This window comes from Clostridium gasigenes (genome assembly GCF_900104115.1).
Taxonomy (GTDB): Bacteria; Bacillota; Clostridia; order Clostridiales; family Clostridiaceae; genus Clostridium; species Clostridium gasigenes.
In genome coordinates this window covers 173014-264349 of the sequence record NZ_FNJM01000003.1, presented here as the reverse complement: position 1 = coordinate 264349, position 91336 = coordinate 173014, and the positions used below count along the sequence as shown (strand labels likewise).

The following is a 91336-nucleotide window of genomic DNA, read 5'->3' as shown; positions in this document are numbered from 1 at the left end:
ATAGTGATCGTGGTTATCAATATACAAATAGAACGTTCAAAAGTAAATTAGATAAAATAGAAGCAACACAGAGCATGTCTAGAGTTAGCCGCTGCATTGATAATGGACCTATGGAAGGTTTTTGGGGTATACTTAAAGTTGAAATGTATTATCTAAGAAAATTTGATACGTATGAGGAACTTGAACAAGCCATTGACGAATATATAGATTTTTATAACACACAAAGATTACAGAAAAAGTTAAAAAGTATGACTCCAATAGAATATCGAAGTCATACTTTAACAGCGTAATTTTTATTATTTACCCTGTCTACTTGACAGGGGGCAGTTCAGTTAAACCTAGGCTATTTATTATTTTGAGAAAAAATAGGAAAAAAACAAGGAAAACATAAAAAAATCAGATAAGGTAAACCTAACAAAAGAACGGTTTTACAGAGTAGGTATTAGTGCCTTTTGAACTTGCCTAAGTTGTTTAATTAATGGAAATTGGATATAATAGATAGAGATATATAAGAAAATAACTATAGAAATTTCAATGGACCTAAAAGAATTATGAGAAGAAGAATGTGAGGTTTTAATTTTAAAAAAATAAGTTTAGGAAGCAGTGATTTTAAAGAGTATATAGACAAATATAGATATTTTATAGATAAGACTTTGATAGTTAAAGAGTTTTTAGAGGATAGTGGAAAAATAATCCTTCTTCCAAGGTCAAGACGATTTGGTAAAACTTTAAATTTATCAGTTTTAAAATATTTTTACGCCAAAGGTGGGCAGAGACGAAATATGTGATGAAGATAGATCATACTTGTTTAAAGGTTTAAAGGTTTGAAAATAGAAAAAGAAACTGAAATAATAAAAAAACAGGGGAGTTTTCCGTTTATATACAGAGTTTGAAAATAGAGGTATTTAAAACGTTATAAAGTTAGCCTTAGTTTTTAACGGTAAGGAAGTTATGATAAAGCAATATGTAGAAATAACTAATATGTAAGTATACTTTGATTTTAATAGTATACTTACAGCAATACTATTGCATAATAATTTAGAAATGTGAAGGAGAGGATTAATTTGAAAATAATTGGTTTAATAGGTGGAATGAGTTGGGAATCATCACTTGAATATTACAGAATAATAAATGAAACTGCTAAATTAAAATTAGGAGGGCTTCATTCAGCAAAATGCTTAATGTATTCAGTAGATTTTGAAGAAATAGAAGTATTACAGCATCAAAATAAATGGGATGAATTAACTAATATTATGATTGATGCTGCTGAAAAACTAAAAAATGGGGGGGCAGATTTTATTATAATATGTACTAATACAATGCATAAAATGGCAAGTGATATAGAGGAAAGGGTAGGGATAAAAGTTTTACATATAGCTGAAGTAACGGGTGAAAAAATAATACAAAAGGGCATGAAAAAGGTTGGATTACTTGGAACTAAATTTACTATGGAACAAGATTTTTATAAAAAAGTGTTAAAAGATAAGTTTAATATTGATGTAGTTATTCCAAATGAAAATGAGCGAGAAATTCTCCATGAGATTATTTATAATGAATTATGCAAAGGTGTAATAAGTGGGGATTCAAGGGAAAAATACAAAAAAATAATAAATAATCTATCGTTGAATGGTGCGGAGGGCGTAGTGCTAGGATGTACGGAAATACCTTTATTGATAAAACAAGAAGATGTTAATATACCAGTTTTTGATACAACAACAATACATGCTATTTCTGCGGTTGAATTTGCGTTAGATAAATAGAGGTGTGTTAAAAAGAAAAAATAAGTGAGGGGGGTGGAAAATTAATGAAATTTAAAATTACTGATAAAATTGAAGAACAGGATAAAGAGACTATTTTTCAAGGATTATTGGAATATAATCTAGCTAGAATTGAAGATAAAAATCCAAAAGACTTAGGGATTTATTTAGAAGATGAAACAGGCAATAAGCTTGCTGGTCTCATTGGAGATACACATGGTAATTGGTTGACTATAGAATTTTTATGGGTAAGTGAAGAACTAAGGGGACAGAACATTGGCAGCCTCATATTAAAGAAAGCTGAGGAAACTGCAAAGGAGCGAGGTTGTAAATATGTTTTTTTAGATACATTTAGTTTTCAGGCACCAGAGTTTTATAAACAACACGGATACAAAAAAGTATTCGAATTAAAAGAGTATCCAGTAACAGGGAAGCGCTATTATTTTACCAAAGAACTTTGAATATAAAGATAACTTTCAATTTGCAGGGCAAATTAAATCAATTTTAAGAGAATAATTTTAAAAAACTAATAAATCGGAATTGGTGGTTGGGAAAATGGGTAAATTTCAAAGCGGTATTATTATAATTACTTTTGCTTCATTGGCAATGTATATATTTTTTTCAATAGTGAATGTTAAAAAATCATCTAAGTGGATAAAGTGGTATTGGCAAATGGATGTGGAGGAACAGAGAAAATATGATCCTCGAATTGCCGTATGCCGTTTGAAAAAAATGCTTGGTATAATAGTAGTAGTGGGCATAGCTGGATTTTTATTATCTTGGTTTATTAAAACTATAATTTCAATTATAACATTTGGAGTGATTATGTTTATATTGGTTTTTTCAGTTGGCTATATTGGACCAAAGAATTGCTTAGTAGTAGAAAAAAAGTAAGATTATAATCTCAAAGTTTAAAATTTAAGATTTAGTTAAGACTCATAAATTTATATTTAATGTCACAACTCAATAAACGAACAATTTACTTAAGCACTGCATTATTCATAAATTGAATTTTGGGGTGTTTTTACGTCGTAATTCAAGAATAAGGTACACTATTAAGACTATCTCTATAAAATGTTATTTTAAAATTGAACAATGTGATATTTACAAAATATCTTATAATTAATTTGTAGTAATTTTATATTGAGTAAGTAAAAAAGGGCTGAATAAGGATGGAGAATAAAGACTGTGTGTTTTGCAAAATAGTAAATAAAGAAGCGCCTTCAAATATTATTTATGAAGATGAACTTGTTTGTTGTTTTTTAGATATAGACCCAATAAAGGAAGGTCATGTGATAGTACCTAAAGAACTTGAGAATAAAAATAATTTAGATTCTGTAAAAGAAAATTTAAAAGTAATATTAGAAGGATTATAATGGAAATTGTGTTTTTTTATTTAACTCCAACAAGATATAATTCTAATGAGTTACTTTTATTTGAATAATTACAAATTTAGAAACTTTAATTGTAATTAAATCCAAAGATACCAAAATATGTGTACAACTCTATGGGGATAATATATAATAATAACGGGGAAATTCTAATATTAGTAGTTGTTAAAGTTAATTAAGTAAAACTACAAGTGCTGAATTGGAAACGTTTCCTAAAATAAAAAAGGAGGGGATTTTATGAGGAGAAAAGGAATTATTAAGTACCGGTCTCAATTAAGTATTTTCACCGTAATATTCTTCTGTCTAACTTTATTACCTATTAAAGCTAAAGTAGTTAGTGCAGAAAGCTTATTAAAAAGTCCAGTAATTAATTCGGATGGTACTGTTACTTTTAACTATCAAGGAGATGGTACAGAAGATAAGGTAATACTTAAAGGTGAATTTACTGATTGGGCGGATAAAGATGCTATTGTTAATGATAAAAATATATGGTCTATTACATTACCAACTTCAAGTAAGGTTGGATCTCAAGAATATGGATTTAATGCCTTTTATAAAGATGGTGTTTCTGATGGAGTTTGGAAGGGGGATTCTGTAAATACTATAAAAGCAACAAATGGTAACCCGGTACTTATAACACCTGGATATTATAAAATTGATAGTATATCTTCAGATTTAGAAGTTGGACAAACATTGCAACTTAAAGCTGTTATGTTAAAAGATAACGGAAAAACAGAAGAAGCACAGGATGTTAAGTGGACAGTTGATAATAATGATAAAGTTGAAATTAGTGAAGGTGGACTTTTAAAAGCTAAGATTACAGCAGTACCAGAGGGCATAAAAAGTTTGCCAATTGTAGTTTCTGCAATAAAAGGGGATAAAACTTTAACTAAAACAATTAATCTTGTAAATAAAATTGTTAAAGTTGATGAAATTATTAAAGCAGATGAACTTATAGCACAACCTGGTGGAAAAAGTAAATGGTATATAGCAGGTAGTTTTCAAGGATGGAATAATACTAATGCTGATACACAATTAAAGCATTTAGTAGATGGATTTTATGAATATTCTACAGTTCTTGATGCTGGAGACTATGAATTTAAATTTGTTAAAAATGGAACTTGGGATGGAGTCAGTAAGGGTGGGGACAATTTTAAACTTACTTTAGCTGAAAAGACAAAAGTGAACTTTTATGTAAATGAAGTCAAAAATGAAGTAAGAATAAATATTGCAGGAGTTGAAGGGATTACTCAGTACACTCCGAAACTAGATATTGCAAAATGGCCTAGATTAGTTGGTGACATTCAAAAAGTATTCGGAGAAGAAGCCTGGTCACCAAATACCTCTAAGCAAATGTTTGTAGATTATAATTTTGATGGAAGTCTTTATAAGATTCAAAGAAATATTCCAGTTGGAAAATATGAAGCAAAGGTGACTTTTGGAGGAAATTGGGACGAAAATTATGGAGCTGCTGATGCTAATTTAGCATTAAATACAGTAGACCCAGCAGATGTTGTTTTTTCAATTGATTATGCAGGTGACAAAATATTAAGACATAATTATAAACCAGTTGAAGGAGAATACGATGGGTTAATTAATAAGTCAGCAATAAAATTCGATTCAAGAAGTGTTACTTATAAGAAACCTTTTGGAGCAATAAAAGAAGAGTCAGAAGATTTAACATTAAGAATAGGTGTTGCTAAGGATGATGTTCAAGTTGCAAAGCTTGAATTAATAGATGGCAAGGGCGTAGCAAAAAGCTATGAAATGAGAAAAGCAACAACTATTGGAGAGATAGATTATTATGAAGTTTATATTTCTAAAGATGAGATATCATCTATAGGCGTATGGGGATATAAGTTTATACTTGTTGATGGTAAAACAAAAATGGAGTATGGTGATGATGGAATAAGTGGAGGAACAGGTTCTGCAACTGAGGAAGGTGCATTGCCTTATAATTTAACTGTATATGCTAAAGATTATAAAACTCCAGATTGGATGAAAAATTCAATAGTATACCAAATTTTCCCAGATAGATTTTTTGATGGTAATAAAGATAATAATAGAGCGAAACTTGTAGATGGGGTACGTGGGTTTATTGGACCAGATGGTAGTTTAAAATCATATCCAATGCAATATTTTGATGGTGGAGTAGATAAAGATCCAGCAGCATCACAAGTATGGGGAAGTTGGAGTGATTATCCAGAAAATCCAAGACATTCGACACCAGAAAATAAACCATATTATCCAAATTCAAAAACAGATAATATTTGGACTAATGAGTTTTATGGTGGAGATATTCAAGGGATAGAACAAAAACTTGATTATTTAAAATCAATTGGGGTTTCGGCTATTTATTTAAACCCTGTGTCTTGGGGAGCATCAAATCACAAGTATGATGCAACAGATTTTAAGTCATTAGATCCTATGTTTGGACAACCTGTGTACAATAAAGCAGGTGATGCAACATCAGGATTAAATTATGAAAAGACTAGAGCAGCCTCAGATAGAATTTATCAAGCATTTGCGAAGGCTTCAGATAAAAAAGGAATTAAATTAATTGCAGATGGAGTATTTAATCATGTTGGAGATGATTCCATTTATTTTGATAGATATGAAAAGTATCCTGAAATAGGAGCTTATGAGTATTGGAAGAGAGTTTGGGATAAGGTTAATGATGGTATGTTACAAGATAAGGCAGAAAAGGAAGTTAGAGATTACTTTACATCACTTAATAATCCTGTAACTGGTAAGAAATATTCATATCCACAAGATTTTGAATTTACAACTTGGTTTAAAGTTGAAAATCAATTGGTAACAAGAGATAAGGATGGAATAACTATTGATCCAAAAGATCAACATTATAAATATGAAGGTTGGTGGGGTTATGATTCATTACCAGTAATGGAAGCTAGAGAACCTCAAATTGGAGATAGTTTAGCTATTTCAGGTCAACATGAATGGAATAATATAAATTTTAGAGAAAATATAATAGGCTATGATTTAGCTGGATTAAGTGATTCTGATGCAAATAAACAAATGCAATTTGCAAACTCTCAAAGATGGATGTGGATGGGATCAAGCGGTTGGAGATTAGATTGTGCACCAGATGTTTCAACTGATACATGGAAAAAGTTTAGAGACGCTGTTAAGTCTACAGAAGGAAGATTAGATGTTAATGGCAAACAAATTGACAATCCTGTAATATTAGGAGAAGAATGGGGAGTAGCAACTAAATATTTACTTGGAGATCAATTTGATTCAGTTATGAATTATCAATTTAGAGGAGCAATTCAAAATTATATAATAAATGGTAAGGCAGAAGATTTTAATAATGCTTTAGAAATTATAAGAGAAAATTATCCGAAAGAAGCTTGGGAAGCAATGTTAAACCTTGTTGATTCTCATGATACAATTCGTAATTTAACTAAAATTGATAACCCTACATGGGACGAGGAAAATACAAAAATCGCACCAGATGCATCAGATAAGGCGCTTAAGTTACAAGCTTTAACTGCTATATTCCAAATGGGATATCCAGGAGCGCCAACTATTTATTATGGTGATGAAGTAGGAGTTACAGGAACTAAAGACCCAGATTCTAGAAGAACTTTCCCTTGGGAAAGATTAAAGGAAAGCAATGGGGATTACTCAGCAAATGGAAGATATAAAGAATTATTTGATGTCTATAAGAAATCTACAGAGATAAGAAATAAGAATCTTGATATTTTTGCAACCGGAGATATAAAAACTGCATATTCAAAAGATAGTGTTATTGCATATGCTAGAAAGAGTGATTCAAAAGGTGGTTTATTAGTTTTAAATCAATCTGATAAGGAAAAGACAATAGTAGCAGATGTTACTGGATTCTTACCTAATGGATTAAATTTAAAGGATGAACTATACGGAGATGTTAAAGCAAAAGTTATTGATGGAAAAGTAACTATAACAATACCAGCAGAGACAGCATTTATGATGGTTTCAAGCAATAAAATTGTTAAAATAGACAAAGTAGATGGCTTAAAGGCAGAAGCATCTAAAGGACAAGTTGATTTAACTTGGAATAAGGTAAATGAAGCAACTAAATATAATGTATATAGAACTAATCTGGAAGTAGAAAAATCAGAAAAGGTTGGAGAAACTACTAAAAATTCATTTAAAGATACAGATGTAGTGAATGGAACTAGATATTATTACTACATTACAGCAGTTAAAGGGGATAGTGAAAGTGATTTTAGTGATTCTATAACTGTATTACCTTCATTTAATATTGAAGCAGTAAGTACACCTAATCCAGTAAAAGATTTAATTATTGGAGTAGGTAATAAGACTGAAGAAGTACAAGTAATAATTTCAGTTCCAGGGTTAACTGATGATTCAAAATATGCAGGGCTTGAAGTTCCTAATATGGAAGCAAAATTATTATATTATAAAGATGGAACTTCAGTCGATAATGCAACAAGTATAAAATTAAGATATAAAAAAGATACAAGTGATGGTAAAAAGGTTTATTACGGAAGTTTTGAACCAACAGAAGTAGGAATATATAAGTATTTTGCAAAGGCAACTACAAATACAGGAGATAGTTATAAGCTTTCGGATGAAGTTTCAATGAAGGTTATTGCAGATGGAAAGGATACAGTAGCACCTTTAGCACCAGTCTTAAAGGATATACTAGTAGAATCAAATAGAGTTAAACTAGAGTGGAATTTAGGTGGGGATGAAATAGCTGGAGTTGAAGTCTATCGTAGTGCAGATGGTAACAGTTTTGTCAAAGTTGCAACTTTAGATTCAACTTCAAAGGAATTTATTGATTATACAATAAATAATGATAATAATTATATCTATAAAGTTTCTGCTTATGATAAAGCTTATAATAGAGAATACTCAGTAGTAAAAGAAGTAATACCAAAACTTGTTATGGTTGATGTAACTTTAAACTTACACATACCAAATTACACTCCAGCTACAGATGATATCTTTATTGCAGGAGATCTTAATGGTTGGAATGCAAGTGGTGGAAAGCTTACAGTTCCAAGTGGAGCTACAAGTCGTGATGTAGTTGAGTATAAATTTAAAATGATGGCCGGAAAATCAATACAGTACAAATATACTAGAGGTTCATGGGGAACAGAAGCTTTTTCAAGTCATAATAGAAAAGCTGACGATACTGAAGATTATGGTAACTGGGCATATAGTTCAACAGATACAAATATGAATTTAACAGTTAAAAATCAAGGTGGAAATTCTATGGTTATTGATGACTATATTCTTCGTTGGGGAGATATGCCAATGATGATTTCGATGCCAAGAATATCTTATGGAGATAATATTGAATATACAACAGATAAAGAAGACTTTAATCTAAAAGCTAAAGTTCCGTTTGGAGTTGCATGCACAATTAATGATGAAGATTTAAACAAACTATATCCAAATGCAATGGACCAGTATGGAAATATATTAGTTAATGGTATTAAATTAAAACCCGGAGTAAATAACTTTAAAATACACGTTGAACCTACTAAAGAAACATTAGCGTTACCTTGGTACACTGATCAAGGTAGAGCGGGTCAAGCTACAAAAACAATAAATATGAGTATAACTTATACAGGGGGAGAAGTAACTCCGCCAACAGATGTAAAGGTAACAGGAGTTGTATTAGATAAGACTTCAGCTACAATAAAAGTAGATGAAAATCTGCAATTAAATGCAATATTAAACCCTGAAAATGCAACTAATAAAAATGTTACTTGGACATCAAGTGATGAAAAAGTAGCAAAAGTAGATGCAAATGGTAAAGTTGTAGCAATTTCATCAGGAAAAGCTACGATTACAGTTACAACTAAAGATGGTGATTTTAAAGCTACTTCAGAAATTATAGTAAATAATGAAGAGGTAACACCACCATCAGAAGTAAAAGTAACTGGAGTGTCATTAGATAAAACTTCAGAAACTATAAAGGTAAATGAAAGCTTACAATTAAATGCAACAGTGTTACCTGAAAATGCAACTAATAAAAATATTACTTGGACATCAAGTGATGAAAAAGTAGCGAAAGTAGATGAAAATGGTAAAGTTGTAGCAGTTTCATCAGGAAAGGCTACTATTACAGTTACTACAAAAGATGGTGATTTTAAAGCAACATGTGAAATTACTGTAAATCCTAAGTGGACTTTAATAAATAGAATACCAACAATAGCTGCAAGTAATGTAGCAATAACAGTTGGAGATACATTTAATCCACTTAAAAATGTAACAGCAAGTGACTATGAGGATGGAGATTTAACTAAGAACATTAAAGTAGTTGAAAATCCAGTAGACACTACAAAGGAAGGGGAGTACAAAGTAGTTTACCAAGTTAGTGACAGTAAAGATGCCATAACAACTAAGATAGTTATAGTTACTGTAAAAGAAAAAGAAAAAGAAAAAGAAAAAGAAAAAGAAGAGGTAACACCACCATCAGAAGAAAAAGAAAAAGAGGACGCTAACATCCCAGAAAGTAATGGGACAACAATTATTGAAAAAATTGAAAATCCTAATGGGAAAAATGAGATTTCTATAAAAGAACCATCAAATGAAATAAGATTAGAAATTAAAGATATTGAAGCAATTAAAAATGGTACAGGAAGTTTTGAAATTAAAAATGGAGATAGTGTTATATTAATACCATTTGAATTAATTGACAAATCATTAATAACAGAAGGGTCAAGTATTATTTTTGAAATGAAAGTTAATGAGAACAGTGATTTAACAAAGGGAATGAAAGCTGTTAAAAAGGTATTTGAATTCACTCTAGGAGTAAAAAATGGTGATAATATTGTTAGTATCCATACATTTAAGGCTGGAATGGCATCAGTGACATTGAAGCTTTCAGATGAAGATTTAAAAGGTCTTAATAAGGATAAACTAGCGGTATTCTACTATAATGAAGAAACAAAGACATTTGAAATTTTAGAAACAACAATAAATGGGAATGAAGTTACATTTAAAACACCTCATTTCAGTAAATTTATAGTTGCAGAAAAGATTACTAATGCTGATGGAGTAATACTACCTAAAACTGGTGGGAATAATACTAAAAATATAATAATTATTGGATTATTATTTGTTGGAGTAGGAGTGGTTACTTTAAGAAAAAAAAGCAGTATTAATAATTAATAAATTTAATATTTAGTATAATTTATTGTAGAAGGCTACTAACGTTAAAGTGTTAGTAGCCTTTTTTATTAGTTTAATATTTAAAATATCTGCATAGATATATTATTGAAACAACTCAAAAAGCTAAAGAACTAAATTTTAGCCATATACTAATTAATGATGGCTGTGGTACAATAAAATTGTTAATTTTAGGTAACACTCTTTCGGCTAAGAATGTATATCTGACATTTATTTCTGCTTTAACAAATTTTGCAGAAGTAAAAAGTACAGAGGAGTATTTAGAAAAATACAAACAAGTACAATGAGTTTAAATATTAAGGTATAAGATAGTAAAGGGGATGAATGTATGGAAAATATAGTACTTTTAGTGGTAGATGTACAAAATGCATTAGTATTAGGAGAACCTTATAACAGAGAAGAGGTTATAAGTAATATTAAAAAATTAGTGCAAATAAGTAGAGAGAATGAAGTGGAAGTAATTTATATTCAACATAGTGATGAAATTGGTGGAGAATTAGAACCAAACTGTGCTGGATGGCAGATTTATAAAGAAGTAGCTCCAATTAATGGGGAGAAGGTAATAAATAAAAATTATAATTCTGCTTTTAGAAATACAATATTAAAAGAGTATCTAGATAGTAGGGGAATAAACAAGTTAATAATCACAGGTATGCAAACAGAATATTGTATTGATACTACTGTTAAAGTAGCTTTTGAATATGGATTTAAGCTTATTATTCCAGAAAATACAAATACAACTTTTAATAATGGTAATATGTTAGCAAAAGATTTATATGAATATTATAATTTTAATATATTTAAAGATAGATTTGCTATTATAGAAAGTGTAGACAATACAATAGAAACATTAATTTACAGTGGGAGGTGCTAATTATAGAAGGCAAAACACTTAAAAATTTTATTCTAGCAACTGGGATATGGACGGGTGTTATTATGGCACTTATAGTATATGCTCAAGATATGATAATTAACATGTGGAATTCAATCATTGTAGTAATAGGATTGTTTATTTTATGGTTCTTTGTTAACACGTTTATCATTGTATATTTTTTAAAAAAATCCTAGGTAAAGTTATGAATTTAATTAAAGAGGAGAATTAGATAGTATGGTTAAGGTGAATAGGAAAATAGTAAAGTGGATTGCTATTATAATATCTACTTCATCTATTGGTGCAGGGATATTTTTTTGCGTAGTTTCCTATAAAATGAGTTTGATACCTTCTATGACATTTGAGGAAATGTTAAGTTATACAACAAAAAACAATGATGAAGCTAGAATAACAGTGGGAACTATAAAGAATGGGGAAATGGAATTTGTAGTCTACGGTAGCAATGGAGAGGTGCTACCAAGTGAAGAACACGAATATGAAATAGGTTCATTGACAAAAACATTCACAACTAGCCTTTTGTGTAAAGCAATTGATGGAGGTAATATAACTTTAGATAGTTCAATTGATGACTATTTGAACTTGGCACCAAAGGAATATTATCCTACTTTAAGAAGACTTGTAACACACACTTCTGGGTTTAAAGGATATTATTTTAATGGACAAATGATATCAAACTTTTTCAAAGGTGAAAAGAATGACTTTTATGGTATTAGTGAAGAAAAACTCAATGAGAAAATTAGTAAAGTAGCACTTAAGAATAAGGATTATGACTTTAACTATTCTAACTTTGGCTTATCAGTGGTAGGAAGTGTCCTAGCAGAAATATATGATACAGATTATACTACGCTGATGAATTCTTTTATTAATAATGATTTAGGACTTCAAAATACTAAGATTTCTGATGGTACTGGAGCTATAGAGGAATACTGGCATTGGAATGCTAATGATGGGTACTTACCGGCAGGAGGGCTTGTTTCCACAATTACAGATATGATGAAGTATGTTCAATTACAAATATCAGAGGAAAAACAGTATCTTTCACAAGCCCATAAAACTATTGCAAACATAAATGCAACATCAAAGAGAAATGAAAAAATGGGGATTAGGATGGATGAAGCAGGTATTGGCTGGCTGATTGATCGGGAAAATAATATTGTTTGGCATAATGGGGGGACAAGTAACTTCAATAGTTATATCGCTTTTGATAAAGAGAAACAAGTAGGTGTTGTTATATTATCAAATCTTTCTCCAAGCTATAGAATCCCTGCAACTGTAATGGGAGTAAAACTTATAAAATCATTACAAGGTGAAGTTTAAAGAACTGGTGTTGTTGAACAATATCCTTGTAATACGAACTAGTTTAATAGTGAATATATAAAATATGGACAAGTTATCGGAGGAGGTCAATAATGAATATTAATTTAAATGAATACTTTAAAAAACAAAAAAAATTTAGTGGTAATGTATTGTTATCAAAAAATAATGAAATTATATTTAATGAATCATATGGATATTCAAATAAAGAAAAAGGAATAAAAAATACACCTCAAACAAAATTCATGATTGGTTCTATGACAAAGGCAATAACTGCATTATGTATTATGCAGTTATCAGAAAAAGGTATGCTTTCAACACAAAATAATATTGAAGATTATATTCCAGACTTCTACAAGGGTCATGGAATTACAATTCATCATCTTCTGAATCATACTTCTGGTATACCTAACTACATAATGTTAAAAAAAGAAATAAAATGGGGTGAGCATCATACACCCCAAGAAATACTACAAATTGTAAAAGGTTATAAATTGAAATTTCCTATTGGTGAAAAATGGTCGTACAGTAATACTAATTATCTTATTCTTGGATTGATAATTGAAATAGTTTCTGGAATGAACTATCACCAATATGTTAAAGATTATATATTTATTCCTGCTAAAATGAATAATTCAGGTTTTATAGACGAGGAACAAAAAAAAGTAGCAAATAATTATATTAAGGGTGAAAAAGGGTTCTATATGGACCCATCAATGTTCTTTGCTTGTGGTGATATTGTATCAACTGTTGGTGATTTTTATTTGCTTGATAGAGCAATTCAGGACGGTAAACTATTGAAAACTCAAATAGTAAAGGAAATGCAAAAGCCTCACCATAATGGTAAATATGTGAAATATGGATATGGATTGTTTGTAAAAAACCATTTTGATTGTAAAAGTATATGCCATGGTGGGTCAATTCCAAATGGTTACACTTCTCATTTTGAGAAATATATTGATGACGATATTACCATTGTTGTATTAAGCAATGATTTAGTAAAATACACATGCTTATCAATGAAAGATACTGGTGGTACATATATAAGTAGAGAGATTGCTTCATTAGTTTATGGTAAAAAGTTAGGTGCTTTTAAGAAGATAATTTAAAAGATATTCTTAATATAGGTAGTTACTGCACATTCTTAAAATATTGTAAAAATAAAATTAAAAATATATTTATAGAAATACCGTATTATTTAAAGTGAATAAGCGGTATTTTTTAGTTCGTAATTCAAGGACAATATGTGGAAATTGTGTACTAATCATAAAATAGTTTAATAATAGACTAAATATATGTAGTCTATTTATATAACAAAAAAATAAATCGATGTAGCAGGAGATACACTAGATATTATAAGGAGAATTAAGTTATGAATGTACAAGAGATATGGAATGAATATATTAATAAATATAATGAAGAAAAAAATAAAACATATGAATCATGGCATTTTGCCAGTGATGAAAAAAATGCAAATGAATTAGCAGAACTTGTAGTAAAAGGAGAAAAAACTGCTACAGCATCTGGTTTATGTTTCTATGAAATTGAAAATGAAGAGTTACCTAAAGTTGGCAGTTTAAGTATTGTTTTAGATTGGGATGGTAATGCTAAGTGTATTATTAAGATAGCAAAATTTTATACTACACCATTTAATGAAGTAACAGAAGAACATGCTTTTAAAGAAGGTGAAGGGGATAGAACATTAGCTTATTGGAAGCTTGTTCATGAAAGGGTTTTCAGTGAAGGATTAAATATATATGGAAAAGTTTTTGACGAAAGTATGATGGTTGTTTGTGAAGAATTTGAAGTAGTCTGGAAAAATGCTTAAATTAGGTAAATTTTAAAAGGTTGTCCATGACAACCTTTTAATCCATTTAATATTAAAATTCAGAAACACATTACTTTAAGGGGATGTTAAGCTCTATAATTGAATCAGCGTTTGTATCAATGATTTCTACACTAATTTCATTAACAGTAGTTTTAAAAGAATCAACAATATTTTTAGTATCATTAATTGCAATTTTAAATTTTTCTTCATTATCAAAATATCCCACTGTCATATGGGGCAAGAAATTATTCCCCTTTAACCATTCGGGATAATAACTTTCTAAAATGCCTGTATATAATCTTTTATGTAATTGAATAATTTCATCATTGCCACTTTGTATATTAAGAAATAGGTATTTTCCAAAAGAATCTGTTGGTGTAATTCCACTAAGAATAATTTCAAATGGAGCAAAATCAGATAAAGCAGATGAAATATGCTCTTTTAAAGAAACAGTTTTTATATCGCTATCAAATGGAAAAACTAGTGTTATATGAGGTCTTACATGATTAGCTAGAGGGTCATGTTGATCTCTAACTTTATTTATTATTTCTAAATTTTCAAATTTTGGAAAAATAATAATACATCTTTTTACCCCACCCTTTTATCAATAATATAATGCAATTATTAGTTAGTTTACATATTAATTATACACGAATAAAAACAGATAACAAACAAAATTTACCAATAAATAAAATTAGTAGGAGAAGCCTTAGACATAACACACTGTTTAATATATTTTAACTGGATATAATAATAGATTTAGAAAAACTTTATAATATGGAAAGCATAGAAATAATGCCTCCAGTTATTGAAAAGATATCATATTTTACGCCAACAAGGTGGGCAATGCAGTCAATAATAGATATTCAGCAAGGTGGAAGCATTAAGGAGATATATAAATATTTATTTGTAATATTATTATTTGCAGTGGCATTTTTTGTTATAGGAATCTACAAAACTTCTAGGGAAGAAAAGAAGTTTAGTATTATCCAAATAAATTATAGTTTTATAAATTCAACATTCATTTTATCAAATCTACAAACATATTTATAACCAATATCCCTAAGGATATTATGAACATATTCAAAATTAAAGGCTACTTGACCTGGGTTATGTGAGTCAGACCCAACAGTAATAATTTCTCCTCCTAAGTCCTTATACATTTTAAGGATGTTTATAGAGGGAGTTAAATCCTTAAGATTATATCTAAAAGAAGATGTATTAAATTCAATTCCCTTACCATTTTGAATAACTTTTTTAAGAATAGCTTCTAAATAATCAGAAAATAAGCTGTCATCTAAAACATAATCATAGTTACCATATCTTTTGATTAAATCAAGGTGTCCTAAAACAGAATAATCATTAAAAGAACTAATTATTTCTAATAAAGTTTTATAGTAACCTTCATAGGCCTCATATTGAGTTTTACCCTTATGGAAATCTCCAGTAAATAACTCATTTTTATTTATAGTATGAATAGATCCTATAACAAAATCAAAATCATGTTCTCTTATCTCTTTAGAACATCTATCTAATATATGAGACTGAAGCCCCATTTCAATTCCTTTTTTAATAGAAATAGCATTGGCGTATTTATTTTTAAAAAAATCTATTTCCTCAAAATATTTATTGTAATCAACCTTAACATTAGGGTTGCCGATTACATCATAATCTACATGATCTGTGAAACAAATTTCTTTAAGCCCTAATTCTATTGATTTTTCTATCATATCCTTCATAGGGGTATTTGAATCAGCTGAATAACTACAGTGCATATGGTAATCATAAAACATAAAAAAATCTCCTTTATGAATATTAATATATTCTAAATTATACTATATATAATTATAAAATTATATATAGTGGACCACTAACCTCAATATTTACATTGGGAGTGGTCCTTTTTTATTTAAGGATAGATTCATATAATAAAAGCATAAGAAGTATTAAGGAGTGTTTTAAATGAGAATTGGAGTAATAATGGGTGGAGTATCTTCAGAAAGAGAAATATCCTTAATGTCGGGAAGAGAAGTGTTAAGGAATTTAAACATTAATAACTATAAAGAAATAATACCAATATTAATAAATTCTAAAAGTGAGGTTATTGAAAAAGTTAAGGGCATTGATTTTGCATTTATAGCATTACATGGTCATTTTGGTGAAGATGGAACAATTCAAGGCTTGCTTGAATCTTTAGAAATTCCTTATAGCGGATGTGGGGTATTAACTAGTTCGGTTTGTATGAATAAGGGACTTACTAAAAGAATTATTCAAACTGTTGGAGTTAAAACAGCACCATGGATTACAGTTAAATCAATAGAGGAAATTAATTATGAAAAAATAAGAACATTTGATTATCCTATTTTTATAAAACCTAATAATGGTGGATCTAGTGTGGCAACTTTTTGTGTTAAATATGAAAAGGATGTAGAAAATGCTGTAAGAGAAGGTCTAAAATATGATAATGAGGTTATAATAGAAAAATATATTAATGGAGAAGAAATTACCTCGTTTGTTTTAAATGGAGAAGTTTTTCCAACTGTAATTATAAAGGCTAAAAATGGTGAATTCTTCGATTACTCATCTAAATATGATAAAGGTGGTGCAGAAGAGACTGTTGTAAAATTAGAAGAAAGCTTACAATCAAAGGTAAATGAAATTTCAAAGGATATTTGGGATGTTTTAGGTTGCAAGAGCTATTGTAGAATTGATATGATAGTAAGTAATGGAATACCATATGTACTTGAAGTTAATACATTGCCAGGTATGACAACTTCAAGTATTATTCCTAAAAGTGCAAAGGCAAAAGGAATAGAATTTAGTGAATTATTAGACAAGATAATAGAGTATTCACTTATTTAGGAGTTGAAAAAATATTGATATTTTCTAGTTTCGTTTTTAATAAAGAAGAACCTATCTATTTACAAATTGAAAACTATATAAAAGATATGATTAAAGATGGTATGGTTGTTAATAATGGAAAACTACCAGCAACAAGAGAACTTGGAAAACTTTTAAATGTGAGCCGTAATTCAGTAATAACTGCTTATGAAAACCTGAAATGTGAAGGTGTAGTATATACAATAAAGGGAAAAGGTACATTTATTTCTATAAAGAAATTTATTAATGAAGATGGTTGGAAAGTAAAATGGGAAGAAAGAACTAATAGTTATGGTAAACTTGCAGAAAAATTGGATATAGTTAAACATGAAATTTCTTGGGAAAAGAATTTAATTTCATTTAAGAGCATTTCGCCAGATGGAAATCTTTTTGATATGGATGAATTTAAAAAAGCTTTCCTAAATAGAATCTCAATAGAAGGTCACAAAATATTGAATTATGGATATGCAAAAGGTTATAAGCCATTAATGGAATACCTTTTAGAATATATGAATGGAAAGGGGATTCAAACAAACAATAAAGACATTATAATAACTAATGGATTTACAGAAGGGCTAGAAATGTTACTTACAGCTTATACAAATCCAGGAGATAAGATTATATGTGAAAATCCCACGCATAACACATCTATAAAGATTATGAAAGTTCATGGGTTAGATATAGTTGGAGTAAATATGAAACAAGATGGAATAGATGTTGAGGAGCTTGAAGATAAATTAAAGTTAGGCGGAATTAAGTTTGGATATTTAATTCCTTCATATCATAATCCTACAGGTATAGTAATAACTGGAGAAAAAAGATATCAAGTTTACAATATATTCAAAAAATATAATGTTCCAATAATAGAGGATGGATTTAATGAGGAACTTCTATATAATAGTACACATATTTCTCCACTTGCGGCTTTAGATAAAGGTGGAAGCGGAGTTGTTTATATAGGAAGTTTCTCAAAAATATTATTTCCAGGAATTAGAGTTGGATGGATAGTTGGAGATAAAAAGATAATAGAAACCTTAGAAAGCGTTAAAAGATGCAAAAATATTCATACATCATTTTTAGATCAAGGAATATTATATGAATATTTAAAATCTGGAGCTTTTGAAAAGCATGTTAAAAAAGTGAGGAAATCTTATAAAGAAAGATACGAATTTGCATTAGAATGTATAAATAAATATATCAAGCCAACATTTATATACGGAGAGGGAGGCTTGCACATTTATATAGGAATAGATGGTGTAAATTCAAGAGAACTACTTCAAAAATGCTATAAAAGAAATGTTATATTTACACCAGGAGATATATTCACGGTAGATAATACTGGAAAAAATACATTAAGACTAGGTTTATCAAGATTAACTTTAGAAGAAATTGAAGAGGGAATTAAAATTATTGGTGAATGTTTAGAGGAATATAGAAATATAGGGAGGATAGGATTATGAGGGATAATAAATTGATGTATCTATATTTGTTTATTTGAAAAATATATATTAAGGGGAAATTATTAAAATTTTATTAAGAGTATTGATTTGAAACAAAATTGACAAATTTCTATTATACAATTAGTTTAAAGGAGATGAGTGGTAATGGAAAATAAAATAGAATTTGTAAATTCAAAACATATTGATAATTATTTAGGTTTACTTAAGCAGTTTCCAAAAGAAAGAGAATATGATTTTGACATAGCCTTAAAACTGTTAAGTATTGAAGAAGTATATTGCATAACTAAAGATTATATAAATGAAATGGGTATTAATTTCAAGGAATTATTAAAAGATTCTAGGATAGCTAAGAATGGATTGTTTATTTGTGAACTAGCATATAGTTTAGTAAGTAAATTTTTTCAAGTGAAATCTATTTCAAGTACTAGAAAATTAGACTCAGATACTAGAAATTTTATAATTGACTTATTATATATGTATAATCCGATAGAAAATAAAGTAAATGGACTTTAAGAGGAGGATTTAAAATGGGAATAAAACAAACAGTAGAAATAACAACAATGATTGGAAGAGTTAAAAAATTGACAGCATTAGGATTAGATGATGAAACTATAATTAGTATGTTAGGAATAACAAAAGAAGAGTTTGAAGAAATAAAAAAATACTCAGCAGAATAGTTAGTGGTCAAAAATGACCTTACAAGAAGTTTTTAATTATTACTAGATATTTAGCACAATAAAATAGTACTAAAAAATATTAACTATTATTGACACTATACAAGGTTTAGTATAATATGATAATAAGAGAAAAATATACAAGGTTTTATATTTTAAAATTACAATAGTAAGGAGTCAATATGGTTAAAGTACTAATTTTATATTATTTAAATATTAAAGCTACACATGGATATGAAATTCAAAAGTTTATACAAGCAAGTGGGTTTGAAGCCTGGACAAATATTAAAGCTGGCTCCATATATTATGCTTTAAGTAAAATGGATAAAAATGGAGAAATAAGACTAGTAAGGGAAGAAAACCGAGGGTCAAGGGTAAGGCGTATATATGAAATTACTGATTTAGGAGTAATTGAACTTAAGAAGGAAATTGAAAAAAAATTAGATAAGCCTTTAGTTCCTTTGAATATAGATAAATTTATTTTACCAATAACATTTAATAAATTAGATAAAGATGAAGCTATTAGTATAATTGAAGACCGTATAAAAGAGCTTAATAAAAAGTTAGAATACTGGAATTATTGGAAAGGTATAAAAATAAATGATTGTAGTACACAAGTGGAAAGGCTTTCTTTTGAAATGACTATATGTAACTATGAATATGAAATTAAATGGCATGAAAGCTTAATTGAAGAATTTGATTTATATTGTGAATTAAGCGAAAAGAATGAAGTTATGATTAAAAGTTTTAATTTTGCAGAGTTAGATGAAAAGGATTCAAAGGATATTAATATCAATAAAGCAAGCTTAAAAGAATTAAAAAATATTATATTAAATGATCCTACTGGAGCTAAAAATGCTTTAGAAAGATTAATAACTATTATTGGAGAAGAAAAAAACTAAATATGTTTTTAAAATACTTAGCAATGATAAGTCATTGCTAAAATTTTAAGGTTAATACTAAATGTTGTATATAAAATATTTAATATAGGGGTGCTAAAATGAAAAAAGTTTTAGAAATTAAAGAATTGAAGAAAAGTTTTGGGGATAGACAAGTAGTAAAAGGAATAACATTTGATATTAGAGAAAAAGAGATTGTTGGATTATTAGGACCTAATGGAGCTGGGAAAAGCACAGTTACAAATATGATATGTACAATATTAAATATGGATGAAGGTTCTGTATTATTTAAAGGCAAATATGTTAAAGAAAATCAAGAAGAGTTTAAAAGGCAATTAGGGTTAGTTCCACAAGATATTGCACTTTTTTCAGATCTTTCTGCTTATGATAATGTAAAGTTCTTCGGTTCTTTATATGGATTAAAAGGAAATGAATTAAAAGAAAGTACTAAAGAGGCATTAGAGAATGTTGGGCTTTGGGATAGAAAAAATGATTATCCAGATTCTTTCTCAGGTGGAATGAAGAGAAGACTTAATATAGCTTGTTCAATAGTGCATAGACCTAAAATATTAATTTTAGATGAGCCAACAGTTGGAATAGATCCTCAGTCAAGAAATAAGATATTAGAAGTAACAAAGAAACTTAGAGATGAGGGGACATCGGTAATATATATATCGCATTACATGGAAGAGGTTGAGGCTATATGTTCAAGGCTAATTATAGTAGATGAAGGCAAAATAATTGAGGAAGGTTATAAAGAAGAAATTAAGAAAAAATATAAGGAAAAAGGTCTAAATAGTTTAGAAGAAATTTTCTTATACTTAACTGGAAAAGAATTAAGAGATTAGGAGATGTGAAGTTATGAGTGGGTTTAATGTATTATTTAAAATGGGGATGAAGAGAAGAATTAAGGATTCTTTTTTAATAAGTTATGGAACTGTATTTCCTTTGTTTTTAATAGGGATTCTTGGATATATGGCATCAAATTATTTTTCGGGAGAGGATGGAATAACTTCATACTATTATTATAGTGTGGTAACTATACCTTTTTGTATATTTTTAGAATCAGTAACGCTTGTATATGTTACAAGAGAAGAAAGCATGTATAAATGCGGAGAAAGGTTTATTATAGCCCCAATTAGTAAGGCTGCTATAGTACTATCTAAAATTATACCATCTACTATTTCTATAATGATCTATAATTTCATCTTAATGGGAATATGTAAATTTCTATTTAAGGTAGATTACTGTGGGAAGTTTTTTCATTTGTATATTTTATTTTCAATAGTGGCGTTTATGTCCTGTGCAATTGGTACTTTTGTAGGGGTAAGTACCAAAGACTTTATGCAAATTAAAAATTTTATAAGCACTCCAATATTAATTATGGCAATGTTAGGTGGAAGTTTCTTTCCTATAGGATCTTTAGGAAGAACTATAGAAATTATAAGTTATATATCACCATTAACGTGGATTAATAGAGGTATATTTTTAATGATCAATGATAATAATATTAAGGTTTATTTTGTAGCAGTAGGTATAACATTAGCTTTAGGTATAATATTTACATTTGGAGCTGTTAAAAGATTTAGACGGGAGATGTTTCTATAATGGGTATATTAATAGTTGTAAATAATGAGTTTAGAAGAAGTTTAAAATATAAAAAAAAACTAATATTAGGATTGTTAATTCCGGTTATTTCAATAATAGCTGCAATAGCTATTAATAGCATTATGAAACCTTCTATTAATATAGGGATAATTAATAATGGGTCAGGAAATATATATGAGGAACTTAAAGAAGAATCTAGTTTCATAAATGGATTAAATATAAAGACAGCCAAGGAAGAAAGTATTAATACTGATATGATTCTTGGAAAATATGCAGCTATAATTCAACTAAATAAGGATGAATCCTTCAAAGTAACTTCTTTAGATCCTGAGGCTAATGAAAATATTAAGCAAATTATAAATGGATATTTTTCAAATAAAGAGCTAAAAGGATTTGAAGATGCTTTATTAAAAATAGAAAATGAAAAGATGACAGTAGCAGAAAGAAGTGGTGGGTTTATATTATTAACATTAATAATAACATGTACCTTATCAGCCTGTAATTTAATAAAGGATAAGGAAGATGGGATATTAAAACGGTTTTTAATATCTCTCCATAAACCAATTATATATATATTAGGAACCTATTTATATAATATCTTAAATACAATTGTACAAATAATAATAGCGATTATTATATTAATGAGTTTGCCAATAGATATTGGAATTACTGGAATGCAGTTACTTGTTATTGGATTTACTATAGCTATTATTGCAACCAGCTTAAGTAGCTTTATCGTTGCTTTATGTAAAAGTGACTTACAAGCTAGTATAGTTGCATCGGGAACTGCCTTAATAATGTCATTGCTTGGAGGCGGATTTTTACCTTTAGATAAAATGCCTACATCATTAAAGTATGTAAGTAATGTGACTATAACAAAATGGTTAGTTGTATTTATTAAGAAAATAGAACAAGGAGTAGATAATACTGATATATTAGTGCCAATGGCGATTATACTATGTTTATCAATAATAATGGTTATAGGTTCTTGTAAATTAGGCAAAAAGAAATTTGTTTAATTACAAATAATATAGTAAATTATGGTATAATTAAAAAGATAAAAATACTGACTTTCTATTTATTTACAGATGCCTAAGTTAGAAAAGTATAGAATTATTTGGAGGTAGTAAGGTGACAGATATTACATTTAAAACGGAAACAGTACGGTTTGTCTATAGAGTAGCTGGAATCATTATTCATAACAATAAATTGCTAGTTATGAAAGATGAAAACTCTCCATATTATTATATTCCGGGTGGAAAGGTTGGATTGCAGGAACTTAGTACTGATGCAATAAAAAGAGAGATAAGAGAAGAAATTAATATTGATGTTAAGGTGAAAAGAATGCTATGGATAGTAGAAAATTTTTTCAAAGATGATGAGTCTGGAGAAAATTTTCATGAAATAGGATTTTATTATTTATTAGAATTAAATGATGAAAAAATATTTGAAAAAGGAAATGAGTTTATTATGACTGAAGGTGGGACGCATAGACTTGTTTTCTACTGGAAACCATTAGAAGAAATTAAAGACTTATATGTATACCCTCTATTTATAAAAGAGAATATTTTGAAATTACCTAATAGCATTACGCATATAGTTGAAAATAAATATTAATAAAGTTTTAAATAAGGCACAATCAAATAATAATAAATATTACTAGTTTATAATTATAAAAAGCATTAACCAAATTATGGTTAATGCTTTTGAATTTGAAATTAATCCATTTTTTGAACGTTAAAGGCTGTTGGACCCTTTTCTTCTTGTTGTATGTCAAAAGTTACATTTTCACCTTCATGAAGATCCTTATTATTACCTTTCTCTTTTACTTGAGAATGATGAACAAAAACATCAGCACCTTCATTACAGGATATAAATCCATATCCATTTTCTTCATTAAACCATTTAACAACACCAGTATAACTAGCCATTATTATCACTCCTTTGGATATATCTTATAGAACAGAGTAAAGGATATATTCATTTATTTAGATAGCTATTAGTATTGAATTTTATGTCCTGTATCTTCTATACAAATTTTAATTTCATCTCGTGTAGCAGGTTCATTATATATAACTTCAACGCTTCCACGTCCAAGGTCAATACAAACCTTATTTACACCTTCAATTTTTTCAAGAGCATTCTTAACTTGAGTTTTAACATTTTCATTAGTAAGATCATTAATAAGATAGTGTTCTCTTTCCATGTTATCGACTCCTTTCTAAAAAAAGTTATAAAAGTAGTATGCTCAAAGTAGGATAGTTATATTACAATTAAATATATTTTAATATTTTGAACATTTGTATCTCTTTAATAAATAGTTATGATATACTATTTATTAAAGAGATACAAATACAAGATAACATAAATAAGGAGGTACTTTAATGAGTAAGAAAAATGAAATTTATTGTTGTGAAATATGTGGGTCTATGGTTGAGGTTATTAATGGCGGAGGTGGAACACTTGTGTGTTGCAATAAACCAATGACATTACTTAAAGAAAATTCAGTTGATGCAGCTACAGAAAAACATATACCAGTTGTAGAAAAAATAAATGGTGGAGTAAATGTGAAAGTAGGATCAGTAACACATCCTATGGAAGAAAAACATTATATACAGTGGATAGAAGTTATAACAACTGATGGAACAATTTTTAGAAAAGAATTGAAACCAGGAGAATCTCCAGAAGCTACATTTAAAATTGATGGAGAAATCGAAACAGTTAGAGAATATTGCAACATACATGGACTTTGGAAAACTAAATAAGGCATTGTAAAATAAATTATCAAGGCTAGAATCAATAGAAATATTAGATTCTGGTCTTTTTTATTTTTAAAATCAATATTATTTTATATTAGGCATATTAAAATAAATACAACAATACTGATTTGTTATTTATTTGCATATGTCTTATTTTAGACTAGATATGATATTATAATCTATAGAATGGATTTTCAAAAAAATAACAAGCAAATAAATAGAATAGGGTGAGTAGATGAATTTAAAAGAATTAGTAGATAAAGTATTAGATTCGGGATCTAACTTTAATAGAAAAGAAGGGGAGTTAATCTTTAATAAAGGGTTAGCCTCAAATATAAAAAGCAAAAAAATAGATTTTATATATAATATATATGGAAAAGTTAAAAATGAAAATAGTACTAGTGAATTCAATTCCCATATCAAAATAAATATTAAAAATGAAACTCTGCTAAGTTGTAAGTGTACTTGTAATGAATCTGAGGATAATTCTAAGCTTACTAATATATATGTATGTAAACATAATCTGGCAATAATGTACATGTTTTATGATTTAGCTAAAAAGAAAATAATAAGTGATAAAGAAAAAAGTGCAGAAGGTGAAAAAAGTGAAAATAAGGGTAATAGTATTTTAAAGTCAGTAAAAAGTAATGACGAAGTTTCGCCTCTTAACCTAGATATAAAACTAAAACATGTTAATGAGAAGTATGCAAACTATTATGAGGCTGAATTTAGAATAGGAAGAAAAAGTACTAATTTAATAAATTCACTAGAAGAATTTATTAATACAAGAAATCTAAATAGACCAAATACATTTAATAAAGAATTTACATATAAACCTTATGAGGATATATTTTGCGCTGAAGATGAATCGGTTTTAAATTTTATAAAAGAATACATAGAGTTAAATAAAGATTTAAAAAATGGAAGTTATCAAATGGCAAAAGGAAAATTATTAAGAATTGCACCAAATACTTTAAGAGAATTTTTAAACCTAGTAAATTCAAAAAAGAAAATAGTCTTGAATTATGATTATTTAGATTACGCTTCAGAAGTTTTAAGAAAAGATTTACCAATAGGATTTAATCTAAAGTTAGAAGGGGATTTTTTTATTTTAAGAACCAAAAAGAAGTTTCCTATACCACTTAATGAAAATAATGATGTTTATATTTATGATAGAAAGTTATATCTTCCATCAATGGAACAGATAAAGTATTATAAACCCTTATATAATGAATTGAAAAGTAAGGGGCAAATTAAGTTTAATAAATCAATAGAGGTATTAGAAAAATTAATTAATATACTAAAAAAAATATCGAATGAAATTACCTTGGATGAAAGAGTAAAGGAATTTACAGAAAAATTAACATTTCCACAGTTTCATTTTGAAAAATATGATAATAAGGTTTATTGCAGAGTTAAGATTAATTATTTAGGAGAAAAAATAGAATTAATAAATGAATCTAACAATAAAGGTTTTTTAAGAGATTTAAAAAAGGAAGATAAAATTTGTATGGAACTTGAAAGACTTAGATTTATAAAGAAAGAGGGTAGCTTTGTATTTATAGGGGAAGATGAGGATATTTTCAATTTATTATCTTTTGAATTAGAAAATCTTAGAAAATTAGGCGAAATACATTTATCTAATGAGTTTAAGAAAATGAGGTTAATAAATTCAACGTTTATTGATGGGGAAATAGAAGAGGAAGATGGCTATTTTTTCTTTAAATATAATGTAGGAGATTTAAGTTTGAGAGAACTACAAAGTTCTTTAAATTCAGTTAAAGAAAATAGAAGCTTTTTTAAAACTGAAAAAAATGATTTTTTAGATTTGACAGATAAAAGAGTAGTAGGATTTTTGAATTTAATAGAAGACTTAAGTAATGGAGAAAAATTAAAAGAAGATATTATAAAAATAGATAGAAATAAGGCGCTTTATTTAGATAATATTATTAAAAATAAAGGTCTAGATTTTATCAAGGGGGAAGAGGCACTTAAAAGTATAAGAGAAAGCCTGACTAATAGAGAATATAAAAATCTGAAAGCTCCAAAAGATTTAAATGCTACATTAAGATTTTATCAGTTAGTAGGATATAATTGGCTTGCAGAATTATCTAATATGGGGTTTGGTGGGATTTTAGCAGATGAAATGGGTCTTGGAAAAACAATACAAACCATAGCATTTTTACTTTCAAAAAAAGGGAGCAAAACTTTAGTTATTACTCCAACATCTTTAATTTATAATTGGAAAGATGAATTTAGTAATTTTGCACCAACTCTTAAGATTGGTATAATTCATGGAAGTTTGGATGAAAGAGCAAAGGTATTAGAAAAGCAGCAGGAGTATGATGTGCTTCTTACTACCTATGGAACATTAAGAAATGACTTTGAAAATTATAAAAATAATATATTTGATTATTGTATTATTGATGAAGCTCAAAATATTAAAAATCCTACATCTCAAAATACAAACATAGTTAAAAGCATTAATGCAAAGTGTAGAATTGCATTAACAGGAACACCTATTGAAAATAATCTTACTGAGCTTTGGTCGATATTTGATTTTATAATGCCTAGATTTCTTTATACCCAGCAGAAGTTTAAAGAAAAATTTATAAATACTGGTGGAAAGAATATTGAAGAATTAAAAACATTAATTAAACCATTTATATTAAGAAGATTAAAGAAAGATGTTGCAGAAGAACTTCCAGATAAAATAGAGAAAAAATATTTGGTGGAAATGACAGTTGCACAAAAACAAATTTATAAAAGTTATATGAAGGATGTTAAATCAAAAATGAAGTTAAATAAAGAAGATAAAATAACAATATTCTCTTATTTAACAAAGCTTAGACAACTATGTCTAGATCCATCAATTTTAATTAAAGAATACTCAGGTGGAAGTGGAAAGATAAAAGCCACAATTGATATTGTGAGTAATGCAATAGATTGTAATAAAAAGATATTAATATTTTCTCAATTCACATCTGTATTAAAGAAAATAGAAGAAGAAATAGCTAAAGAAGATATAGAATATTTATATCTAGATGGTAGCGTTAAAGCCAAAGAAAGGATAAATCTTGTGAATAAATTTAATGAAAGTCCTCATATAAAAGTATTTTTAATATCTCTAAAAGCAGGAGGAACAGGATTAAACCTAACTTCAGCTAACTTGGTTATTCATTTTGATCCATGGTGGAACCCAGCTATTGAAGAGCAAGCAACAGATAGAGCTCATAGAATAGGGCAAAAGAAAGTTGTAGAAGTAATAAAATTAATTTCACAAGGTACTATAGAAGAAAAAATAGTGAAATTACAAGAAAGTAAAAAAGAACTTATTAATAATGTAATGAATGGAGAAGTAATGGATGGAAAAATATTAAGTAAATTAACAGATGAAGAAATTTTGAGTCTTTTTAATTAGAAAAAATACTATATGGACTAGTTATTTCTTGAAAATTCCTTATAAGTATAGGAGTCTGAACAATGGAAATATAACAAAGAAAGATAGGGGGAAGTGGATATGCTATTTTCCTTGGTTATATTTAGATTACAAGAACAAATAATTTGAAGATGTATATAATGATAAGGTCAGGATTATAAGATAGAAATTGAAAGCAATGTTTGTATAAATACCAAAAGCATAAGTGTATGTTTAAGTGCAAGAATATGAATAAAGAAAGTCTAACTAGATGCTTATCTTTTACTTAAGAGTTGAATCATTAAGCTTCAAAAAAAATTTGAAAGGAGATTAGTTTGATGGCTGAAGAAAATAAAAAACCTACCTTAACCATCGGTATTCCAACGTTTAATAGGGGATTTTACTTAGAACAATGCTTAGAGTGGATTTATGGGGAAATTAATGATGACCCTAATATTGAAATTTTAGTATGTGATAACTGCTCTACAGATAATACTGAAGAAATAGTTAAAAAATATAAAGCTAAATATAGTAATTTAGTTTATTTTAAACAAGCTAAAAATGAAGGTTTTGCTAGGAATCTTAAGACAGTACTTGAATTAGCCCAGGGGGAATATATAAATCCTCATGGCGATGATGACTTTTTTAATAGAGGAATTATAACTGAAATTATTAAGCTAATTAATCAGAACGAGGATGTGTCTGTAATATATGCACCGTGGACTGGTTGCAATTTAACAGCTATTCAAGGAGTGGGCTTTAATGATTACTTAAACCAACTAAATGGTATTACTTTTATTACATCAATGATAATAAATAATAAACATTATAAGGAGCTTGAAGATAAAGATAGATATATAAATACAGAGGTAAATCAGGTTTATATACAAATGGAGTTGTTAAAGAAGAATCCAAAGTTTTATATTTTTACTGGTAATATACTGAAATTAGGCTCTGGACATGCACCTAGGATTGGATATGATTTACTAGAAGTTATAGGGGATTATTTTGATATATTATATGATTATGAAAAACATGGATTAGAAAAACAAACTATTAAAAATGAAAAAAATAAAATGGTTAATTCTGTAATAATACCAAGTATTCATGCTATAATTAGGAAAGAAATAGGCGTAGGTATACAGGGTATAGATGAGTTTTTTACTAAATACTATTCTGAAGAAGATTATTTTGAGCAAAAATTAAATGAGATAAAGGGTTTATTAAAATCAATTAATTAGATATGTTGATGGAAATGTTTTCTATATTTGAAAAGGCCCAAGATGACATAAAGATTTTATAAATCTTTATGTCATCTTTTTATGTGGATGTGCTTGAGAAATTGTTCATAGGGGTGGACTACATATTTAGATTATGTTAAGGTTAAGTGAATTAACATAATGGAGGCAGAAAAATGGATAAAAATGAATTTAGTAAGTTAAAAGAATTTGAAAAAGTTAACCATATAAAGAGAGAGATGAGTAATGGTTGCAGTTTAAGTAAAGTAAGTACTGAAATAGGATTACATAAACAAGCGGTTAAGAAATTAATGGAAAGAAATAAGTACTTATTTATAGAAGGTAAATTTACACCTAATCAAGCAGTTATAGAAGCTATGGAAACTATTGGATCTGATAACATAGGCTCTGGTAATGTAGAAATGCAAAATGAAAAAATTAAAGAACTAGAAGAACGTATAGAGAAATTAGAAACTTTATTAGAAGATATATGTTCAAAATAAAAAATTCCTAAGGCTATAAAAAGTCTTAGGGATTTTTTTTGTTTAATTAGTACATACCAGGGGAATTTAGGAAAATATAAATACAATAGGATAGATTATTTTTTAAAGCGTCTAATTTTAGAAAAAATATGGTAAAAAATAACTATATCAGATATAATTATAATTAGAGCCAAAAAATGAGAGGATAAGGAGGTATTTAAAGTGAAGATATTTAAAAATAAATATTCAGAGGTTAGAAGTGGATGGAAGATATCATTAACATTTATTATGATGATAGCATTAACAATAATAACATCAATTATAGTTGGTATAGTGTTTATGGGGATTGAAATGGCTAAAAATGGAGGAGATATTAATGCAGCTACATTAGCAATTCAAAGTAATCAAATGCATTTTGTTATTATGGCTATCTTTCAAAATATATGCGTAATTGGAACTGTATTTGTAGTTTGGAGAATATTTGAGAAGAAAAAAATAAAATATATGGGGCTTACAAACATTATACCAAAGGAGGGCTTTAGCCAAAATGGATATAAGGAACTTGGAGTTGGGTTAGCATTAGGTGCAGTTACAATTACAATAGTAGCTGTAGTCTTATTACTTATAGGAAGTATAAAATTAGTTAATCCAATCACTAGTCCGAGGTTTAGTAGTAATTTAATAATTGGTCTTTTGGCTTTTATTGCAGTGGGATTTGGTGAGGAAATATTTGGGAGAGGGTATTGTATGTCTGTATTGAAGCAAACAAGAAACAAGTGGGTAGTACTAATTGTTTCTTCAATAATATTTTCTGCTATGCATTTAGCAAATGCAGAAATAGGAGTACTTCCCCTAATAAATATATTCTTAATAGGAATAGCATTTGGGTATATGTTTATGAAATCATCTAATATTTGGATGCCAATTGGATTTCATATAACTTGGAATTATTTCCAGGGATATATATGGGGATTCCAAGTAAGTGGAAATGTAGTTGATGGAATGTATCAACTAAAAACTGTTGAAGACAGTATTTTAAATGGAGGAGCATTTGGAGCAGAAGGTGGACTTATGGTAACTTTTGTAATATTATTGACTATAGGGTTTGTAGCTATGTATTATAAAGATAAAAATATAGATGACTTTATTAATAATAAAGTTGAATGCTAAATAAGGTATTTTCAAAAAAATAATGAAATCCAATATGATGATTGATATAATTGTTATATTGGATTTTTTAGTTATATAAGTTGCTAAGGAATAAAATAATAAAAAACAGAGGTGAAAAAATGACTATTTATAAATTAGATGAAAGAATTGCATTTCCATATCCAGAGTATGCAGAAGAGGATGGTCTTTTAGCTGTTGGTGGAGATTTATCTATGGATAGGCTATTGCTAGCATATGAAAATGGTATATTTCCATGGTATAACGAAGGGGAAGAAATATTATGGTGGTGTCCAAAAGAGCGATATATCATTAGACCAGATAAAGTACATATTTCTAAAACTATGAAAAGAATTATAAATAGTGGAGAGTTTAAAGTAACATTTAATAATGATTTCTATGGGGTAATAACAAGTTGCAAGGAAATTAGAGAAAATGAAGAAGGGACCTGGATTACAGATGATATGAGGAATGCATATCTTAATTTATTTAATAATGGATATGCATCTAGTGTAGAAGTTTATAAAGATGAAGAGCTAGTTGGAGGAATTTACGGAGTTAAGATAGGAAAGTGCTTTTTTGGAGAAAGTATGTTTTCAAGGGTTAGCAATGGATCTAAAATGGCATTAATAGCTCTATGTGAAAAGCTGGAAGAAGAAGATTTTAAATTTTTAGATTGTCAGTTTCATACAGAGCATCTTGAAAGTATGGGTGGAGAATCTATTAACTGGAATGAATTTACAGGAATGCTTAAGTATTAATAGTATAACATTTAATCTTTAATAGTAAATTGATGAGTTCTACCCATGGTATATGCAAGTTTTATAATTGATTTTTCCTCTTCAGACATTTCTCTATTATATATTTTTTCAAATTGATTTATTAAAGAAGTAGTATTAAGTTTATATTTGTGCACTTTCTCTCTTTTAGGGCGAGTAGGAGTATAAACTATAGGCTTTATATTAGTAGTATAAATATTCTTAAAAACTTCAGAAGTATAGTAGGCGTCGTTAAAAGCATCATGAAACTCACTTTGAATAGGAATATTTAAGAGCTTAACTGCATTGCTCAAACCAATTCTTGATGAATTAGGAGAATTAACATATTTTGAAGTGTGGAGTTGAATATCAATATATTCTTTAGGAATTAATGAAGTAGATAATTTGTGAAACTCAATATTTCGTAAAAGTTCTTTAATATCAGTAGTTCCCCAAACACAAAATATAGGAGTATCTTCTCCGATGAATCTTATAAAGTCTTTAAAAACTTTAGGAAAACTATTAGATAAATTTAATTGTTCATTATTTATTTTGGTTAAATCTTCTATATAAGGATGAATAGTAGGGTAAAGAGTTGGTTTAACTAGAGTATTAAATGTAGAAATTGTTTTAAAGTCCTCATTAAGTTTTAATGCTCCAATTTGAATAATTTCAAAAGGTAATTTTAAATAGTTATCTGTTTTTATAGATTTATTACTTGGATATTCTTGATTAAATTCTAAATCGTATAGTATATAATTCATTTGGCCACCCACCTTATTTATTAAACAAAAATAATAGCTAGTTACTATTGAATATAACATACCATTAATATTTTTATATTACAATAATAAAAATTTTAATAAAGAATCACCAGTTTAAATATTTGAATTTAGATATAATAATAGTAGTTTTTTATTATTTTATAGCAACATTTATATTATTAATAGCAACTTATTTTCTAGCACAAAGAGAAAACAACCCATTCAAGAAATTGTCTTGAATGGGTTTTAATTACATAGTTTTATGGAATGTTCTATTTACAACATCTAGTTGTTGTTCTCTAGTTAATTTTATAAAGTTTACAGCATATCCAGATACTCTAATAGTTAATTGAGGGTATAATTCTGGATGATCCATAGCATCTAATAAAGTTTCTCTAGCAAATACATTAACATTTAAGTGATGTGCATTTTGAGAAAAGTAGCCATCCATTAAGCAGCTTAGGCTTCTGATTCTGTCTTCTGGTGATTTACCTAATGCATCTGGAACTATTGAGAAAGTATTTGAAATACCATCTTGTGAATCTTCATAAGGTAACTTAGCTACTGAGTTTAATGAAGCAAGTGATCCACTACTATCTCTTCCATGCATAGGGTTAGCTCCTGGTGCAAATGGTGCTCCTACTTTTCTTCCATCAGGAGTAGTACCAGTTTTCTTACCATAAACAACATTTGATGTTATTGTTAATACAGATTGAGTGTGATAAGAATTTCTATAAGTCTTGTTTTGTCTTAACTTCTTCATCATATTTTTAACTAAGAATATTGCAATATCATCAACTCTATCATCATCATTTCCGTATTTAGGATAATCTCCTTCAATTTCGAAATCAACAGCTATCCCAGCTTCATTTCTTATTGGTTTAACCTTAGCATATTTAATTGCTGATAGGGAATCAGCACAAACTGAAAGTCCAGCTATACCACAAGCCATTGTTCTAAATACATCTCTATCATGCAATGCCATTTGCATGCTTTCATATGAATATTTATCATGCATGTAATGAATTACGTTTAATGTGTTTACATAAAGGTTAGCTAACCAATCTGTCATTACATCGAATTTTTCCATAACTTCATCATAGTTTAGGTATTCACTAGTTATACCTTCCATCTTAGGTCCAACTTGAACTCCAGATTTTTCATCTCTGCCGGCATTTATAGTGTAAAGTAAAGTTTTAGCTAAATTAACTCTTGCTCCGAAGAATTGCATTTGCTTACCAACTCTCATACCAGAAACACAACAAGCAATAGCATAGTCATCCCCTAGGTAAGGTTTCATTAAATCATCATTTTCATATTGAACTGAACTTGTATCTATAGAAACCTTTGAACAGAAATCCTTAAAGCCTTGTGGTAATTTAGTTGACCATAATACTGTAAGGTTTGGCTCTGGTGATGGTCCTAAAGTATAAAGTGTATTTAGGATTCTAAATGAGTTTTTAGTAACTAAAGTTTCACCATTTAACCCCATACCACCAATTGATTCAGTTACCCAAGTTGGATCTCCTGAGAATAAATCGTTATATTCAGGTGTTCTTAAGAATTTAACAAGTCTTAATTTCATTACAAAATGATCTACCAATTCTTGAGCTTCTTCTTCATTTATTATTCCATTTTTCAAATCTCTTTCAATATATATATCTAAGAAAGTAGAAGTTCTTCCAAGAGACATTGCAGCACCATTTTGTTGTTTTATTGAAGCAAGGTATGCAAAGTATAACCATTGGATAGCTTCTTTTGCATTTGTAGCAGGATTTGATATATCAAGTCCATAAGTTAAAGCTAGTCCTTTTAATTCTTTTAATGCAACAACTTGATCAGAAATTTCCTCTCTAAGTCTTATAACATCTTCATCTATGCAGTTTACTTCTAAACTTTTCTTTTGTTCCATTTTATCTTCGATTAATCTATTTACTCCATAAAGAGCAACTCTTCTATAATCACCAATTATTCGTCCTCTACCATAGGCATCAGGAAGACCAGTTACTATGCCGTATTTTCTTGCAAGTTTCATTTCGTCAGTATAAGCATCAAATACACCTTGGTTATGAGTTTTTCTATATTTGCTAAAGATTTCTGAAATTGAACTATCTACTTCATAGCCATAAGATTTAGCAGCAACTTCTGCTGTTCTAATTCCACCTTGAGGCATAACAGCTCTTTTAAGTGGAGCATTAGTTTGAACACCAACTATTTTTTCTAAAGCTTGATCTATATATCCAGGTTCATATTCATTAATTCCTGATACTGTTTTAGTATCAACATCTAGAACTCCACCATTTTCTCTTTCTTTCACAAATAAAGCACTTACTTCATCCCAAAGTTTTGTAGTATCAGAAGTTGCACCAGCTAAAAAGCTAGCATCACTTTCATATGGAATGTAATTTGTTTGAATAAAGTCTCTTACATCTATATTCTTAGTCCATTGTCCATTTTTAAAGTTATTCCATTCTTGTTTCATATTTATCTACTCCTTCTAACGTAAAATTTTACTTGTTAATATAATACGGCAAATATCAATAATTGATATTTATAAATAACAATTGTTGATTAATTATTTGTATATAATATAACATTAATATTTTTATATGACAAGAATAAATATAAAAAAAGGTTGAGGATTTGAAACTTAATCAGAGCATTATTTTATATGAAATTACATAAAATATAAAAACATGTAAATAATTATATAAACTTAATAAAAATGATATGAAATGAATAGATTAAAAAATGATAATATATTGAATAAATATAATTAATAAGGATATATGCGTATGATTTAATTGAAAGGCGGTCAATATGAAAAATAAATTGGGAAAAATATTTTTGGCTATCATTATTATAATGGTAATAGGGTGTGGAGTTAAGATTTTTACTAATAGAGAAATGATAGGGACTGAAATAGATAGCTATAGTAATGTACCTGTCTATTATAATGGTAAAATTTATACTGAAACATATGGTGAAAATTATGGTGAGGATGGATACTATTATGGATATGAATGGCAATGTGTAGAATATGTTAAAAGATTTTATCATCAAATAAAAGATCATAAAATGCCTGATGTGTATGGAAATGCGAAGGAATTCTTCGATGATAGCGTACCACAAGGAGAGTTAAATAAAAGTAGAGATTTAGTACAATATAGAAATGGGGAGAGTGTTAAGCCAGAAGTTGATGACTTAATAGTTTTTACAAATAGTAAATATGGACATGTTGCAATTGTAACAGAAGTTAAATCTAATTATATAGAAGTTATCCAACAAAATGTTTATGGTAAAACAAGAGAACAATATGAACTTGTTTTAGAAGACGGACAATACTATGTTGGAACGATACAAAAACCAGCAGGATGGTTACGAAAAGGATAATATAAATTAGTTGATAATAATTAGACAAAAATAAGGTGGATTTAATAAAATATAGTGCATCTTATTTTTAATTATTAAGTAATAACTATTATTGACTAATTTCAATAGCTACACTATAATTAAAGTATAAGAACGGAAGATGAGAAGGGAGAATTAAAATGGAAAAATATGTTTGCACAGTTTGTGGTTATATTCACCAAGGAGAATTGAAAAATGATATAATATGTCCAATTTGTAAGGTTGGATTTGATAAATTTGAATTGCTAGAAAGTAATAATACTTTCAAGGATTTTATAGTAGTAGATAAGGTAAAAGAAAATGAGTTAGTAACTTCATTTTACTTGAAATTAAAAGAAGGAACTTTGAAAAAGCATAAAGCAGGAGAGTTTATTTCTGTTATGCCTATAGATAAAGGCGAAAATTCTAAAGAAGTTAGACAATATACTTTATCTATGAAACCAGGAGAGGATTTCTATAGAATAAGTGTTAAGAAGGAAGAAATGGGTATAGTATCTTCATATTTACATAATAATGTAGAAGTTTCGGATATTATTAAAGCTACGGACTCTTTAGGGGAATTTACTTTAAGTGATAGTAAGAAACCATTAGTTTTATTAAGTGGTGGAATTGGGGTTACTCCAATGATGTCAATGTTATATGAGGCTTTAGAAAGCGGTAGAGACATTTTATTTATACAAGCTGTATTAAATTCTTCAGCGCATACTTTTAAGGATGAATTAGAAAAAATAGTAGATGAGAATAGTCAAGTTAAAAAGGCCATATTCTATCAAACTCCTTTAGAAGAAGATAAGTTAAATAAAAACTATGATTTTGAAGGATTTGTATCTGATAGATGGATTAAAGATAATGTTCCTCAAAATGGAAAATTCTATTTATGCGGGCCTGTAGGTTTTATGAAGCATATATATAATACTTTAAAATCTATAGGAATTAATGAAAAGGAAATAAACTACGAAATGTTTGGTGCTTATCAAGATTTAGCTGAATAATTAAATTGGATTTATAGTATATTTAAAGAAAAAAATTATAGAATAAATATAAGTAGCGAGGAGATAGGAAATATGAACAAAACAATTAAAACGCTTCTAGATCATAGAAGTATAAGAAAATACAGTTCAAAGAAAATAGAGGATAAGGAGCTTGAGTATATTTTAAAATCAGCCCAAGCAGCAGCAAATTCTATTAATGGACAAAGTGTGTCTATAATAGTAGTTAAAGATGTTGATAGAAAAAATAAACTAGCAGAATTAGCTGGTAATCAGGGATATATATCAGAAGCACCAGTATTCTTAGTATTTTGTATGGACTTTAATAGAACTAATAAAGCAAGTGAAAAAGTTGGGGTTAAACAAGCAGCGGTAGATAGTCAAGAAGCTAATATAGTTGGAGGAATTGATACTGGGTTAGCTATGGGAAATGCCATTACAGCTGCAGAATCATTAGGATTAGGTACAGTTTGTATAGGTGGCGTAAGAAGAAACCCAGAAGAGGTTATAGAACTGTTAGAATTACCAAAGTATGTTTTTCCACTAGCAGGATTAGTTATAGGACATGCTGAAGAAAAACCTGAGCAAAAGCAAAGATTCCCTATGGAAGTTGTAGTATCACAAGAAACATATAAAGAAATTACTGATGATCAATTAGAGGAATATGATAGATTAATAAGTAATTACTTAAGTGAAAGAACAGGGGGAAAAGATAAAAGTAGCTGGTCTGAAAGAGTTTCAGGAGTATACCAACATGTATATTTTCCAAAGGTAAAAGAAGCACTAGAAAAACAAGGGTTTACTAGTGAGAAATAATAAAATATTCAAACATAAGCTAATGATGTTAATAATATTTTAATTTTAGAATATGAATATATAGATATTTATATTTTAAGGAGAAGATATTTCATGGTAGTGGATTTGAGAAGAATAAGAAAATACATATTTATTATTTTAATAATTTTTATAGGAGTGGTTGGTTTAATAGTTTTCACTAATAATAAAAATGATAATATTTTTGTAGGTGGTAATTATTTACCTTATGAGTGCTTGGCGGGTGGAGAAGAGTATATTACTACAAAGGATAAAGATGAAAAATATTTTAGACCTTCTAATTTACCTATAATGAATAATAAAGAAGTGGTTAATAAGCTAATTGATAGTGAGTATGATAAAGAATACTCAAATATAACTATACCTAGTGATATATTAAAAACCCCGGAGGCTACAATATTAAATTATTTTTCTCTTTTAAGGGAAGCGGCTAATCCTATAGACGGTAAAAACATAGGTTGTGGATCATTAGGAACAGGGAATATTCCTTATAAAATAGGATATAACTTTTTCACAAATGAATATAAAGATAAAGTTAGCTTTAAAAACTATAAAAAATCTTTTGAGAATATAGCTCATATAAATTTGCTTAAATTAAAAGAAGTACCAAGTAGTAATGAAGATGAATTGAAATATTTTTTTGAAATAGAGACTATAGAAGGTTCTGATAAAGATGTAGCTTATTTTGCATATTATTATGGATATATATATATTTCTAAGGTTGATGATACTTATAAAATTTCTAATATAGATATAAATGGTGAAAAGTATTTATGCACCCCTTATCATGGATGGTCTAATTATGGGGAATTATCAGTTGAAATTAAATATGGGAACTGGTGCAAAATGATTAAAACTATGGGGCAGAGTGAAGTGGATGGATATGAAAAGAAAGTTTACTTTAAGGGAATAGATAACAAAGATTATATGATAGTATTTTATACATTAACAAATGATAATGATATTGAAATAGCTCAGTATGTTAAAAGTGAAGAAGGACCTTGGATTAATATAGATCTAAATCCTGATAAATGTCTTAAAAACAATGAAGCTAAGAGTTAATTATGAAAATACAACAAGTTTCTAATATATTAATGAGCAATAATTAGGTTAAATATAGTCTAATAAAAAGAGGATCTATATTGGTAATAAATCACCAATATAGATCCTCTTTTGTTTAAGGCATATTCAAAAAATATCTCACCTTGATTTGATATCTTTATTCAAAGGCCTAAAGCATAGTTAGTCTAAAACTTTAGTGTTTTTAGTCGTTCAACTGCTTTAATTATATTTTCTTTATGACCAAAAGATGTAAGTCTAAAGTAGCCTTCACCATTTTCTCCGAAACCAACTCCTGGAGTTCCTACAATATTTACTTCTTCAAGTAAATAGTCAAAGAATTCCCAAGAAGACATATTACCTGGACATTGTAACCAAATGTAAGGAGAATTTTTTCCACCTATGTATTTTATATTTAGTTCGTCCAAAGCATTACCTATTATTTTGGCATTTTCCATGTAGTAATCTATATTTTCTTTTATTTTTATTCGGCCTTCCTTTGAAAAGACTCCGGAGGCAGCTTTTTGAACAATATATGACACTCCATTAAATTTAGTAGTTTGTCTTCTAAGCCATAGTTTATTTAATGAAACATTATCACACTCAAGTTCTAAAGGAACTGTAGTATATCCACATCTAACTCCTGTAAATCCTGCTGTTTTAGATAAAGAACATACTTCGATAGCACATTTTTTTGCTCCTTCTATTTCATATATACTATGAGGAATGTCATCATCATATATAAAGGCTTCGTAAGCTACATCAAATAAAATAATTGATTTTTTTTCAATAGCAAAATCAACCCATTCTTTTAATTGAGATCTGTTATATGTTGCACCAGTTGGATTGTTTGGAGAGCATATGTAAATAAGGTCTCCTTCTAAATCTTCTGTTGGCATTGGTAAAAAACCATTTTCAAAAGTACCATTTACATAATTGATTTTTCTACCATCCATTATATTAGTATCTACATATACTGGATACACTGGATCTGGGATTACAACTACATTATCCTTTGAAAATATATCAAGGAGGTTACCAAGATCACTTTTGGCACCATCACTTATAAATATTTCTTCACTTAAAAGATCTACATTGAATTCTTTATAGTAATTTTTAATACTATCTTTTAAAAATAAATATCCTTGTTCAGGACCATATCCTTTAAAAGTAGAATCAGAAGCCATGTCATCTACTGCAGATTTAAGTTCATCTATAACTGATGAACATAATGGTAGAACTACGTCACCAATTCCAAGTCTGATAATTTCTTTATCGGGATTTTTAGTTTTAAATTCACTAACCTTAGTTGCTATTGTTGAGAAAAGATAACTGTCTTTTAACTCAAGATAGTTTTTATTTATTTTTGTCATAATAATTAGCCCCCTAAATATCTAAGTTTTTATTAATATAAGTTCCATCAAATACAAAATCTGCGGTACCAGTCATATAAACCAACCCATCAGATTGATATTTAATTGTTAAGTCGCCACCAAGTAATTTAACAGTTATGTCATTGTCTTTTTTACAATAATTATTTAATACAGATGCAACAACTACAGCACAAGCACCTGTTCCACAAGCTAGTGTTTCATCACTACCTCTTTCCCAAACTCTCATTTTCACTGTGTTTTCATCTATTATTTCTACAAATTCTGTATTTATTCTATCTGGGAACATTGAATGATTTTCAAATTTAGGACCTATAGTTTTTAAATCTAAGTTATCTATATCATCTATAAACACAACACAATGTGGGTTACCCATAGAAATACAAGTGATATAATAATCTATTTCATCAATAGTTATTTTTTCATTTATTATATTCTCTTGAGAGTGGAGCACAGGTATTTCCCTAGAATTTAAAATAGCCTCACCCATATTAACACCAATACTAACTACTTCATCATTTTCAATAGTAAGCTTTAGTAACTTGACACCACTTAAAGTATCTATTTTTATAAAGTCCTTTTTTGTAAGCCCCTTTTCATAAACATATTTACCAACACATCTTATACCATTACCACACATCTTAGCTTCAGATCCATCTGCATTAAATATTCTCATTTTAAAATCAGAAATTTCAGATTTAAGAATTAATACAATTCCATCTCCACCTACTCCAAAATGTCTATCACTTAGAATTATAGATACTTTTTCAGGATCTTTTAACTCTTCGTTTATACAATTGAAATAAATATAATCATTCCCTATTCCATTCATTTTTGTAAAATTCATATTATGGCCCCCTAATATATATTTGTATATATGCTTTATATTATACTTTATTTTATATTAATGTAAAATAAAATTTAAAAATATTAAGATTATTTAGAATAATCTTAATATATAGGGTGGTTAGCTAAGGGGTATTATTTATAAAAAATAGTATATAATAATTATTATTATATATATTGTAGTTTTAAAAGTTAATTTAGTATATAATTAAGAAAAAATATATCTAAAAAATACTAAAATTTTAATAAAAGAGGTATTAATTAAAATGAAATATGAATTAACATTATATGAATTAGGAAAATTGTTAAAAAATATAAGAGAAGAATATAAAGTAAATTTGTTATCTAAAATAACACTAAGTGGTGGGTGGATGACAATTACAGGTTCAGTTGACATAGAAGAAATTCCAAAAACTGAAATTATATCAAAGGGAAATAATATTATAAGCATAAAGGTAAAAACTAATAAAGAAGAAGGGTCAATATTAAAAATAACTGGTGCTAAAGATAAGAAATTTAATATTGATATAGCACAAGCAAAGTTTAAAGTAATATCTGCTACTGGAATAAATATTAATAGGATTCAAACAAATAATGAAGAATGTAAATTAAGAATAGATGAGGATATGATTTTTACAATAAACACAAATGAAGATAATATTCTAAAATTTTTACAATATTAAAATAAAGAATCACTAAGGCATAGCTATAATATTTAATATAGTTATGCCTTGTTTTCATATTTTAATTAATAGCATTATCGTAAACCTTTTTTAATTCTTTTTCACCCATAAAATAATAAACTAAGTAGCCCATCAAAATAACTCCAGGAATATCTATTAATAAACGTACCATAGTAAATTTAAAGCCCAGAGCTGAGATTTCAAATAGGAGGGTAGAAATTTTAGTAACACACCAAGAGTTCATAAAAATTATTATATTACTAAATTTAGCACCTTTTTTTAGTAACACAATAGTAAATGGAAAAGCTGCATACATAGGGCCAGCGGCTAGTGAACCTATTAGCATAGATAATGCAATTCCCATAATTCCTGAATTTTCACCCATGTATTTCATTAATACTTCTCGCTTAATCCAAACATCCATAAGACCTAATAAAATCATAATAGGGGGCAAAACACTTAACATTTGTAAAAGACTAAACTTTGCACTTTCAATAGTTTTAAAACCAATATTACAATTAATAAAAAATATTACAATAAGTATAATCAGTGAACTAATAAAAAAAGAATACCTTTTAGCTAATTTGCAAATTATTTTCATATAACAACCATAACCTTTCCTAAAATAAAAGCTACTACAAAAGAAAATAGAAATGCTATAAAGTTTCTAAGGAAAGAAGCTTTTGTCCCTATATATTTAGATTCTAAAGAAAAAGTCATAACTCCAACTAATGTAAGAGTTGATATTAAAGCTCCTACTTGAGCAAATCCAGCTCCATTTTGCAATAATGAGGTTCCAGTAGAGAATGCTACAAAGGTTGGCATAAGTACTATAGATCCCATAAGTGAAGAAATTAAAACACCAAAAAATCCAGAATCATTACCTATTAATTTAGATATAGTTTCAGGATTTAATAATGATAATAATAAACCTACAAAAATTATAATACCTAAAAATTGAGGCATTATATTTTCAAAAGATTTAAGTGAGGATTTAATAGCTTGTATAGTTTTTGATTTATCCTTTAAAAAAGATAAAATAAGAAGTACGAATGCTAATGTATATAAAATAATTCCAGTCATAAAATCACTCCATAAATATTATTTTTAATATGTTTTATAATATTCATGTAAATGCCATAAGTGTTCATCAAATCATTATCAAATGTGTGGGAATAATAAAGTTAGTGATAATTAAATAAGAAAAAATTAAAAAGCATCATCGCTTCTTAAATTAGAAGTAATGATGCCTTTGTTTTTAATATGGTGACCTGTAGGGGAATTGAACCCCTGATTTCACCGTGAGAGGGTGATGTCTTAACCTCTTGACCAACAAGCCATGATTGAAATATTTTAATTGATATATTTATAATATCAGATATAATTTTAAAATACAATGAAAATAAGGACTAATGGATAAATATAGTATATAATTTTTATTATTATAAAAAATGATACAGATACTAAAAATTACTTAAAAAGGGGCGTTAAGAGAAAATGTTTGATATAAAAGTTTTTGATGGAATGACAGTAGAAAGTAAATTAGACAATATGCTTATTATGTTAGAAGGTCTTATACAAGATGAAAAAGATGATTTAACTAATGTTTGTAATGCAACAGCTTTAATTAATGCATTAATAGGAAGAATAAATTGGTGTGGATTTTATCTAATGAAAAATAATGAATTAGTACTTGGACCATTTCAAGGAATGCCAGCTTGTACTAGAATAGAAATTGGGAAAGGAATATGTGGAGAGGCAGCTTCAAAAAGAAAAACAATGTTAGTTAAAGATGTTCATGAATTTTCAGGTCATATAGCCTGCGATGCAGCATCAAACTCTGAAATAGTAATTCCTATAGTTAAAAATGAAAAACTATATGGTGTATTAGATTTAGATAGTGAAGAATTTAATAGATTTACGAAAGTAGAACAGGATTATTTAGAAAAATCAATGAAAATCCTTAATAAATATATTAATTGGGAAAATATAACTTGTTAAAAATCAACTTAATTGAGGGAGTGCTAATATGAGAAAAATTTACAAATGTTTTCCGAAGGGAAGATAATCAAGTTTGTTTTATTTAGAGGCAAAAATAAATAATAATAAAAAAATATCCCTAAATCCTTATAGGACTTAGGGATATTTAAAATTTAAGTGATATTAGTAATTAATACCAGCTGGTTTTATATTGTTTTTATCTCCTTGACTACATGGAGTAACGCCATAAGTCATATTACAATGTGGGCATTTATCTACTAATTTTTCCATAGTAAATATTTTTCCACATGAACAATCAATTTCATGAGAAGTTCTTAAAGCTAAATCAGCTTTACCCTTACCTCTTACTAAATCTACTACACCTGTACCATCATTACCTAATGTTGAACATCCACAACTCATATGTAGAACCTCCTAAATTTATTTATTATAAAAAGTATATATCATATGCACATAAAATACAATGGTAAAATTAAGGTTAAGAGTTAAAGTGAAATTTTAGGTTTTTCCATAAAATATATTTACAATATTATATAGGTATGGGTATAGTAAATATAATAAATTAGCCATCTGAAAAAATAGCAATCAAAAGTAGAGTATATGTTTATTGGTTGCTTTTTTGAAGAGGTATTTAAGTTGTAAGGAGTTTTATAGTGGATAAAGATTTAGTAAGTGCAATAGAATTAGCTAAGGAATTAGGGTTATATTTAAAGATAGTTAATTCAATGAAGTCATTTGAAAATTATAATAGTTTTTTCAATATATTTTCTCAAACTGAAGAAGCTTGTAGGAGAATAGTAGTTTTAACTCCATATAAAGAGTTAGAAGAAGTTGATGAAGAGAATGCGGATAAACCAATAATAACTAATAAAATTATTGATGGGAATTTATGGTTAGAAGAATATCATTTAACAACAAGTCTTAAAAATATTTGTCTTGAGAATATAATGGTGTCAAAGTCTTTGGTAAAAGAATTATTTAATAAATAATTCAAAAAAACAACACGCAAATAGGGGAGTTATATTGGTCTATTATTTTTTAAGAATATGCCTAAATAAAGGGAGGGTATATGGGGATGAAAAGAAAAAGAATATTATATTTAGGATTAATTACTATAGTAATGATTCTAGGGATTTGTTCAAGAAAATATGGAGGTTATTTACCAGGAATTATAAGTGAATATTCAGGAGATATACTATGGGCATTAATGGTTTATTTGGGATTTGGATTTTTATTTAGTAAAAGTCCAATAAGATACATTGCATTAATATCTTTAATATTTTCTTGGGGAATAGAAATATCCCAGTTGTATCAAGGAAAATTGATAAATGTAATTAGACAAACTACCTTAGGAGCATTAGTTTTAGGTCGGGGATTTCTATTTAGTGATTTAGTGTGTTATACAATCGGAATTTTAATTGGAGTATAATTTGAATATTTCTATTTTTACAGTATTTCAAAGAAGTCTAATGGAGTTGTAAAATAAAAGGTGATGGTTAGTTTACAGGGTAATAGAACTCTATTATAGAAGGGATTTTTAAATAAATATAATTATGAATGGGTGTACAGATTAATTGTATACTCATTTATTTTTCATTGAAACTGCTAAAATGTAGGTTGATATTGAGAAAAGTATGTTATAAAATGGTATTTATAGTGGCGATTTATATGATTCACAATGGAAAGTTCTTAGATGTTTTGAACTAATAAAATGGTGTAAGTTAGAATGAATTATATTAACAAGTATTATGGGAGGGTCTATTATGGAGTGGAAAGAAGGAGAATATAAAATAAGCAATGATAAATCATTATTATCAGTTGAGGAAATATGTGGATTATTATCTAAAAGTTATTGGGCAAGTAAAAGACCTAGGGAAGTTATTGAAAAGTCTATTGAAAATTCAATATGTTATGGAGTATATCATATTGAAAAACAAATAGGTTATGGAAGAATTATTACGGATTATGCAACAACATATTATATTTGTGATGTAATATTGGATGAGGAACATAGAGGTAAAGGGTTAGGTAAAAAGCTTATAGAATGTATGATAGAATTTGATGAGGTTTGTAGTGGTTTTGGAATGTTAGCAACTAAAGATGCTCATGGACTTTATGGGCAATATGGATTTAAAAAAGATGAAAAGACATTTATGCGCAGAATACCTATTATATAGAATGGTATTTAGGGTGCTGAATAAATGAAAGTAATAATGGGGAAGTCAGGGTAAAAGAATATTCAATGTTTGGTGCGTACAGTGGTTTATTCCATTATGAAAAGTAGAAAAATTCACAACATTAATTTATGATAAAGATAATATAGATTATTAAATAGGGGAGGATAACATGGGAAATATTATATACAGAAAAATGAATAGTGATGAATGTGAACGTATTAATCAAATAAATCCATATCAATATATTGGTAAAGCGTGGAGATTGGTAAATGGAGAACGTCAATTAGTAGAAATTAAATATGAGGATTTAGATTGGCCAAATGGATATGAACATCATTATAATAATTTGAAGGAGACTATATTAAATGGTGGTAGTGCATTTGGAGCTTTTGAAAATAATGAAAAATTATTGGGGTTTGCTACTATAAATAGGGATTTCTTTGGTGAACAGTTTAATTATATTTTGATGGATCAACTTTTCATCTCATTAGAACATAGAAATAGAGGGATGGGTAAAAAAATATTTATGCTTTGCGTAGATGAAGCAAGAGAATGGAATTCAGATAAAATTTATATTTGTGCTGGCTCAGCTGAAGAAACAATTGCATTTTATCGTGCAATAGGTTGCACGGAAGCTGTAGAAATAAATAAAGAGTTATATGAAAGTGATCCAAGAGATTATCAATTGGAGTATTTATTATAATAGATAGTTCATAAATTATAGCTGCAAAAATTTAATATATTATAAATGAGCAGGTGGTATTAAATTTACTACCTGCTTTAATATTATAAAGAACTGATAATTATAGATACAAAAGTTATTTAAAATGATTGATGTTCTCCAATTACAATACATTTAGAATCTTGCCCATGTCCAATTTGATTAGTTTTAGCTATCGGAAGATTAGGATCTTCTATTATACTAGTTATTATTTCTATAATATCAGGAGTATACTTTTCTCTTTCCATTTCAGTAAAGCTGCCAAGTAATATTCCTTTAACTTTTTTAAAGACCCCTAATTGTTTGTATTGAGTTAAATATGTTGTCATTTTACTTACATCACCACCTAGACTTTCAAGGAAAAGAATTTTATCTTGAAAATCTGGCATATATTCTGTTCCAGCTAGTTTTAAAAGACAACGAATATTACCGCCAACAACTACACCTTCCATTGAAGTTCCTTGTACCCACGTATATTCAAAGTTAAATAAATCTTTTTTATTTTCGATAAGACTTTTAGTAAAATCCTGAAATTGTTTTTCTTCACAATTACCAACTAGGTTTCTTAATTGATAATTATATGCCTTCAAACCTGTTTTTGCATATATACCATTTAATAATACTGATAAATCACTATAACCAAAGAATGGTTTAAAGTTAGTTTTTATGATATTAAAATCTAAGTAGTCTAAAACACTATTAGCTAAATCTCCACCAGAAACATCAAATATTGCTTTAACATTTGGATTAATAAAAAGATTCATTAATTCATTAGCTCTTTCTTTTGCAGAACCATTAAAAATAGAATGTTTTTTATATAATGTTTTCGCGTATAAGACATTTATATTAATAGAAGAAAGTTTTTCTTCTAAATAATCAATTTTTCTAGAGGACTCTTCTGATAAACCATTAGAGCAAGCAATTATTCCTATTGTATCTTCAAATTTTAATAATGAATTCATATATTTAACCGTCCTTTTTAATTTCAGATTATGTTGTAGTATAATATTATACTACATACTGTCCTTAGTTTTTTTGAAAGCCTGTGTTGAATGTTTATTTATATGCTGATTATAACATTGATCTGTTATTTTTTCAGGATCCTAAATATCTTGATATAAATATTAACAAAAACAATATAGTGAGCATAGATATATTTATATGAATTATAAAAGAGGAGTAATAGGATTATGTATGATAAAGTAAAGCTGGATTATACCTATGATGGATTAGAACCATATATTGATGCAAAAACAGTTGAAATACATTATACAAAGCATCTTCAAACTTATGTAAATAATTTAAATAACTTATTAAAGGGATATGAGGATTTTACAGATGGGAAAACATTAGAACAAATATTAAGATACCCGAAAAAAATTCCGTGTAAAATTAGGACAGGGGTAATAAATCAAGGGGGTGGAGTATCTAATCATAACTTTTATTTTACAATACTATCTCCTAATGCTAAAATAAAACCAGAAGGAAAATTACTAGATAATATTAATAAATGTTTTGGTAGTTTTGATGAATTAAAGGAAGAGGTCAGTAGAGTTACAATTGCTCAGTTTGGTTCAGGTTATGGGTGGCTTGTAATTAATAGAAAAGGAAAATTAGAAATTGTAAGTACACAAAATCAAGATACACCAATAAGTATTGGTATGGTGCCACTATTAACTATAGATGTTTGGGAGCATGCATATTATTTAAAATATAAAAATTTAAGGGCAGATTATGTGAAAAATATTTGGAACCTAATAGATTGGTCGAAAATTGAAAAGATTTATTATAAGTCAATGGGAAATAGGCTATAATAAATATAAATACTTTAAAAGATTAAGAGGAGGACTAACATATGGTTACAAAGAAACAACTTAAAGAAGATATAATAACTTATGATGTTATAAAGTCTGTTGATGAAGATGGGAAAATAATTGAGTATGTTGAGGTCACCTTAGATGATCGTATTATAGATGTGTATATGGATACAAGTGAAGTTAATGTAGGTCTTATAATTAACAGAATTATAGAAGATAATCTTTATGTAGATTAATTTTTATTAATATATTAAATTTTTATTTACAATAATTACATTGATAAAGTATAATGAATATGTTTCATTATATAAAATAACTTAGATAAAAAGGAGAACATATGAGAGCAGTATATAGAAATCCTAAGGAATTAGCAAGTAAACTTAAGGACACCGTAGATGATTATTTTGATGATGTGTTAAGTTATGAAAAATTAGAGCAAAAGATTACATTAATTATAAAGGCTAATGGCGATAGAATTTATAAAGATGGTAATATGCCAGCAAAATTATCTATTGTATTAGGTGCTGAAAGAATAGAAGTAATAGATAAAATTGCAAAAAATATTGAATAAATATTGAAGGTGAATTTAGTAGATTGATACTAGATTCACTTCTTTTTTTGAAGTCTATATAGATATAGATTTGTAAAAGTTGACAAAGAAATGGAAAAACAATAATTCTAGAAATAGATACAAATGAAAATAGGATAGGAGAATTTTTATGAAAAATGAAAATATGTTAGCAACTGCGCCTATAGGGAAGTTGCTTATAAAATATTCAATTCCGGCAATAATAGGAATGATTGTAAATGCACTTTATAATGTAGTAGATAGAATGTTTATAGGGCACCTTCCAGAGGTTGGATCTTTAGCAATAACTGGGGTAGGATTAACTATGCCAATAATGACTATTATATTAGCCTTTGGAATGCTTATTGGAATCGGAGCTGCAAGTAATATATCAATAAAACTTGGTCAGGGAAAACGGAAAGAGGCAGAAAAAATAATAGGAAATGTTATTACCCTTTCACTGATTATAGGAGTGACACTAAGTATTTTAGGTATAATATTTGGAAACAATATTTTAAACCTATTTGGTGCAAGTGAAAATACCTTATATTATGCTAAGTCTTATATTTATATAATATTAGGGGGGACAACTTTTAGTATTTTAGCATTTGCTTTAAATAATACAATTAGAGTTGATGGTAATCCAAGACTTGCAGCTACTATAATGGTGGTTGGCTGTTTAACTAATATTATATTAGATGCAGTATTTATATTTAAATTTAATTTAGGAATTCAAGGAGCTGCACTTGCTACAGTAATATCTCAAATAATTACCTCTGTGTGGGCACTTGAATATTACATTTCGGGCAAATCGAACTTAAAGTTTAGAAAATCAAGCTTGAAGTTAGATAAAAAGCTAATTGGAGTAATATTCGCAATAGGATTATCACCTTTTATGATGCAAATTGCAGCAAGTTTAGTGCAAGTTATCGCAAATAATTCATTAAAGGTTTATGGTGGAGATTTAGCAATTGGCGCAATGGCAACTATTTCTTCAGTAAATTTATTATTTCTAATGCCTGTGTTTGGAATAGATCAGGGTTCACAACCTATAATTGGGTTTAACTATGGGGCAAAACAATATGACAGAGCACATAAAGCGGTTAAGCTTTCAATGATGGCGGCAACAGCCATCTTAACAGTGTCTGCAATAGTAATTCAAATATTCCCAGAAGCTATAATTGGAATGTTTAATAAAGATGCAGAGCTAATGAGTATATCAACAAGAGGTGTTAGAATATATCTTCTTATGTTACCAATTATAGGTATAGCCATATCTGGTTCAGATTATATTTTGGCTATTGGTAAAGCAAAACTTGCAATGTCATTAAGTATACTTAGACAAATAATAGTACTTATACCTATTATGATTATTTTACCTAAGTTTTTAGGGTTAGATGGGGTTTGGATAGCACAACCTATATCTGATATTATTGCGACAATAATAACAGCTTTAATAGTAATAAGAGAAATGAGATCAATAAAGAAGCTTGATAAAAATGAAAATGAAATAGCTCATAGTAGAATTGAAAGCGACTAAGGGAAAAGAACTATCAAAATTTCTAATTTGAGAGATTTTGATAGTTCTTATTTTTATAAAAAATTAAAAAATAATTATGTAGTTTGTAGTATATTAATTAGAGGAAAATTGAAATAAACTGAGTAATCGAAATAATCAGAATAATTAGAATAAAACATTTGCAATTGGCATATAATAGGAATATTATTAATATATTACATTAAACTGCACAAATACAAAAGTTGTACTGGAGTTTAAAATATTAAAAAAAAGGGGATATTAAAATGGCGAGAAGAGCTTTTAAAAAAATGAAAAAGACAGTTGCAATTTTGACAGTTACAAGTATGCTTATGGGAATTACTATTACTGTTATGCCATCTATGAATGCAAGTGCAATGGAAGTAGCAGCACAGAACAAACGTAATGTAATGTATTACGGAGATTGGTCGATATGGGGTGGAGAAAATAATTTTTATCCAAAAGACATACCAGCAGATCAATTAACTCATTTAAATTTAGCATTTTTAGATTTTAATGCAAGTGGAGATTTGATTTTCTGTGACAAGGATGCAAATATTGGAGCTCCAGTTGGAATGCCAAGCGTTCAATGGGGTGGAGCTAATGCAGGTATTATAAATGCATTGCAAGATTTAAGGGCAGAAAATCCAAATATGAAAATAGGTACATCTATTGGAGGTTGGTCAAAATCAGGAGATTTCTCCACAGTAACAGCTGATCCTACAATTAGAGCTAAATTTGTTGAAAACGTTATGAAATTTGTTGAATATACTAATATGGATTTTGTAGATATAGATTGGGAATACCCAGGTGATGCTCGAGAGCCGGATAAGGTTGATAATAAAAATGATGAAGGTACACCAAATGCAACAGCAGCAGATAAAGAAAACTATATTAAGTTACTGCAAGATTTAAGAACAGCTTTAGATAAACAAGGAAAAAGACTTGTAAAACCTTATGAATTATCAGTTGCATTACCAGTTTCTAAAAAGAAATTAGACTTGGGTATTGATATTAATAAGTTATTTAGCATTGTAGATTTTGCAAACATAATGACTTATGACATGTATGGTGGATGGAATGAGAATAGTGGACATCATGCGGCTTTATATCCTAATCCTAATGATCCAAGTAAGGGCGAAGGATTATCAGTTGATGAAAGTATAGATTATATAATAAGCAAAGGTGCTAAAAAAGAAAAAATAGTTGTTGGCGCAGCTTATTATACAAGGGGATGGGAAAAGGTTTCAGCAGGACCAGACAAAAATAATCCTGGACTGTATGGAAAAGCAGAAAAAATTAATAAAAATGCAGATGGTACACTTACAACAGGAGCAAAAAATCAAGCAGCAAGTACAGTTGGTGATGGCGGACGTGCTGGAGGAGTTTGGGCTTATAGTGGATTAGAAAAATTAAAAGGTGCATATTCAGGACTTAAAGAATATTGGGATGATACAGCGAAAGCTCCATATCTTTATAATGAAAAAACAGGAGCGTTTTTCACTTACGATAATATAAGATCAATCGGAGAAAAAACTAAATATGTTAATGATAATAACCTAGGTGGAATGATTGGTTGGATGGCATCACAAGATAAATCAACAACTTCTACAAATCGTGATGAATTAACAAAGGCGAGTAAAATAGGACTTTATGGACAAGCTAATTTACCAGATAATAAAATAGTATATGCTGATTTAGACATAAGCTGTAGTATAAAAACATCTAAAGATGACTGGGCAAAGGGTGGTAAATACGAAATAACAATTAAAAACAATGAAAAATTAGAAGAATCAGGAGATACATTAAGAGGTGTTGAAAATGCAGCCGAAACTATTAAAACTCCTAAGTTCTACATCAAAAATACTAGTGGGACACTTACAGCGGGAAATAACTTGGCAGGTAAGGTTACTCAAGAAGGTATATATACAGTAGTTGATATTAGTGGTGTTTATGAAGGGGCAGTTATAGAACCAGGAAAATCATATACATTTGTATTAAACACAACAAATGCGAAGCCAATGGATACTGATATTAGTAGCATTGAATTAGCACAGCATATTTATAAAGGTGGAACTGAGTTAAACAGGCAATTAATAAAATAGGGGGTTATTTTTAGAATAACTTAAAAGTATTTAGGGTGAAAAAATTTTTTATTAGAATTTTTCCATCCTATTTTATTTATATTTATGAAATAGGTCTATTTTACTAGACATGAAAATAAAAAAAGGGATATAATATAATTTGTGTTTAAATAGAAGAAGAGGTGACGTTTTTTGGAAAAAGATATAAATAAAATGCAAGAAGATATAGTAAATGCAGATATGAAACAAGCTGATAAAATATGGAAAGTCATGGAGGAAAATTTATCTTTAGAATACCACTTAGATAGAATGACTAAGGATGAATTAGTTAAGGTGGCTGCACAATATAAAGTAAAAGGAATAACTTCTTTAAAAAAGGCTGATGCAGTAATAAAGGTTAAAAATTCTATTATTGAAAAAATAGATATTACATTAGATCTTTTAAATGATGAAGGTTTTAGCTATTTACAAAATTTGATTAATGGAAACTGTATTGAAAGTTGTGAAACTAATGAGTTAATTAATACAACCTATCTTAGAAATAGGGGAATATTATTTACAGGGATTATAGATGAAAACTTAAAAGTAATATTACCTATAGAAGTAAGTGAACTAATAAAAATTAAGTTAACTAAGGAATTAAAAGAAAATACTTTAAGAAATACTGAAATAGTAAAGTTATTTGCAGGAATGGTTTATTATTATGGAGTTTTAACAATTGATAAATTTATAGAATTAGCAGAATCTACATTGGAATATGATATTTACTATGAAAGAGTTGAAATGATTATAAATAATGGAGAAGAACTTGGATTTGATTATCAAATTGAAGGTAATATAGCAGTTCATATAGATGTAGAAGAAGTTTCAGAAATAATAGAGGCTCAAGAGAGGAATTGTGAAATTGGTTATTATAAATTTGATAAGAAGGCACTTATAAAGGCTGCGAAACCAGATTTTATTGAAGAAAATAAACAAGCCTTAAAACTTGAAAAAGTAATTGGAGAATTATTTGTAATTGATAAAAAAATACTTAAAGAGGAAATAGAAAGTTATTCAATAGCTATAAAAAATGAAGAACCATTAGATGCTTGTATTGATGTGTATTTACGAGCATATCAAATAGAGGCTGATGAAGAAAGAAATATATTTTCGGAAGAGTTAACTAAGCTTGCAAATTCAGTTAGAAGATGGAGCTATAAAGGATATAGTCAAACGGAGATAGATAATAAAAAGAAAACAGTAGTAGTAGAAGTTAAAGTAGGAAGAAATGATGTTTGTATTTGTGGAAGTGGGAAGAAATATAAGAAATGTTGTGGAAGATAATTTAATTATAAATAAAAGGATAACTTTAAAAAGTTATCCTTTTATTTGCAATATAATATTAGTGAGAGAATATTATAAAATATAGGAATTATACTGTGGTTAAAAATATAACATACAATTTATGTTCATAAAAAAAATAGCCATAAATAGCTTTAAACATATAGTTAAATTAATAGAATAGTCATAAATAATGGATTGAAAGTAATAAATTGTAGTTAAATAAATGACTAACATTGAGTAAGTGGGAATATTATGATAAAATTTAAGTAAGACTATAATATTAAGTATAAAATTTAGAGTTTTAGTCGGAACTTTAGATAAAATAGGAGGGGTTTTTATGATAAGTAATATTCTTAGTAATGTGAAAATTTCAACTAGAAATTTTCAACTTATGGATAATAGAATTCAAAGTATTTCTGAAGACGAGAGAGCTACAGTTTTAATGAATTGTAATATTGATAAAATGAATTATGAAGAAGTATTAAAAAATATTAAAGAGTATGCTCTAGTAGATAATAAAGGAATAGAGTTATATTCTAAATATGAATCAAAGAGATTTAAGAGCATAGTTATTAAAGCTTTTAGTATTAATCCGAATTTAAATGGTTATGGAGTAATAGCAGAGGCTAAAAGAGAAGAATTAGAACTTGGTTTAAAAGTGATTAAAAGACTATTTGAAGATGTTGAAGTTAAATTTGCCATTGATGGAACGGATAAAAAAATTACACCTATAGTTTCAGGTCTAGGAGAAGTTATAAAGGTTAACAAAACTTTAGACCTATATGACGAAAAGTTACAGATTAAAGGGTTTGGTAAAGATGTGAATACTGAGGATATATTAATAGAAGATTTATTTACTTTAATTTACCTTGGAAAAGCATTTAAAGATGGAAATTTAAACAAGGAAGTTTATTTAACTATTTATGGTGGAGCGGTAGAAGGAAACAAAGTTGTTTCTGTAAATTCAGGTACATCACTTAATGATATTTTTGTTTATTTAAATGGAGATAAGGAATCACTTAAGAAGGTAATTATTGGGGGAGCACTAAATGGACAAGGGCAATATAATCTAGATGGTGCTGTAAACAATGCTATGAGGGGAATACTCTTTTTAACAGAAAAAGAGTCGCCATCAGAGGATGATATGAGCTGTATTAGATGTTCAAAATGCTTAAGAGTTTGTCCTGAAGGATTAAATCCTATAAAACTTAAAGAACTTTGGAATAGAAACGAAAAGGATGAGTTTTTAAAATTTGGTGGAGAGAAGTGTATTGAATGTGGATTATGCAGTTATGTATGCCCTTCAAATATAGAAATTATCCAAGCTATAAGAACAGGAAAAGTTTTCATAAATAAATAACGAAGGAATAGGAGTGAAGATAGTGGAAAACAAAACGCTTCATATATCACCAATGCCTCATGTTAAAAGAGGGTTAGGTGTAAATAAAATAATGCTAGATATTATAATAGCATTAATTCCAGCTGTATGTGCAGGTATATACTTTTATAAGGGAGATGCAGCAAAAATATTACTAGCTACAGTTTTAGCTAGTTTAGTTGCAGAAGCACTATGGAATAAATTTGTTAAAAAGACAAACTGGCTAACAGATTTAAGTCCAATAGTATCAGGTATTATTTTAGGTCTTATAATGCCAACCTATGTTCCTTTATGGATACCAATAGTTGGATCGATTTTTGCAACAATAGTAGTTAAACAGTTTTTTGGAGGTCTTGGTCAAAATTTTATGAATCCAGAAGCTGCTACAAAAGCATTTTTAATAACTTCATGGGCTGCTGTAATGGCAAAACCAGTAGTTGATTCAACAACTGCTGCATCAGGAGCTGTTGAAAAGACTTTAACATTATGGAACCAAATATTAGGACAAGCATCAGGAAGCATTGGTGAAGTATCAATATTAGCATTACTAATAGGTGGAGTATATTTACTAGTTAGAGGTGTTATTAGCTTTAGAGCACCAGCAACATTTATAGTTGCTTCATTTGTTATGCATTCAGTACTTGGTAAAGAAGGTTTATTAACGGGAGCATTCTTCCTGGCGGCCATATTTATGGCAACAGATTATGCTACAACACCAATGACTAAGAGTGGACAATACTTATTTGGGTTAGTGGCTGGAATTTGTGCAAGTATTATAGCAGTGCTTGGATATAATCCAGATGGACCGTATTATGCAATTATAATAATTAACTTATTCACTCCATTAATAGAGTACTATACAAGTAAAAGAGTGAAAATTAAGAAGGAGGCTGCTTAAGATGAAAGAAAATTTCAAACTAGGAAGAACCCTTCTAATAATAACAGCAATTGCAGGGGTATTACTTGGTTTTGCAAATAACTTAACTAAGGATGCTATTTTAGAAAATGCTAAAATGAATAAAGAAGATTTAAAGGCTGTATTGTCACAAGCTGAATCAGTTCAGGATATAGAATTCACTAAAACCGAAGCAGTTAAAGAAGTTTATAAAGCTGTAAATGGTAATGAGGTTGTAGGCCATGTCCTAAAGGTTACAAGCAAAGGATTCCATGGACCAGTAGATTTCCTAATTGGAATATCAACAGATAATAAGGTTTCTGGAATTAGAGTATTATCACATGCTGAAACACCGGGTCTTGGATCTAAAATAGCAGAAGTGAAATTTACATCAAGATTTACAGCTAAACCAATAGCAGAAGATTTAGAAGTAGTAAAGGTAACTCCTAATAAGGATAATGAAGTAGAAGCTATATCGGGAGCTACAACTTCAAGTAAAGCAACTGTAACAGCCGTAAATGATGCTATTAGATTCTATAAGGAAAATATAAAAGGTGAAGAAGTAGAATCTAAGAAAGAAACAGATGCAGATACAGCTGCTACAGGAAGCTAAACTAAAGAAAGTTAGGAGGAAATAAAATGAATAAGTTAATAGAAAGAATTAAAAATGGAGTAGTTACAGAAAATCCAATATTTGTTCAAGTTTTAGCTATGTGTCCTACTTTAGCAGTTACAACAAATGCTAAAAATGCATTAGGAATGGGACTTGCTGCAACAATAGTACTTATATTTTCTAATATGATTATTTCAGCATTAAGAAAGTTTATACCAGATCAGATTAGAATACCAGCATACATTGTTATTATTGCATCTTTTGTTACAATAATAGAAATGTTAATGAATGGATATGTACCAAGTCTTTATAAGTCGTTAGGTATATTTATTCCATTAATAGTTGTTAACTGTGTTATTTTAGGAAGAGCAGAAGCTTATGCTTCAAAGAATTCAGTGTTACCATCAATATTTGATGGAATAGGAATGGGTCTTGGATTTACAGTGGCATTGGTTGTAATTGGAACATTTAGAGAGATTTTAGGAGCAGGAACAATTCTTGGATTCCAAGCAATGCCTCTAGGTTATAAACCAATATCAATTATGATTTTAGCACCTGGTGCATTCTTTACAATGGGTGGATTAATGGCACTATTAAATTATATTAATATTAAAAAAGCAGAAAAAACAGGGGAAGCACCAAAAAGATTAGAGCATAACTGTGGAAGTTGCTCAGGATGTGGAACTAGTGAATGTTCAGTAGAAGAATCAAATGAAAAAACTACAATAGAAATAAAGAAAAATTAGGAGGGTAACTATGGAACTGTTTATAATTTTTATAGGAGCGATGTTAGTTAATAATTTTGTTCTTTCAAAATTCTTAGGAATATGTTCATTTCTTGGAGTATCCAAAAAGAAGGATGCAGCTTTTGGAATGGGACTTGCTGTTACCTTTGTAATGATATTATCTTCAGTAATGACCTGGCTTGTATATAATGGAATACTTGTACCGTTAGGTCTAGAATATTTAAATACTATAGCAAGTGTACTCGTAATTGCAGCTTTAGTACAATTTGTTGAAATGGCAATGAAGAAACTTTCACCAAGCTTACATAAAGCGCTTGGGATATTTTTACCATTAATAACAACTAACTGTGCTGTTTTAGGAATGACTGTATTAAATGTACAAGAAGGTTATAACTTTATAGAATCAGTAGTTAATGCAATTGGGGGAGCATCGGGATATATGCTTTCTATAGTGTTATTAGCATTTATAAGAGAAAAAATAGATTATAATGAAAATATACCAAAGGTTTTAAGAGGGTTACCAATTACATTATTCACAGCAGCATTAATGTCAATTGCCTTTTTAGGATTCCAAGGATTAATTCACTAGGAGGGATTTTGCATGAATATATTATTTGCAGCATTAAGTTTAGGAGTTCTAGGATTAATTTTTGGAATTTTGCTTGGATTTGCTTCAAAGAAATTTGAAGTTAAAGTTAACCCAAAGATACCTATGATAAGAGAAATACTACCAGGTGCAAACTGTGGTGGTTGTGGATATGCAGGGTGTGATGCTTATGCAGAAGCTGTAATAGAAGGTGGAGCAAAACTAAACCTTTGTTCAGTTGGTGGAGCTAAGACTACAGGAGATATTGGAGAAGTTTTAGGTGTTACTGTAGAAAATGGAATAAAACTTACTGCATTTGTTAAATGTAATGGAAGCTGTAGTGTAGCAAAACAAAATTACACATTAGAAGGTGTCTCAGACTGTTTAACAGCTTCATTAATGGAAGATGGAGGGGCAAAAGCCTGCTCTTTTGGATGTTTAGGACTTGCAACTTGTGTTGGTGTTTGCGAATTCGACGCTATACATATAGTTGATGGAATTGCAAAAGTAGATTACCAAAAGTGTACTAACTGTGGAGCGTGTATAAATATTTGTCCTAAAGGGCTAATAGAAGCTGTACCGGCAGATAACAAAGTAAGGGTTGAATGTAATAACTCTGAAATTGGAAAGCATGTAAAGCAAAACTGCTCAGTAGCTTGCATAGGATGTAAAATATGTGAAAGAAACTGTCCATCGGATGCAGTACGTGTTACAGGATTCTTAGCTAAAGTAGATTATCATAAGTGTACTAGCTGCGAAGTATGTACTACTAAATGTCCAACTGGAGCAATAAAGAATATATTTAAGTAAGGCATTTCTAAATAAATAATAAGTCAAGATGACTAAATAGCTAACAGCAATGCTGTTAGCTATTTTTCTTCAATGGTTTATAACGTTTTCAGAAAAGAAACATATAATATTATATAAACACATTACATAGTGGAATTAATTTATTATTTTTACTAAAAAAGGAGGTAATTTTATGGCCACTAATGTATTATTTTGTTTAGGATTATTAATTATAGCAATTGGGATAATGTTGTTTTTTAGAAAGAAAAAATTATATAGGGATGGAATACGAACTATTGGAAAAGTAATAGAAATTGAAACTTACACATATTTAAACCAAGGACCGGAGTTTAATACTGTATATTATATAGGAATTACACCCATTATAGAGGTTGAAGATAGAGGTAAAAAGATAAGAATTGCATATAATTCTATAGATGATTACTCAAACCTTTCGAAAGGTGATGAGGTTGAAGTTATATATCCAAAAGGTAAAGTTGAAGAGTTGTTAATTTGTAATGAAAAAGAATTATATAAAGGGCCTTTATCAGTAGGATTAGTAGGCTTATCAATTATAATATTAGCATTAATATTAATATTAGTGTAAAAATATAGTAAGGCATTTGAAAAAATAGGATAGCATATTTGCTTGTTATTTTTTCAAATGCCTTATTTCAAATTATTTAATAATTGAATCAATAGTATGTATAAGTAAAAGAACATTTGTTAAAACTAAAGTTCTTTACTGATGCTATTTAGATTCGATTTTTTATACTAACAATATTATTTTGAAAAAAAATTTCCAAATAAGTTATTGACAACATGTTTTGATTATAGTATATTTTGAGTATCAAAGTATTCAATTATCGAAATATTTTTGTGTGCTAATTGAAATTTCGACAAAATTCTATTATTATAGAAGTACTAGAACTTAAGAACAACTTAAGAAGAGATGTGGGAGTGAATATTCATGAAGAAGACACAAAAGGTATTAAATGAATTGTTGGTACAAATATTCGATGATATTGTGCAAATAGAAGAAAAAACATTAAAACATGGAGCTTTATCTGATTTATCAGTTACAGAAATGCATACGTTAGAAGCTATAGGTATGTACACTCAAAGAACTATGAGTGAAGTAGCACAAGATTTAAAAATTACAGTAGGAACTTTGACAACTGCTATTAATAAGCTTATAAAAAAAGATTATGTTTCAAGAAAGAGAATAGAAGAAGATAGACGAGTAGTTTTAGTAGAACTTACTAAAAGGGGAAAACTTGCATATAGACTACATGAAAAATTTCATAATGATATGATAACAGCCACTATTGATGGGTTAAGTGAAAGCGAGGAAGACGTTTTAATCTCATCACTAGAAAAATTGAATGTTTTCTTTAAAGCAAAAAATGAATTGATTAAGTAAGGGAGCGGAAAAAAATAGACGGGAATTTAATTAGTTATTTTTTGAAGCTCCTCATAAGGAGAGATATATGAAAGAAGTAGTAATTAGTGGAATTGGCGCATATGTACCTTCTAATATTGTAACAAATGAAGATCTAAGTGCCATAGTTGATACTAGTGACGAATGGATTCTTGATAGAACTGGTATAAAAGAAAGAAGAATATCAACTGGTGAGGATACATCAAATATTGCAACTAAAGCTGCGATACTTGCAATTGAAAGATCTGGAGTGCAAAAAGAAGATTTAGAACTAATAATAGTTGCAACAATAACTCCTGATATGTGTACACCATCAGTTGCGTGTATGGTTCAAAAAGAATTAGGAGCTAAAGGTGCAACTGCCTTTGATATAAATGCAGCTTGCTCTGGATTTATATATGCTATTCAAATAGCAGAATCTATGATGAAAATTCATGGTTTCAAGAATGCTCTAATTATAGGGGCAGAAACTTTATCTAAAATAATAGATTGGAAGGACAGAGGGACTTGTGTTCTATTTGGAGATGGAGGGGGAGCCGTAGTGCTTACAGAAAGTAACACTAAAGGAATTATTAATACTTTTAGTAAATCTGATGGAAGCAAATATGAAAGTTTAGTAGCTGCGGCTTTTGATGTTGAAAATCCATATGCTTTAAATGTAGTTAAAAGAAATAACAAGGTACAAATGAAGGGTGGAGAAGTATTTAAGTTCGCAACTGCAGCTATAGTAGAGGCAGTTAAAGAAGTTTTATTAAATACAGATTGCAACCTAGAGGATGTTAAATATATAGTACCTCATCAAGCGAATTTAAGAATAATTGATTATGCAGCTAAGAAGTTAAATGTAGATAAAGAAAAATTTTATGTTAACTTAGATAGATTTGGAAATACTTCTTCAGCTTCTATTCCAATTGCATTAAATGAAATGTATGAAAAAGGTATGCTAAAAGCTAAGGATAAAATAGTGTTAGTTGGATTCGGTGGGGGATTAACCTTTGGGTCTGTATTAATAGAATGGAAATAATAATAAAATATAATATTAGGAGGAATACAAAATGGTATTTGATAGAATTAAAAAGGTAGTATGTGAACAATTAGGGGTTTCAGAAGAGGATGTTAAATTAGAAACAACTTTCGAAGCATTAGGAGCAGATTCATTAGATCTTTTCCAAGTGGTAATAGAACTTGAAGAGGAATTTGATATTCAATTAGAAGATGCAGAAAATATGAAGAGCATACAAGATGCTGTAACATATGTAAACTCAAAAATAGCATAAGGCATTTTAAAGAAAGCCTAAGACCAAAAGATAAGTCAGATATTTTTATCTGACTTATTAAATAGGAGGAATTTTTATGAAGAAGACCAGGATTACAGAATTATTAAACATAGAATATCCGATTTTTCAAGGTGGAATGGCTTGGATTGCAGATGCATCTTTAGCAGCAGCTACAAGTGAAGCGGGTGGTCTTGGAATAATAACTGGAGCTGCTCCTACCCAGTGGGTTAGAGATGAAATAAGAAAAGCGAAAATTTTAACAAGTAAACCTTTTGGAGTAAATATTATGCTTATGTCAGAAAATGCAGATGAGATAGCAAAATTAGTCTGCGAAGAAGATGTTAAAGTGGTTACAACTGGAGCTGGAAGCCCTGGTAAGTATATGGAAATGTGGAAAGCTAAAGGAATAAAAGTTATACCTGTAGTTGCCTCAGTTGCACTTGCTAGAAGAATGGAAAGATCAGGCGCTGATGCAGTTATTGCAGAAGGAACAGAATCCGGTGGGCATGTTGGGCAATTGACAACAATGACATTAGTTCCACAAGTTGTAGATGCATGTAGCATACCAGTTATTGCAGCAGGTGGAATTGCGGATGGAAGAGGTGTTGCGGCATCATTTATGTTAGGAGCTGAAGGCGTTCAACTTGGAACAAGGTTTCTCGTGACTAAAGAATGCACTGTACACCAAAATTATAAAGATAAAGTTATAAAAGCTAAAGATATAGATACAGATGTAACTGGAAGAGGTACAGGTCATCCAGTTAGAGTACTTAGAAATAAACTTTCAAGAGAATTTTTGAAAGCAGAAAAAGAAGGGGCATCAGCAGAAGAGCTTGAAGAATTAGCAAAAGGATCACTTCCAAAAGCTGCAAGAGATGGCGATGTTCAAATGGGATCAGTTATGGCAGGTCAAAGTTCAGGATTAGTAGTAAAAGAAGAAACTTGCAAAGAACTTATATTAGAAATTTTTGAAGAAGCGCAAAAAACTATTGATAAGTTTGGAGGATTAAATGGATAAAAAAATTGCATTTCTTTTCTCAGGACAAGGAGCTCAATATCTATCTATGGGAAAAGAACTTTATGATAATATACCAGAATGTAGGGAAGTATTTAATAAGGGAGAAAAAATATTAGATTTGCCAATTAAGGATATAATATTTAATGGACCAGAAGAAATACTAACTCAAACTGAAAATACTCAACCAGCTATTTTATTAACATCATTAGCTTGTTTAAAAGCTCTTGAGATTAATGGAATAGAAGGCGACTGCGCTGCAGGATTATCACTTGGTGAATATACAGCTTTAATTTATGGTGAAGCTTTATCTTTTGAAGATGGGGTTAAACTTATAAAAGAAAGAGGAAGAATAATGGGGTCATCATTACCTAAAGGGTTAGGTGGAATGGCAGCAGTACTTAAGTTAGATGAAGAAAGTATAAAATTATTATTAGAAAAAGCAGGGGAATTTGGAATTATAGAAGGTGCTAATTTTAATTGTCCAGGGCAAGTTGTTGTTGCTGGAGAAATGGAAGCAATAAAAAAAGCCGTGAAAATAGCAAAAGAACTAGGTGGTATGGCAATACCTTTAAAAGTAAGTGGACCGTTCCATAGTTCTTTATTGGAACCGGCAAGTTTTGAGTTTTTTGAAACTTTAAAATTGTTAGAATTTAAGCCTCTTAAAAAATTAATTTATTCTAATGTAAAAGGAACCCCTTACGAAGAAAATGACGATGTTAAAACTCTACTTAGAAAACAAATGATGTCTTCAGTTTTATTTGAGAAGACAATAAGAGATATGATAGATAGAGGAATTAACACTTTTATAGAAATTGGACCTGGAAAAGCGCTTAGAGGGTTCGTTAAAAAGATAGATAAAAATGCAAAAGTATTAAACGTTGAAGATTTAAATTCTTTAGAAGCTACAATAAAAGCTATTAAAGAAGAAAATTAGGAGGTTTTTATGTTAAAAGGAAAATGTGCAGTAGTAACAGGTGCAGCAAAAGGCATAGGCAGATCTATAGCTTTAAAATATGCAAAACTTGGAGCGAATTTAGTTATAAATTATAGAAGTAGTGAAGAAGAAGCTATTTCTTTAGAAAAGGAATTAAAAGAACTTGGAGTAGAAGTTTTAGTAGTTAAAGCAGATATTAGTAATTTTAATGATGCAAATAATTTAATACTTATGGCTAAAGAAAGATTTGGATCAGTAGATATATTAGTTAATAATGCAGGGATTACTAGAGATGGTTTAGTTATGAGAATGAAAGAAGAAGATTTTGATAGAGTAATAGAAGTAAATTTAAAAGGCGTATTTAACTGTATAAGAGCAGTTACCCCAATTATGGTTAAACAAAAATCTGGTAAAGTCATAAATATGGCATCGGTAGTTGGAATAACAGGAAATGCTGGTCAATTAAATTATTGCGCTGCAAAGGCTGGAGTTATAGGAATGACAAAATCACTTGCAAGAGAGCTTGGAAGTCGTGGAATAAATGTAAATGCAATAGCACCAGGATTTATTCAAACTGATATGACAAATGAACTTGGAGAAAAAGCAAAAGATGCAGTAATGGCAAACATTCCGCTTAAAAGATTTGGAAATGTATCAGATGTTGCGGAATTAGCAGCATTTTTAGCTAGTGAATCTGCAAGTTATATTACTGGTCAAATTATAAGCGTTGATGGTGGAATGTCAATGTAATGGAGGGAAAACAATGAATAGAAGAGTTGTAATAACTGGAATGGGAGCAGTAACTCCTATTGGTAATGATGTAGAAAGTTTCTGGAATAATTCAAAAATCGGAAAACTTGGAATAGATTTTATAAAATCAATTGATACAGACAATTTAGAAGTTAAAATTGCAGGGGAATTAAAAGAATTTGACCCTGAAACTGTTTTAGGGAAAAAAGAAGTGAAAAGATTAGATAAGTTTTCTCAATATGCAGTAGTTGCAGCACAAGAGGCTGTAACTAATTCAGGATTAGATTTAGATAATATAGATAAAGATAGATTTGGGGTTTTTGTAGGATCAGGAATTGGTGGTTTTACAACAGAAGAAAATGGATTTAGGACATTATTTGATAAAGGTGGAAAGAGAGTTTCTCCATTATTCATACCTATGGTTATAATTAATTTAGCAGCAGGAAATGTAGCTATAAGATTTGGGGCTAGAGGAGTTTGTACTTCAGTAGTTACTGCCTGTGCAACAGGAACTAATAATATAGGTGATGCTTTTAGAAGTATCAAACATGGATATAGCGATATTGTACTTGCAGGTGGAACAGAAGCACCTATTACAGCTATGGCAATATCAGGATTTAATAGTATGAGAGCTTTAAATTCATTAAATGATCCAAAAAGAGCATCAATACCTTTTGATAAAGAGAGATCAGGATTTGTTATGGGTGAAGGTGCAGGGATTTTAGTTATGGAAAGCTTAGAACATGCTGAAGCTAGAGGTGCAAATATATTAGCTGAAATAGTAGGATATGGGTCAACTTGTGATGCTTATCATATAACTTCACCAGATCCAGAAGGAAAAGGTGCAAGTAGGTCTATGGAAGATGCAATAAAAGAAGCTGGAATAAGTGAAAATCAAGTTTCATATATTAATGCACATGGAACATCAACTCCTTATAATGATAAGTTTGAAACAATTGCAATTAAAAAGGTATTTGGAGATCAAGCTTATAAAATACCAATATCTTCAACAAAATCAATGACAGGTCATCTTTTAGGTGCAGCTGGTGCAGTTGAAAGTATAGTTTGTATTAAGGCTCTTCAAGAAGGGTTTGTTCCTCCAACTATAGGATATGAAGTATGCGATGAAGGCTTAGATTTAGACTACGTACCAAATGTAGGAAGAGATGCAAAAGTAGAATATGCTTTAACTAATTCTTTAGGATTTGGTGGTCATAATGCATCTTTAGTATTTAAAAAATGGTAGTATTTTAGGAGGAAAACTTATGGATTTAAAAGATATTAGAGAGTTAGTCCAAATGATTAACTCTTCAGAATTAGCTTATTTTGAACTTAAAATGGATGATAATTATATAAAGATGGATAAATCCTTAACTAGAAGTTTAGTAGGGAAAACATCTGTTGAAAACATTGTTGGTAAAGAAGAGATTAATAAAAATATTAATAGTGAAATAGTTAATAAAAATACTGAATTAGATATTGAAGAAAAAGTTTTAGTTAAAGAAGATGAAAATTTATTGACTATTAATTCACCAATGGTTGGAACTTTTTATGGGTCATCATCACCAGATAGTAGTCCTTTTGTTTCAGAAGGATCAAAGGTTTCAAAAGGTGATGCACTATGTATAATAGAGGCAATGAAATTAATGAATGAAATAGAATGTGAATATAATGGGGAAATAGTGAAAATATTAATTAAAGAAGGACAAATGGTTGAGTATGGTCAGCCAATGTTTAAAGTAAGGAGAGGTTAATATGTTAGGGATAAAAGAAATTAAAGAAATTATACCTCATAGATATCCTATGTTATTAATTGATAGAGTTACAGAAATAGTTGAGGGTGTAAGTGCTAAAGGATATAAAAATGTAACTATAAATGAACAATTTTTCCAAGGGCATTATCCAGATCATCCAGTTATGCCGGGTGTATTAATTTTAGAGGCATTAGCTCAAGTTGGAGCTGTTGCAATTTTAAGTAAAGAAGAAAATAAGGGGAAATTACCTCTTTTTGCTGGAGCAGATAAAGTTAGATGGAAAAAACAAGTTGTTCCAGGTGATAGATTAGATTTAAGTGTAGAAATAATAAAAATGCGAGGACCTATTGGTGTTGGACGTGGTATTGCAACAGTTGATGGGGTAAAGGCTTGCGTGGCAGAAATACTCTTTGCTATAGGATAGGTGATAATATGTTAAAAAAAGTGCTAATTGCAAATAGAGGAGAAATAGCTGTAAGAATAATTAGAGCTTGTAGAGAACTAGGGATTTTAACAGTGGCAGTTTATTCAGAAGTTGACAAAGAAGCGCTTCATACACAACTAGCGGATGAAGCTGTTTGTATAGGGCCAGCAGAAGCTAAGGAAAGTTACTTAAATATTACTAATATTTTAAGTGCTTGTGTTTTAACAGGAGCAGATGGGATACATCCAGGTTTTGGGTTTTTATCTGAAAACCCTAGATTTGCAAAAATGTGTACAGAATGCAATATCAAGTTTATCGGGCCAGATTATGAATCAATAGAGCTAATGGGAAATAAAGCAAAAGCAAGAGAGATTATGAAAGAGGCAGGAGTTCCAGTAGTGCCTGGGTATGAAGGCATTGTAGAAAATGCAGATCATGCTTTAAAAATATCAAATGAAATAGGATATCCTGTAATGATAAAAGCATCTGCCGGTGGTGGTGGACGTGGTATTAGGGTAGTTAGAGAAAAAAGTGAATTGAAATTAGCATACGATACAGCTAGAGCAGAGGCAAAAGCTTGCTTTGGTGATGATACTATTTATATAGAAAAATTTATAGAAAAACCAAGACATATAGAATTTCAAATTTTAGCGGATGATTATGGTAATGTAATACATTTGTGTGAAAGAGAATGTTCTATGCAAAGAAATAATCAAAAGGTTCTTGAAGAGGCACCTTCTACTTTCTTAACAAAAGAGTTAAGAGAAGAAATGGGCGAAATAGCCAAAAAAGCAGCAAAAGCAGTTAATTATAAAAATGCAGGAACTATTGAGTTTTTAGTTGATAAAAATTGTGGATATTATTTTATGGAAATGAATACTAGAATTCAAGTAGAACATCCTATAACAGAGATGATTACTGGAATTGATTTAGTAAAAGAGCAACTAAAAATTGCATCAAAAATGACTTTAGATATAACTCAAGAAGATATTAAAATATCAGGTCATGCAATTGAATGCAGAATTAATGCTGAGGATACAAAAAATAATTTCAGGCCTTGTCCTGGTAAAATAGAAGAGCTATGCATGCCAGGTGGAATGGGTGTGAGATTAGATAGTGCAATTTATTGTGGATATAAAATACCTCATAATTATGACTCAATGATTGGAAAACTAATTACTTATGCTAAAACTCGTGAGGAAGCTATTGCTAAAATGAAAAGATCACTAGGCGAATTTGCAATAGGTGGCGTAATTACTAATATTGATTTCCAATACTGGTTAATACAGCAAGAAGATTTCCTGAAAGGGGAATATGATACTTCATTTTTAGCAGAAAAGATGGTGAATAAGAATGCTTAAAGATTTATTTAAAAAAACTCAATATATTACAGTAAGTAAGGTTTCTTTTGATGATGAAATAATAGAGGAAGGTCCTAATATACCTTCTGGAATGTGGAGTAAATGCCATGACTGTGGAAATATAGTTTACACAGAGGATTTAGATTCTAATCTTGATGTATGTAATAAATGTGGATTCCATTTAAGAATAAATGCTAATGAAAGAATTAAACAAGTATTTGATAAAGAAAGTTTTAATATATTATTTTCAGAAGTTATAACTAAAAATCATTTAGGATTTAAAGGATATGAAGAGAAACTTAGAAAAGGTAGAGAAGCCTCTGGAAGTGATGAAGCTGTAATTTGTGGAGTAGGTAAAATAAATGGAATAAATATAGCGGCAGCTGTAATGGATAGTTTTTTTATGATGGGAAGTATGGGATCAGCAGTTGGCGAAAAAATAACAAGAACAGTGGAATATGCAACGTTAAATAAATTACCATTGGTGATATTTACAACTTCGGGTGGAGCCAGAATGCAAGAGGGAATTTTTTCTCTAATGCAAATGGCAAAAATATCAGGGGCTATTGGTAGGCATGACGAAGAAGGGCTATTATATATAACTGTATTAACTAATCCTACAACTGGTGGAGTAACTGCAAGTTTTGCAATGCAAGGAGATATTATAATTAGCGAACCAAGAGCTACAATAGGCTTTGCAGGAAGAAGAGTTATAGAAAATACAATTAAAGAGACGTTGCCAGAGACTTTTCAAAAGGCGGAGTTCTTATTAGAAAAAGGATTTATTGATGCTATAGTTCATAGAAGAGAACTTAAAGGTTATATTTATAAAATATTAAATCTTCATGGGGTGAATAAAAATGAGTAGAGAATTTATAAAAACCATGGCACCATGGGAAAAAGTAAATATAGCTAGACATAAAGATAGACCTAATGGGAAATATTATATACAAAATGTATTTGCAGATTTTTTAGAATTTCATGGTGATAGAACTTTCGGGGATGATAAAGCAATAGTAGGTGGAATAGCTCAAATAGGTGGAATAAGTACAACGGTTATTGCTATTACAAAAGGGGAAAATACAAAAGAAAATATCGAGAGAAACTTTGGAATGCCAAATCCTGAAGGATATAGAAAAGCACTAAGGCTTATGAAACAAGCAGAAAAGTTCAATAGACCGGTGGTTTGTTTTATTGATACCCCAGGAGCCTTTTGTGGAATTGGGGCAGAGGAAAGAGGGCAAGGACATGCAATTGCTCAAAATTTACTCCAGATGAGTAGGTTAAAGACACCTATTATATCTATAATAATAGGTGAAGGTGGAAGTGGTGGAGCATTAGCACTGGCAGTTGGGGATAGTGTATTTATGCTTGAACATTCTATTTACTCAATTCTTTCACCAGAAGGATTCGCATCTATACTATGGAAAGATGGAAGCCGTGCAGAGGAAGCTGCAGAAGTTATGAAAGTAACAGCTCAAGATTTAAGAGCGTTTGATATAATAGATAAAATTATAAAGGAACCTAGAGGTGGAGCTCATAACAATACACAAAAAATGATTAATAGTATAAAAAAAGAAATATATGATGAGTTAAATATATTACTTAAAAAAGATAAAAAAACATTACTAGAGGAAAGATATAATAAATTTAGAAAAATGGGTAGTTTTAATTAGGAAATAGGGGGTGGTGAAAGAAATTTTACTGCCTTTTTTAGGTTGATTAAGCTTTGAATTTAAAGAAGTATATTAGGAATTGTAAAATAAATAACAGACTACAGATTCTTAGCAATTTGCTCTGTTATTTATTTTATGATGACTTAAGTAGATAATAGTAAGAAATGAAATTACTTTGATATTTTTATAACAAAGAAAAACGTTATAAAAATATCTAATAGGATGTTAGAAATTACTAATATAAAGGATTACAAGAAAAAAATGATTGTGAATAAAAAGAATAATCGGAAAATAGAAAATTGTCGAATAAAAACAAAAAAATAAGGTTAATATAGTAAAAGAGATAAAAATTATAAAAGCGAACAGTTAAACACAACATTTAAGGACGGTTTACTATTTAAATTGAAATATTTTAAAAAAAATGAATAAAATATTTAGAAAAAAGATTGACAAAAAAAACACAATGTATTACAATAAATTTGTAGTCAAGAAGACAACTACAAAACAAAGTAAGTAAATAAATAAGTAAATAAGTAAATAATTTAAATAAAAAAATCCACATATATAATAGGAGGAATAATAATGACAATTAAAGTTACAAACGCACAAGAATTAACACAAAGAATTAAAGATTTAAGAGCAGCTCAAAAGGAATTTGCTACATTCAGTCAAGAAAAGGTAGATTATATTTTCAGAGAAGCGGCAATAGCTGCAAATAATGCAAGAATTAAATTAGCTAAAATGGCAGTTGCAGAAACTGGTATGGGAATAGTAGAAGATAAAGTTATAAAAAACCATTTTGCAGCAGAGTATATATATAACCAATACAAGGATATGAAAACTTGTGGAATTATAGAAAAAGATAATACTTACGGAATAACAAAGGTTGCTGAGCCAATCGGAGTTATAGCGGCTATAATACCAACAACAAATCCAACATCAACAGCAATATTTAAAACATTAATATCATTAAAAACAAGAAATGCAATAATAATAAGCCCTCATCCAAGAGCAAAAAATTCAACAATTGAAGCAGCTAGAATAGTTTTAGATGCAGCAGTTAAAGCTGGAGCTCCAGAAGGAATTATAGCTTGGATAGATCAACCTTCAGTTGAATTATCACAAAATGTAATGAGAGAATCAGATTTAATATTAGCAACAGGTGGACCTGCAATGGTTAACGCAGCTTACTCATCAGGTAAACCAGCGCTAGGAGTTGGAGCAGGAAACACTCCAGCAGTAATAGATGAAACAGCTCATATTAAAATGGCTGTAAACTCAATATTACTTTCAAAAACTTTCGACAATGGTGTAATATGTGCGTCAGAACAAAGTATCATAGTTATTGATAAAGTTTATGATGAAGTTAGATCAGAACTTGCAGCTAGAGGCGCGTATATATTAAAGGGCGAAGAAATAGATAAAGTTAGAGGCGTAATCTTAAATGAAAAGGGCGGATTAAACGCTGATATGGTTGGTCAATCAGCATTTAAAATAGCTAAAATGGCAGGAGTTACTGTTCCTGAAACAGCTAAGGTTTTAATTGGAGAAATTGAATCAGTAGAACGTGAAGAACCATTCTCACATGAAAAATTAGCACCAGTACTTGGTATGTATAGAGCTAAGACTTTCGAAGAAGCTACAATTAAAGCAGCTAGATTAATTGAACTTGGTGGATTTGGTCATACTTCAGTTCTTTACACAGATCCAAACAAATCAAGAGATAGAATAGAAGCTTATGGAGCAGCTATGAAAACTGCTAGAATTTTAATAAATATGCCAGCTTCACAAGGTGCAATTGGAGATGTATTTAACTTTAAAATAGCTCCATCATTAACACTTGGTTGCGGTTCATGGGGTGGAAACTCAGTTTCAGAAAATGTTGGTCCTAAGCACTTAATTAATATTAAGAGTGTTGCAGAGAGGAGAGAAAATATGCTTTGGTTTAGAGTTCCAGAAAAAACTTACTTCAAACATGGTTGTTTACCAGTAGCACTAGAAGAATTACATGATATGAAGAAGAAGAAAGTATTTATAGTAACAGATAAGGTATTATTCGATCTTGGATATACTCATAAAGTTACAACAGTATTAGATGAATATAAAATAGATTACAAAATATACTCAGACGTTGAACCAGATCCAACATTAAAAACAGCTAGAGCTGGAGCTAAAGAAATGTTAAGCTTCAACCCAGATGTTATCATCTCATTAGGTGGAGGATCACCAATGGATGCAGCTAAGATTATGTGGGTTATGTATGAACATCCAGAAGTTAAATTCGAAGAATTAGCTATGACATTTATGGATATAAGAAAGAGAGTATGTAAGTTCCCAGTTATGGGTCAAAAAGCAATGATGATTGCTATACCAACATCTGCTGGAACTGGTTCAGAAGTAACACCATTTGCTGTTATAACTGACGAAAAGACAGGAATTAAATATCCACTTGCTGATTATGAATTAACTCCAGACATGGCTATCGTTGATGCAGAATTAATGATGAGTATGCCAAGAGGGTTAACAGCAGCTTCAGGTGTAGATGCTTTAACTCATGCTATAGAAGCTTATGTATCAGTATTAGCATCAGAATATACTAATGGAATGGCTTTAGAAGCTATGAGATTAATATTCAAATACTTACCACAAGCTTACAATGAAGGAACAACTAATATTAAAGCTAGAGAAAAAATGGCTCATGCTTCATCAATGGCTGGGATGGCGTTTGCTAACTCATTCTTAGGTGTTTGTCATTCAATGGCTCATAAATTAGGAGCATTCCATCATGTACCACATGGTATTGCAAATGCATTATTAATAAATGAAACAATTAAGTTTAATGCTACAGATGCTCCAATTAAGCAAGCAGCATTCCCACAATATAAATATCCAAATGCTAGCTGGAGATATGCAAGAATTGCTGACTACCTAGCTTTAGGTGGAAACAGTGAAGCAGAAAAAGTTGAATTGTTAATGAAGGCTATCGATGAGCTTAAGGCAACAGTTAATATGCCATTAACAATTGAGGCAGCTGGAGTAAGCAAAGATAAGTTCTACAATGAATTAGAAGAAATGGTAGATCAAGCATTTGATGATCAATGTACAGGCGCTAACCCAAGATATCCTCTAATGAGCGAAATCAAACAAATGTATGTAAATGCATTTGAAGGGGTAAAAGCACCAGTTAAAGAAACTAAGAAAAAGAAATAGTTGATATAATTTAAATAGCTAAGAGCCCTAAGGAGTAATCCTTAGGGCTCTTTTTGTTATAAAAATGAACTTAAAATAGCAATAATCTTTGACCTGTTATTTGGATATACCTTAAAAATAATAATAGGTAGTCATAAAATAGGTACTAGGTATCTTGAAAATAAGTAGGGGGTAGTTTGGAAACAAGAAAGTAATAATATAACTTAATAATAAATTAAAACTATAAGTATATTAAATAATATATGTACAGTAGGAAAAACTGTACAACTTCATTTAAGTTTTAAATTCTAAGTTCTAAGTTTATCTAAATTTATTATGAAAAAATAAAATGAATTATTTTTTCAAAAAGTTTAACTACTGCATATATTTTAGTGAAAGCTAAAAAATAATCTATTTAGAATATTTTAAATTAGATATATGTAGGAGTGGATTTTATGGAAACAACATGCAAAGGGATTTGGATTTCAACAGAAATATGGCAAAAGGAAGATTTAACACTTATTGAAAAGTTATTTATAGTTAAAATAGATTCTTTAGATGGTGAAAAAGGTTGTTATGCAAGTAATAGATATTTTGGCGAGTTTTTCAAATTAAGTAAATCTAGATGCTCAGCAATAATTAAGAATTTGAAAAACAAAGGCTACATAGCAATAAATTATGTTTATGAAGATGGCAAATATGCAATAGAACGTAGAATTATAAAAGTAAAGAAAGTAGTAGATAGCATAGCGAAAATATCTAAGGAAATATCTAAGAAAATTACTGGAAAAGTAGTAAAAACTAAAGAGTTTCAAAATGATGAAAGTGAAGACAATGAGGAATGTGAAAATGAAATAGAATGTCTAGAGCTAAGTGGCACAAGGAGAAAAAGACCTATAATAGAAAATCTAGTAGATTTAGATTTAGATGAGATGAAAGATGAGTTTACAAAACTAGAGGTAGATAATGTAGAAGAAAAAATTATCAAATTAGATATCAATGAGATTGAAGAAGAAGTTATTCAATTAGATATTTTTGGAGAGAAAACAAATGCTGAAAATATTAAATCTAGCAGCAACAGTAATAATAAATCAAAAGCTAATAAAAGTGAAAATAAGAAAAATGAAGAAAAGAAAAATCTTAAAAAGGAAATGTACCAAGAGATAATTGGTTATCTAAACATAAAGTGTAATAAAAATTATAAATATACAACAGGAAAAACACAAAGATGTATAAATGCAAGAATTAGAGAAGGACACACTTTAGATGATTTCCAAGAGGTAATTGATAAAAAATATGATGAATGGTCAAAAAACTCAATGAAAGTTTATTTAAGACCAGAAACATTATTTGGTAGCAAGTTTGAAAGATATTTAACTGAAGATGCACAGGAAAGGGAAAATCATTTTAAAGAATCAAATTGGATAGGGGTACAAGCTTATGGAAAACAATTTAAAAATGTTAGAAATAGTGGAGAGAATAAGGAAACTAAAGAAAGAACAAGATTTGGAAACATCACTCCACTTACAGCAGAAGAAATTGAATGGGCAGAAAGAGAACCTTTCTAAAAAAATGTCCCCTTTGTGATGATGCTACTTGGATTGAGGTTAGAGTGGAAAAAAGCATGGCTAATTTTAGAAACAAGTAAGCTTAAGTTTAAATAATTTAAAAAATGGAGCGATGGTGCAAAATTAATGAAAGAGGTAGCTATAAGGCACAATCAAATAAATGCTTTATTGGAAAAATGTCTGTTAAATGTTATTATATAAGGATAACAAGAAGAATAATTATGTGTTTTACGCTATAGACAGAGCCTAATGAACCTAGTCCAGGTTGGATAAATATAATTAGAAAAGAGTGTTGATAATGTATAAACCTTTAGCAGAACTTATAAGACCAAAGGAACTTTCAGAAGTTTGTGGTCAACAGCATATATTAGGAGAAAATAAAATTTTAAATAGGATTTTAAAAAGTGGAGCTATATCAAATATGATTTTTTATGGGCCTCCTGGAGTCGGAAAGACAACAGTTGCAAATATAATTGCAAAGCAATCTGGCAAAAGATTTCATAAACTTAATGCTACAAATTCATCTTTAAAGGATATTCAAGAAATAACTAATGAACTAGATACTTTTATGGGGATGAATGGAGTTGTTTTATATCTTGATGAGATTCAAAATTTTAATAAAAAACAACAACAATCACTTTTAGAATATATAGAAGATGGAAGAATAACATTAATAGCATCTACAACAGAAAATCCATATCATTATATTTTTAAGGCTTTACTTAGCAGATCAACTATTTTTGAATTTAAGCCTATAGAAGAGACTGACATAAAGAAGGCTTTAAATAGAGTTATAGAAATAAAATCAAAAGATTATAAGGAAATAACCTTGAGAGTTGAAGAAGAGGCAATTAATTATCTGGCTACATATTGTAATGGAGATGTTAGAAAATCTATAAATGGATTAGAAGTAGCTTTAAATTCTACAAATCCAAATGAAGAAGGTATATTATTAATTGATTTAGATGTAGTTCGGGACTCCACTCAAAGCAAAGTAGTTGCCTATGACATGAAAGGTGATAGCCATTATGATATTTTAAGCGCCTTCCAAAAATCAATTCGTGGAAGCGACCCTGATGCTGCTATACATTATCTAGCTAGGCTTATAAAGGCTGGAGATTTAATATCTATATGTAGAAGGCTACTTGTAATGGCATCTGAAGATATAGGGCTTGCATATCCTCAAGCAAGTATAATAGTAAAATCTTTAATGGATACTGCAAGAGAACTTGGTTTTCCAGAGGCTAGAATACCTCTTGCTGAGGCAACAATACTCCTTGCAACAAGTCCAAAGTCAAATACAGCTTATCTAGCAATAGATGCAGCACTTAAAGATTTGGAAAATTTAAGAGTTGATGATATTCCAAATTCTATGAAAGATGCTCATTATAGTGGAGCAGTTAATTTGGGTAGAGGGGTAACCTATAAATATCCACATAATTATGAAAATAGTTATGTGAAGCAACAATATCTTCCGGATAACTTAGCTAGTAAGGTTTATTATCAATATGGTGATAATAAGTTAGAAAAAACTACTGCTGAGTATTGGAGACGAATAAAGAATTAAATAAGTATATATTTTAGAAAGCATAAGGATTCTATTTTGAATTCTTATGCTTTTATCCATTTCAAAAAGATAAAAAATCAATAAAATAATATTGACAATAACCGAGCGTTTTGCTAAGATATAGAGAGAAATACAAGTAAAAGAGTCAACATTAAGGGGTGATATATATATGAAACTTTCTACAAAAGGTAGATATGGAGTAAAGGCAATGGTAGACCTTGCTATACATTATGGTGATACACCCGTTTCAATAAAAACAATTTCAAAAAGACAGAATATATCTGAATATTATTTAGAACAATTATTTTCTCCACTTAGAAAAGCTGGACTAATAAAAAGCATTAGAGGAGCTCAAGGAGGATATGTTTTAAACAAAACACCAGATCAAATAAAGGTATCGGACGTAATGTACGTATTAGAAGGACCGATAGAAATAGCAGAGTGTATTGAAGGCGTTGAATGTAATAATGTTGATTGTTGCGCTACAAGATTGCTTTGGGAAAAAATTAAAAATAGCATTGATGAGGTAATGGAATCTATTACTTTGCAAGATATAGCTAATGACTATGCTTCAATAAAACAAAAAAATGAAAGAATAAATATAGTTAATAGGAGTGAAGAATAATGAAAACAGTATATATGGACTATGCTGCAACTACATATGTAAAACCTGAGGTTTTAAATGAAATGATGCCCTATTTTACAGAGAAATTCGGAAATCCGTCATCATTCTACGATTTATCAAGAGAGACAAGTCGCGCAATTGATGAAGCCAGAGGGAATATTGCTAAAGCTTTAAACTGTGAAACAAACGAAATTTACTTTACAGGTGGAGGTTCAGAATCAGACAATTGGGCGATAAAAGGAATAGCTTATGCTCATAAAAATAAAGGGAATCATATAATTACAAGTAAAGTGGAACATCATGCGGTGCTTCATACTTGTGAATACCTAGAAAAAAATGGTTTTGAAGTTACTTACTTAGATGTGGATGAAGATGGATTTATAAATTTAAAAGAATTAGAAAATGCAATTACTGATAAAACAATATTAGTATCAATAATGTTTGCAAATAATGAAATAGGTACAATTCAACCTATAAAAGAAATTGGAACTATATGTAGAGAAAGAAAGATTTTTTTTCATACAGATGCAGTTCAAGCAATTGGAAACATTCCAGTTGATGTAAAAGAATTAAATATCAGTTTACTATCACTTGCAGCCCATAAAATATATGGACCAAAAGGTATTGGTGTTTTATACATAAAAAGAGGGATTAAAATTGATAATTTAATTCACGGTGGGGGACAAGAAAGAGGAAGAAGAGCAGGAACTGAAAATATTGCATCAATTGTAGGTCTTGGAAAAGCTATTGGGCTTGCAGTAGAAAATTTAGATGAACATGCTAAAAGAATGACAGAACTAAGAGATAGGTTAATAAAGGGATTATTAACTATTCCATATTCAAACTTAAATGGACCAGAAGGAGAACAAAGATTACCTGGTAATGCAAATATAGGGTTTGAATTTATAGAAGGTGAATCAATACTGTTATCATTAGACTTTGAAGGGGTATGTGCATCAAGCGGAAGTGCTTGCACATCAGGGTCTTTAGATCCGTCACATGTATTGCTTGCTATAGGGTTGCCACATGAAAGAGCTCATGGATCATTAAGATTAACAATGGGAGATGGAACAACTGAGGAAGATGTAGATTATGTAATAGAAGTTTTACCACCTATAATACAAAGATTAAGAAATATGTCACCTTTATGGGAAGATCATTTAAAGAAAGGGGAAAAATAATTATGATATATACAGAAAAGGTAATGGATCATTTTAGAAATCCAAGAAATGTTGGAGAAATAGAGGATGCTAATGGTATAGGCGAAGTAGGTAACGCTAAGTGTGGAGACATAATGAAAATATATTTAAAGGTTGAAGATAATATTATTAAAGATGTTAAATTCAAAACTTTTGGATGTGGATCAGCGATAGCTTCATCATCAATGGCTACAGAGTTAATAATGGGGAAAAGCATAGAAGAAGCATGGACATTATCAAATAAAGCAGTTGCAGAAGCTCTTGAAGGACTTCCAGCAGTTAAAATGCATTGTTCAGTTTTAGCAGAAGAAGCAATTCATAAGGCTATAAATGATTATAGAAACAGAACAGGATTAGAACTTTGGGATTTTGAAGAACACGATGATATCCATGATCACGTTCATGGAAATGATGAAGAGTAGGTGACTTAGTGAAGAAGAAGGTAGTTATAGGTATGAGCGGTGGAGTGGATAGCTCAGTTGCTGCATACCTTTTAAAAGAGCAAGGATACGATGTTATAGGTATTACTATGAAGAATTGGAAAGAAGACGATGACTATGTAGAAAGAGAAGGTGGTTGTTGTTCACTTTCTTCAGTTGAAGATGCAAGACGAGTAGCTGATAAATTAGATATACCTTTTTATGTTTTAAATTTTGTAGATAGTTTTAAAGAAAAGGTTATAGATTATTTTGTACAAGAATATATAGAAGGTAAAACACCAAACCCATGTATAGCTTGTAACAAGTACTTAAAATTTGATGAACTTTTAACTAAGGCTAGATCTATAGGTGCAGAATATGTATCTACAGGACATTATGCAAAAATAGAAGAAAGAGATGGTAGACATATCTTAATTCGTGCAGATGATGATAAGAAAGATCAAACATATGCCTTATATAACTTTACTCAAGATCAATTAGCACATACTCTAATGCCTTGTGGAGATTATACTAAGGATAGAATTAGAGAAATTGCTAAAGAAATAGGGCTTGCGGTGCATAATAAGAAAGATAGTGAAGAAATATGTTTTATTCCAGATAATGATCATGGTAATTATATATTGAAAGTTAGACCTGGCGAAGTAAAAACAGGTAATTTTGTTGATAAAAATGGAAATGTATTTGGAGAACATAAAGGTATAGTTTACTATACAATAGGACAAAGAAAAGGGCTAGGATTAGCTATTGGAAGACCTGTTTTTGTAACTGATATAAATCCAAGAACTAACGAAGTTGTTATTGGTAAAGAAGAAGATATATTTAAAACTGATTTAGTAGCAACAGATGTTAATTTTATAACTTTTGATAACCTTGAAGGTGACTTAGTTGTTGAAGCTAAAGTTAGATATTCAGGAAAAGCTGCAAAGGCTACAATTTCACCATTAAATAACGGAAAGGTTAAGGTAAGCTTTGAGGAAAAACAAAGAGCTATAACTAAAGGTCAATCAGTTGTTTTTTATGATGGAAACATTGTAGTTGGTGGAGGAGTAATAGAAGAAATTCTTTAATTTCTATATTAGGGATCTAAACAAAAACAAACCATAATCTGACTAGCTGTTTTTTTAGATCCCTTAGATTAAAATAAAAATTCTCGTAATTAATTATTACGAGAATTTTTTTGATTTAAAAGGAGAAACTAGTTTTAATAATAATGTTAGGTGCTAGAAAGAGAGGGATAGTAGTATGTTAAAAACTAGGGATTTCTATTTAATAAAAGTATATGATATAAAAGGGAAATATTTAGGCGTTATAGATGATATAGCTATTGATTTTTATAAAGGACAGGTAATTGGATTCTTCATTTCTAACTTTTCCTTGTTTTCAAAGAAAAACTATATAGATAAAAAAGAAATAATTTCAATAAATGAAGTAGTAATAGTTAACACTATGACTCATTATAATGGATTATCATTTAAGGAAATTAAAGATATGGATATTATGGATAATAACAATACTATGAGAGGAGTTCTTGAAGACTTAATTATAGAGAAAAAGGATTTATCTATAAAGGGTATTATTATGAGCTCGGGGATTTTTGATAAAATGTTAAAGGGTAAAGAAATACTACTATTAAAGCAATGTATATTAGGTGAAAATTTTATTTTGTATAGTGGAAATGATGCTATAAGATTACAAACATTACCACATAATATAGGCGAATATGATAAGCTTAAGCAAGCATAAAAAAATAATTAATAAAATTTTAATAGTAGTAGTGATTATATTAGTACCTTTAATATATATAAAGATTGCACCAGTAAAAACTTTGGTAGACATATTACTAATATCTTTTATATTTGCCTATGGGTTAAAGCCAATAAGTAATAATGTGAGTGAAAAATTTAATTTAAAAAAGAGGACTTCTTCAATTATTATAATAGTAGCTATAGTAGTAATTACAGTTATGTTATTATATTTAATGATCCCAGCAATAATAAAAGAGTCTTCAAATTTTGGAGCTATGATGGATAACATAGAGTTATATATAAAGGATATAGCTAGGAAATTAAAAATTGATGATTTACCTATTTTCAACAGTTTATACATGCAAATTAATGAAAAAATAAATATTTTTTTAGGTGGATTTTCAAATAATTTTCTTGAAAATATAATTAGTGCTTCGGAAAATATTATTTCCTGCGCAATAATTCCAATTGTAACCTATTATTTTTTAGTAGATGGTGAACTAATATACAATAAAATATTATTAATATTACCAACTCGAAAAAGAATAGTAGCTAAAAAAATACTATCAAATATTGATAAAATACTCTCAAGATACATAATAAGTCAATTGTTTTTATCGCTTATAATAGGAGTATTAACATTTATTATATTGATGTTAGTAGGGGTTAAGTTTGCTTTGGTTTTAGCTATATTAAATGGAGTTTTTAATATAATACCTTATTTTGGTCCTATAATCGGAGGTGTTCCAGCGGTTTTTGTGGCTCTAATAGATTCACCATCAAAAGCAATTTGGACAATAATAGTAATGTTTATATTGCAACAATTAGAGGGTAATATATTATCACCTAAAATTACAGGGGATAGTACCAATATGCATCCTATTATAATTATAATTTTGCTTTTAATTGGAGAAATGTTTGGGGGATTAGTTGGAATGATATTAGCGGTTCCCATTGGTGTAATTATTAAGGTGATTTATGAAGATGCAAATTATTATTTGTTTTAGAATTTTCAATAGATATTTTTTTGAAACTGTCTAAATTTAATTGACATATTTTAATAAATAAATTATACTTTCAATTAAGTAACACTATAAATCTATGGGGTGTATCAGTGGAACTTACTCCTTAGAAGGTATATGAAAAGGAGTTCTTTTAAAAAAAATATGTAAGCTATGATAAGAATAAGTAAATATTTAATAAGAATTTCAGAGAGGAAGTATATGGTGTAAGCTTCTATCTTATAATATTGAAGCTATCTTTGAGCTATAATTTTCTAAGTGATGCATTTTAAAAAAAAGTGCATAATTAGGGTGGTACCGCGGAATATAGTTTTCGTCCCTTTTTATAGGGATGAGGACTTTTTTTATACCTAAAAATAAAAAAATGTAATAACGGAGGTAACAATAATGAAATACATGGGAGCAAATGAGCTGAGAGATACTTATTTAAAGTTCTTTGAAGAAAAGGATCACTTAAAATTAGAAAGTTTTCCTTTAGTACCAAAAAACGATAAAGGTTTACTATTGATAAATGCAGGTATGGCACCTCTAAAGCCATATTTTACAGGTGTTCAAACTCCGCCAAGAAAAAGAATAACTACTTGTCAAAAATGTATTAGAACTGGTGATATAGAAAATGTAGGAAAAACTTCAAGACATGGTACTTTCTTTGAAATGCTTGGAAACTTCTCTTTTGGAGATTATTTTAAAGAAGAAATAATCTCATGGGCATGGGAATTTATCACTGAAACACTTGCAGTGCCTAAAGATAAGTTATATGTAACTATTTATTTAGAAGATGATGAAGCTTTTGATATTTGGTGCAGTAAAACAGACGTAGATCCAAAGAGAATATTTAGATTAGGTAAGGAAGATAATTTCTGGGAAATTGGTGTTGGACCTTGTGGACCTTGTACAGAAATTCACTTTGATAGAGGGAATGGGTCTATAACAACTGTAGAAGAGTTTCTTAAAGCTAGTGATGAAGATAGAGTTGTTGAGTTCTGGAACTTGGTATTTACTCAATTTGATAAAGATGAAGAGGGTAACTATAATAAGCTTGCAAAGCCTAATATAGATACAGGAATGGGACTTGAAAGAATAGCTACAATAATGCAAGGTGTTAATAATATATTTGAAATTGATACTGTTAAAAATATAGTTAAAAAAGTATCTGAATTATCTGCTATTAATTATGGTGATGATGCAATAAAAGATATATCTCTTAGAATAATTACAGATCACGTTAAAAGTGTAACTATGCTAATATCTGATGGTGTTCAGCCAAGTAATGAAGGTAGAGGTTATGTGCTTAGAAGACTTTTAAGAAGAGCTGCAAGACATGGTAGAGTCCTTGGAATAAAGGGATTGTTTTTAAAAGATATAGTTGATTCAGTTGTTGAAAATTATAGGGAAGCTTATCCAAAACTAAAAGAAGATAAAGAATACATAGAAAAGATAATTTCATTAGAAGAAGAAAGGTTTAATGAAACTATAGATGCAGGTATGAATATATTAGCTGGTTATATAGTTGAATTAGAAGCTTTAAAGGAAACAGTGCTGAAGGGCGAAAAAGCCTTTAAATTATATGATACTTATGGATTCCCTATTGAGTTAACAGAAGAGATTTTAGAAGAAAAGGGGATATCAGTTGATAAAGAAGCCTTTATTTTAGAAATGAACAATCAAAGACAAAGAGCAAGAAGTGCAAGAGGGGAATCATCATATATGGGTAGTGATGAAAATCCTATAAATAAAATAGATGCTTCAATTAATACTGAATTTGTAGGATATTTTGAAACAGAAATAGAAGCAAAAGTAGTAGCTTTAGCTGATGACAAGGAAATGAAAGGTGAATTAGTAAAAGGTGAAAAAGGCTATATTGTAACTGATTCTACTACATTTTATGCAGAGATGGGTGGGCAAGTAGGTGACAGAGGTATAATTATTAGTGAGAGTGGGGAAGCTTATGTTTATAACACAAAGAAAAATGTAGGTGGGAAAATTATTCACTATGTAGAAGTTAAATCTGGAAATATTAAAAAAGATCAAAAAGTATCGTTGAAAGTAGAAATAGATAGAAGATCGAATATTTGTAAAAATCATACAGCTACTCATATGTTACATGAAGCGTTAAAAGAAGTTGTTGGAAAACATGTAAATCAAGCAGGTTCATATGTGGATGATGAAAGATTAAGATTTGATTTTGCTCATTTTAAAGGATTAACTGAAGAAGAATTAGAAAGGGTTGAAACTTTAGTAAATAGAAAAATTATGGGAGTGTTTGGAGTAAATACAAATCTAATGACTATAGAAGAGGCTAAAAATAGTGGAGCTATGGCATTGTTTGATGATAAATATGGAGATAAAGTTAGAGTTGTTAGTATTGGAGAGTTTTCAAAGGAACTTTGTGGAGGAACTCATGTAAAGAATGCTGGGGAAATTGGATTATTTAAAATAGTTGGAGAATCCGGAGTTGCAGCGGGAATGAGAAGGATAGAAGCAGTAACAGCTTTAAATGCTATGAAATACATGGAAGAGAAAGAAAAGACGTTGAAAGAGGCTTGTAATGTTTTGAAATGTACTGAAAAAGATATTCTAAAGAAAATAGTTTCTCAAAGTACAGAAATCAAGGAAAAAGAAAAAGAAATATTAGAACTTAAAAATAAAATAACTTCAGGAGCAGAAGGAGATATATTAAATTCTGCTAAGATAATTAAAGGAGTTAAAGTTATATCATATGCTTTAAAAGATGTTGATGGAAATGCATTAAGAGATTTAGCAGATAAGATTAGAAATAAAATGGAAAGTGGAGTAGTTGTTTTAGTAAGTAATGTTAATGATAAAGTTAACTTAATAGCTATGGCAACAAAAGATGCAGTAGAAAGTGGAGTTCATTGCGGAAAAATAATTAAAGATGTAGCAGCTATTGTTGGTGGCGGCGGAGGTGGAAGACCAGATATGGCACAAGCTGGTGGGAAAAACCCTGAAAATGTTACCAAGGCAGTTGAAACAACTTTTGATATTGTTGAAAAGTTAGTAAAATAGTGTACAATTAAACTTTTATAATGTATAATATATTTAAATAAATATTAATAAAGTATAGAAGATAATAATCGTAAATATAGATTTTATGAAAATATTATAAATAAAATTAGTAGGGGGTGAAGCTGCAATTAGCAGCATTATTATGAATAATAATTTAGATCATACCATGCAATTCAATTTGAACATTGATAAAGAGGATTTAACAAAATCAATTTTGAATGATGTTTACAATGCGCTAAAGGAAAAAGGGTATAATCCTATTAATCAATTAGTTGGATATCTTATTTCAGGTGATCCTTCTTACGTTACAAGTTACAACGGAGCAAGAGCTTTACTGAGAAAACTCGAAAGAGATGAAATTCTTGAAGAAGTTATGAGATCTTATTTAGAAGTGAAATAAAGAGAGTGCCCGTATTATTTTCGGGCACTCTTATTTTTTAAGGAGTTAAGTATGAGAATACTAGGATTAGATGTGGGAAGTAAAACTATTGGAGTTGCGGTAAGTGATCCTTTAGGGTACACAGCTCAAGGAGTAACTACAATAAGAAGAATAAAAAAAGATACGGACATAGAAGCAATTAAAAAGTTATGTGTTGAATATTCTGTTGAAACCATAGTTGTAGGATTACCTAAAAATATGAATGGTACTATTGGAGAATCAGGTGAACGAATGCTTGGGTTATGTGAGGTAATTAAAGAGGCTACAGGAATAGAGGTAGTAACTTGGGACGAAAGATTAACAACAGTAGCGGCACATAAATCTATGCTTGAAGCAGATTTATCTAGAGGTAAAAGAAAGAAGATTGTAGATAAAATTGCAGCAATATTTATATTGCAAGGATATTTAGATAGAATAAGTTTAAGTAAGAAAAATAAAATTACTTAATTATAATTATTAATTGAAAAATATTATTGACAACATTAATATATAAAATATAGAATTAAAAAAGGAGAGATAATTATGGATAAAAAATTAGACGTAATAGAATTATTTGATGAAGAGGGTAATGCAGTAAAATTTAACGTTGTTGAATTTCTGGATATAAAAAATCCTGAAACTAAGGAAACTAATGAATATGTTATAGTTTATGAAGATGGATTTGATGAAGATGACGTAATTGCATTAAAAGTAGATATTGATGAAGATGGAGAAGATTTATTAGTGCCTATAGATGATGAAGAAGAATTAGCGTTAGTGCAAGAAGCTTATGATAGCGTAGTTATAGATTAGGTATTGAAAAATAGTTGCGGTGATATGTATCTTGATTAGTTATTTTAAAAAATAACTTAATTAAAAGGAATTTTTTTTAAATAATAGATACAGTTTCTAGCACATTATTTTTCAAAGTTCCTATCTAAAGAAGGAATTTATGAAAGAGGTGTTGTTTATGGAAGAAATAATGACTATTGATATGAATGTATTAAAAGAAGATTTAAGACAAAAAGGCTATAAGCTAACTCCTCAAAGAAGAGCTATAGTAGATACAATTATTGAAAAAGAAGGAGAACATTTAACGGCTGAAGAAATATATGATGAAGTTAAAAAGAATTGTCCAGAAATTGGTTTGGCAACAGTTTATAGAACTATATTGTTATTAGAAGAGTTAGGTGTAATATGTAAACTAGATTTAAATGATGGATGTAGCAGATATGAAATAGTTCATAAAGATGAAACTCATAGACATCATCATTTAATATGCAATAAGTGTAAGGCTGTTATAGAAGTTCAAGACGATTTGTTAGATGAAATTGAAGCAGTAATAGAAAAATCTTATGAGTTTAAAATTTTAGATCATAGTGTTAGATTTTTTGGACTTTGTGAAAAATGTCAAAGTGAAACTAAATAAGTAATAAAGGTATTATCTTTATTGATATGTAAAAATACTTAACTGTTTTTTACATTTTTAAAATAGGTAACATACTTTTGAATATATATTTTATGAAAAGGAGGGTAAATATGAAAAACGAAAAAGCAAAGGTTAGGATTATTCCTTTAGGTGGACTTAACGAAATAGGAAAAAATATAACAGCAATAGAGTATAAAAATGATATAGTTGTTATAGATTGTGGATTGAAATTCCCAGATGAAGACATGTTTGGTATAGATATAGTTATCCCAGATATTAATTATCTTTTAAACAATAAGGAAAAAGTAACAGGGATATTTTTAACTCACGGACATGAAGATCATATTGGTGCATTACCATATGTTTTAAAACAATTAAATGTACCTGTCTATGGAACAAGATTAACTCTTGGTATATTAGAAACGAAGCTTAAAGAGCATGGACTATTAAGTACAACAGAACTTATTATAGTTAAGCCAAGAGATGTTATTAAATTAAATTCTGTTTCAGTAGAATTTATAAAAACAAATCACTCTATTGCAGACTCAGTAGCAATAGCAGTTCATACCCCACTAGGAGTTGTACTTCATACAGGAGATTTTAAAATCGATTATACACCTATAGATGGACAACAAACTGATTTTGCCAGGTTCGCAGAACTTGGAAAGAAGGGCGTTCTTGCATTGCTTGCAGATTCAACTAATGTTGAAAAACCGGGATATACAATGTCAGAAAAAGTAGTAGGAGAAAGTTTTAATCGTATTTTTGCAAAGGTTGAAGGTAGAATAATAGTAGCTACATTTGCTTCTAATATTCATAGAATACAACAAATAATAGAAGCATCAAGACTGTACGGTAAAAAAGTAGCTGTTTCTGGGAGAAGTATGGAAAATATAGTTCAAGTTGCTATTGAACTTGGATATTTAGAGATCGAAGAAGAAATGCTTATTGGTATAGATCAAATTAATAAATATCCAAATGATAAGGTAGTTATAATTACTACTGGTAGCCAAGGTGAACCAATGGCAGCATTATCAAGAATGGCAGCTTGTGATCATAGAAAAATAAGCATTGTAAAAGGTGATACAGTTATTATTTCTGCAACACCTATTCCAGGAAATGAAAAATTAGTTTCTAAGGTTATAAATCAACTATTTAAACAAGGTGCAGAAGTTATTTATAAATCATTAGCTGATATTCATGTATCAGGGCATGCTTGTCAAGAAGAGCTTAAGTTAATGCAAGCATTAGTTAAGCCAAGATATTTCATTCCAGTTCATGGTGAATACAGACACTTAAAGCAACATGGAGAACTAGCTATGTCTTTAGGGTTGCCAAAAGAAAATTTAATTATAATGGAAAATGGTGACATAATTGAAGCTAATAGAAGCGCAATAAAGAAAAATGGATCAGTAATTTCAGGACAAATCTTTGTTGATGGTCTTGGTGTTGGGGATGTTGGTAATATTGTACTTCGAGATAGAAAATATTTATCGCAAGATGGAATAGTAACAGTTGTTGTTACTTTATCTAGAGAAAATAATTCAGTAGTTGCAGGTCCAGATATAATTTCAAGAGGTTTTGTGTATGTTAGAGAGTCTGAAGGCTTAATGGATGAGGCAAAAGAAGTCGTAAGAAAAGTATTGTTAAATTGCGAAGAAAAGAATATTAAAGACTGGGCAACACTTAAATCAAGAATAAGAGATGAACTTAGAAGTTTCTTATATGAAAAAACTAAGAGAAGACCTATGATTTTGCCGATTATAATGGAAATATAAGACATAGGTTGACAAGTAGTAAAAATAACATTAAAATGAATAAGGTAATAAGTCAAAAAAAATTGGATACGACTGTATCCAATTTTATTTTGGAAAAAATGAGTTATAGGTTTACATTATGATAAGTAACAAATTATTATAGGTTCACATTATAATAAATACAAATTATTGGAGGCACATAAATGGAATTAATAACTAGAAATGATATAAGGAATATAGCAATAATAGCCCACGTTGATCACGGTAAGACTACTTTGGTTGATGCGCTATTACAACAAACTAATAAAGCAAGAGAAAATGAAAAAGTAGAAGAAAGAGTAATGGACTCTAACGATTTAGAAAAAGAAAGAGGAATTACAATACTTTCAAAAAATACATCACTTTTATATAACGGTATAAAAATTAATATAGTAGATACTCCAGGACATGCTGATTTTGGTGGAGAAGTTGAACGTGTACTTAAGATGGTTGACTCAGTTTTACTTGTAGTTGATTCATATGAAGGTCCAATGCCTCAAACAAAGTTTGTTTTAAAGAAAGCTTTAGAACTTGGATTAAAACCTATAGTTGTAATAAATAAAATTGATAAGCCAAATGCTAGACCAGTAGAAGTAATTGACGAAGTATTTGAATTATTCTTAGAGTTAGGTGCAGAAGATGAACAATTAGATTTCCAAACAATCTACGCATCAGCTAGAGAAGGTTATGCTAGATATGAAGTAGAAGATACTAATGTTGATATGCTACCTTTATTTGAAACTGTACTTAAATATGTAAAAGCACCAGAAGGTTACATGGATGGACCTTTCCAAATGTTGGTTACTACTTTAGATTCAAATGAATATGTAGGTAAAATTGCAGTAGGTAAAGTTCATAGAGGAAAAGTTAAGAAAAATCAACAAGTAGCTTTAGTTAAAAAAGATGGAACAGTAGGAACTTATAAAGTATCTAATGTGTTTACATATATTGGAACAAACAGAGTTGAAGCTGAAGAAGCTGGACTTGGTGATATAATTGCAATAAGTGGAGTTATAGATGCTAATATTGGTGAAACTATAGCAGATGTATTAAGCCCAGAAGCACTTCCATTTATAGATATTGATGAGCCAACATTAAACATGAACTTTATGGTTAATGATTCACCATTTGCTGGTAAAGAAGGAGCTTATGTTACTTCAAGACATTTAAGAGATAGATTACTTAAGGAATTAGAAATAAACGTAAGTTTAAGAGTTAATGAAATTACTCCAGATTGTTTCGAAGTTTCAGGAAGAGGAGAACTTCATTTATCAATTCTTATTGAAACAATGAGAAGAGAAGGATTTGAACTTCAAGTATCTAAACCTAACGTTATCTTCAAAATAGAAAACGGAAAGAAATTAGAGCCTATGGAGTACTTAACAATAGATGTTCCAGAAGCATTTATGGGACCTATAATGGAAAAGCTAGGACCTAGAAAAGGTGAAATGGTTAATATGACTTCAGCAGTTAATGGATATACTAGATTAGAATTCGTTATCCCAGCTAGAGGACTTATTGGATTCAGAAGTGAATTTATGACAGATACTAAGGGTAATGGTATAATGAACCATGTATTCCATGGTTATGATAAGCATAAGGGTGAAATGCCAGAAAGAAGTAGAGGTTCAATAGTTTCATTTGAAACAGGAGACGCTATAGCTTACGGGTTATATAACGCTCAAGAAAGAGGAACATTATTCATACCAGCTGGAGTTCCAGTATATCAAGGTATGATAGTTGGAGAATGTGCTAGATCAGAAGATATGGATATAAACATTTGTAGAGCTAAAAAGCTTACAAATACAAGATCTTCAGGTGCAGATGATGCATTGAAATTAAGCCCTCCAACAATAATGACTTTAGAGCAATCACTAGAATTTATCAATAGCGATGAATTAGTAGAAGTTACTCCAAAGACAGTAAGAATGAGAAAAAGATTCTTAGACAGTTCTGAAAGAAGAAGACTTACAAGTAAAGGTAAAAAATAAGAAGAAAATTCTTTAAAATTGAATTAAAAAGTATTATAATAAAGTAAATAGCCTATTAATAAGGCTATTTACTTTTATATACAGGGGGTTTTTATGAACATTTTAAAAAATAAGAAAATAGTAATTATTATGTTTATAGTGATTTTGATAACAGTTTCTTTTATTTTTTTTAACAAATCCCTAAAACATCCTTTAAAAAGTGATAAAGATATAATTATAAATGTAAAAACTGGAGACAGTTTTTATAGTTTATTAAATAAATTGCAAGAAAATAATCAAATTAATGGCCTAGGAATTATAAAAACATATATTAAGGTTACAAATACAGTAGTAGATGTTAAACCTGGTGAATATAATTTACATAATGATATGAGTGTTAAGGATATAATTAATACTCTTAATAATGGATTAGCAATTGATGTTATTGATATTACTATTCAGGAAGGTTCTACTATTGATGAAATAGCAAATAAACTTGAAATAAATGGAATGTGTGCTAAAGATGAATTTATTAAGGCAGTAGTAGCATATCCACTTCCGTCATATATTAAGCAAAGTAAAATAAAGAGATATGATTTAGAAGGATTTTTATTTCCTGATACATATAAATTTTCTAAACAGTCAAGTCCTGAAGAAATAATATCTAAAATGTTAGAAAGATTTGAAGATGTTTGGCAAAGTACTTTAAAAGAAGCAAATATTAAAGTTGCAAATGAAGATGTTGAAAAGGTGATAACTATTGCATCTATGATTGAAAAAGAAGCAATAGTTAATGAGGAAAGAGCTGTAATTGCATCTGTTATATATAACAGACTTAATATAGATATGAAACTTAAAATAGATGCCACAGTTATATATGCTATGGGGTATCATGTAAAAGGTCTTTCGTATGAAAATTTAGAGATTGAATCACCTTATAATACATATATAATTGATGGGTTACCAGTAGGTCCGATTTCAAATCCTGGGATACCATCTATTTTAGGAGCTTTAAAGCCTGAAAAAACAGATTATTTATTCTATGTGCTTCCAAAAGATGGGGGCAATAGACATTACTTTACAAACAATGATGTTGATTTTATGAATAAATTAGAAGAATTCGGATACGAACCTTAGATGGAGGGAGAATATGAGTGGAATAACCCATGATTATATGGAAGAATATATAAGAGGATTAATACCAGATAGCCAAGGTCCCCTTAAAACATTAGAAGAATTTGCAAAAGAGAATGCAGTTCCAATAGTTCAAAAGGAAACCGCAAAATTTTTAGAGTTTATGGTAAATATGAAAAAACCTATGAGAATTTTAGAATTAGGTACAGCTATTGGATATTCTGCTACGTTAATGTATGAAGCAGCAGGCACAAAACCACATATTACTACTATTGAACGTGATGAAAATATGATAAAATATGCTAAAGAGAACCTTGGAAAATTAGGGTTACAAGATAAAATTATAATTAAACAAGGTGATTGCTTAGAAATATTGGCTGAACTTGAAGAACCTTATGATTTAATTTTTATGGATGCTGGTAAAGGTCATTACAATCATTTTTTACCACATTGTTTAAGATTGCTTGAAAAGGATGGAATTATAATAGCTGATAATGTACTATTTAGGGGAATGGTTGCATCAAAAGAATTGGTAAAAAGAAGGAAGATAACTATAGTAAAAAGAATGAAAACATATTTAGATCTTGTATCAAGTGATGAAGATTTAATTACATCTGTAATACCCATGGGGGATGGAATTGCAGTGACTAAAAGGA

At 29.1% G+C, this 91336-nt stretch carries 92 protein-coding genes, 1 tRNA gene and 1 other annotated feature (1 of these 94 cut by a window edge); of the genes, 80 read left to right on the top strand and 13 right to left on the bottom strand.

Features of this window, described 5'->3' with window-relative positions; translation table 11 throughout:
• The 11 genes from BLS77_RS08685 to BLS77_RS08630 form a co-directional block, all read left to right on the top strand.
• On the top strand, positions 1-290 hold a 290-nt coding region (locus BLS77_RS08685), incomplete at its 5' end, for an IS3 family transposase (protein ID WP_139164830.1).
• Between the two features lie 297 nt (positions 291-587).
• On the top strand, positions 588-788 hold the full coding sequence (locus BLS77_RS20765) for an AAA family ATPase (RefSeq protein WP_089968276.1): 201 nt from the start codon (positions 588-590) through the stop codon (positions 786-788).
• A gap of 276 nt (positions 789-1064) precedes the next feature.
• Positions 1065-1760: an aspartate/glutamate racemase family protein gene (locus BLS77_RS08675; RefSeq protein ID WP_089968274.1), complete on the top strand. Its 696-nt coding sequence runs from the start codon at positions 1065-1067 to the stop codon at positions 1758-1760.
• 44 nt (positions 1761-1804) lie between these two features.
• Positions 1805-2218, top strand: coding sequence for a GNAT family N-acetyltransferase (locus BLS77_RS08670; RefSeq protein WP_089968271.1), 414 nt, complete (start codon positions 1805-1807; stop codon positions 2216-2218).
• Between the two features lie 94 nt (positions 2219-2312).
• A complete protein-coding gene (locus BLS77_RS08665) occupies positions 2313-2651 on the top strand; it encodes a hypothetical protein (protein ID WP_089968268.1) in 339 nt (112 codons plus the stop codon).
• A gap of 278 nt (positions 2652-2929) precedes the next feature.
• Positions 2930-3133, top strand: a complete 204-nt coding sequence (locus BLS77_RS08660; protein ID WP_089968266.1) for an HIT family protein — start codon at positions 2930-2932, stop codon at positions 3131-3133.
• Between the two features lie 252 nt (positions 3134-3385).
• Positions 3386-10306, top strand: a complete 6921-nt coding sequence (locus BLS77_RS08655; protein ID WP_089968263.1) for an Ig-like domain-containing protein — start codon at positions 3386-3388, stop codon at positions 10304-10306.
• A 346-nt stretch (positions 10307-10652) separates the two neighbouring features.
• Positions 10653-11198, top strand: a complete 546-nt coding sequence (locus tag BLS77_RS08650; protein ID WP_089968260.1) for a cysteine hydrolase family protein — start codon at positions 10653-10655, stop codon at positions 11196-11198.
• Between the two features lie 234 nt (positions 11199-11432).
• Positions 11433-12533 (top strand): serine hydrolase domain-containing protein, encoded by a 1101-nt coding sequence (locus tag BLS77_RS08640; RefSeq protein ID WP_089968254.1) that lies wholly within the window; start codon positions 11433-11435, stop codon positions 12531-12533.
• 92 nt (positions 12534-12625) lie between these two features.
• Positions 12626-13639: a serine hydrolase domain-containing protein gene (locus tag BLS77_RS08635; RefSeq protein WP_242873961.1), complete on the top strand. Its 1014-nt coding sequence runs from the start codon at positions 12626-12628 to the stop codon at positions 13637-13639.
• A gap of 263 nt (positions 13640-13902) precedes the next feature.
• On the top strand, positions 13903-14358 hold the full coding sequence (locus BLS77_RS08630) for an ASCH domain-containing protein (RefSeq protein WP_089968248.1): 456 nt from the start codon (positions 13903-13905) through the stop codon (positions 14356-14358).
• Positions 14359-14428: 70 nt separating this feature from the next.
• Here BLS77_RS08630 and BLS77_RS08625 read toward each other — a convergent pair whose 3' ends face one another.
• The gene (locus tag BLS77_RS08625) at positions 14429-14848 is read right to left on the bottom strand and encodes a 2'-5' RNA ligase family protein (protein WP_242873964.1); all 420 of its coding nucleotides are present in this window, start codon (positions 14846-14848) and stop codon (positions 14429-14431) included.
• Positions 14849-15135: 287 nt separating this feature from the next.
• On the opposite strand from BLS77_RS08625, the gene BLS77_RS19875 reads away from it, so the two are divergent.
• On the top strand, positions 15136-15411 hold the full coding sequence (locus BLS77_RS19875) for a hypothetical protein (RefSeq protein ID WP_089968243.1): 276 nt from the start codon (positions 15136-15138) through the stop codon (positions 15409-15411).
• On the opposite strand, the gene BLS77_RS08615 is transcribed toward BLS77_RS19875, so the two are convergent.
• Positions 15357-16151, bottom strand: a complete 795-nt coding sequence (locus BLS77_RS08615) for a histidinol-phosphatase HisJ family protein (RefSeq protein ID WP_089968240.1) — start codon at positions 16149-16151, stop codon at positions 15357-15359. The genes BLS77_RS19875 and BLS77_RS08615 overlap by 55 nt on opposite strands.
• Positions 16152-16320: 169 nt before the next feature.
• On the opposite strand from BLS77_RS08615, the gene BLS77_RS08610 reads away from it, so the two are divergent.
• The 9 genes from BLS77_RS08610 to BLS77_RS08575 all read left to right on the top strand — a co-directional run bounded on the left by BLS77_RS08610 (position 16321) and on the right by BLS77_RS08575 (position 23496).
• Positions 16321-17220 (top strand): D-alanine--D-alanine ligase, encoded by a 900-nt coding sequence (locus BLS77_RS08610; protein ID WP_089968237.1) that lies wholly within the window; start codon positions 16321-16323, stop codon positions 17218-17220.
• A gap of 17 nt (positions 17221-17237) precedes the next feature.
• Complete coding sequence (pdxR, locus tag BLS77_RS08605) at positions 17238-18698, top strand: MocR-like pyridoxine biosynthesis transcription factor PdxR (RefSeq protein ID WP_423231029.1); 1461 nt, start codon at positions 17238-17240, stop codon at positions 18696-18698.
• Between the two features lie 144 nt (positions 18699-18842).
• The gene (locus tag BLS77_RS08600) at positions 18843-19211 is read left to right on the top strand and encodes a hypothetical protein (protein ID WP_089968232.1); all 369 of its coding nucleotides are present in this window, start codon (positions 18843-18845) and stop codon (positions 19209-19211) included.
• 14 nt (positions 19212-19225) lie between these two features.
• Positions 19226-19375, top strand: a complete 150-nt coding sequence (locus tag BLS77_RS19870) for a hypothetical protein (RefSeq protein WP_167865442.1) — start codon at positions 19226-19228, stop codon at positions 19373-19375.
• A gap of 179 nt (positions 19376-19554) precedes the next feature.
• A complete protein-coding gene (locus BLS77_RS08595) occupies positions 19555-20274 on the top strand; it encodes a PadR family transcriptional regulator (RefSeq protein WP_089968229.1) in 720 nt (239 codons plus the stop codon).
• A gap of 98 nt (positions 20275-20372) precedes the next feature.
• A complete protein-coding gene (locus BLS77_RS08590) occupies positions 20373-21119 on the top strand; it encodes an ABC transporter ATP-binding protein (protein ID WP_089968228.1) in 747 nt (248 codons plus the stop codon).
• Positions 21120-21132: 13 nt separating this feature from the next.
• A complete protein-coding gene (locus BLS77_RS08585; protein WP_089968224.1) occupies positions 21133-21879 on the top strand; it encodes an ABC transporter permease in 747 nt (248 codons plus the stop codon).
• A complete protein-coding gene (locus BLS77_RS08580; protein WP_089968223.1) occupies positions 21879-22898 on the top strand; it encodes an ABC transporter permease in 1020 nt (339 codons plus the stop codon). Before BLS77_RS08585 ends, BLS77_RS08580 begins: the two co-directional genes overlap by 1 nt.
• A gap of 112 nt (positions 22899-23010) precedes the next feature.
• Positions 23011-23496: an NUDIX hydrolase gene (locus BLS77_RS08575; protein WP_207648686.1), complete on the top strand. Its 486-nt coding sequence runs from the start codon at positions 23011-23013 to the stop codon at positions 23494-23496.
• A gap of 101 nt (positions 23497-23597) precedes the next feature.
• Here the strand turns inward: BLS77_RS08575 and BLS77_RS08570 are convergent, their stop codons facing one another.
• Positions 23598-23810 (bottom strand): cold-shock protein, encoded by a 213-nt coding sequence (locus BLS77_RS08570; RefSeq protein WP_089968222.1) that lies wholly within the window; start codon positions 23808-23810, stop codon positions 23598-23600.
• 68 nt (positions 23811-23878) lie between these two features.
• A complete protein-coding gene (locus BLS77_RS08565) occupies positions 23879-24085 on the bottom strand; it encodes a heavy-metal-associated domain-containing protein (RefSeq protein ID WP_089968219.1) in 207 nt (68 codons plus the stop codon).
• 178 nt (positions 24086-24263) lie between these two features.
• On the opposite strand from BLS77_RS08565, the gene BLS77_RS08560 reads away from it, so the two are divergent.
• From BLS77_RS08560 to aat, 6 genes are all read left to right on the top strand, one after another.
• Positions 24264-24644, top strand: coding sequence for a desulfoferrodoxin (locus tag BLS77_RS08560; RefSeq protein WP_089968217.1), 381 nt, complete (start codon positions 24264-24266; stop codon positions 24642-24644).
• Positions 24645-24873: 229 nt separating this feature from the next.
• Complete coding sequence (locus BLS77_RS08555) at positions 24874-28059, top strand: DEAD/DEAH box helicase (protein ID WP_089968215.1); 3186 nt, start codon at positions 24874-24876, stop codon at positions 28057-28059.
• A gap of 335 nt (positions 28060-28394) precedes the next feature.
• Positions 28395-29297, top strand: coding sequence for a glycosyltransferase family 2 protein (locus tag BLS77_RS08550; RefSeq protein ID WP_089968212.1), 903 nt, complete (start codon positions 28395-28397; stop codon positions 29295-29297).
• A 173-nt stretch (positions 29298-29470) separates the two neighbouring features.
• Positions 29471-29797 (top strand): hypothetical protein, encoded by a 327-nt coding sequence (locus tag BLS77_RS08545; protein ID WP_089968209.1) that lies wholly within the window; start codon positions 29471-29473, stop codon positions 29795-29797.
• 201 nt (positions 29798-29998) lie between these two features.
• Positions 29999-30946 (top strand): CPBP family intramembrane glutamic endopeptidase, encoded by a 948-nt coding sequence (locus tag BLS77_RS08540; RefSeq protein ID WP_089968206.1) that lies wholly within the window; start codon positions 29999-30001, stop codon positions 30944-30946.
• 119 nt (positions 30947-31065) lie between these two features.
• Positions 31066-31704 carry a leucyl/phenylalanyl-tRNA--protein transferase gene (aat, locus tag BLS77_RS08535; RefSeq protein ID WP_089968205.1) on the top strand — a complete coding sequence of 213 codons (639 nt, stop codon included), beginning with the start codon at positions 31066-31068 and terminating at the stop codon, positions 31702-31704.
• 11 nt (positions 31705-31715) lie between these two features.
• Here aat and BLS77_RS08530 read toward each other — a convergent pair whose 3' ends face one another.
• Both BLS77_RS08530 and pflB read right to left on the bottom strand, forming a co-directional pair.
• Complete coding sequence (locus BLS77_RS08530) at positions 31716-32465, bottom strand: 3'-5' exonuclease (RefSeq protein ID WP_089968202.1); 750 nt, start codon at positions 32463-32465, stop codon at positions 31716-31718.
• 250 nt (positions 32466-32715) lie between these two features.
• Complete coding sequence (gene pflB / locus BLS77_RS08525) at positions 32716-34947, bottom strand: formate C-acetyltransferase (protein ID WP_089968199.1); 2232 nt, start codon at positions 34945-34947, stop codon at positions 32716-32718.
• 338 nt (positions 34948-35285) lie between these two features.
• Between pflB and BLS77_RS08520 the strand changes: the two genes are divergently transcribed.
• From BLS77_RS08520 to BLS77_RS08505, 4 genes are all read left to right on the top strand, one after another.
• Entirely contained in the window at positions 35286-35858 is a 573-nt protein-coding gene (locus tag BLS77_RS08520) for a CHAP domain-containing protein (RefSeq protein ID WP_089968196.1), read from the top strand.
• Between the two features lie 158 nt (positions 35859-36016).
• Entirely contained in the window at positions 36017-36868 is an 852-nt protein-coding gene (locus tag BLS77_RS08515) for a rubredoxin-like domain-containing protein (RefSeq protein ID WP_089968193.1), read from the top strand.
• A 72-nt stretch (positions 36869-36940) separates the two neighbouring features.
• On the top strand, positions 36941-37681 hold the full coding sequence (gene nfsA / locus BLS77_RS08510) for an oxygen-insensitive NADPH nitroreductase (protein ID WP_089968189.1): 741 nt from the start codon (positions 36941-36943) through the stop codon (positions 37679-37681).
• Positions 37682-37774: 93 nt separating this feature from the next.
• Positions 37775-38761 (top strand): hypothetical protein, encoded by a 987-nt coding sequence (locus BLS77_RS08505; RefSeq protein WP_089968187.1) that lies wholly within the window; start codon positions 37775-37777, stop codon positions 38759-38761.
• 185 nt (positions 38762-38946) lie between these two features.
• On the opposite strand, the gene BLS77_RS08500 is transcribed toward BLS77_RS08505, so the two are convergent.
• Complete coding sequence (locus BLS77_RS08500; RefSeq protein WP_089968186.1) at positions 38947-40131, bottom strand: LL-diaminopimelate aminotransferase; 1185 nt, start codon at positions 40129-40131, stop codon at positions 38947-38949.
• Positions 40132-40144: 13 nt separating this feature from the next.
• The gene (gene dapF, locus BLS77_RS08495) at positions 40145-40996 is read right to left on the bottom strand and encodes a diaminopimelate epimerase (protein WP_089968185.1); all 852 of its coding nucleotides are present in this window, start codon (positions 40994-40996) and stop codon (positions 40145-40147) included.
• Positions 40997-41261: 265 nt separating this feature from the next.
• Here dapF and BLS77_RS08490 point away from each other — a divergent pair, with 265 nt between their 5' ends.
• A complete protein-coding gene (locus tag BLS77_RS08490) occupies positions 41262-41678 on the top strand; it encodes a UDP-N-acetylglucosamine pyrophosphorylase (protein ID WP_089968182.1) in 417 nt (138 codons plus the stop codon).
• A 61-nt stretch (positions 41679-41739) separates the two neighbouring features.
• On the opposite strand, the gene BLS77_RS08485 is transcribed toward BLS77_RS08490, so the two are convergent.
• From BLS77_RS08485 to BLS77_RS08475, 3 genes are all read right to left on the bottom strand, one after another.
• The gene (locus BLS77_RS08485) at positions 41740-42144 is read right to left on the bottom strand and encodes a permease (RefSeq protein WP_479723116.1); all 405 of its coding nucleotides are present in this window, start codon (positions 42142-42144) and stop codon (positions 41740-41742) included.
• Between the two features lie 131 nt (positions 42145-42275).
• On the bottom strand, positions 42276-42761 hold the full coding sequence (locus tag BLS77_RS08480; RefSeq protein WP_089968176.1) for a permease: 486 nt from the start codon (positions 42759-42761) through the stop codon (positions 42276-42278).
• A 181-nt stretch (positions 42762-42942) separates the two neighbouring features.
• Positions 42943-43017: transfer RNA gene (locus BLS77_RS08475), tRNA-Glu, on the bottom strand.
• Positions 43018-43175: 158 nt separating this feature from the next.
• Here BLS77_RS08475 and BLS77_RS08470 point away from each other — a divergent pair.
• Positions 43176-43679 (top strand): GAF domain-containing protein, encoded by a 504-nt coding sequence (locus BLS77_RS08470; RefSeq protein WP_089968173.1) that lies wholly within the window; start codon positions 43176-43178, stop codon positions 43677-43679.
• 162 nt (positions 43680-43841) lie between these two features.
• On the opposite strand, the gene BLS77_RS08465 is transcribed toward BLS77_RS08470, so the two are convergent.
• Entirely contained in the window at positions 43842-44081 is a 240-nt protein-coding gene (locus tag BLS77_RS08465; RefSeq protein WP_089968170.1) for a hypothetical protein, read from the bottom strand.
• A gap of 251 nt (positions 44082-44332) precedes the next feature.
• Between BLS77_RS08465 and BLS77_RS08460 the strand changes: the two genes are divergently transcribed.
• From BLS77_RS08460 to BLS77_RS08445, 4 genes are all read left to right on the top strand, one after another.
• Positions 44333-44668 (top strand): hypothetical protein, encoded by a 336-nt coding sequence (locus BLS77_RS08460; protein WP_089968167.1) that lies wholly within the window; start codon positions 44333-44335, stop codon positions 44666-44668.
• 86 nt (positions 44669-44754) lie between these two features.
• Positions 44755-45108: a ribosomal maturation YjgA family protein gene (locus tag BLS77_RS08455; protein WP_207648685.1), complete on the top strand. Its 354-nt coding sequence runs from the start codon at positions 44755-44757 to the stop codon at positions 45106-45108.
• A gap of 334 nt (positions 45109-45442) precedes the next feature.
• Positions 45443-45856, top strand: a complete 414-nt coding sequence (locus tag BLS77_RS08450; RefSeq protein WP_089968161.1) for a GNAT family N-acetyltransferase — start codon at positions 45443-45445, stop codon at positions 45854-45856.
• A 169-nt stretch (positions 45857-46025) separates the two neighbouring features.
• Entirely contained in the window at positions 46026-46559 is a 534-nt protein-coding gene (locus BLS77_RS08445) for a GNAT family N-acetyltransferase (protein ID WP_089968158.1), read from the top strand.
• A gap of 119 nt (positions 46560-46678) precedes the next feature.
• On the opposite strand, the gene BLS77_RS08440 is transcribed toward BLS77_RS08445, so the two are convergent.
• A complete protein-coding gene (locus tag BLS77_RS08440; RefSeq protein WP_089968155.1) occupies positions 46679-47539 on the bottom strand; it encodes a S66 family peptidase in 861 nt (286 codons plus the stop codon).
• A gap of 228 nt (positions 47540-47767) precedes the next feature.
• Between BLS77_RS08440 and BLS77_RS08435 the strand changes: the two genes are divergently transcribed.
• The 43 genes from BLS77_RS08435 to BLS77_RS08225 form a co-directional block, all read left to right on the top strand.
• Positions 47768-48391 (top strand): superoxide dismutase, encoded by a 624-nt coding sequence (locus tag BLS77_RS08435; protein ID WP_089968153.1) that lies wholly within the window; start codon positions 47768-47770, stop codon positions 48389-48391.
• Positions 48392-48432: 41 nt separating this feature from the next.
• The gene (locus tag BLS77_RS08430; RefSeq protein WP_089968150.1) at positions 48433-48630 is read left to right on the top strand and encodes a hypothetical protein; all 198 of its coding nucleotides are present in this window, start codon (positions 48433-48435) and stop codon (positions 48628-48630) included.
• 101 nt (positions 48631-48731) lie between these two features.
• Positions 48732-48965: a TIGR04540 family protein gene (locus tag BLS77_RS08425; RefSeq protein WP_089968147.1), complete on the top strand. Its 234-nt coding sequence runs from the start codon at positions 48732-48734 to the stop codon at positions 48963-48965.
• 148 nt (positions 48966-49113) lie between these two features.
• A complete protein-coding gene (locus tag BLS77_RS08420; RefSeq protein WP_089968141.1) occupies positions 49114-50502 on the top strand; it encodes an MATE family efflux transporter in 1389 nt (462 codons plus the stop codon).
• Positions 50503-50765: 263 nt separating this feature from the next.
• Entirely contained in the window at positions 50766-52604 is a 1839-nt protein-coding gene (locus tag BLS77_RS08415) for a glycosyl hydrolase family 18 protein (protein ID WP_089968137.1), read from the top strand.
• Between the two features lie 171 nt (positions 52605-52775).
• On the top strand, positions 52776-53909 hold the full coding sequence (locus tag BLS77_RS20560) for an SEC-C metal-binding domain-containing protein (protein ID WP_089968134.1): 1134 nt from the start codon (positions 52776-52778) through the stop codon (positions 53907-53909).
• 337 nt (positions 53910-54246) lie between these two features.
• Positions 54247-55269, top strand: coding sequence for a 4Fe-4S dicluster domain-containing protein (locus BLS77_RS08405; protein WP_089968131.1), 1023 nt, complete (start codon positions 54247-54249; stop codon positions 55267-55269).
• Between the two features lie 22 nt (positions 55270-55291).
• Positions 55292-56185 carry an RnfABCDGE type electron transport complex subunit D gene (locus tag BLS77_RS08400; RefSeq protein ID WP_089968126.1) on the top strand — a complete coding sequence of 298 codons (894 nt, stop codon included), beginning with the start codon at positions 55292-55294 and terminating at the stop codon, positions 56183-56185.
• Between the two features lies 1 nt (position 56186).
• Positions 56187-56795 carry an RnfABCDGE type electron transport complex subunit G gene (locus BLS77_RS08395; RefSeq protein WP_089968124.1) on the top strand — a complete coding sequence of 203 codons (609 nt, stop codon included), beginning with the start codon at positions 56187-56189 and terminating at the stop codon, positions 56793-56795.
• Between the two features lie 26 nt (positions 56796-56821).
• Complete coding sequence (gene rsxE, locus BLS77_RS08390; protein WP_089968121.1) at positions 56822-57541, top strand: electron transport complex subunit RsxE; 720 nt, start codon at positions 56822-56824, stop codon at positions 57539-57541.
• A gap of 10 nt (positions 57542-57551) precedes the next feature.
• Complete coding sequence (locus BLS77_RS08385; protein WP_089968118.1) at positions 57552-58130, top strand: electron transport complex protein RnfA; 579 nt, start codon at positions 57552-57554, stop codon at positions 58128-58130.
• A 12-nt stretch (positions 58131-58142) separates the two neighbouring features.
• Positions 58143-58937 (top strand): RnfABCDGE type electron transport complex subunit B, encoded by a 795-nt coding sequence (locus BLS77_RS08380; protein ID WP_089968115.1) that lies wholly within the window; start codon positions 58143-58145, stop codon positions 58935-58937.
• A gap of 172 nt (positions 58938-59109) precedes the next feature.
• Positions 59110-59523, top strand: coding sequence for a hypothetical protein (locus BLS77_RS08375; protein WP_089968113.1), 414 nt, complete (start codon positions 59110-59112; stop codon positions 59521-59523).
• A 363-nt stretch (positions 59524-59886) separates the two neighbouring features.
• Positions 59887-60339 carry a MarR family winged helix-turn-helix transcriptional regulator gene (locus BLS77_RS08370; protein ID WP_089968111.1) on the top strand — a complete coding sequence of 151 codons (453 nt, stop codon included), beginning with the start codon at positions 59887-59889 and terminating at the stop codon, positions 60337-60339.
• A 67-nt stretch (positions 60340-60406) separates the two neighbouring features.
• Complete coding sequence (locus BLS77_RS08365) at positions 60407-61381, top strand: beta-ketoacyl-ACP synthase III (protein ID WP_089968108.1); 975 nt, start codon at positions 60407-60409, stop codon at positions 61379-61381.
• A gap of 31 nt (positions 61382-61412) precedes the next feature.
• A complete protein-coding gene (locus BLS77_RS08360) occupies positions 61413-61634 on the top strand; it encodes an acyl carrier protein (RefSeq protein ID WP_089968105.1) in 222 nt (73 codons plus the stop codon).
• 76 nt (positions 61635-61710) lie between these two features.
• Positions 61711-62652, top strand: a complete 942-nt coding sequence (gene fabK / locus BLS77_RS08355) for an enoyl-[acyl-carrier-protein] reductase FabK (protein ID WP_089968102.1) — start codon at positions 61711-61713, stop codon at positions 62650-62652.
• Positions 62645-63586, top strand: a complete 942-nt coding sequence (gene fabD / locus BLS77_RS08350) for an ACP S-malonyltransferase (RefSeq protein WP_089968099.1) — start codon at positions 62645-62647, stop codon at positions 63584-63586. The genes fabK and fabD overlap by 8 nt, the downstream gene beginning before the upstream one ends.
• Positions 63587-63595: 9 nt before the next feature.
• Positions 63596-64336 carry a 3-oxoacyl-[acyl-carrier-protein] reductase gene (gene fabG / locus BLS77_RS08345; RefSeq protein ID WP_089968096.1) on the top strand — a complete coding sequence of 247 codons (741 nt, stop codon included), beginning with the start codon at positions 63596-63598 and terminating at the stop codon, positions 64334-64336.
• A 13-nt stretch (positions 64337-64349) separates the two neighbouring features.
• On the top strand, positions 64350-65582 hold the full coding sequence (gene fabF / locus BLS77_RS08340) for a beta-ketoacyl-ACP synthase II (RefSeq protein ID WP_089968094.1): 1233 nt from the start codon (positions 64350-64352) through the stop codon (positions 65580-65582).
• Between the two features lie 19 nt (positions 65583-65601).
• A complete protein-coding gene (accB, locus tag BLS77_RS08335; protein ID WP_089968091.1) occupies positions 65602-66090 on the top strand; it encodes an acetyl-CoA carboxylase biotin carboxyl carrier protein in 489 nt (162 codons plus the stop codon).
• A 1-nt stretch (position 66091) separates the two neighbouring features.
• On the top strand, positions 66092-66514 hold the full coding sequence (gene fabZ / locus BLS77_RS08330) for a 3-hydroxyacyl-ACP dehydratase FabZ (RefSeq protein ID WP_089968088.1): 423 nt from the start codon (positions 66092-66094) through the stop codon (positions 66512-66514).
• 8 nt (positions 66515-66522) lie between these two features.
• Entirely contained in the window at positions 66523-67875 is a 1353-nt protein-coding gene (locus BLS77_RS08325) for an acetyl-CoA carboxylase biotin carboxylase subunit (RefSeq protein WP_089968085.1), read from the top strand.
• A complete protein-coding gene (gene accD / locus BLS77_RS08320; protein ID WP_089968082.1) occupies positions 67868-68743 on the top strand; it encodes an acetyl-CoA carboxylase, carboxyltransferase subunit beta in 876 nt (291 codons plus the stop codon). Before BLS77_RS08325 ends, accD begins: the two co-directional genes overlap by 8 nt.
• Entirely contained in the window at positions 68736-69551 is an 816-nt protein-coding gene (locus BLS77_RS08315) for an acetyl-CoA carboxylase carboxyltransferase subunit alpha (protein ID WP_089968079.1), read from the top strand. The genes accD and BLS77_RS08315 overlap by 8 nt, the downstream gene beginning before the upstream one ends.
• 588 nt (positions 69552-70139) lie before the next feature.
• Entirely contained in the window at positions 70140-72761 is a 2622-nt protein-coding gene (adhE, locus tag BLS77_RS08310; protein ID WP_089968284.1) for a bifunctional acetaldehyde-CoA/alcohol dehydrogenase, read from the top strand.
• A gap of 434 nt (positions 72762-73195) precedes the next feature.
• Positions 73196-74308: a conserved phage C-terminal domain-containing protein gene (locus tag BLS77_RS08305; RefSeq protein ID WP_089968075.1), complete on the top strand. Its 1113-nt coding sequence runs from the start codon at positions 73196-73198 to the stop codon at positions 74306-74308.
• A 298-nt stretch (positions 74309-74606) separates the two neighbouring features.
• The gene (locus tag BLS77_RS08300; RefSeq protein WP_089968072.1) at positions 74607-75875 is read left to right on the top strand and encodes a replication-associated recombination protein A; all 1269 of its coding nucleotides are present in this window, start codon (positions 74607-74609) and stop codon (positions 75873-75875) included.
• A 169-nt stretch (positions 75876-76044) separates the two neighbouring features.
• The gene (locus BLS77_RS08295) at positions 76045-76500 is read left to right on the top strand and encodes an RrF2 family transcriptional regulator (RefSeq protein WP_089968069.1); all 456 of its coding nucleotides are present in this window, start codon (positions 76045-76047) and stop codon (positions 76498-76500) included.
• On the top strand, positions 76500-77681 hold the full coding sequence (nifS, locus tag BLS77_RS08290) for a cysteine desulfurase NifS (RefSeq protein ID WP_089968066.1): 1182 nt from the start codon (positions 76500-76502) through the stop codon (positions 77679-77681). Before BLS77_RS08295 ends, nifS begins: the two co-directional genes overlap by 1 nt.
• 2 nt (positions 77682-77683) lie before the next feature.
• Entirely contained in the window at positions 77684-78121 is a 438-nt protein-coding gene (gene nifU / locus BLS77_RS08285; protein WP_167865496.1) for a Fe-S cluster assembly scaffold protein NifU, read from the top strand.
• A gap of 8 nt (positions 78122-78129) precedes the next feature.
• Positions 78130-79206 carry a tRNA 2-thiouridine(34) synthase MnmA gene (gene mnmA / locus BLS77_RS08280; protein ID WP_089968063.1) on the top strand — a complete coding sequence of 359 codons (1077 nt, stop codon included), beginning with the start codon at positions 78130-78132 and terminating at the stop codon, positions 79204-79206.
• 175 nt (positions 79207-79381) lie between these two features.
• Positions 79382-79882, top strand: coding sequence for a PRC-barrel domain-containing protein (locus tag BLS77_RS08275; protein ID WP_089968060.1), 501 nt, complete (start codon positions 79382-79384; stop codon positions 79880-79882).
• A complete protein-coding gene (locus BLS77_RS08270) occupies positions 79860-80891 on the top strand; it encodes an AI-2E family transporter (protein ID WP_089968057.1) in 1032 nt (343 codons plus the stop codon). The genes BLS77_RS08275 and BLS77_RS08270 overlap by 23 nt, the downstream gene beginning before the upstream one ends.
• A gap of 159 nt (positions 80892-81050) precedes the next feature.
• Positions 81051-81230: a binding site (T-box leader), on the top strand.
• A gap of 63 nt (positions 81231-81293) precedes the next feature.
• The gene (alaS, locus tag BLS77_RS08265) at positions 81294-83933 is read left to right on the top strand and encodes an alanine--tRNA ligase (protein WP_089968054.1); all 2640 of its coding nucleotides are present in this window, start codon (positions 81294-81296) and stop codon (positions 83931-83933) included.
• A gap of 142 nt (positions 83934-84075) precedes the next feature.
• The gene (locus BLS77_RS08260; RefSeq protein WP_089968051.1) at positions 84076-84333 is read left to right on the top strand and encodes an IreB family regulatory phosphoprotein; all 258 of its coding nucleotides are present in this window, start codon (positions 84076-84078) and stop codon (positions 84331-84333) included.
• Between the two features lie 51 nt (positions 84334-84384).
• Positions 84385-84819 carry a Holliday junction resolvase RuvX gene (gene ruvX, locus BLS77_RS08255; protein ID WP_089968049.1) on the top strand — a complete coding sequence of 145 codons (435 nt, stop codon included), beginning with the start codon at positions 84385-84387 and terminating at the stop codon, positions 84817-84819.
• A gap of 75 nt (positions 84820-84894) precedes the next feature.
• Positions 84895-85164 (top strand): DUF1292 domain-containing protein, encoded by a 270-nt coding sequence (locus tag BLS77_RS08250; RefSeq protein WP_089968046.1) that lies wholly within the window; start codon positions 84895-84897, stop codon positions 85162-85164.
• 157 nt (positions 85165-85321) lie between these two features.
• Positions 85322-85780 (top strand): Fur family transcriptional regulator, encoded by a 459-nt coding sequence (locus BLS77_RS08245; RefSeq protein ID WP_089968044.1) that lies wholly within the window; start codon positions 85322-85324, stop codon positions 85778-85780.
• Positions 85781-85890: 110 nt separating this feature from the next.
• Positions 85891-87558 (top strand): ribonuclease J, encoded by a 1668-nt coding sequence (locus tag BLS77_RS08240; protein WP_089968039.1) that lies wholly within the window; start codon positions 85891-85893, stop codon positions 87556-87558.
• Positions 87559-87740: 182 nt separating this feature from the next.
• Positions 87741-89567: a translational GTPase TypA gene (typA, locus tag BLS77_RS08235; RefSeq protein WP_089968037.1), complete on the top strand. Its 1827-nt coding sequence runs from the start codon at positions 87741-87743 to the stop codon at positions 89565-89567.
• A 93-nt stretch (positions 89568-89660) separates the two neighbouring features.
• Entirely contained in the window at positions 89661-90683 is a 1023-nt protein-coding gene (gene mltG / locus BLS77_RS08230) for an endolytic transglycosylase MltG (RefSeq protein WP_089968034.1), read from the top strand.
• A gap of 13 nt (positions 90684-90696) precedes the next feature.
• Positions 90697-91336, top strand: the 5' portion of a protein-coding gene (locus BLS77_RS08225) for an O-methyltransferase (protein ID WP_089968031.1). The gene runs 5 nt beyond the window's last position; only the first 640 of its 645 coding nucleotides appear in the window; it begins with the start codon at positions 90697-90699; its stop codon lies beyond the right edge, outside the window.

Coding starts and splice junctions, on each gene's coding strand:
- BLS77_RS08670 (WP_089968271.1), top strand. CDS start 1,805: ATGAAATTTAAAATTACTGATAAAATTGAAGAACAGGATAAAGAGACT.
- BLS77_RS08665 (WP_089968268.1), top strand. CDS start 2,313: ATGGGTAAATTTCAAAGCGGTATTATTATAATTACTTTTGCTTCATTG.
- BLS77_RS08660 (WP_089968266.1), top strand. CDS start 2,930: ATGGAGAATAAAGACTGTGTGTTTTGCAAAATAGTAAATAAAGAAGCG.
- BLS77_RS08655 (WP_089968263.1), top strand. CDS start 3,386: ATGAGGAGAAAAGGAATTATTAAGTACCGGTCTCAATTAAGTATTTTC.
- BLS77_RS08650 (WP_089968260.1), top strand. CDS start 10,653: ATGGAAAATATAGTACTTTTAGTGGTAGATGTACAAAATGCATTAGTA.
- BLS77_RS08640 (WP_089968254.1), top strand. CDS start 11,433: ATGGTTAAGGTGAATAGGAAAATAGTAAAGTGGATTGCTATTATAATA.
- BLS77_RS08635 (WP_242873961.1), top strand. CDS start 12,626: ATGAATATTAATTTAAATGAATACTTTAAAAAACAAAAAAAATTTAGT.
- BLS77_RS08630 (WP_089968248.1), top strand. CDS start 13,903: ATGAATGTACAAGAGATATGGAATGAATATATTAATAAATATAATGAA.
- BLS77_RS19875 (WP_089968243.1), top strand. CDS start 15,136: ATGGAAAGCATAGAAATAATGCCTCCAGTTATTGAAAAGATATCATAT.
- BLS77_RS08615 (WP_089968240.1), bottom strand. CDS start 16,151: ATGTTTTATGATTACCATATGCACTGTAGTTATTCAGCTGATTCAAAT.
- BLS77_RS08610 (WP_089968237.1), top strand. CDS start 16,321: ATGAGAATTGGAGTAATAATGGGTGGAGTATCTTCAGAAAGAGAAATA.
- BLS77_RS08600 (WP_089968232.1), top strand. CDS start 18,843: ATGGAAAATAAAATAGAATTTGTAAATTCAAAACATATTGATAATTAT.
- BLS77_RS19870 (WP_167865442.1), top strand. CDS start 19,226: ATGGGAATAAAACAAACAGTAGAAATAACAACAATGATTGGAAGAGTT.
- BLS77_RS08595 (WP_089968229.1), top strand. CDS start 19,555: ATGGTTAAAGTACTAATTTTATATTATTTAAATATTAAAGCTACACAT.
- BLS77_RS08590 (WP_089968228.1), top strand. CDS start 20,373: ATGAAAAAAGTTTTAGAAATTAAAGAATTGAAGAAAAGTTTTGGGGAT.
- BLS77_RS08585 (WP_089968224.1), top strand. CDS start 21,133: ATGAGTGGGTTTAATGTATTATTTAAAATGGGGATGAAGAGAAGAATT.
- BLS77_RS08580 (WP_089968223.1), top strand. CDS start 21,879: ATGGGTATATTAATAGTTGTAAATAATGAGTTTAGAAGAAGTTTAAAA.
- BLS77_RS08570 (WP_089968222.1), bottom strand. CDS start 23,810: ATGGCTAGTTATACTGGTGTTGTTAAATGGTTTAATGAAGAAAATGGA.
- BLS77_RS08565 (WP_089968219.1), bottom strand. CDS start 24,085: ATGGAAAGAGAACACTATCTTATTAATGATCTTACTAATGAAAATGTT.
- BLS77_RS08560 (WP_089968217.1), top strand. CDS start 24,264: ATGAGTAAGAAAAATGAAATTTATTGTTGTGAAATATGTGGGTCTATG.
- BLS77_RS08555 (WP_089968215.1), top strand. CDS start 24,874: ATGAATTTAAAAGAATTAGTAGATAAAGTATTAGATTCGGGATCTAAC.
- BLS77_RS08550 (WP_089968212.1), top strand. CDS start 28,395: ATGGCTGAAGAAAATAAAAAACCTACCTTAACCATCGGTATTCCAACG.
- BLS77_RS08545 (WP_089968209.1), top strand. CDS start 29,471: ATGGATAAAAATGAATTTAGTAAGTTAAAAGAATTTGAAAAAGTTAAC.
- aat (WP_089968205.1), top strand. CDS start 31,066: ATGACTATTTATAAATTAGATGAAAGAATTGCATTTCCATATCCAGAG.
- BLS77_RS08530 (WP_089968202.1), bottom strand. CDS start 32,465: ATGAATTATATACTATACGATTTAGAATTTAATCAAGAATATCCAAGT.
- pflB (WP_089968199.1), bottom strand. CDS start 34,947: ATGAAACAAGAATGGAATAACTTTAAAAATGGACAATGGACTAAGAAT.
- BLS77_RS08520 (WP_089968196.1), top strand. CDS start 35,286: ATGAAAAATAAATTGGGAAAAATATTTTTGGCTATCATTATTATAATG.
- BLS77_RS08515 (WP_089968193.1), top strand. CDS start 36,017: ATGGAAAAATATGTTTGCACAGTTTGTGGTTATATTCACCAAGGAGAA.
- nfsA (WP_089968189.1), top strand. CDS start 36,941: ATGAACAAAACAATTAAAACGCTTCTAGATCATAGAAGTATAAGAAAA.
- BLS77_RS08505 (WP_089968187.1), top strand. CDS start 37,775: ATGGTAGTGGATTTGAGAAGAATAAGAAAATACATATTTATTATTTTA.
- BLS77_RS08500 (WP_089968186.1), bottom strand. CDS start 40,131: ATGACAAAAATAAATAAAAACTATCTTGAGTTAAAAGACAGTTATCTT.
- dapF (WP_089968185.1), bottom strand. CDS start 40,996: ATGAATTTTACAAAAATGAATGGAATAGGGAATGATTATATTTATTTC.
- BLS77_RS08490 (WP_089968182.1), top strand. CDS start 41,262: ATGAAATATGAATTAACATTATATGAATTAGGAAAATTGTTAAAAAAT.
- BLS77_RS08485 (WP_479723116.1), bottom strand. CDS start 42,144: ATGTTAAGTGTTTTGCCCCCTATTATGATTTTATTAGGTCTTATGGAT.
- BLS77_RS08480 (WP_089968176.1), bottom strand. CDS start 42,761: ATGACTGGAATTATTTTATATACATTAGCATTCGTACTTCTTATTTTA.
- BLS77_RS08470 (WP_089968173.1), top strand. CDS start 43,176: ATGTTTGATATAAAAGTTTTTGATGGAATGACAGTAGAAAGTAAATTA.
- BLS77_RS08465 (WP_089968170.1), bottom strand. CDS start 44,081: ATGAGTTGTGGATGTTCAACATTAGGTAATGATGGTACAGGTGTAGTA.
- BLS77_RS08455 (WP_207648685.1), top strand. CDS start 44,755: ATGAAAAGAAAAAGAATATTATATTTAGGATTAATTACTATAGTAATG.
- BLS77_RS08450 (WP_089968161.1), top strand. CDS start 45,443: ATGGAGTGGAAAGAAGGAGAATATAAAATAAGCAATGATAAATCATTA.
- BLS77_RS08445 (WP_089968158.1), top strand. CDS start 46,026: ATGGGAAATATTATATACAGAAAAATGAATAGTGATGAATGTGAACGT.
- BLS77_RS08440 (WP_089968155.1), bottom strand. CDS start 47,539: ATGAATTCATTATTAAAATTTGAAGATACAATAGGAATAATTGCTTGC.
- BLS77_RS08435 (WP_089968153.1), top strand. CDS start 47,768: ATGTATGATAAAGTAAAGCTGGATTATACCTATGATGGATTAGAACCA.
- BLS77_RS08430 (WP_089968150.1), top strand. CDS start 48,433: ATGGTTACAAAGAAACAACTTAAAGAAGATATAATAACTTATGATGTT.
- BLS77_RS08425 (WP_089968147.1), top strand. CDS start 48,732: ATGAGAGCAGTATATAGAAATCCTAAGGAATTAGCAAGTAAACTTAAG.
- BLS77_RS08420 (WP_089968141.1), top strand. CDS start 49,114: ATGAAAAATGAAAATATGTTAGCAACTGCGCCTATAGGGAAGTTGCTT.
- BLS77_RS08415 (WP_089968137.1), top strand. CDS start 50,766: ATGGCGAGAAGAGCTTTTAAAAAAATGAAAAAGACAGTTGCAATTTTG.
- BLS77_RS08405 (WP_089968131.1), top strand. CDS start 54,247: ATGATAAGTAATATTCTTAGTAATGTGAAAATTTCAACTAGAAATTTT.
- BLS77_RS08395 (WP_089968124.1), top strand. CDS start 56,187: ATGAAAGAAAATTTCAAACTAGGAAGAACCCTTCTAATAATAACAGCA.
- rsxE (WP_089968121.1), top strand. CDS start 56,822: ATGAATAAGTTAATAGAAAGAATTAAAAATGGAGTAGTTACAGAAAAT.
- BLS77_RS08385 (WP_089968118.1), top strand. CDS start 57,552: ATGGAACTGTTTATAATTTTTATAGGAGCGATGTTAGTTAATAATTTT.
- BLS77_RS08380 (WP_089968115.1), top strand. CDS start 58,143: ATGAATATATTATTTGCAGCATTAAGTTTAGGAGTTCTAGGATTAATT.
- BLS77_RS08375 (WP_089968113.1), top strand. CDS start 59,110: ATGGCCACTAATGTATTATTTTGTTTAGGATTATTAATTATAGCAATT.
- BLS77_RS08370 (WP_089968111.1), top strand. CDS start 59,887: ATGAAGAAGACACAAAAGGTATTAAATGAATTGTTGGTACAAATATTC.
- BLS77_RS08365 (WP_089968108.1), top strand. CDS start 60,407: ATGAAAGAAGTAGTAATTAGTGGAATTGGCGCATATGTACCTTCTAAT.
- BLS77_RS08360 (WP_089968105.1), top strand. CDS start 61,413: ATGGTATTTGATAGAATTAAAAAGGTAGTATGTGAACAATTAGGGGTT.
- fabK (WP_089968102.1), top strand. CDS start 61,711: ATGAAGAAGACCAGGATTACAGAATTATTAAACATAGAATATCCGATT.
- fabD (WP_089968099.1), top strand. CDS start 62,645: ATGGATAAAAAAATTGCATTTCTTTTCTCAGGACAAGGAGCTCAATAT.
- fabG (WP_089968096.1), top strand. CDS start 63,596: ATGTTAAAAGGAAAATGTGCAGTAGTAACAGGTGCAGCAAAAGGCATA.
- fabF (WP_089968094.1), top strand. CDS start 64,350: ATGAATAGAAGAGTTGTAATAACTGGAATGGGAGCAGTAACTCCTATT.
- accB (WP_089968091.1), top strand. CDS start 65,602: ATGGATTTAAAAGATATTAGAGAGTTAGTCCAAATGATTAACTCTTCA.
- fabZ (WP_089968088.1), top strand. CDS start 66,092: ATGTTAGGGATAAAAGAAATTAAAGAAATTATACCTCATAGATATCCT.
- BLS77_RS08325 (WP_089968085.1), top strand. CDS start 66,523: ATGTTAAAAAAAGTGCTAATTGCAAATAGAGGAGAAATAGCTGTAAGA.
- accD (WP_089968082.1), top strand. CDS start 67,868: ATGCTTAAAGATTTATTTAAAAAAACTCAATATATTACAGTAAGTAAG.
- BLS77_RS08315 (WP_089968079.1), top strand. CDS start 68,736: ATGAGTAGAGAATTTATAAAAACCATGGCACCATGGGAAAAAGTAAAT.
- BLS77_RS08305 (WP_089968075.1), top strand. CDS start 73,196: ATGGAAACAACATGCAAAGGGATTTGGATTTCAACAGAAATATGGCAA.
- BLS77_RS08300 (WP_089968072.1), top strand. CDS start 74,607: ATGTATAAACCTTTAGCAGAACTTATAAGACCAAAGGAACTTTCAGAA.
- BLS77_RS08295 (WP_089968069.1), top strand. CDS start 76,045: ATGAAACTTTCTACAAAAGGTAGATATGGAGTAAAGGCAATGGTAGAC.
- nifS (WP_089968066.1), top strand. CDS start 76,500: ATGAAAACAGTATATATGGACTATGCTGCAACTACATATGTAAAACCT.
- nifU (WP_167865496.1), top strand. CDS start 77,684: ATGATATATACAGAAAAGGTAATGGATCATTTTAGAAATCCAAGAAAT.
- BLS77_RS08275 (WP_089968060.1), top strand. CDS start 79,382: ATGTTAAAAACTAGGGATTTCTATTTAATAAAAGTATATGATATAAAA.
- BLS77_RS08270 (WP_089968057.1), top strand. CDS start 79,860: ATGATAAGCTTAAGCAAGCATAAAAAAATAATTAATAAAATTTTAATA.
- alaS (WP_089968054.1), top strand. CDS start 81,294: ATGAAATACATGGGAGCAAATGAGCTGAGAGATACTTATTTAAAGTTC.
- BLS77_RS08260 (WP_089968051.1), top strand. CDS start 84,076: ATGAATAATAATTTAGATCATACCATGCAATTCAATTTGAACATTGAT.
- ruvX (WP_089968049.1), top strand. CDS start 84,385: ATGAGAATACTAGGATTAGATGTGGGAAGTAAAACTATTGGAGTTGCG.
- BLS77_RS08250 (WP_089968046.1), top strand. CDS start 84,895: ATGGATAAAAAATTAGACGTAATAGAATTATTTGATGAAGAGGGTAAT.
- BLS77_RS08245 (WP_089968044.1), top strand. CDS start 85,322: ATGGAAGAAATAATGACTATTGATATGAATGTATTAAAAGAAGATTTA.
- BLS77_RS08240 (WP_089968039.1), top strand. CDS start 85,891: ATGAAAAACGAAAAAGCAAAGGTTAGGATTATTCCTTTAGGTGGACTT.
- typA (WP_089968037.1), top strand. CDS start 87,741: ATGGAATTAATAACTAGAAATGATATAAGGAATATAGCAATAATAGCC.
- mltG (WP_089968034.1), top strand. CDS start 89,661: ATGAACATTTTAAAAAATAAGAAAATAGTAATTATTATGTTTATAGTG.